Annotated in this window: 83 protein-coding genes, 1 tRNA gene, 2 rRNA genes and 11 pseudogenes (2 of these 97 cut by a window edge); 53 read left to right on the forward strand and 44 right to left on the reverse strand. The window is 68.9% G+C overall.

Going from position 1 to position 115,343, the window contains the following annotated elements; translation table 11 throughout:
- From H4W31_RS23460 to H4W31_RS23475, 5 genes and pseudogenes are all read left to right on the forward strand, one after another.
- A 23S ribosomal RNA gene (locus H4W31_RS23460) occupies positions 1-707 on the forward strand (it extends 2,404 nt beyond the left edge of the window).
- Positions 708-801: 94 nt separating this feature from the next.
- Positions 802-918: ribosomal RNA gene (rrf, locus tag H4W31_RS23465) — 5S ribosomal RNA — on the forward strand.
- A gap of 146 nt (positions 919-1,064) precedes the next feature.
- Entirely contained in the window at positions 1,065-2,906 is a 1,842-nt protein-coding gene (locus H4W31_RS44345) for a hypothetical protein (protein ID WP_318783364.1), read from the forward strand.
- Positions 2,888-3,814 (forward strand): annotated as a pseudogene (locus H4W31_RS23470) (tetratricopeptide repeat protein); the annotation flags it as partial. The gene H4W31_RS44345 and the pseudogene H4W31_RS23470, both read left to right, overlap by 19 nt.
- Before the next feature lie 260 nt (positions 3,815-4,074).
- Positions 4,075-5,169: an HAD-IIA family hydrolase gene (locus H4W31_RS23475; RefSeq protein WP_192768626.1), complete on the forward strand. Its 1,095-nt coding sequence runs from the start codon at positions 4,075-4,077 to the stop codon at positions 5,167-5,169.
- A 21-nt stretch (positions 5,170-5,190) separates the two neighbouring features.
- On the opposite strand, the gene H4W31_RS23480 is transcribed toward H4W31_RS23475, so the two are convergent.
- Positions 5,191-5,529: an SCP2 sterol-binding domain-containing protein gene (locus H4W31_RS23480; protein ID WP_192768627.1), complete on the reverse strand. Its 339-nt coding sequence runs from the start codon at positions 5,527-5,529 to the stop codon at positions 5,191-5,193.
- 119 nt (positions 5,530-5,648) lie between these two features.
- On the opposite strand from H4W31_RS23480, the gene H4W31_RS23485 reads away from it, so the two are divergent.
- The 22 genes and pseudogenes from H4W31_RS23485 to H4W31_RS23590 all read left to right on the forward strand — a co-directional run bounded on the left by H4W31_RS23485 (position 5,649) and on the right by H4W31_RS23590 (position 31,370).
- Positions 5,649-6,383: a phasin family protein gene (locus H4W31_RS23485; RefSeq protein WP_192768628.1), complete on the forward strand. Its 735-nt coding sequence runs from the start codon at positions 5,649-5,651 to the stop codon at positions 6,381-6,383.
- The gene (locus tag H4W31_RS23490) at positions 6,380-6,643 is read left to right on the forward strand and encodes a hypothetical protein (RefSeq protein ID WP_192768629.1); all 264 of its coding nucleotides are present in this window, start codon (positions 6,380-6,382) and stop codon (positions 6,641-6,643) included. The genes H4W31_RS23485 and H4W31_RS23490 overlap by 4 nt, the downstream gene beginning before the upstream one ends.
- Positions 6,644-6,667: 24 nt before the next feature.
- The gene (locus H4W31_RS23495) at positions 6,668-7,504 is read left to right on the forward strand and encodes a TlyA family RNA methyltransferase (RefSeq protein WP_192768630.1); all 837 of its coding nucleotides are present in this window, start codon (positions 6,668-6,670) and stop codon (positions 7,502-7,504) included.
- Positions 7,501-8,385, forward strand: coding sequence for an NAD kinase (locus tag H4W31_RS23500; protein WP_192768631.1), 885 nt, complete (start codon positions 7,501-7,503; stop codon positions 8,383-8,385). The genes H4W31_RS23495 and H4W31_RS23500 overlap by 4 nt, the downstream gene beginning before the upstream one ends.
- A gap of 225 nt (positions 8,386-8,610) precedes the next feature.
- Positions 8,611-10,368, forward strand: a complete 1,758-nt coding sequence (gene recN, locus H4W31_RS23505) for a DNA repair protein RecN (RefSeq protein ID WP_192772333.1) — start codon at positions 8,611-8,613, stop codon at positions 10,366-10,368.
- A 177-nt stretch (positions 10,369-10,545) separates the two neighbouring features.
- Complete coding sequence (gene steA / locus H4W31_RS23510) at positions 10,546-11,724, forward strand: putative cytokinetic ring protein SteA (RefSeq protein WP_192768632.1); 1,179 nt, start codon at positions 10,546-10,548, stop codon at positions 11,722-11,724.
- Positions 11,725-11,772: 48 nt separating this feature from the next.
- Positions 11,773-12,708, forward strand: a complete 936-nt coding sequence (locus tag H4W31_RS23515; RefSeq protein ID WP_192768633.1) for a copper transporter — start codon at positions 11,773-11,775, stop codon at positions 12,706-12,708.
- A complete protein-coding gene (locus H4W31_RS23520; protein ID WP_192768634.1) occupies positions 12,705-13,592 on the forward strand; it encodes a hypothetical protein in 888 nt (295 codons plus the stop codon). Before H4W31_RS23515 ends, H4W31_RS23520 begins: the two co-directional genes overlap by 4 nt.
- Before the next feature lies 1 nt (position 13,593).
- On the forward strand, positions 13,594-15,357 hold the full coding sequence (murJ, locus tag H4W31_RS23525) for a murein biosynthesis integral membrane protein MurJ (protein WP_192768635.1): 1,764 nt from the start codon (positions 13,594-13,596) through the stop codon (positions 15,355-15,357).
- 61 nt (positions 15,358-15,418) lie between these two features.
- Positions 15,419-16,570, forward strand: coding sequence for a glycosyltransferase family 4 protein (locus H4W31_RS23530; protein WP_192768636.1), 1,152 nt, complete (start codon positions 15,419-15,421; stop codon positions 16,568-16,570).
- Positions 16,570-18,969, forward strand: a complete 2,400-nt coding sequence (locus tag H4W31_RS23535; RefSeq protein ID WP_225945641.1) for a hypothetical protein — start codon at positions 16,570-16,572, stop codon at positions 18,967-18,969. Before H4W31_RS23530 ends, H4W31_RS23535 begins: the two co-directional genes overlap by 1 nt.
- Before the next feature lie 147 nt (positions 18,970-19,116).
- Positions 19,117-20,865 (forward strand): annotated as a pseudogene (locus H4W31_RS23540) (CTP synthase); the annotation flags it as partial.
- 106 nt (positions 20,866-20,971) lie between these two features.
- On the forward strand, positions 20,972-21,580 hold the full coding sequence (locus tag H4W31_RS23545; RefSeq protein WP_318783365.1) for an NUDIX hydrolase: 609 nt from the start codon (positions 20,972-20,974) through the stop codon (positions 21,578-21,580).
- A 358-nt stretch (positions 21,581-21,938) separates the two neighbouring features.
- The gene (ald, locus tag H4W31_RS23550) at positions 21,939-23,054 is read left to right on the forward strand and encodes an alanine dehydrogenase (RefSeq protein WP_192768638.1); all 1,116 of its coding nucleotides are present in this window, start codon (positions 21,939-21,941) and stop codon (positions 23,052-23,054) included.
- 61 nt (positions 23,055-23,115) lie between these two features.
- The gene (locus tag H4W31_RS23555; protein ID WP_225947026.1) at positions 23,116-24,108 is read left to right on the forward strand and encodes a site-specific tyrosine recombinase XerD; all 993 of its coding nucleotides are present in this window, start codon (positions 23,116-23,118) and stop codon (positions 24,106-24,108) included.
- A 213-nt stretch (positions 24,109-24,321) separates the two neighbouring features.
- A complete protein-coding gene (locus H4W31_RS23560; RefSeq protein WP_192768639.1) occupies positions 24,322-25,257 on the forward strand; it encodes a ParA family protein in 936 nt (311 codons plus the stop codon).
- A gap of 267 nt (positions 25,258-25,524) precedes the next feature.
- Positions 25,525-26,616 carry a segregation and condensation protein A gene (locus tag H4W31_RS23565; RefSeq protein WP_318783366.1) on the forward strand — a complete coding sequence of 364 codons (1,092 nt, stop codon included), beginning with the start codon at positions 25,525-25,527 and terminating at the stop codon, positions 26,614-26,616.
- Entirely contained in the window at positions 26,613-27,704 is a 1,092-nt protein-coding gene (scpB, locus tag H4W31_RS23570) for an SMC-Scp complex subunit ScpB (protein ID WP_192768640.1), read from the forward strand. The genes H4W31_RS23565 and scpB overlap by 4 nt, the downstream gene beginning before the upstream one ends.
- The gene (locus tag H4W31_RS23575) at positions 27,691-28,440 is read left to right on the forward strand and encodes a pseudouridine synthase (protein WP_192768641.1); all 750 of its coding nucleotides are present in this window, start codon (positions 27,691-27,693) and stop codon (positions 28,438-28,440) included. The genes scpB and H4W31_RS23575 overlap by 14 nt, the downstream gene beginning before the upstream one ends.
- Before the next feature lie 413 nt (positions 28,441-28,853).
- Positions 28,854-29,537, forward strand: a complete 684-nt coding sequence (cmk, locus tag H4W31_RS23580) for a (d)CMP kinase (RefSeq protein WP_192768642.1) — start codon at positions 28,854-28,856, stop codon at positions 29,535-29,537.
- A gap of 67 nt (positions 29,538-29,604) precedes the next feature.
- The gene (der, locus tag H4W31_RS23585; RefSeq protein ID WP_318783367.1) at positions 29,605-31,008 is read left to right on the forward strand and encodes a ribosome biogenesis GTPase Der; all 1,404 of its coding nucleotides are present in this window, start codon (positions 29,605-29,607) and stop codon (positions 31,006-31,008) included.
- A 288-nt stretch (positions 31,009-31,296) separates the two neighbouring features.
- Positions 31,297-31,370 (forward strand) — tRNA-Pro (locus H4W31_RS23590).
- A 69-nt stretch (positions 31,371-31,439) separates the two neighbouring features.
- Here the strand turns inward: H4W31_RS23590 and H4W31_RS23595 are convergent.
- From H4W31_RS23595 to H4W31_RS23645, 11 genes are all read right to left on the reverse strand, one after another.
- A complete protein-coding gene (locus tag H4W31_RS23595) occupies positions 31,440-32,612 on the reverse strand; it encodes a site-specific integrase (protein WP_192768643.1) in 1,173 nt (390 codons plus the stop codon).
- Positions 32,612-32,809, reverse strand: coding sequence for a helix-turn-helix domain-containing protein (locus H4W31_RS23600; RefSeq protein ID WP_192768644.1), 198 nt, complete (start codon positions 32,807-32,809; stop codon positions 32,612-32,614). Before H4W31_RS23600 ends, H4W31_RS23595 begins: the two co-directional genes overlap by 1 nt.
- Before the next feature lie 182 nt (positions 32,810-32,991).
- Entirely contained in the window at positions 32,992-34,299 is a 1,308-nt protein-coding gene (locus tag H4W31_RS23605) for a DUF3631 domain-containing protein (RefSeq protein ID WP_192768645.1), read from the reverse strand.
- Positions 34,296-35,165 carry a bifunctional DNA primase/polymerase gene (locus H4W31_RS23610; RefSeq protein ID WP_192772338.1) on the reverse strand — a complete coding sequence of 290 codons (870 nt, stop codon included), beginning with the start codon at positions 35,163-35,165 and terminating at the stop codon, positions 34,296-34,298. Before H4W31_RS23610 ends, H4W31_RS23605 begins: the two co-directional genes overlap by 4 nt.
- 179 nt (positions 35,166-35,344) lie before the next feature.
- Positions 35,345-35,644 carry a hypothetical protein gene (locus tag H4W31_RS23615; RefSeq protein WP_192768646.1) on the reverse strand — a complete coding sequence of 100 codons (300 nt, stop codon included), beginning with the start codon at positions 35,642-35,644 and terminating at the stop codon, positions 35,345-35,347.
- Positions 35,641-35,865: a hypothetical protein gene (locus tag H4W31_RS23620; RefSeq protein WP_225947031.1), complete on the reverse strand. Its 225-nt coding sequence runs from the start codon at positions 35,863-35,865 to the stop codon at positions 35,641-35,643. The genes H4W31_RS23615 and H4W31_RS23620 overlap by 4 nt, the downstream gene beginning before the upstream one ends.
- A 155-nt stretch (positions 35,866-36,020) precedes the next feature.
- Positions 36,021-38,171, reverse strand: a complete 2,151-nt coding sequence (locus tag H4W31_RS23625) for a cell division protein FtsK (protein ID WP_192768648.1) — start codon at positions 38,169-38,171, stop codon at positions 36,021-36,023.
- A gap of 95 nt (positions 38,172-38,266) precedes the next feature.
- Complete coding sequence (locus H4W31_RS23630) at positions 38,267-39,076, reverse strand: ABC transporter permease (protein ID WP_192768649.1); 810 nt, start codon at positions 39,074-39,076, stop codon at positions 38,267-38,269.
- Positions 39,073-39,756 (reverse strand): NUDIX domain-containing protein, encoded by a 684-nt coding sequence (locus tag H4W31_RS23635; RefSeq protein ID WP_192768650.1) that lies wholly within the window; start codon positions 39,754-39,756, stop codon positions 39,073-39,075. The genes H4W31_RS23630 and H4W31_RS23635 overlap by 4 nt, the downstream gene beginning before the upstream one ends.
- Entirely contained in the window at positions 39,753-40,127 is a 375-nt protein-coding gene (locus H4W31_RS23640; protein WP_192768651.1) for an RRQRL motif-containing zinc-binding protein, read from the reverse strand. Before H4W31_RS23640 ends, H4W31_RS23635 begins: the two co-directional genes overlap by 4 nt.
- A gap of 9 nt (positions 40,128-40,136) precedes the next feature.
- Positions 40,137-40,385, reverse strand: coding sequence for a DUF6284 family protein (locus H4W31_RS23645; RefSeq protein ID WP_404825615.1), 249 nt, complete (start codon positions 40,383-40,385; stop codon positions 40,137-40,139).
- 536 nt (positions 40,386-40,921) lie between these two features.
- Here H4W31_RS23645 and H4W31_RS23650 point away from each other — a divergent pair.
- Positions 40,922-41,578, forward strand: coding sequence for an NUDIX hydrolase (locus H4W31_RS23650; protein ID WP_192768653.1), 657 nt, complete (start codon positions 40,922-40,924; stop codon positions 41,576-41,578).
- Positions 41,575-41,973 carry an NUDIX hydrolase gene (locus H4W31_RS23655; RefSeq protein ID WP_192768654.1) on the forward strand — a complete coding sequence of 133 codons (399 nt, stop codon included), beginning with the start codon at positions 41,575-41,577 and terminating at the stop codon, positions 41,971-41,973. The genes H4W31_RS23650 and H4W31_RS23655 overlap by 4 nt, the downstream gene beginning before the upstream one ends.
- Positions 41,974-42,158: 185 nt before the next feature.
- On the opposite strand, the gene H4W31_RS23660 is transcribed toward H4W31_RS23655, so the two are convergent.
- On the reverse strand, positions 42,159-42,875 hold the full coding sequence (locus H4W31_RS23660) for a hypothetical protein (protein WP_192768655.1): 717 nt from the start codon (positions 42,873-42,875) through the stop codon (positions 42,159-42,161).
- Positions 42,876-42,910: 35 nt separating this feature from the next.
- Entirely contained in the window at positions 42,911-43,822 is a 912-nt protein-coding gene (locus H4W31_RS23665) for a hypothetical protein (RefSeq protein ID WP_192768656.1), read from the reverse strand.
- A 579-nt stretch (positions 43,823-44,401) separates the two neighbouring features.
- Here H4W31_RS23665 and H4W31_RS23670 point away from each other — a divergent pair.
- Positions 44,402-45,241: pseudogene (locus H4W31_RS23670) on the forward strand (tyrosine-type recombinase/integrase); the annotation flags it as partial.
- A gap of 84 nt (positions 45,242-45,325) precedes the next feature.
- Here H4W31_RS23670 and H4W31_RS23675 read toward each other — a convergent pair.
- Positions 45,326-46,362: pseudogene (locus H4W31_RS23675) on the reverse strand (IS5 family transposase).
- A gap of 67 nt (positions 46,363-46,429) precedes the next feature.
- Positions 46,430-46,750, reverse strand: coding sequence for a hypothetical protein (locus tag H4W31_RS23680; RefSeq protein WP_192768657.1), 321 nt, complete (start codon positions 46,748-46,750; stop codon positions 46,430-46,432).
- A 717-nt stretch (positions 46,751-47,467) separates the two neighbouring features.
- Between H4W31_RS23680 and H4W31_RS43825 the strand changes: the two are divergent.
- From H4W31_RS43825 to H4W31_RS23690, 3 genes and pseudogenes are all read left to right on the forward strand, one after another.
- Positions 47,468-47,704: pseudogene (locus H4W31_RS43825) on the forward strand (phosphotransferase); the annotation flags it as partial.
- Between the two features lie 125 nt (positions 47,705-47,829).
- The gene (locus tag H4W31_RS43830; protein ID WP_318783368.1) at positions 47,830-48,255 is read left to right on the forward strand and encodes a phosphotransferase; all 426 of its coding nucleotides are present in this window, start codon (positions 47,830-47,832) and stop codon (positions 48,253-48,255) included.
- A 231-nt stretch (positions 48,256-48,486) separates the two neighbouring features.
- Complete coding sequence (locus H4W31_RS23690; protein ID WP_192768658.1) at positions 48,487-48,828, forward strand: hypothetical protein; 342 nt, start codon at positions 48,487-48,489, stop codon at positions 48,826-48,828.
- A gap of 81 nt (positions 48,829-48,909) precedes the next feature.
- On the opposite strand, the gene H4W31_RS23695 is transcribed toward H4W31_RS23690, so the two are convergent.
- Positions 48,910-49,743 (reverse strand): SDR family NAD(P)-dependent oxidoreductase, encoded by an 834-nt coding sequence (locus tag H4W31_RS23695; RefSeq protein ID WP_318783369.1) that lies wholly within the window; start codon positions 49,741-49,743, stop codon positions 48,910-48,912.
- A 34-nt stretch (positions 49,744-49,777) separates the two neighbouring features.
- Between H4W31_RS23695 and H4W31_RS23700 the strand changes: the two genes are divergently transcribed.
- On the forward strand, positions 49,778-50,338 hold the full coding sequence (locus H4W31_RS23700; RefSeq protein ID WP_192768659.1) for a TetR family transcriptional regulator: 561 nt from the start codon (positions 49,778-49,780) through the stop codon (positions 50,336-50,338).
- Here the strand turns inward: H4W31_RS23700 and H4W31_RS23705 are convergent.
- The 4 genes and pseudogenes from H4W31_RS23705 to H4W31_RS23720 form a co-directional block, all read right to left on the reverse strand.
- Positions 50,302-50,469, reverse strand: a pseudogene (locus tag H4W31_RS23705) (methyl-accepting chemotaxis protein); the annotation flags it as partial. The gene H4W31_RS23700 and the pseudogene H4W31_RS23705 sit on opposite strands and share 37 nt — an antisense overlap.
- 151 nt (positions 50,470-50,620) lie before the next feature.
- Entirely contained in the window at positions 50,621-51,883 is a 1,263-nt protein-coding gene (locus H4W31_RS23710) for a site-specific integrase (protein ID WP_192768660.1), read from the reverse strand.
- Positions 51,880-52,218: a helix-turn-helix domain-containing protein gene (locus H4W31_RS23715; RefSeq protein ID WP_192768661.1), complete on the reverse strand. Its 339-nt coding sequence runs from the start codon at positions 52,216-52,218 to the stop codon at positions 51,880-51,882. The genes H4W31_RS23710 and H4W31_RS23715 overlap by 4 nt, the downstream gene beginning before the upstream one ends.
- Positions 52,215-53,254, reverse strand: a pseudogene (locus H4W31_RS23720) (tyrosine-type recombinase/integrase). Before H4W31_RS23720 ends, H4W31_RS23715 begins: the two are co-directional and overlap by 4 nt.
- 969 nt (positions 53,255-54,223) lie before the next feature.
- On the opposite strand from H4W31_RS23720, the gene H4W31_RS23725 reads away from it, so the two are divergent.
- Positions 54,224-55,108 carry a DUF2268 domain-containing protein gene (locus H4W31_RS23725; RefSeq protein ID WP_192768662.1) on the forward strand — a complete coding sequence of 295 codons (885 nt, stop codon included), beginning with the start codon at positions 54,224-54,226 and terminating at the stop codon, positions 55,106-55,108.
- A gap of 10 nt (positions 55,109-55,118) precedes the next feature.
- Positions 55,119-55,877: a MerR family transcriptional regulator gene (locus H4W31_RS23730; protein WP_192768663.1), complete on the forward strand. Its 759-nt coding sequence runs from the start codon at positions 55,119-55,121 to the stop codon at positions 55,875-55,877.
- 482 nt (positions 55,878-56,359) lie between these two features.
- Here the strand turns inward: H4W31_RS23730 and H4W31_RS23735 are convergent, their stop codons facing one another.
- Complete coding sequence (locus H4W31_RS23735; protein WP_192768664.1) at positions 56,360-57,463, reverse strand: bifunctional NAD(P)H-dependent oxidoreductase/GNAT family N-acetyltransferase; 1,104 nt, start codon at positions 57,461-57,463, stop codon at positions 56,360-56,362.
- Between the two features lie 30 nt (positions 57,464-57,493).
- On the opposite strand from H4W31_RS23735, the gene H4W31_RS23740 reads away from it, so the two are divergent.
- A complete protein-coding gene (locus H4W31_RS23740; protein ID WP_192768665.1) occupies positions 57,494-57,973 on the forward strand; it encodes a MarR family winged helix-turn-helix transcriptional regulator in 480 nt (159 codons plus the stop codon).
- A 307-nt stretch (positions 57,974-58,280) separates the two neighbouring features.
- The gene (locus H4W31_RS23745; protein ID WP_318783272.1) at positions 58,281-59,483 is read left to right on the forward strand and encodes an IS110 family RNA-guided transposase; all 1,203 of its coding nucleotides are present in this window, start codon (positions 58,281-58,283) and stop codon (positions 59,481-59,483) included.
- A 704-nt stretch (positions 59,484-60,187) separates the two neighbouring features.
- On the opposite strand, the pseudogene H4W31_RS23750 reads toward H4W31_RS23745, so the two are convergent.
- The 6 genes and pseudogenes from H4W31_RS23750 to H4W31_RS23775 form a co-directional block, all read right to left on the reverse strand.
- A pseudogene (locus H4W31_RS23750) lies at positions 60,188-60,906 on the reverse strand (IS6 family transposase).
- Positions 60,833-61,198: a hypothetical protein gene (locus H4W31_RS23755; RefSeq protein ID WP_192768666.1), complete on the reverse strand. Its 366-nt coding sequence runs from the start codon at positions 61,196-61,198 to the stop codon at positions 60,833-60,835. Before H4W31_RS23755 ends, H4W31_RS23750 begins: the two are co-directional and overlap by 74 nt.
- Positions 61,195-61,878: a hypothetical protein gene (locus tag H4W31_RS23760; RefSeq protein WP_318783370.1), complete on the reverse strand. Its 684-nt coding sequence runs from the start codon at positions 61,876-61,878 to the stop codon at positions 61,195-61,197. Before H4W31_RS23760 ends, H4W31_RS23755 begins: the two co-directional genes overlap by 4 nt.
- Positions 61,879-62,161: 283 nt before the next feature.
- Positions 62,162-62,961 (reverse strand): IS5 family transposase gene (locus tag H4W31_RS23765; RefSeq protein ID WP_404825729.1). Its coding sequence is split into 2 segments (ribosomal slippage): positions 62,162-62,622 and positions 62,622-62,961, totalling 801 coding nucleotides; the frame shifts between segments, so codons are not numbered across the junction.
- A 240-nt stretch (positions 62,962-63,201) separates the two neighbouring features.
- Complete coding sequence (locus tag H4W31_RS23770) at positions 63,202-64,338, reverse strand: IS701 family transposase (RefSeq protein ID WP_192768667.1); 1,137 nt, start codon at positions 64,336-64,338, stop codon at positions 63,202-63,204.
- On the reverse strand, positions 64,304-65,290 hold the full coding sequence (locus H4W31_RS23775; protein WP_192768668.1) for a PIN domain-containing protein: 987 nt from the start codon (positions 65,288-65,290) through the stop codon (positions 64,304-64,306). Before H4W31_RS23775 ends, H4W31_RS23770 begins: the two co-directional genes overlap by 35 nt.
- A gap of 400 nt (positions 65,291-65,690) precedes the next feature.
- On the opposite strand from H4W31_RS23775, the gene H4W31_RS23780 reads away from it, so the two are divergent.
- Complete coding sequence (locus tag H4W31_RS23780) at positions 65,691-66,173, forward strand: NUDIX hydrolase (RefSeq protein ID WP_318783371.1); 483 nt, start codon at positions 65,691-65,693, stop codon at positions 66,171-66,173.
- Between the two features lie 353 nt (positions 66,174-66,526).
- Here the strand turns inward: H4W31_RS23780 and H4W31_RS23785 are convergent, their stop codons facing one another.
- Entirely contained in the window at positions 66,527-67,633 is a 1,107-nt protein-coding gene (locus H4W31_RS23785; protein WP_225945642.1) for an integrase core domain-containing protein, read from the reverse strand.
- 94 nt (positions 67,634-67,727) lie between these two features.
- Here H4W31_RS23785 and H4W31_RS23790 point away from each other — a divergent pair, with 94 nt between their 5' ends.
- The 4 genes and pseudogenes from H4W31_RS23790 to H4W31_RS44810 all read left to right on the forward strand — a co-directional run bounded on the left by H4W31_RS23790 (position 67,728) and on the right by H4W31_RS44810 (position 69,305).
- Positions 67,728-68,144, forward strand: coding sequence for an integrase core domain-containing protein (locus H4W31_RS23790; RefSeq protein WP_318783372.1), 417 nt, complete (start codon positions 67,728-67,730; stop codon positions 68,142-68,144).
- Positions 68,126-68,440: an HAD family hydrolase gene (locus tag H4W31_RS44800; RefSeq protein WP_192772345.1), complete on the forward strand. Its 315-nt coding sequence runs from the start codon at positions 68,126-68,128 to the stop codon at positions 68,438-68,440. Before H4W31_RS23790 ends, H4W31_RS44800 begins: the two co-directional genes overlap by 19 nt.
- Positions 68,437-68,532, forward strand: a pseudogene (locus H4W31_RS44805) (zf-HC2 domain-containing protein); the annotation flags it as partial. The gene H4W31_RS44800 and the pseudogene H4W31_RS44805, both read left to right, overlap by 4 nt.
- A 137-nt stretch (positions 68,533-68,669) precedes the next feature.
- Positions 68,670-69,305, forward strand: coding sequence for a class I SAM-dependent methyltransferase (locus tag H4W31_RS44810; protein ID WP_404825616.1), 636 nt, complete (start codon positions 68,670-68,672; stop codon positions 69,303-69,305).
- Between the two features lie 113 nt (positions 69,306-69,418).
- On the opposite strand, the gene H4W31_RS23810 is transcribed toward H4W31_RS44810, so the two are convergent.
- Positions 69,419-69,805, reverse strand: a complete 387-nt coding sequence (locus H4W31_RS23810; protein ID WP_192768671.1) for a peptidase inhibitor family I36 protein — start codon at positions 69,803-69,805, stop codon at positions 69,419-69,421.
- A 410-nt stretch (positions 69,806-70,215) separates the two neighbouring features.
- Here H4W31_RS23810 and H4W31_RS23815 point away from each other — a divergent pair, with 410 nt between their 5' ends.
- The gene (locus H4W31_RS23815) at positions 70,216-73,995 is read left to right on the forward strand and encodes an nSTAND1 domain-containing NTPase (protein WP_192768672.1); all 3,780 of its coding nucleotides are present in this window, start codon (positions 70,216-70,218) and stop codon (positions 73,993-73,995) included.
- Between the two features lie 94 nt (positions 73,996-74,089).
- Positions 74,090-74,464, forward strand: coding sequence for a hypothetical protein (locus H4W31_RS23820; protein WP_225945643.1), 375 nt, complete (start codon positions 74,090-74,092; stop codon positions 74,462-74,464).
- Here the strand turns inward: H4W31_RS23820 and H4W31_RS23825 are convergent.
- The 3 genes and pseudogenes from H4W31_RS23825 to H4W31_RS44820 all read right to left on the reverse strand — a co-directional run.
- The gene (locus tag H4W31_RS23825) at positions 74,417-75,235 is read right to left on the reverse strand and encodes an nSTAND1 domain-containing NTPase (protein ID WP_404825617.1); all 819 of its coding nucleotides are present in this window, start codon (positions 75,233-75,235) and stop codon (positions 74,417-74,419) included. The genes H4W31_RS23820 and H4W31_RS23825 overlap by 48 nt on opposite strands.
- On the reverse strand, positions 75,195-75,626 hold the full coding sequence (locus tag H4W31_RS44815; protein ID WP_404825730.1) for an nSTAND1 domain-containing NTPase: 432 nt from the start codon (positions 75,624-75,626) through the stop codon (positions 75,195-75,197). The genes H4W31_RS23825 and H4W31_RS44815 overlap by 41 nt, the downstream gene beginning before the upstream one ends.
- Positions 75,627-75,637: 11 nt before the next feature.
- Positions 75,638-75,853: pseudogene (locus H4W31_RS44820) on the reverse strand (helix-turn-helix domain-containing protein); the annotation flags it as partial.
- A gap of 224 nt (positions 75,854-76,077) precedes the next feature.
- Between H4W31_RS44820 and H4W31_RS23835 the strand changes: the two are divergent.
- Positions 76,078-76,665 carry an RICIN domain-containing protein gene (locus H4W31_RS23835; RefSeq protein WP_192768675.1) on the forward strand — a complete coding sequence of 196 codons (588 nt, stop codon included), beginning with the start codon at positions 76,078-76,080 and terminating at the stop codon, positions 76,663-76,665.
- 710 nt (positions 76,666-77,375) lie between these two features.
- On the opposite strand, the gene H4W31_RS23840 is transcribed toward H4W31_RS23835, so the two are convergent.
- Both H4W31_RS23840 and H4W31_RS44825 read right to left on the reverse strand, forming a co-directional pair.
- Positions 77,376-77,522, reverse strand: coding sequence for a hypothetical protein (locus H4W31_RS23840; protein WP_192768676.1), 147 nt, complete (start codon positions 77,520-77,522; stop codon positions 77,376-77,378).
- Between the two features lie 78 nt (positions 77,523-77,600).
- Positions 77,601-77,719 (reverse strand): annotated as a pseudogene (locus H4W31_RS44825) (ArsR family transcriptional regulator); the annotation flags it as partial.
- A 54-nt stretch (positions 77,720-77,773) separates the two neighbouring features.
- On the opposite strand from H4W31_RS44825, the gene H4W31_RS23845 reads away from it, so the two are divergent.
- The gene (locus H4W31_RS23845; RefSeq protein WP_192768677.1) at positions 77,774-78,010 is read left to right on the forward strand and encodes a hypothetical protein; all 237 of its coding nucleotides are present in this window, start codon (positions 77,774-77,776) and stop codon (positions 78,008-78,010) included.
- 110 nt (positions 78,011-78,120) lie between these two features.
- Here H4W31_RS23845 and H4W31_RS23850 read toward each other — a convergent pair whose 3' ends face one another.
- Entirely contained in the window at positions 78,121-78,954 is an 834-nt protein-coding gene (locus H4W31_RS23850) for a DUF6444 domain-containing protein (RefSeq protein ID WP_192768678.1), read from the reverse strand.
- Positions 78,955-79,156: 202 nt separating this feature from the next.
- On the opposite strand from H4W31_RS23850, the gene H4W31_RS23855 reads away from it, so the two are divergent.
- The gene (locus tag H4W31_RS23855) at positions 79,157-82,813 is read left to right on the forward strand and encodes an nSTAND1 domain-containing NTPase (protein WP_192768679.1); all 3,657 of its coding nucleotides are present in this window, start codon (positions 79,157-79,159) and stop codon (positions 82,811-82,813) included.
- A 179-nt stretch (positions 82,814-82,992) separates the two neighbouring features.
- Here H4W31_RS23855 and H4W31_RS44350 read toward each other — a convergent pair whose 3' ends face one another.
- Together H4W31_RS44350 and H4W31_RS23865 are read right to left on the reverse strand one after the other, a co-directional pair.
- Positions 82,993-84,183 carry a TIR domain-containing protein gene (locus tag H4W31_RS44350; RefSeq protein ID WP_192768680.1) on the reverse strand — a complete coding sequence of 397 codons (1,191 nt, stop codon included), beginning with the start codon at positions 84,181-84,183 and terminating at the stop codon, positions 82,993-82,995.
- On the reverse strand, positions 84,180-85,697 hold the full coding sequence (locus H4W31_RS23865; RefSeq protein WP_192768681.1) for a PHP domain-containing protein: 1,518 nt from the start codon (positions 85,695-85,697) through the stop codon (positions 84,180-84,182). Before H4W31_RS23865 ends, H4W31_RS44350 begins: the two co-directional genes overlap by 4 nt.
- Before the next feature lie 161 nt (positions 85,698-85,858).
- Between H4W31_RS23865 and H4W31_RS23870 the strand changes: the two genes are divergently transcribed.
- The 3 genes from H4W31_RS23870 to H4W31_RS44355 all read left to right on the forward strand — a co-directional run bounded on the left by H4W31_RS23870 (position 85,859) and on the right by H4W31_RS44355 (position 91,665).
- Positions 85,859-87,298, forward strand: a complete 1,440-nt coding sequence (locus H4W31_RS23870; protein WP_192768682.1) for a hypothetical protein — start codon at positions 85,859-85,861, stop codon at positions 87,296-87,298.
- An 81-nt stretch (positions 87,299-87,379) separates the two neighbouring features.
- Positions 87,380-90,418 (forward strand): CHAT domain-containing protein, encoded by a 3,039-nt coding sequence (locus H4W31_RS23875; protein ID WP_192768683.1) that lies wholly within the window; start codon positions 87,380-87,382, stop codon positions 90,416-90,418.
- 8 nt (positions 90,419-90,426) lie between these two features.
- Complete coding sequence (locus H4W31_RS44355; protein WP_192768684.1) at positions 90,427-91,665, forward strand: TIR domain-containing protein; 1,239 nt, start codon at positions 90,427-90,429, stop codon at positions 91,663-91,665.
- Here H4W31_RS44355 and H4W31_RS23885 read toward each other — a convergent pair.
- The 4 genes from H4W31_RS23885 to H4W31_RS43025 all read right to left on the reverse strand — a co-directional run bounded on the left by H4W31_RS23885 (position 91,640) and on the right by H4W31_RS43025 (position 99,869).
- A complete protein-coding gene (locus tag H4W31_RS23885) occupies positions 91,640-92,527 on the reverse strand; it encodes a macro domain-containing protein (protein WP_225945646.1) in 888 nt (295 codons plus the stop codon). The genes H4W31_RS44355 and H4W31_RS23885 overlap by 26 nt on opposite strands.
- Before the next feature lie 49 nt (positions 92,528-92,576).
- Positions 92,577-96,743, reverse strand: coding sequence for a CHAT domain-containing protein (locus H4W31_RS23890; protein WP_192768685.1), 4,167 nt, complete (start codon positions 96,741-96,743; stop codon positions 92,577-92,579).
- 1,062 nt (positions 96,744-97,805) lie between these two features.
- Positions 97,806-98,552 (reverse strand): hypothetical protein, encoded by a 747-nt coding sequence (locus H4W31_RS23895; RefSeq protein ID WP_318783373.1) that lies wholly within the window; start codon positions 98,550-98,552, stop codon positions 97,806-97,808.
- Between the two features lie 789 nt (positions 98,553-99,341).
- Positions 99,342-99,869 carry a hypothetical protein gene (locus tag H4W31_RS43025; RefSeq protein ID WP_225945647.1) on the reverse strand — a complete coding sequence of 176 codons (528 nt, stop codon included), beginning with the start codon at positions 99,867-99,869 and terminating at the stop codon, positions 99,342-99,344.
- Here H4W31_RS43025 and H4W31_RS23905 point away from each other — a divergent pair.
- Positions 99,844-101,439, forward strand: a complete 1,596-nt coding sequence (locus tag H4W31_RS23905; RefSeq protein ID WP_192768686.1) for a tryptophan halogenase family protein — start codon at positions 99,844-99,846, stop codon at positions 101,437-101,439. The two genes, H4W31_RS43025 and H4W31_RS23905, sit on opposite strands and share 26 nt — an antisense overlap.
- A gap of 49 nt (positions 101,440-101,488) precedes the next feature.
- Here H4W31_RS23905 and H4W31_RS23910 read toward each other — a convergent pair whose 3' ends face one another.
- Together H4W31_RS23910 and H4W31_RS23915 are read right to left on the reverse strand one after the other, a co-directional pair.
- Positions 101,489-102,301: a sulfotransferase domain-containing protein gene (locus H4W31_RS23910; protein WP_192768687.1), complete on the reverse strand. Its 813-nt coding sequence runs from the start codon at positions 102,299-102,301 to the stop codon at positions 101,489-101,491.
- Between the two features lie 15 nt (positions 102,302-102,316).
- Complete coding sequence (locus tag H4W31_RS23915) at positions 102,317-103,126, reverse strand: sulfotransferase domain-containing protein (protein ID WP_192768688.1); 810 nt, start codon at positions 103,124-103,126, stop codon at positions 102,317-102,319.
- 304 nt (positions 103,127-103,430) lie between these two features.
- Here H4W31_RS23915 and H4W31_RS43835 point away from each other — a divergent pair, with 304 nt between their 5' ends.
- On the forward strand, positions 103,431-115,343 hold the start of the coding sequence (locus H4W31_RS43835; RefSeq protein ID WP_192768689.1) for a non-ribosomal peptide synthase/polyketide synthase. 13,626 nt of this gene lie beyond the right edge of the window; only the first 11,913 of its 25,539 coding nucleotides appear in the window; its start codon is at positions 103,431-103,433; its stop codon lies off the right edge, out of view.

A 115,343-nucleotide genomic window follows, 5' to 3' on the forward strand; every position in this document is an offset into this window, starting at 1 on the left:
CTAACTTCGGGCCCTTATCGGGTTCAGGGACAGTGTCTGGTGGGTAGTTTAACTGGGGCGGTTGCCTCCTAAAATGTAACGGAGGCGCCCAAAGGTTCCCTCAGCCTGGTTGGCAATCAGGTGTTGAGTGTAAGTGTATAAGGGAGCTTGACTGTGAGACTGACGGGTCGAGCAGGGACGAAAGTCGGGACTAGTGATCCGGCACTTGCGTGTGGAAGCGGTGTCGCTCAACGGATAAAAGGTACCCCGGGGATAACAGGCTGATCTTCCCCAAGAGTCCATATCGACGGGATGGTTTGGCACCTCGATGTCGGCTCGTCGCATCCTGGGGCTGTAGCAGGTCCCAAGGGTTGGGCTGTTCGCCCATTAAAGCGGTACGCGAGCTGGGTTTAGAACGTCGTGAGACAGTTCGGTCCCTATCCGCCGTGCGCGTAGGATACTTGAGAAGGGCTGTCCCTAGTACGAGAGGACCGGGACGGACGAACCTCTGGTGTGCCAGTTGTCCCGCCAGGGGCATGGCTGGTTGGCTACGTTCGGAAGGGATAACCGCTGAAAGCATCTAAGCGGGAAGCCTGCTTCAAGATGAGGTATCCCACCCCTGTAAAGGGGGTAAGGCCCCCAGGTAGACGACTGGGTTGATAGGCCGGAAATGTAAGCCAGGTAACTGGTTCAGTTGACCGGTACTAATAGGCCGAGGACTTGACTACAAAGCTGCTACGCGTCCACTGTGTGATTCACAGCAAACGAACAACAGACCCCCAAATGTGTTTTGGGTGGTGTTGTTTGATTTGTTGATAGAGTTACGGCGGTTATGGCGGAGGGGAAACGCCCGGTAACATTCCGAACCCGGAAGCTAAGCCCTCCAGCGCTGATGGTACTGCACTCGGGAGGGTGTGGGAGAGTAGGACGCCGCCGGACATCTTCTAGTGCAGGGCCACCCAGTTGCGGGTGGCCCTGCACTGCGTGTTCCGGCGATAACGCCATAAGGAAGGATGTACCCGTGAGTTCAGGAGCGCACGGCGGAGACCGTCCGCGCCGCCAAGAGGACCGTCCGGACCGCCGAGGTGGCCGCGACGAATCTGGGTCGCGCGACGCTCGTCCGTCCTATCGCGGAGATCGCGATTCGCGTGGCGGCTCGGGCGATCGAGGCGGCTACCGAGGTGGTGACCGCCGCGCCGGAGGTGGCCGCGACGACGACCGCCGGGACCGGCCTGCTGCTGCACGGGACGGCGCGGGTGATTCCCGAGGTGGTGGCTATCGCCGGGACGGCGACGACCGTCGTAGCGGTGGCGGCGGTGGCTTCCGGAGTGGGCCCGGTGGAGCCGCTGGCTCCGCCAGTGGTCGGGACTCTCGCGGTGACCGCGATTCCCGACCCGACCGCGGGCGTGACTTCCGGGGCGACCGGAGCAGTGGCGGCACGGGCTCCCGGAGTGGGGATTCCCGACCCGGTGGCTACCGTTCCGGGCCGCGGGACGGGGAGTCCGGCCGCGGTTACCGCGACAGCGGGCCCCGTGACGACTCGCGTGGCGGCGGTGGAGGCTCCCGCGACGGGGGCGGGTACCGACGGGCCAGCGATGACCGGCAGGGCGGCTATGGCGGCGGCCGGCCTCGAAGTGGCGGCGACTTCGGCTCGGGGCGTTCGGATTCTCGTTCGGACTCTCGTCCGGGGTACCGCGCCGGCGGAACGGGTTCGCGTGGCGGGGACCGGCCCGGTGGCTACCGGGAGGGTGGCTACCAGTCGTCGGCTCGACGTGACGACGGCCCGGGACGTGACGCAGCTCCTCGGGGCGACTACCGCCGGGACGCTCGCGACGACCGGGGCGGCGACCGCGACCAACGCGCAGGCGGCTACCGGGACGACGCACGTCGGAGCGACGACCGTCGTGGCGGTGGCGGTGGTGGTTTCCGCAGTGAGGGTGGTTACCGGGGCGGTTCACGTACCGGTTCTGGTGGTGATGATCGTCGTGGCGGTGGTTTCCGCGGCGAGGGTGGTTCGCGTACCGGTTCTGGTGGTGATGACCGTCGTGGTGGTGGCGGTGGCGGTGGTGGTTTCCGCAGTGAGGGTGGTTACCGGGGCGGTCCGCGTACCGGTTCTGGTGGTGATGATCGTCGTGGCGGTGGTTTCCGCGGCGAGGGTGGTTCGCGTACCGGTTCTGGTGGTGATGACCGTCGTGGTGGTGGCGGTGGCGGTGGTGGTTTCCGCAGTGAGGGTGGCTACCGGGGCGGCTCGCGTACCGGATCCGGCGGCGACGACCGTCGTGGCGGCCGCGATTCGTACGGTGATCGTGACTCGCGTGCTGGCGGTTACCGGGACGACACCCGCCGGAATGACGACCGGCAGAGCGGTGGCTTCCGCGGCGAGGGTGGTTCACACTCCGGATCCGGTGGCGACGACCGGCGTGGCGGAGACTTCCGCAGCGGGCCGTCGCGCGGCGGGGACAGCCGGAGCGCTCCGCGTGGCTCGGGGAGCGGCTTCCGTCGTACCGAGGGCGGCCAGGACTCCGACAGCCGAAAGGGTGCGGGCTTCCGGGGACCGGACCGGGACGGCTTCCGTGGGGCCGACCGTGGCCCACGTCGGGACGACCGCGACACGGCGCGGCCGTCGTCGGGGGATCGTACCGAGCGACCGCGTTCGGATGCTGGGCGGCGAGGTCCGGCGGGCCGTGAAGGCACCGCCTACCCGCGCCGGAGCGACTCGGACCGGGCACCGGGCGGGGAAACTCGTTTCGGCGCCGATCGGCGGGATCGGGGCGACCGGATGGACCGGCCGGGCGATGCGGCCCGAGGACCGCAGGGGCCGACGATCCCCGACGAGATCGCCGCTACGGATCTCGACACCGCGGTCCGGGCGGAACTTCTGTCCCTGGCCAAGCCCGTCGCGGAGACGGTGGCACGCCACCTCGTAGCGACCGGGCAGCTGATCGACGAGGACCCGGCTCTCGCGCTGGAACACGCCCTCGCCGCCCGGCGCCTTGCAGCACGCATCGCGGCGGTACGCGAGGCGGTCGGACTGGCGGCCTACCGAGCGGGCGAGTGGCAGACCGCGATCGCCGAACTGCGGACGTACCACCGGATGAGCGGGCGACAGACGCACCTGGCCGTACTCGGTGACTGTGAGCGGGCACTGGGACGTCCGGAGCGGGCTATCGACCTCTACCGGGGAGCGGACACCGAGGCTATGGATCCGGCCGGGGCGATAGAGCTGTTGATCGTGGCAGCCGGAGCCCGCGGTGACATGGGCCAGCGCGACGCTGCGGTGGCCATGCTTCAGGTACGCGAACTGACCGCGGCCACGACCGAACCCTGGGCGCCCCGGCTGCGTTACGCGTACGCCGACGCGCTGCTCGCGGTCAGCCGTCTCGAAGAGGCACGCGAGTGGTTCTCCCGGGCGGCCGACGCGGACGAGTTCGGCGAGACCGACGCTGCGGAGCGGTTGTTGGAACTCGACGGTGTGGTCCTCGAGGGTGACGAGGACAGCGACGAGGACGCCGACGAGGACGGTACGGACGTCGAGCAGGACGGCGTGGACCTCGAGGTTGAGGACGTCGACGACGAGTCCGGCTCGCCCGACGATGATGACAATGATGTCGAGGACGACGAGGACGACGAGGACGACGAGGACGACGAGGACGACGAGGACGACGAGGACGACGAGGACGACGAGGACGACGAGGACGACGAGGACGACGAGGACGACGAGGACGCTTCCGCTGGCGGAGACGACGAGGACGATCCCGAGGGCGTGGGGTCGGAGGAGTCGGGTTCGGTAGCCGAGAGTTCCGTGGCGACGCGGCCCGAGGCTGGTGCCGAGGAGGCAGTGGTGAGGGACAGCGAGGCGTCCACCGAGTCCGTGCCGGCGCAGCAGCCGGCGTCGGAGCCTGCGCCGGCCGTATCCGAGCCTGCCGCATCCGAGGCTTCGCCGGCCGCATCCGAGTCTTCGCCTGCCGCATCGGAGGCGGGGACCGCGCCTAGCGTGGTCGTGGAGCCGAAGCCGGTGGATGGCACCGACGGGGAACCGGATGGTCAGGGAACCGGCTCAGTCGGCCCGGACGTCCCAGCCCGGCCTGCCGACTCGTGACCACCTCCTCGCCGGGCAGCCGGCTGGTCGACGCGTACGACCTGGTGATCTTCGATCTGGACGGCGTGATCTATCTCGTCGACCGGCCGATCGAGACAGCGGTCGCGGCGGTCGGTCGGCTGCACGCCGAGGGCAAGCCCTTGGCGTACGCGACGAACAACGCCTCGCGGCGCCCGGCGGCGGTCGCGGCGCTGCTCTCCGGCATGGGCCTCGCCGTCCAGCCGCACGAGGTGCTCACCTCGGCGGTGGCGGCGGCGGGGCTGCTGGCCAACCGGTTTCCGGCGGACTCACCGGTGCTCGTGGTGGGCGCGGAGGCGCTACGGGCCGAGGTGCGCGCCGTCGGGCTGCGTCCCGTCAGGCGGCTTGAGGACGAGCCGGTGGCGGTCGTGCAGGGCTATGCGCCCGAGGTCGGCTGGGCGGATCTCGCCGAGGCGGCGCTCGCGGTGCGGGCCGGCGCGGAGTGGTTCGCCACCAACACCGACCGGACGCTGCCCACGGCGCGGGGACCGGTACCGGGGAACGGTTCGTTGGTGGCGGTGTTGCGGACGGCACTGGAACGGGATCCCGACGTGGTGGTGGGCAAGCCCGAACCCGCGTTGTTCACGGCCGCGGCCCGGCAGGCGGGCGCGACCCGACCGCTGACGGTCGGGGACCGGCTGGACACCGACATCGAGGGCGCGGTCCGGGCCGGACTGGACAGCCTGCTCGTCCTGACGGGGGTGACGCGGCCGGTCGACCTGCTCCATGCGCCTCTGTTGGCCCGGCCCACCTACGTGGCGACCGACCTGGGTGGGCTGTTCGACCCGGCCCAGGTGGCGCGGCTGCCCGGCCCGGCACCGGAGGAAGCCGGGTCGACGGCATCCGGACCTGCGGCGACCGGTTCCCGGGTACCGGGGCTTCCGATCGTCGCGGACAACGGCTGGCAGGTGACCGCCAACGGGGAGACGGCGCAGCTCACCGGGTCCGGTTCGAGCCTGGAGGCACTGGCTACGCTGTGCGCGGCGGCCTGGTCGGGGCGCCCGGTCGACAGCATCGAACCGGGATCCGACGCCGCCCGGTCAGCGCTCGGAGATCTTGACTTGCTGCGGTGACTGGCGGAGGATTCGGCCGGTTCAGAGCAGCTTGCGGAGTTTAAGAAGATCGAACGGGTTGGCATTGATCGACATTTGCCGGGAGGCCAGCGCCTTGGGGATGTCCAGCTCGCCCCGGACCAGGCGGATCAAATCGTCGCTGGTCGTACTCAGGGCGACTTTCGCCTTCGGGTCGTCGCCGTCGGTCAGGTCGACCAGACGTCCGCCGGTCAACCGGCCATGGAACGCGGTGTCCAGATCGGTGATCCGGCACGCCAGGGTGCGCTCAAAATCGACCTGCTTGCGTACCTTGTCGGCGTTGGCGTCCATCCGGGCCGCCAAGTCTTGCAATGCCTGCCGACACTCCTCAACGCTGGCCATCGCGTCGCCCCCTCGCCTTCCGCCACGCCCGTTCCCCGGGCACGGTACCGCACTGGACGGGCTCGGGCGCCCGGTAGCGTGACAACCTGAACAGTCGGCACCCGCGAAAGGACCGAGGTATGCAGGACGCGTGGCGGGCCTACCTTGAGCTGGCCCTCGGGCTGACGGAGGCGTCGAAGAAGCGCGCCCAGACGGCCGCCAGGAGACTGGTCGGCTCCAGTGGCGCCACGGCTGCCCAACTGCAGACCATGGCCGAGGAGCTGATCTCCACCGGGGTGGCCAATCGGGAGGCGTTGACCAAGATCGTCCGGGTCGAGGTCGACCGCGCGCTCGGCGTCCTCGGTCTCGCCAGCACGGACGAGGTCACGGCACTGACCGATCGGGTACGCCGACTGGAGCGGGAGCTGGACGCGGCGCGGGCCGGCGGTCCGGGCCCGGCCGGTGGCGGTGGGACTGCCGGTCCGACACCGCGGGCCGGAGCCCGCAGGCCCAGCACGGCAGGAAGGTCCACCGACGTCCCTGCGCCGGCTGGCGCGGCGGGTACGACCACGGCCGACCGTTCCGCCGTGAAGAAGGCGGTGGCCAGGAAGACGCTGGCGAAGAAGAGCGTGGCCAAGAAAGCGGTGGCGAAGGCGATAGCGAAGACGGCGGTGGCCGAGAAGGCGGCGTCGACACGGAGCACCGACGCCCCGGCGGCCCCGACCAAGGCGGTCGCCAAGCGGACTGGTGCCCAGAAGGCCGTGGTCACCAAGAAGGCGGCGGTGGCCAAGAAAGCCGTGGTGGCCAAGAAGGCGGCGCCGCGCAAGGCCCCGGTGGCAAAGCGGTCGCCGGCACCGGGCAGCGGTGCCGCATGAGCCAGGGACCCGTACCCGGCCCGTTCCGGCAGGCAGTGGGCGTACCCGGAGTTCCCCGATCCGTTCCGGTGCCCGGTCCCGCGTCGATCGTCGACCGGGACGACGACGTGGACGGCGCCGGTTCCGGCCATCCCGCCGTGGACGCGATGCTCCAGGCTATGGCCAACGCGGCGAACCTGCCGCCGGCCGACCAGATCGCACAGTACGAGGACGCGCACCGAACCCTGCGGGAAACCCTCGCCACCATCGACCAGGCGTAAGCCCAGTCCCTCGGAGAACCATCGATGGCACGTCGTACCCGGCTCGACGCCGAACTCGTCCGCCGTGGCCTGGCCCGATCGCGGGAGCAGGCCGCCTCGTTGGTCGAGGCCGGGCGGGTCCAGGTCCGTGGGGTACGGGCGCACAAGGTGGCAGCCATGGTGGACCCGGCGGATCCGGTCCGGGTACTCGGCGCCGACCCGGCCACGGAGTACGTCTCCCGGGGCGGGCACAAGCTCGTCGGCGCCCTCGGGGCCTTCACCCCGAACGGGTTGCGGGTGGCCGGCCGGCGGTGCCTCGACGCGGGCGCCTCGACCGGGGGCTTCACCGACGTGCTGCTGCGCTCCGGCGCGGCCGAGGTGGTCGCGGTGGACGTCGGGTACGGGCAGCTCGCCTGGGCACTGCGGGAGGACGAGCGGGTGCGGGTGTTCGAGCGCACCAACGTGCGTACCCTGACCCCCGACACTGTCGGCGGCACCGTCGACCTCACGGTCGCGGACCTGTCGTTCATCTCACTCCGCCTGGTGCTCCCGGCACTGCGCGGCTGCACCTCGACGGATGGTGACCTGGTGCTGATGGTCAAGCCGCAGTTCGAGGTGGGCAAGGAGCGGGTCGGTAGCGGCGGGGTCGTCCGGGATCCGGAGTTGCGGGCGGAAGCCGTGCTCGCGGTGGCGGGAACCGCCGCCAATCTGGGTCTGGGACTGGCGGGTGTGGTGGCCAGCCCGTTGCCCGGACCGAGCGGCAATGTGGAGTTCTTCGTCTGGCTGCGCCAGGACGCGCCGGCGCCGGACGAGGCGTTGGTCCAGGCGGCGGTGGCGGCCGGGCCGACCAGTTCAGCCGTGGCGCGAGAGGAAGCCCGATGACCCGGACGGCACTGTTGGTGACGCACACCGGACGGCGGCGGAGCACCGAGCACGCCCGTACGGTGGCGGCGGACCTCATCAAGGCGGGCTTCGAGGTACGGGTGGTGGTCGAGGAGGCCGACGACCTCGACCTGCCCGGGGTGACCCCGGTGAGCCTGCTCGGCGCGGCCGAGGGCGCGGAGATCGTGTTCGCCCTGGGCGGCGACGGGACCTTCCTGCGCGCCGCTGACCTGGCCCGCCCGGCGAAGGCGCCCCTGTTGGGTATCAACCTCGGAAAGGTCGGTTTCCTCGCCGAGGCCGAGATCGACGACCTGGACGAGGCGGTCCGGGACGTCGTCGACCGGAACTACACAGTGGACGAGCGGCTCACCCTCGACGTCCGGGCGGAGTTCGAGGGCGGCCCGGTGATCGAGTCCTGGGCGCTCAACGAGGTGAGCGTGGAGAAGGGCGAGCGGGCCCAGATGCTCGAGCTGCTCGTCGACGTCGACGGACGCCCGCTGTCCCGGTACGGCTGCGACGGTGTGGTCTGCGCGACGCCGACGGGTTCCACCGCGTACGCCTTCTCGGCCGGCGGCCCGGTGGTCTGGCCCGAGGTGGAGGCCCTGTTGCTGGTACCGATCAGCGCGCACGCGTTGTTCAGCCGTCCGGTCGTCACCGCGCCGACGGCCATCTTCACGATCACCGTGGACCCGTTCACCACCCTGGCGGTGCTCTGTTGCGACGGGCGGCGCGTCTACGACCTGCCGCCGGGAGCCAGGGTCACCGTGCAGCGTGGCGCGCTTCCGGTGCGGATCGTCCGGCTGCGGGCCCGGCACTTCACGGATCGGCTGGTCGCCAAGTTCGGCCTGCCCGTGCACGGCTGGCGGGGCAGCCGCCGGTAGTACGTCCGCGCCCGTCGCCAGCGCACCGGTGGCGGCCGCGGCCCGCGATGTGCTCACCTCGTCGAGAAACGGCGCCGCAGGCGCGGCCGAACGCGGAGCGGCCCGTGCCGCGGCGTGGGCGGGTCGCGGGGCGGGCGCCGGCTCGGCGATCAGACGGTCGGCCCGACGATCGAAGATGCGCGCCGGGTGGTCAAGTGTCGGGGCACGCTACTACTGTCGGTGGCTGTGCTGGAAGAGCTGCGCATCACCGGGCTGGGCGTCATCGAGGACACCGTACTGCTGCTTACCGGCGGTATGAACGTCATCACGGGCGAGACCGGCGCCGGTAAGACAATGGTGGTGACCGGTCTCGGCCTGCTCTTCGGAGGGCGGGCCGACGCGGGTCGGGTGCGTGCCGACCCTGGCCGTGCCGGCGTCGAGGGGCGGCTGCGGCTGGCCGGTAACGTCGCGACCGCCGTACACGCCCGGATCACCGATGCCGGTGGCGAGCCCGACGACGACGGATCCGTGCTGCTCAGCCGTACCGTCACCGTCGAGGGGCGGTCCCGGGCACACGTGGCGGGCCGGAGCATGCCGGTGTCGATGCTGGCCGAGATCGGCGAGCAGGTGTTGGCCGTACACGGCCAGTCGGACCAGCTCCGGCTGCTCCGGCCGGCCGAGCAGCGGGCCTCGCTGGACCGGTTCGGCGGGCCGGAGCACGAGAAGCTGTTGGACAGCCTGCGTGAGTCGTACGCGAGGTGGCGGCGGGTCTCGGACGACCTGGCCGACCGGCGGCGCAACGCGCGCGAGCGCAACCAGGAGGCCGACCTGTTGCGGCTGGGCCTGGACGAGATCACCCGGGTGGACCCGCAGCCGGGCGAGGACGAGGACCTCAAGGCCGAGGCGCAGCGCCTGGAGCACGCGGAGGGCCTGCGTACCGCCGCGCAGACGGCACAGCACTGCGTCGCGGGCGCCGCGGAGCCGGCCGACGAGGCCGCCGACGTGACCACCCTGCTTGGGCACGCCCGGCGCACCCTGGAGGCCCAGGCGAGCGTGGACCGTACCCTCGGCGTTCTGGCGGCCCGGCTCGAGGAGATGGCGACCCTCGTCGACGACGTCGCGGCGGAACTCTCCAGCTACCTCGCCGCGCTCGACGCCGATCCGGCCAGGCTGGAGGTCATCTACGAGCGGCGGGCCGCGCTGCGCGGCCTGACCCGGAAGTACGCCGACGACGTCGACGGGGTGATCGCCTGGGCGGACCGGGCCCGGAACCGGCTGTCCGAGCTGGACAACTCCGACGAGCTGCTCGACGAGCTGGACCGGGAGCGGCAGCGGTTGGCCGGCGAGGTCACCGAGTTGGCTTCCCGACTCTCCGCGGCCCGCCGCGAGGCGGCCACCAGATTCGCGGCGCAGGTGACGGCCGAGCTCGCCGGGCTGGCGATGCCGCACGCCCGGATCGAGGTGGCGGTGCTGCCCCGGCCGGTCGGTCGGGCCGAGCCGACGCTCACCATCGACGGCGTCGAGGTGGGGATCGGGCCGGACGGCGCGGACGAGGTCGAGCTGCGGTTGCTGGCCCATCCCGGTGCTCCGGCGCTGCCGTTGCAACGAGGCGCCTCCGGCGGCGAACTGTCCCGGGTGATGCTCGCCATCGAGGTGGTCTTCGCCGGCTCCGGTGGGCCGCCGACGCTGGTCTTCGACGAGGTCGACGCGGGGGTCGGTGGACAGGCCGCGGTGGAGATCGGACGTCGGCTGGCCCGGTTGGCCCGCAGCCACCAGGTACTGGTGGTGACACACCTGCCGCAGGTGGCCGCGTTCGCGGACCGGCATCTGGTGGTGGCCAAGGACACCGGCGGTGCGGTGACCACCAGCGGCGTGCGGGTGGTCGAGGACACCGACCGGGCCCGTGAACTGGCCCGGATGCTGGCTGGTTTGCCCGACTCCGATCTGGGTATCGCACACGCCGAGGAACTTCTGGCCGTGGCGGCCCGGGAGCGCCGTGGGTGAGGTTGCGGATTGACGGAGGTCGTGTCCGGCGAGCGGTGGCCACGTTCCGTGGTACCGAATCGAAGGGTGTGACGCCCGCCACACCCGGCCGGGCATGAGTATGGTTCCCTTGGGGTGGCGGCCCTGCTCAGGCATGTCGCGACAGAAAGCTCTGCCCCACGTGCCAGGATGGTCAGGATGCGTTTACCCACGTTACGCCGGGCCCGGAGCGCGGAACCGGGCAAAGTTGTCGGCACCGCGCGCCTCGACCGCCGGACGAAGCGCCTGGTCAGCCGGCTGCGTCCGGGTGACATCGCGGTCATCGACCATGTCGACCTGGACCGGGTGGCGGCCGACTCGCTGGTGGCGGTCGGCGTCGCGGCGGTGCTCAATGCCAAGCCGTCGGTCTCCGGTCGCTATCCGAACCTCGGGCCGGAGGTGTTGATCAAGGCGGGGATCCCCCTCCTCGACGATCTCGGCGAGGGCGTCTTCCAGCAGATCCGGGAAGGCGACACGGTCCGGATCGACGGCAACACCGTGCTCGTGGGCGAGGAACCGGTCGGGCACGGCAGCCGGCAGGACGCCGAGACCGTGGCCAAGGCCATGGCCGACGCCCGGGAAGGGCTGTCGGTGCAGTTGGAGGCGTTCGCCGCCAACACCATGGAGTACCTCAAACAGGAGCGCGAGCTGCTGCTCGACGGCGTCGGCGTACCCGATGTCGACACCCCGATCCGGGGACGGCACTGCCTGATCGTGGTCCGGGGGTACGACTACAAGGCCGACCTCGACGTGCTGCGCCCGTACATCCGGGAGTTCAAGCCGGTGCTGATCGGGGTCGACGGCGGAGCGGACGCGCTGGTCGAGGCGGGATACACGCCGGACCTGATCATCGGCGACATGGACTCCGTCACCGACGACGTGCTGCGCTGCGGTGCCGAGGTGATCGTGCACGCCTACCCCGACGGGCGGGCGCCGGGACTGGCCCGGGTGAACGGCCTCGGGGTCACCGCACAGACCTTCCCGGCCGCCGCCACCAGCGAGGACCTGGCGATGTTGCTGGCCGACGGGAAGGGCGCCTCGCTTCTCGTCGCGGTGGGTACGCACGCGACCCTCGTCGAGTTCCTGGACAAGGGCCGGGGCGGAATGGCCTCCACCTTCCTCACCCGGCTCAAGGTCGGCGGCAAGCTGGTCGACGCCAAGGGCGTGAGCCGGCTCTACCGGCAGAGCATCTCCGGATCCTCCCTGCTGCTGCTGGTCCTCTCGGCACTGGCCGCGATGGCGTCCGCCGTCGCCGTCTCCACCGTCGGCAAGGCGTACCTCGGAGTGGCCTCCGAATGGTGGGACAATCTGGTGTTCCAACTTGAACAGCTCTTCTAAGCCCAGACTGCTGTCTTCTCGGCCCCCACTGATCAAGAGGCGTTCGTCGTGATCAATTTTCGGTACCACGTGGTCTCGCTCACCGCGGTGTTCCTGGCTCTGGCGATCGGCCTGGTCGTCGGCACCGCGGCACTGAACGGCCCGGTCGCCGACTCGCTCAAGGAGCGGGTCAGCGGGCTGAGCAAGAGCAACGAACAGCTGCGCGAATCGGTGAACAGCCTGGAGACCGAGGTCAAGCGCGAGGAGGACTTCGTCACCGAGGCCGCACCGCACATGCTCAAGGGCACCCTCGCCGGCCGGCGCGTCCTGCTGTTCGTCCTGCCCAGTGGGGAGGAGCACGCCGAGGGGGTGACCGAGATGGCGCGGCTGGCCGGAGCCTCGATCACCGGGCAGGTCAACATCCAGGAGAAGTTCATCCACCCCGACAACAACTTCGTGTTGCTGGGCGTGGCGGCCAAGGCGGCCAGACCCACGATCCCCGACGTCGGGCTGCCCGGCAGCGACGGCGTGGAGAAGTCCAGTGCGCTGCTGGCCAGCGCCCTGCTGGACCGGCCGGAGGGCGGCTCGCTGGTGACCGACGCGGACCGGCGGGCGGTGCTGGACGACTACAGCGAGGCCGGCTACCTGACCGTGAAGGACAAGATCAGCGGACCCGCCGAGGCGGTCGTGATCGTCAGCGGGCAGTCCTACGTCGATCGGGAGGCGGCGAAGAAGGACGCCTCGGTGGTCCGGCTGGCCGACCAGCTCGACAAGGCCGCCGTGGCCGTGGTCGCGGGCAGCGGCAGCAGCGGCGGCAACCTCGTCGCGGAGGTACGCCGGGATCCGGCCCTCTCCAAGAGCATCTCGACCGTCGACAACGCCAACACCGTGGCCGGCCAGGTCGTCACCGCCCTGTCGCTCGGCCGGCAGTTCGCGGACAAGCAGGCCGGGGCGTTCGGCGTCGGCGCCGGTGCCGAATCCCTGCTGCCGGAACTGCCCGAGTGACGGCGAGGAGGAGGGGCGCCCGCCGCCGGGCGCTCGGCGTCGGCGCGGTACTGGCCGGCGCTGCGCTGCGCGGCGTACTCGCCGGACCGTGGACCGCCCAGTTGCAGCGCACCAACTTCCGGGGCCGCACCGTCACCCTGGCCGCCGGCCCGGCGCTCGCCGCCGCGGCGGCCACCGGTGCCGCCGCGGGCGCACCGAGCCGACCGGCCGCCGCCGCGGCCCTGGTCGCCGGCCTCTCGTCCGGAGCCGTCGGGCTCTACGACGACGTGGTCGGGGCCCGACCGGAGCAGAAGACGGCCAAGGGCTTCGCCGGCCACCTCGCCGCGTTGCGGCAGGGCCGGGTGACCAGTGGCATCGTCAAGATCGCCGGGCTCGGCGCGGCCGGGCTGGCCGCCGCCGCCCTGCTCGCCGCCGATGCGAACGCCCGGTCAGCCGACGGCTCGTCGGCCCGGGGCCGCCGGACCGGCCGGGCCGGCGCAGTGGTGGACGTGCTGCTCGGCGCGGGAGTAATCGCCGGCACCGCGAACCTGGTCAACCTGCTCGACCTGCGACCTGGACGGGCGCTCAAGGCCGGTGTGCTGCTCGGCACACCCCTGCTGCCCGGTCCGACCGGTGGTCTCGCCGCCGGCCCGGTGGGAGCGGCGACCGCGCTGCTTCCCGCCGACCTCGACGAGCGGGTGATGCTCGGCGACAGCGGGGCGAACGCGCTCGGCGCGCTGCTGGGCGTGGCGCTGGCCGCCCGTACCGGGCCGGTCGGCCGGGCCGCCGCGCTGGCGGCGATCGCCGCGCTCACCGCCGCCAGCGAGAAGGTCAGCTTCAGCCAGGTGATCCAGAACACCCGGGGGCTGCGCGAACTGGACGCCCTGGGCCGGCGACACTCCTGACGTGGGAACGCCGGCACCCCTTGCCGGCGCCGGTCGCGTTGCCGGCGCCGCTGCGCTGATCGCCGTACTCACCGTGGTCAGTCGACTGGTCGGGTTCGGGCGTACCGGGATCTTCACCTGGGTGATGGGGGAGAAGAGCGACCTCGGTGGCATGTACGTGGTGGCGAACAGCATCCCGAACATCGTCTTCGAGATCGTCGCCGGTGGGGCGCTGGCCAGTCTCGTCGTACCGCTGCTGGCCGGTGCGGTCGCGGCCGGGGACCGGGCGGCGGTGTCGGCGACCACCGGAGTCCTGCTCACCTGGGCGGTGACCCTGCTCGTGCCGCTCGCCGTGCTGGTGGCGGTCTTCGCCGAACCGATCGTCGCGCTGACCGCCGATCGGCCCAGCGCTGCCGAGATCGAGGCCGGCGGACGGATGTTGCGGCTCTTCGCGCCACAACTGCCGCTGTACGGGGTCGGCATCGTGCTCACCGGCGTGCTCCAGTCGTACCGGCGGTTCGCCTGGCCGGTCATCGCGCCGCTGCTGTCCAGCGTGACCGTGATCGGGGTGTACCTGGCGTTCGCCGCCGTCGAGGGGGTGCACCCGAGCATCGCCGAGGCCGGCCGGGGCGGCGAGCTGATCCTCTCCGCCGGGACCACCCTCGGGGTGGTGGTCCTCTCCCTGTCGCTGCTGATCCCGCTGCGCCGGCTACGGCTGCGGCCCCGCCCCGGGTACGGGTTCCCCGCCGACGCCCGGGCCAGGGTCGGCGGACTCGCCCTGGCCGGGGCGGTGACCGTGATCGGTCAGCAGATCGCCCTGGTGGTCAGCCTGAACCAGGTCAGTGGGGGGGCGACCGGCGCACCGGTGGTCTTCAACCTCGCCCAGACCGTGTACCTGCTGCCCTGGGCGGTGCTCGCGGTCCCGCTCGCGGTCGCCGCGTATCCGACCCTCGCCGCCGCGCACGCGGCCGGGGACGAGGACGGCTACCGCCGGACGCTGGCGCCGACCGCCCGTCGGGTGCTGCTGTTCAGTTGCCTCGGCGCGGCGGCGCTGGTCGCGACCGCCGAGCCGGTGGCCCAGTTCTTCTGGCCGGGCAGTGGACCGGCCCTGGCCGCCGCCATCGCCGGCTTCGGTCCGGGGCTGCTCGGTTACGGCCTCTTCGCGGTGTTCACCCGGGCCCTGTACGCGCGCGGCGCGGCCCGACCGGCGGCCGCCGCGACCCTCGCCGGCTGGCTCGTGGTGCCACCCGCCGCGATCGGGCTGGCCGCCGCCTTCCCGACCGACTATCGGGTGTTCGCGGTGGGTGTGGCGAATTCGGTCGGCATGCTGGTGTTGGGGATGCTGCTGGCCGTGGTCGTGGTCAGAAGTGCCGGACCATCCGCGCTGACCGGATTCACCAGGTCAGGGCTGGTGGGCCTGCTCGCCGGGACGCTCGCGGCGCTCGTCGGCGCGGCGCTTGCGCACTGGATGCCCGATTTCGGCGGTGGTACCCCGGCGAGAGTTGACGCCCTCCTGCAGGGCATGCTGTCCGGAGTCGCCGTGGGCGTGGTGTTCCTCGCCGTCGCCTATCCGCTGGACCGGCACGACGTCCGTCCGCTGCTGGCGGCGGTGCGGCGCCGACTGCCCGGCAGGGTGGGGCGGGGCGGTGCGGCCAGCGGGCGGAGCGGTTCTGCCGGGCAAGACGGCTTGGCCGGGCAGGGTGGCTCGGCGGGACGGGGCGTCGAGGGCCGGCGGAACACGGCCGGCCCGGGCGAGGACGACGGGAAGGAGCGGGTGTCGCGGTGAGCGAGCGGGGTGGGCCGACCCGACGGGCGGACCGCGCCGAACCGGGCGTACGGGGGATCCGGTGACCGGACCCGCCGTCGGCTGGACCGGTTCGGTCGTCCTGCTGCTCGCGTCCAGCACCGGCGGCGTCGGTCAGCACGTCACCTCGCTGGCCCGGGGGCTGGTCGCCGCTGGCGTGACGGTGACCGTCTGCGGTCCGGCCGCGACCCAGGAGCAGTTCGACTTCACCGCCGTGGGCGCCCGCTTCGTACCGGTGGAGATTCCGGCCAGTCCCACTCCGGCGGATGCCCGGGCGGTCGCCGCCCTGCGCCGGGTGCTCGCCGAGCCGGTCGACGTGGTGCACGCGCACGGGCTGCGGGCCGGTCTGGTCGCGGTGCTGGCCAGGCCGACCGCCCCGGTGGTGGTCACCTGGCACAACGCGGTGCTCGGCGGAGGACTTCGCGGACGGGTGTCCCGGCTCGTCGAACGGATCGTCGCGCGTCGGGCCCGGGTCACGCTCGGCGCCTCCGCCGATCTCGTCGAACGGGCCGCCGCGCTCGGTGCCCCGGACGCCCGACTCGGTGCGGTCGCCGCGCCCACGTTGCCACCGGCCCGGCGGAGCCGCTCGGCGGTACGGGCCGAGTTCGGCGTCGCGCCGGACCAGCCGCTGATCGTCTCGGTCGGTCGGCTGCACCCGCAGAAGCGGTACGACGTGCTGGTGGACGCCGCCGCCCGCTGGCGGGACCTGGATCCGGTACCGGTGGTGGTGATCGCCGGAAGCGGGCCGAGCTACCTCCAGTTGGCGGCCCGGATCTCGGCCGCCCGGGCCCCGGTCAACCTGCTCGGGCACCGCACCGACGTGGCCGAACTGCTCGTCGGCGCCGACCTGGCCCTGGTCACCAGCGACTGGGAGGCCCGGCAACTGTTCGCGCAGGAGGCACTGCGTTCCGGCGTTCCGTTGGTGGCCACCGCCGTCGGCGGCCTGCCCGAGCTGGTGGGTGAGGCGGCCGTACTGGTGCCGCCCGGAAACGTGGACGCGGTCGACCAGGCGGTACGGACGCTGCTCGCCGACGGGGACCGGCGTACCGAACTGGCCCGGCTGGCCGGCGTACAGGCGGCGAGTTGGCCGACCGAGGCGGGGACCGTCGCCACCGTCACCGCCCTGTACCGGGAGCTCGACAGCCAGCTGCCCTCCTCCGGCCGGGAGACCGGCTCGTCGGCGGGGCGGGGCTGATGCTGCGCCGGCTGGTACCCGTCCTGTTGACCGCGGTCGTCGTGGCTCTGGGGGTCGCCGCGCTGGTCATCCGGCCGTCCACCGGAGCGCCGGAGAAGACCGCCGACTACGTGGTGCTGGCCGGCGTACCGGGACTGCGCTGGGACGACGTCGACCCGGTAACCACCCCGACGCTCTGGCGGATGGCCGAGCGCGGTGCGATCGGGTCCCTGTCGGTCCGGTCGGCCCGGCAGCCGACCTGCCCGGTCGACGGCTGGCAGACCCTCGGCGCCGGCAACTTCGCGGCCTGGGACAGCGGTGCGGTGAATGGCCGGTGCCCGGCGCCGGACATCGCCATCGAACAGCCGGACGGGATCAGCGCCAACCTGCCCGACCAACGGGCCACGGTGAGCAACAACCAGGACAGGATGCGCTGGGGTACGGTGCCCGGCGCGCTCGCCGAGTCGGTCCGCTGCACCTACGCGGTCGGTCCCGGTGCCGCCATCGCCGCAGCCCGCCCGTTCGGCCGGGTGGACCGGTACGCCGAGAGCCTGCCGCCCGACCCGACCGGGCCGCTCGCCGACTGCATTCTCAGCATCATCGACCTCGGCACCGTCGCCGGAGACGATCCGGTCATCCGCGCCGCCGCCGCACGCCGGGCCGACGTCACCCTGGCCCGGGTGCTGGCCGCCCGGCCCAAGCAGTCGCTGGTGGTGGTGGCCGGAATCGCCGACACCGACCAGTCGTCGCGGCTGCACGTGGTGGTGGCGGACGGCCCCGGTTGGGAACGGGGCTGGCTCACCTCGCGGAGCACCGGACGGGAGGGCTACCTGCAACTGGTCGACCTGGCACCCACCGCCCTGGCGGCGCTCGGCCGGCCGGCTCCGGAGCAACTCTTCATCGGCCAGCCGGCGACCGTCGTCGAGGACCGCCCGACCGACCTGCCCACGGCGATCGCCGCGCCGGCGGACGCCGACCGGGAGGCTCGGGCCCAACAACGGGTGGCGAGCTGGTTCTTCGCGCTGCTGGCCGGACTGCAGTGCCTGCTCGCGGTGGCCGTCGTGCCGCTGCTACGCCGGGCCCGGCGCCATGCCGGCCCGTCCGGGCCCACGCCGGTGCCCCGACGGGTGGTGGCGACGGTGGAGGTGCTGCTCATCGCCACCGCGCTGGCGATTCCCGCCGCCCTGCTGGCCGACGTGGTGCCGTGGTGGCGGGGGGAGCACGCCGGCATCTACTTCGGGCTGGTGACCGCCGTGGTTCTCGGCGTGGCCACCGCCGCGGTCCGGCTCGCCCGGGCGTACCAGCAGACCTTGTGGCCGTTGGGCAGCGTCGCCGCGCTGGCCGCGCTCATCGTCGGCGCGGACGTGGTCACCGGCGCCCGCCTCCAGCTCAACGGTGTGATCGGTTATTCGGCGCTGGAGGGCGGCCGGTACGCCGGGCTCGGCGTCGTCGGACTCGGCGTCTTCATCGCGGGTAGCCTGCTGACCGCCGGCTGGCTCGCGCAGCGGGTCCGGCGCAGTTGGCGACCGGCGGTCGTCGTCGGGATCGGCGTGCTCGGTGTGATCGTGGTGGGAAGTCCCTACCTCGGCGCCGACGCGGTGGGAGCGGTCGCGTTGACCGCCGGGGTGAGCGTCGCCGCCGCGATCAGCACCGGCGGGTGGCTGACCCTCGGCCGACTGGCCTGGGCCAGCATCGCCGGCCTCGCGGTGACCATCGGGTTCATCGTGCTCGACCTGCGGCAGCCGGCCAACCAGCGCGGCAGCCTGGGCCGGTTCCTCGGCGCCGTCGGTGACGGCACCAGTGGACTCACGGTGCACCGGTCCGGAGCCTCGAACATGGCCGCCCTGGTCGGCAGTCCGTTGACGGTCCTCGCCCTGGTCGGCGTGGTGCTGGTGTGGTTCGCCCTGTTACGCCCCTGGGGTGGGCTCAAACGACTCTTCGGAATCTATCCGGCGGTTCGCGCCGGTATGGCCGGGATCACCGTGGCGACCCTGATCGGCGGGCTGCTCGGTGGGTCCGCGCTCAACGTCGCCGGTGCCGCCGCCGCGCTGACCGTGCCGATGGCCGCCCTCGCCGCGCTGCGGGTGCTGGACCACGCGGCCGACCGGACCATGCCGCCGATGACGTCGTGGCCGGTGGAGCCCGAAGGTTCGGCCGGAAGTTCCGGGCCGGCCGGGGCGGGGGGGCCGCAACCGGCCCCGGACCCGGCCCTGCGGCCCGAACCGGCCCCGGCTGTGGTGACGGGGTCGGACGGGTCCGCCGGGCCCGCAGCGGCGTCGGTACCGCCCTCGTCGGCGCAGGCCGGTCCGGCCGGGTCCACGCCGGCCGCCGGGGCGGCGGCCGAGGCCGGGGACAACCGGCCCGGTACGGCCGAAAAGTCCGGACCGGCGCAGCCGTCCGCAGAGGTGTCGGCGGGCTGATCCGGGCTCCGAGCCGACGTGGGAACGGGTGCGGCCAGCACCTCGGCCAGGGTTGGTGTTACCGTGGAATCCCGTGGATCGCGTAGATCACTTCTCTGATCGGACACCGGTCTGCACCACCGCGACGAACGACCACGGGAGCAGGCCTTGGCCCCATCATCACGTACGACCCGGCACATTTTCGTCACCGGGGGGGTCGCCTCCTCGCTCGGCAAGGGCCTGACCGCCTCCAGCCTCGGGAATCTACTCACCGCACGCGGCCTACGGGTCGTGATGCAGAAGCTCGACCCGTACCTCAACGTCGACCCCGGCACCATGAACCCGTTCCAGCACGGTGAGGTCTTCGTCACCGACGACGGTGCCGAGACCGACCTCGACGTGGGGCACTACGAGCGGTTCCTCGACCGGGCGCTGTCCGGGAAGGCGAACGTCACCACCGGCCAGATCTACTCCGAGGTGATCGCGAAGGAGCGCCGGGGGGAGTACCTCGGAGACACCGTCCAGGTGATCCCGCACATCACGAACGAGATCAAGGCGCGGATCCTGGCGATGGCCGACCCCGACGAGGACGGCCGTACCCCGGACGTCGTCATCACCGAGGTCGGCGGCACCGTCGGCGACATCGAGTCGCTGCCGTTCCTGGAGGCGATCCGGCAGGTCCGGCACGACCTCGGCCGGGACAACTGCTTCTACCTGCACGTGTCCCTGGTGCCCTACCTGGCACCGTCGGGGGAGCTGAAGACCAAGCCGACCCAGCACTCGGTCGCCGCGCTGCGCAACATCGGTATCCAGCCGGACGCGATCGTCTGCCGGTCGGACCGGGAGATTCCCGACAAGCTCAAGCACAAGCTGTCGCTCTACTGCGACGTCGACCGCGAGGCGGTCATCGCCGCTCCGGACGCGCCGAGCATCTACGACATCCCCAAGGTGCTGCACCAGGAAGGGCTGGACGCCTACGTGGTACGCCGGCTCGGGCTCTCCTTCCGGGACGTGTCGTGGCAGAGCTGGGACGACCTGCTCGACCGGGTGCACCATCCGCACCACACGGTCCGGGTCGCGCTGGTCGGCAAGTACGTCGACCTGCCCGACGCGTACCTGTCGGTCAGCGAGGCGATCCGGGCGGCCGGGTTCGGTCACCGGGCCCGGGTCGAGTTGCACTGGGTACCGAGCGACGAGTGCGTGACCCCGTCCGGTGCCGCCAGCGCCCTGGCCGGAGTCGATGGCATCGTCATCCCCGGCGGGTTCGGCGTACGCGGCATCGAGGGCAAGATCGGCGCGGCCCGGTACGCCCGGGAGAACGGCATTCCGATCCTGGGCCTCTGCCTCGGGTTGCAGTGCATGACCATCGAGGTCGCCCGGCACCTGGCTGGGTTGGACGGCGCCAACTCGCTGGAGTTCGACGAGAAGGCCCGGCACCCGGTGATCGCCACCATGGCGGACCAGGAGGACATCGTCGCCGGCAAGGGAGACCTGGGCGGCACGATGCGACTCGGTGCGTACCCGGCGAAGCTGGCCGAGGGCTCACTTGTCGCGCAGGCGTACGGCGACACGGAGGTCAGCGAGCGGCACCGGCACCGGTACGAGGTGAACAACGCCTACCGGGACGCGCTCACCAAGGCCGGCCTGCACATCTCCGGCACCTCGCCGGACGGCCGGCTGGTCGAGTTCGTGGAGCTGGACCGTGCGCAGCACCCGTTCTTCGTGGCGACCCAGGCCCATCCCGAACTGAAGAGCCGGCCGACCCGGCCGCATCCGCTGTTCGCCGCGTTCGTCGCCGCCGTCGTCACGTACTCGGCGGCAGACCAGCTTCCGGTCGAGATGGCGCCGGCCAGTGCGACCGGCGTACCGGAAGCCTCCGGATCGGGGCGGGCGACGGCGCGGAAGTCCGAGTCGGCGGACCCGGCCGACCAGGCCGGCCGCAACGGCCAGGTCCGGGCCGCACGGGCGAGTTCGCCGTCGTGACCGGCGCACCGGAGGCGGCGGGCCCGGCGGCGGTGTCGAGGTGAGCGTTCCGGCCGGCGGGCACGACTACGAGGTGCGCGGCCGGCAGGAGCGGTTCCACGGCAAGATCTTCTCCGTGGTCACCGACCAGGTGACGATGCCGGGCGGCCGGGTGGTGGCCCGGGACTACGTGCGACACATCGGGGCGGTGGGCGTGCTCGCCCTCGACGACCGGGGACAGGTCGTGCTGATCCGGCAGTACCGGCACCCGCTCCGCCGGGTGATCTGGGAGTTGCCCGCCGGACTGGTCGACGTCGCGGGGGAGGCCCTGCCGGCCAGTGCGCTGCGGGAACTCGGCGAGGAGGCCGACCTCGTCGCGGGTCGGCTCGACCTGCTGGTCGACGTGCACACGTCGCCGGGGTACTCGGACGAGATGATCCGGATCTTCCTGGCCCGGGAGCTGTCGGAGCTGCCACCGGACCGGCGGCACGAGCGCCTGGACGAGGAGGCGGAACTGGAGGTCGTCCGGGTCGACCTGGACGACGCGGTCTCGATGGTGCTGGCCGGCGAGATCACCAACGTGGCCTGCGTGACCGGGGTACTCGCCGCGGCGCGTGCCCGGGACCGTGGCTGGTCCGGACTCCGCCCGGCCGACTCGCCGCTGCCGTGACCCGGTCGCCCGGGCTGTCCCGTCCGGTGGGCGCCGTGCCGCCCGCCGGGACGGAACGGTGCCGGGCGCCGGGCGGTGCCGGGCGCCGGGCGGTGCCGGGCGCCGGGCGGTGCCGAGGCGGATGACCGGACCGCACCCGGGCCACCGCGGCGCTGTCCGACTGGGGACGGAGGGTTTGGCGCGTCGGATCGGCTGACATACCGTCAAGGTTGCCGGTTACCCGCTGTCACAGTGCTGGCTGTCCGGTCAGCGGCGTGGTCCTAGACTTCCGCGGGCGGGACGGTGGCCGCGGCGGCAACGGAGCCGCCACGCGTCGCGCGGTCGGGGTCGGCAGCCCCGGAGAGAGGTGTCTGGAATCGTGAAGGTCGGAATTCCCCGCGAGATCAAGAACCGCGAGTACCGGGTGGCCATCACCCCGGCCGGGGTGCACGAGTTCGTTCGCGCCGGCCACGAGGTGTTCGTGGAGACCGGTGCCGGCGTCGGTTCGTCGATCAGCGACGACGAGTTCACGGCGGCCGGTGCCACGATTCTGGGTGGCCCGGACGACGTGTGGGGCACCGCGGAACTGGTCCTCAAGGTCAAGGAGCCGATCGCCGAGGAGTACCACCGGATGCGCGAGGGGCAGGTTCTCTTCACCTACCTGCACCTGGCCGCCGCCAAGGCGTGCACCGACGCGTTGCTGGACCGGAAGGTGACCGGGATCGCGTACGAGACCGTCGAGCTGCCGGACCGGTCGTTGCCGCTGCTCGCCCCGATGTCCGAGGTCGCCGGCCGGTTGGCGCCGCAGGTGGGCGCGTACCACCTGATGCGCAGCGGGGGCGGGCGCGGGGTGCTGATGGGCGGGGTCTCCGGCGTCTACGCCGCCAAGACCGTCGTGATCGGTGCCGGGGTCTCCGGCCGGAACGCGGCGGCGATCGCGCTCGGTCTGCAGGCCGAGGTGCTGCTGCTGGACCGGGCCGTCGGGCAGTTGCGTCAGGCCGACGCGATCTACCGGGGGCATCTCCAGACGGTGGCGTCGAACACGTACGAGATCGAACGGGCCGTCCTCGACGCCGACCTGGTGATCGGCGCGGTGCTGGTACCCGGTGCCAAGGCACCCACCCTGATCAGCAACGACCTCGTCTCCCGGATGAAGCCGGGCAGCGTGCTCGTCGACATCTCGATCGACCAGGGCGGCTGCTTCGAGGACTCGCGGCCGACCACGCACGACGAGCCGGTCTACCCGGTGCACAACTCGCTCTTCTACTGCGTAGCGAACATGCCCGGTGCGGTCCCGCACACCAGCACGTACGCGCTGACCAACGTCACCCTGCCGTACGCGCTGGAACTGGCCAACCGGGGCTGGCGCGAGGCACTGCGCCGGGACCCGGCCCTGGCGCTGGGCCTGAACACCCACGATGGACAGGTCACCTACGGCCCGGTCGCCGAGGCGCACGGGATGGGCGTCCTGCCCCTGGCGGACGCCCTCGGATGAGGCGCGCGGCGGGTGGCCCCGGAACGCCGTGGGCAGCGGCTCCGGACGACGGGGCGTAGCGCTGACCGGGGAGCCGGATCCGGCCGGTGACGGGCCCGAACCGTCGCCGGCCCTGCGGCGTGCCGTGCGTGGCTACCTCGACCACCTCACCGTCGAGCGCGGGCTGTCGACCAACACGCTCTCGTCGTACCGGCGGGATCTGGAGCGGTATCTGGCGACGCTGGCCGCGGGCGGTGTCGAGGACCTGGCGGCGGTCGGGTCGGCGGAGATCGCCGGGCACGTGGCCCGGTTGCGGGCGGGCGACGACGGTCGTCCGCCGCTCGCCGCGGCCTCCGCCGCCCGGGCCGCCAGCGCGGTCCGCGGCCTGCACCGCTTCGCGGTCCGCGAGGGCCTGGTCGGCCAGGACGCCAGCCGGGACGTACGGCCGCCGGTCCCGCCCCGCCGGCTGCCCCGGGCGCTCGACGTGACCGAGGTGGTGCGACTGCTGGAGACGGCGGGAACGGGTACGGCGACGGGACCCCGGGCCGCGTTGCCGCTGCGGGACCGGGCACTGCTGGAATTCCTGTACGGCACGGGCGCGCGGATCTCCGAGGCCGTCGGCGCGGCCGTCGACGACCTGGATCTGGTGGACGGGTCGGTGCTGCTGCACGGCAAGGGTGGCCGGAGCCGACTGGTTCCGGTCGGTGGGTACGCCGCCGAGGCGCTGCGCGCCTATCTGGTCCGGGCCCGGCCGATGCTCGCCGCCGCCGGCCGGGGCGTCCCGACGGTCTTCCTCAACGCCCGGGGCGGCCCACTGTCCCGGCAGAGCGCCTGGACCATCCTGCGCGGGGCCGCCGGGCGGGCCGGGCTGCCGGTGGACGGGCCGGGGGCGGTGTCCCCACACACCCTGCGGCACTCGTACGCCACCCATCTGCTCGACGGCGGCGCGGACGTCCGGGTGGTGCAGGAACTGCTCGGCCACGCGTCGGTCACCACCACCCAGGTCTACACGCTGGTGACGGTGGAGCGGCTCAGGGAGGTCTACGCCACCGCGCATCCCCGGGCGCGTGACTGAACGCGTCATCCGGCCGTCGCCTCCGCCGAACGTCCATGCTGGCTTTCCGCCGGGTCGACACGCCGAGACGGTGCCCGCTACGGTGCCGCGACGTGGCGTAGAGTCGGGTCCGGCGCGGCCTCGTGAGACGGCAACCGAGGTTCGCGGCGGCGCCGCACAGGACACCGTTCGGCTCCGTTGCCGGGCAGTCGTCGGGAGGGGGCGTACGAGGACATGGCTGGAAACAGTGACCGTGCCGAGGCGTGGACCTCGAGCCTGCGCGAGCAGCAGTCCGCCCTGGACCTCGGCGCCGAGTTGGGGCCCGCGGATCCGGCCGCTTACACGATACGCAAACCGATCCCGGAACCCATGCCGACTGACCAGCACGGTCCGGCGCGGATCCTCGCGATGGCCAACCAGAAGGGTGGCGTCGGCAAGACCACCACGACCATCAACCTTGGCGCCGCGCTGGCCGAGTACGGCCGCCGGGTGCTGCTGGTCGACTTCGACCCGCAGGGCGCGCTGTCGGTCGGTCTCGGCGTCAACCCGCACAACCTCGACCTGTCGGTCTACAACCTGCTGATGCAGGAGGACATCGCTCCCGAAGACGTCCTGATCAAGACGGACGTGGCCGGGCTGCACCTGCTGCCGGCCAACATCGACCTCTCGGCGGCCGAGATCCAACTGGTCAACGAGGTGGCCCGGGAGATGGCGCTGGCCCGGGTGCTCAAGTCGATCCGCAAGGAGTACGACTACGTCCTGATCGACTGCCAGCCGTCGCTGGGCCTGCTCGCCATCAACGCGCTCACCGTGGCGCACAGCGTGCTCATCCCGCTGGAGTGCGAGTTCTTCAGCCTCCGCGGGGTGGCCCTCCTGCTGGACACCATCGACAAGGTCCGCGAACGGCTCAACTTCGACCTGGAGTTGGAAGGCATCCTCGCCACCATGTACGACAGCCGCACCACACACTGTCGCCAGGTGCTGCAACGGGTGGTCGAGGCGTTCGGCGACAAGGTCTACCAGACGGTGATCACCAAGACCGTCAAGTTCCCGGAGTCGACGGTCGCCGGCGCGCCGATCACCACGTTGGACCCGGCCTCCTCCGGCGCCCGCAACTACCGCCAGCTGGCCCGAGAGGTGATCGCCGCGCAGGCCGAGCGCGACCGGTAACTCCGGTGCGCGGTTCCGGCCCGGCCGACGCCGGCCGGTGTCTTTTTCGTTTCCCGGGCTCGGGTCGATGCCCGCCGTGCTGAGGATCATCGGGTGAGTGACGGTACCGGAGCGACGCTGGTAGCCGATGGGCCGGAACCGGTGGACTACGGTCGTCGGGTGAGTTCCCCGCCCGCTGCCACGTCTTCGCCGGACCCGGCGTCGTCCGCCGCGACCGTTGCCGACGACCATGCGGTTGACGACCGTGCGGCCGACGATCATGCGATCGTGACCCGCCCGCCGACCGGCGAGGCGGGACCGGCGACGGACGAGCCCGAGTCGGCGGGCGGCTTCACCGTACGGCTGGCGAACTTCACCGGGCCCTTCGACCTGCTGCTCCAGCTCATCGGCAAGCACAAGCTCGATGTGACCGAGGTCGCGTTGCACCAGGTGACCGACGAGTTCATCGCCTACATCCGGGCGATGGGCGACGCCTGGGACCTCGACGAGGCGAGCGAGTTCCTGGTCATCGCCGCGACCCTGCTCGATCTCAAGGCCGCCCGACTGCTGCCGGCGGCCCAGGTCGAGGACGAGGACGACCTCGCCCTGCTGGAGGCCCGGGACCTGCTCTTCGCCCGGCTGCTCCAGTACAAGGCGTTCAAGGAGGCCGCGGCGCACATCGCCGAGCAGGAGGCGGTGGGATCACGTCGGTACCCGCGTGCGGTGACCCTGGAGCCCCGCTACGCCGAGGCGCTGCCCGACCTGGTGCTCGGCATCGGGGTCCAACGGCTCGCCGCGCTGGCGATCAAGGCGATGACCCCGAAACAGATCCCGATGGTCTCCATCGACCACGTGCACATGGTGCGGGTCAGCGTCCGCGAGCACGCGGCGCTGTTGCGGGATCGACTGCGTCGGGCCGGTACGGCGACATTTCGGGTGCTCTGCGCCGATTGTGAGTCCACCCTCGAAGTGGTCGCCCGGTTCCTGGCGCTGCTCGAGTTGTACCGGGAGGGCCTGGTCGGGTTCTCCCAGGTCGAGGCGCTCGGCGAGCTCACCGTACGGTGGACCGGTCCCGAGGACGGCGGAACCGAGCTGGAGATCGACGAGTACGCCGGAGCGCCCGCCCCGGACGGGACGGTAGCGCCGAGTTCCGCGACCGAGCCGCCCCGTGCCGGGCTGCCCGGTGCCGAGCTGCCCAGCACCGGGCCATCCGGCACTGGGCTATCCGGTACTGGGCTATCCGGTACTGGGCTATCAGGTACCGAGCTATCCGGTACCGAGCTATCCGGTACCGAGCCATCCGGTACCGAGCCATCCGGTACCGAGCCGGATGCGGCGGCGGACGACGACGAGACGACGACGAACGAGGAGGCAGGGTGACCAGCGAGAAGCGGCCGGACTCCCTGGCCGAGCAGGCGGCGGCCTGGGTACCGCCCTGGGAACGGGCGCCCACGCCCCCACCACCGACCGAGCCCGCTACGGACTCGCCGTCCTCCGAGTTGTCGGCCCCCGGACCGGTCAGCGCCGAGGATCCGCCGGCTCAGGATCCGCCGGCTCAGGATCCGCCGTCTGAGGCTGTGCCGGCTGAGGGTGTGGCGGCCCACGATCCGTCGGCTGAGGGTGTGCCGGCTCAGGAGCCGGTGGCCCAGGGTCCGGTGGTCGAGGAGCCGGTGGTGCAGGATTCTGCGGCTCCGGGACTGGCTGGTGGTCAGGAACTGGCCGGCGAGCGGAGCGTTGCGGAATTGGCGCAGCCGGCGGTCGGGGAGGACCCGGCAGGGCCGTTCACGGCCGAGGGATCCGACGCGTCGCCGACGGACGCTGTCGACGTACCCGGGGACGAGGGCGCGGAGGCGGACCGGGAGCCGGCGGCGGCGCGGGCGCCCGGCGTGCCCGGCCGGCAGCCTGAGACGCCGGCGCTGGTCGATGACGACGAACTGCGCGGGGCCCTGGAGGCCATCCTGCTGGTGGTGGACGAGCCGGTCGCGGAGATCCTGCTGGCGCAGGTCCTGGAACAGCCGACTCAACGGGTGTCGACGACCCTGGATCAACTGGCCCGCGACTACACGGCGGCGGGGCACGGTTTCGAGCTACGCCGGGCGGCGGGTGGCTGGCGTCTCTACACCCGGCCGGAATACGCGGCCTACGTCGAGCGCTTTGTATTGGACGGGCAGTCCGTGCGGTTGACCCAGGCGGCGCTGGAGACACTGGCGGTGGTTGCCTACAAGCAACCGGTGACCCGATCGAGGATCTCGGCCATCCGGGGTGTCAACTGCGACGGGGTGATCCGTACCCTGGTCTCCCGCGGCCTGGTTCAGGAGTGTGGCACCGAGCCGGAGAGCGGCGCCTTCCTGTACCGGACGACGACGCTGTTCCTGGAGAAACTCGGACTCGACACCGTCGACCAACTACCGCCGCTGGCCCCGTTCCTGCCCGACGACGTGGAAGAGATTGCAGATGCCCCACGATGACAACCGCGGCGCCCCCGGCGCCGAGCGCCTCCAGAAGGTGCTCGCCGCCGCCGGCGTCGGCTCCCGACGTGCCTGCGAGGACCTGATCTTCCGGCGCCGGGTCACCGTGGACGGGGAGGTCGCCCAACTCGGCGACAAGGTCGATCCGAGTACCGCAGTCATCTACGTCGACGGCGAGCGGCTGGTCACCGACACCCGCCTGATCTACCTGGCGATGAACAAGCCGCGTGGTGTCGTCTCGACGATGGCGGACGAGAAGGGGCGCACCGCGCTGGGAGACTTCCTCGGCCGGGTCGAGGAGCGGGTCTACCACGTCGGACGGCTCGATGCCGACAGTGAGGGACTGCTGCTTCTCACCAACGACGGCACGCTCGCGCATCGGCTGATGCATCCGTCGTACGGGGTGTCGAAGACGTATCTGTGCGAGGTGGCGGGGCCACTGGCCCGTACCGCCGGCCGGCGGCTCATGGCCGGGGTCGAGTTGGCGGACGGCCCGGCACGGGTGGACGATTTCCGCCTCGTGGACACCCTGGGACGTACGGCCCAGGTGGAGTTGACCCTGCACGAAGGGCGCAATCACATCGTACGGAGGCTGTTGGACGAGGTCGGACATCCTGTGTCACGGCTGATCCGTACCGCCATCGGTCCGATCCGGCTCGGCGACCTGCGCCCCGGTCGTACCCGTCGGTTGACGAACGCCGAGGTCGCTGCCCTCTTCAAGGCGGTCGGCGACTGAGGCTGGAGGCCCTCGGACGTGGCCTGGACGCCCCGTGGCGTGCGGCGGCGACCCTGGTCGGTGTGGCCCCGGCTCCGGGCAGACCCTGGTCGCGGGTGCGCGGGGGTGCGGGCGGCCGCTGAGTCGGTGCCGCTGTCGGACTCGGCCGGCCGGTCCGGGGCGACCCGGTTGGCCGTCCGCTGTCGGACGCGTGAACCGTTCGGTGTCGGGCCGGCACTCGTCCCCGTGGCGGCGTCACCGGTCGGACGCGGGCCGGCACTCGTCCCAAGGGCGGCGGGGACCGGTCGGGCGCGGGCCGGTACGGCGGACGGGGCATGATGGACAGCGAAACGCGGAGGCGCCGCCACGGCCGGCTGCCCGCACGACTCGGCAGAGCCGGGCAGATTGCCCCTTGATCGGTGAAGGAGAGAACGGTGGCGGAAAAGGAACGGACCAGGCGATGTGTGGTCGCCGTGGATGGCCCGTCCGGTTCGGGAAAGTCCACCGTCTCCCGGCGGCTGGCAACCGCGCTCGACGCTCGCTACCTGGACACCGGGGCGATGTACCGGGCGGTGACCTGGGCGGTGCTGCGGTCCGGGGTCGACCCGCAGGACGCCGAGGCGGTCACCAAGGTGGCGGGAGAGACAGATCTCAAGATCGGGGTGGATCCGGAGGCGCCGAGCGTGACGGCGGACGGAATCGCCATCGACCGGGACATCCGGGGGCCCGAGGTGACGGCCGCGGTGTCGGCGGTCTCGGCGGTGCCCGCCGTACGGGAACAGCTCGTCGCGCTGCAGCGGGAGATCATCGAGGCAGCCGGTCGGATCGTGGTGGAGGGCCGGGACATCGGCTCGGTGGTGGCGCCGGACGCCGACCTCAAGGTCTACCTGACCGCCTCGGCCGAGGCACGGGCGCACCGGCGCAGCGCGGAGAACGCAACAGACATCTCGGCCACCGCGGCCGACCTCGCCCGGCGTGACCGGCTCGATTCCACTCGGACCGCCGATCCGCTGCGACAGGCGCCGGACGCGGTGGAGCTGGACACCACCGCACTGGGCGTCGCCGAGGTCGTGGCCCGGCTGCAGGAACTGCTCGCCGGACGGCGGCCGGGCCAGTGACCCGGTGGTTTGGCTGGATCGGTGAGGTAGCGGACCGGGGTCGTACCCGGCAGGGCAAGGAGGCGGCGTGAGCGCGGGGGACGGTTGGATCGAACTGCGGGAGCCGGACGTCGACGAGGACGAGGCGACCGGTCCGATGCCGGTGGTTGCCGTCGTCGGACGTCCGAACGTCGGCAAGTCGACCCTGGTGAACCGGATCATCGGTCGGCGGCAGGCGGTCGTGGAGGACACCCCCGGAGTGACCCGGGACCGGATTCCGTACGACGCGCAGTGGTCGGGCCGGCAGTTCACGGTGGTCGACACCGGCGGTTGGGAGCCGGACGCGAAGGACCGGGCCGGCGCGATCGCGGCCCAGGCGGAGATCGCCGTCGCGACGGCCGACGTGGTGCTGTTCGTGGTCGATGCCGTGGTCGGTGCCACCGACGTCGACGAGGCGGCGGTACGGATGCTGCGGCGCAGTGCCAAGCCGGTCCTGCTCATCGCCAACAAGGCGGACAACGCGGCCACGGAGGTCGAGGCGACGTCGTTGTGGTCGCTCGGACTCGGCGAGCCACGTCCGGTCTCCGCGTTGCATGGTCGAGGCGCAGGTGACCTGCTGGACGCGATCCTCGAGGCGCTGCCGGACGCGCCGCCGATCAGGGAGGCCGGTCCGCGAGGGCCGCGCCGGGTGGCCCTGGTCGGCCGTCCCAACGTGGGCAAGTCCAGTCTGCTCAACCGGCTCGCCAAGGAGGAGCGGTCGGTGGTGGACGCCGTCGCCGGCACCACCGTGGATCCGGTCGACAGCCTGGTGGAGATCGGCGGAGAGACCTGGCAACTGGTCGACACCGCGGGCCTGCGCAAGCGGGTGGGCAAGGCCAGCGGTACGGAGTACTACGCCAGCCTGCGTACCGCCGCCGCGATCGAGGCGGCGGAGGTGGCGGTCGTGCTGCTCGACGCCAGCGAGCCGATCAGTGAGCAGGACCAGCGGATCCTGACCACGGTCACCGAGACGGGTCGGGCTCTCGTCATCGCCTTCAACAAGTGGGACCTGGTCGACGAGGACCGGCGTTACTACCTGGACAAGGAGATCGAGCGGGAGTTGCGCCGGATCCCCTGGGCGATCCGGGTGAACGTCTCGGCCAAGACCGGCCGGGCCGTGGACAAGCTCGCGCCGGCGCTGCGTACCGCCCTGGCGAGCTGGGAGACGCGGGTACCGACCGGACAGCTCAATCAGTGGCTCACCGCCCTGGTGCAGGCGACACCGCACCCGGTGCGCGGTGGTCGGGCGCCTCGGATCCTCTTCGCCACCCAGGCGGGCATCTCCCCGCCGCGCTTCGTGCTCTTCACCACCGCCCCGCTCGACGCCGGCTACCAGCGGTTCATCGAACGCAAGCTCCGGGAGGAGTTCGGCTTCGTCGGCAGCCCGGTGGAGGTGTCGGTGAAGCCGAGGAAGAAGATCGGCGCGGGCGGACGCGGAAAGCCGCACGGCTGAGTCGTCTCGTCGTACCGGTGCTTGTCGAGTCGTCACCGGTCCGTGCGCGCCTGACCGTTACGGCCCTGCCGGGTCGTCGTAGTGGCCCTGCCGGGCGGCACCGGCGGGGCCACTGCCGTTCCACTCCAGTCAGTTTGATACAGCCTATCTTCCTAGGATGGGTAGGGGGTGTGTGCGGGGGGCGCAACGGACCGAGGGGGTCGACGGAGGACGGTGGGCCTGTGCGCGTACGAAACAGGCCTGCGCTACGCTGTACCGGCTGTCGTACGGAGTACCGAATGGCAGCAACGGGACGTGGCGCAGTTTGGTAGCGCACTTGACTGGGGGTCAAGGGGTCGTCGGTTCGAATCCGGCCGTCCCGACAGAGGTCAGAGGGCATATCTCATCGATGGATATGCCCTCTTGTCATTCCCGAGTGTCTAACTGAGTGACTACGGTGCTGGCTTCGGTGGTCCGGGGTCAAAGATCCGGTCCATGGCTACCGCGCCGTTGAGTAACACGGGCCGTAGCTGGTGCCGGTAGACCGTCTCCGTGACCGTGGTGCCCGAGTGGCCGCACAGGTCGGCGATGTCCTCGATGCTTACGCCGCTGTCGGAGAGCACCGACACGAAGCTGTGCCGCAGTTCCCGGGGCGTCCAGCGGGCCGCGTCGAGTCCGGCCCTGGTGGCTACCCGGCGGAACGCGCGCCGGACGTTCGCAGCGTCCAACTCGGTGCCGACCGTAGTGGTGAACACGATGCGGCCCGGTTGCCAGTCCTTCCCGGCCTTCTCCCGGTCGTGCCGCTGGCGCTCTCGGTGGCTCTTGAGCGCCTTGACGCACCGCAGCGGTAGGGCGAGAGTGCGCCGTGACTTCCGGGTCTTGGTGTCGCCACCGGCACGCACCGAGTGCCATACCTCGATGGTGGGCGGTACCGGGGGAGTCGCTTCCGGGTCGCCGTCCAGGTCGACATGCTCCCAGGTGAGCGCTCGTAGTTCCTCGGTGCGGGCGCCGGTCAGGAGTGAGAGCACGACGTAGGCATAGAGCCGGGTGTCCTCAGCCGCTTTGAGAATCGCTTTCGCCTGGTCGAGGGTGAGTGATTTCGAGGGGCGTCCCTCCTGCCCTCTCGGGATCGAGCACAGCGCTACCACGTTCCGCTTCACCTTGTCTCGTGCCATGGCGCGGGTGATGGCGCGATTCAACAGCGAATGCAAAAGTCGAACACTGCGTGTGCTCAACTCTTTTGCGAGATCAGCCAACCACCGGTCAACCTCTTCCGCGCTGAGTTCGCGCAGCTTACGGGCGCCAAGCTTCGGGATGATGTGAGTCCGGGCAAGGTTCGAGTAGTTCTCCTTCGTGCTGTCCGACTGTCCATTGAGTCCGTACGTGAGCCAGTCGGTTACCGCGTCGGCAACGGTGACGCCGTGCGGCGCGATGGTAAGTCCGTCTTCGTGGTCGCGGAGTACTTCCTTCAGCTTGTTCTTGGCTTCGGTCTTGGTCTTGCCGCTGCCCCGCCGGACGATGCGCTTTCCGGCGGGGGTGTAGCCGGTGGTGACGGAGGCAATCCAGCGCTGGCGGGCTTCGTCCCAGTGCAGGCCACCGTCACCACGGCTTCGACGCTTACTCATCAGGCGGCAACTCCTCGTGCGGTTTCGCGTTCCAGTAGCGCGACGTACTCCGTGATGGCGCTAGCGGGGATGCGCCGGTCGGTGCCCTGCCGGACGTAGCGGAGCCGACCCGCGCGCATCTGCTCGTAGATGACGGTCCGGCTCATGCTGAGTAGCGCCATGGCTTCGGAGACGCGGTAGAGAGCCTTGACGTGCATCGTGGGCGCCTTTCCGCTCGGCTGGTGGTCAGCGAAGGGTCCGGGGGTCGACGCGACACAGACCGTTTGGGACCGGGTCTGAGAGAGCCGTAGCGGCAAGATCTGCGATCGGTCGGTATCTATGGATGGGCCGAACGCTCCCAGGGCTTCTGAGGGGGCCGGTTCGGCGGCCGGTCGGGCGGTCATGCGCGGCGGCCGGTGACGCGTGGCCGGGGGGTATCCGTACCATGCGTACCAAGGTGGTTTTGGCTGCTCAGGGCTGGTACGGATTGGTGTGCCGGTACGCTTTGATGCGTACCAGGCAGGCAATCCGTACCAGGGTTGACCTGGGAAAAGGAGCTTGGTACGCATGGTACGGATACCCCGGTGGAGGGTGTCTCGCGTTGCTCGGCGGGCGGTGCCGGGCAGTACCGGTTCCACGCGTCGGTGAAGGCGTCTCGGGTGTAGCCCTTGGCCTGTCCGACGGGGAACCGGAGCTTGGTCGAGGTGATGCCGAAGTCGCGGAGCAGGTCGCCGAGTCGCTTCCCGGTGAGTCCGGCGGGTCCGCTGTCCGACCAGGGCGCTTCGTCGTCGCCGTTGAGCACGGTCAGCAGGTCGCTTGTGGATGCTGCGCCCGGTTCGCCGAGCACGGTGAACGCGGTGCGGATGTCTGCGAGTAGCCGGATGCGGTTGGAGACGTTTCCCGCGTCGTCGGATTCTGCGGTGAGGGTGGTGACCGCGAGGCGGGCGCGTTGCGGCCACCTGCTTCCGGCCAGATCGGCGACAGCTACCAGGGGTTCCCAGGTGTCGGCGGCGCGGTCTTCGACCGGCATCGACGGTTCCGCCGCTTCCAGGTCGACCAGGTGAGCGCCGAGCCATTCGGTCAGCCGCTCGGCGAGTCGACGCAGCGCCGGACTGTCGCGACGGTGCCGGTACGGCGCGACCGTCTCACCCGGCGCCCGGCGGCGCATCCGGACGACTACGGCGCGGTCTTCGATGGTGTCGGGCATGGCGCCGATACCGGCGAGCGCTGCCATGGCGAACGTCGGGATCTTTTCCAGGCTGTGGGTGTTGTTGTCCCAGCGGATCGCGGGCCGGTTGCGCTGGTGTCCGGCATTCAAAAGTCCGCGTAGGTCTTCGTTGGCTTCGGCGTTCTTCCCGCCAAAGATGGTGTCTGCCTCATCGACCAGGAGGGTCGGCGGGTGGTCGGTGCCGATGGCGCGGTAAACGGCGGCAGGGCTGGCGTTGACGGTGATCAGTGGGTTGTGACAGGTGCCTTCCACCACGTCGAGCAGTCGGGACTTCCCGCATCGCTTCTCCGGCGCCCGGATCACCAGGCGGGGGGCGTGCGCCCAGGCGGTCTGTGCGTGCGTCGCTGCCACCCACAACACGACCGCGTCGACCGCTTCGGCGGACGGGAGGATGACGTACCGGGTCAGGCATGCGTGGAGGTCGTCCAGGATCGCCGCGCCGTCGATCCGGTGGCCGGTCGGCAAGGTGTTCTGGTTCATGCTGCGACTCCCTCAGCTCGGAATCCGCCACGGATGGCGGCACGAATGTCCCGGTCGGTCTGCTCGGCCCGCCGTCCGGCGATGGTCAGCGCGGTGACGGCGTCGGCCTGGTCGATGGCGTGCGCGGCGACCATCCGGGCGACACCCCGGGCCGCGCCGTACAACGTGGTCCGCCGGGCGCCTTCCGGGGCGCTGGTCACCGCGTCGAGGTGCGCGGCGAGTAGCCGGTCGGGATGGGAGATGCCCCCCGTCGCGTGTGTGTTGATCGGTCCGACCGGCGCGGTCGGTGCCGCCGGGGCTGGTTCGCACGCCGCTACCAGCGCGGGGGGCATCTCCTCCATGGGCCGACCCGGCATCCACCGGTACGGGCGGCCGGTGGCCGGATGCACCGACGGGGGCAGGACGACGTACCCGCCGTCGGCCTTGATGTCGATACCGGGGCGGCCGGGCATCGGCCGGGACACCACCGGGCGGCCGGGGTGCCGGTAGTACAGGTGCCGCCCACCGGACCCGGTGACCACATGCGCGGTCGGCGGCAGCAGTCCGGCGCCGATCAGGGTGGTCATGGTGTCGTCGCCACCGTGGCGCGGGTCGACGTCGACCACCACCACCCCGGAGGCCGTACCGGTCCGCAACGCGAGTTGTCCACCGGGAACAGCCGTCACGATCGCGGCCACCTGCTCCGGGTCGGTGGTAGCGGCGTAGAAGCCGTGACAGGTCAGGCAGTCACAGGCGGCCGGGTCGTGATTGTCGTCGGCGTCACGGCACGGCAGGCAGTTCGCCACCGGCCGCTTCGACCTTGCGAGCATGAACACCGGCCACCCTCGTTCGGCGTACCGCAGCGCGGGGGCGAGCAGGTCGAGCATGGTTCTCTCCGATCCGATCAGTTCGTGCGTGGCGGGTGCTTCCGGCCGTCCGGCGACCGTTGCCGGGGTGTGCTGTGGGCAGCGCGGGCCGTACAGGAACAGCCGGACCTGCTCCGTGCTGTCGCAGTGCCGGGCGGCCGGGCCGATCCAGTGCCGGCACCGGCCCGGCGGATTCCGGATCACCACCGGCCCCGGCGAGCCGGTGTCGGCCGGGCGGAGATCGCGACGCGGATGACCAGGGCGCGGAGGTCGGTCAGCATCGTGGCCAGTTGCCGGCGGGCGGCCGGCTCGGCCGGGTCGAGCACGACACGGATACGGATCTCGGCGTGGCCGGTGCCGTAGTCGGTGGCAACGCGGTTGAGTACGGCTCGGCCGTAGCCGGGCAGGTCGACCACCATTTCCTCCGACCGGTGCTCGCCGAGGTTGCAGCGGTGGTCGCGGGGACACCAGTCGGTGTGCGGGGTCGGCCGGCGCTTCATCGAGTGCCCCGCTCATGCTCGGCGCGGAAGTAGTCGTACAGCCGGCGGCCGATTCGCACGCGGCGGCCGGTGCCGTCGCACCACCGGCAGTCCCGGTGCCGCCGGGCCAGGCTGTTGCGGCGGCCGGAGCAGCGTCGGCACTGGCCGAACGGCGCAACCGAGCACAGCACGATGTACCACGCTGTGTAACCGGCGAGGATGAGGCTAGCGAGCAGGATCATGGGGGTCACGGAATGCCTCCACGAGACGGTTTGAGGGTGCAGAAGGCTGGCGCCGCTAGGGAATAGGGCGCTGGCCAGGGAATGTGTGTGGCGCTAGCGGGGGTGCTAGGTCTAGCGGGGGGCGCCGCTAGACCTAGCGACCATCACTGTCCGCCTTAGGCGGCTTTGTCTCCACGACGCTTGTTACGCTCCGCAACCGCATTGACGACGTCGACCCGCTCGATACCACGCCGGTTGGCGCCCCTGCCGGTGACCGGGTCGGTGCCCCACACCTGACCGGTCGTGATCCCGTACGGCTTGAGCGTCGCCCGAAGCTGATCGGCCGTGAGGTCGCCGTACGCGTCCGGCCGCAACCCGGACAGCCGCTCAACCAGGGTTTCGGCCCACACCTTCGGCTCATCGGCCGGCACCACCGACAGGACGTCGTCCAACAGGGTGTCCCGCCGGGCAGCCGGGGTTTCGGCGGCCTGCCCGGCCGCGTGGCCGGTCAGCGTCCCGGCGGCTTCTCGCAGCGCGCGTGCCCGGTCGGTGATCCTCTCGGCGGTCGGGCCGTTGATGTAGAACGTCCGAACGATCTGCGCGTCGTCGGCCGTGCCGACCAGGTAGCCGACACCCTTGTCCTTCTTCGCGAACATGGTGGCCCGGATCCCGTTCTTGTAGGCGCTGGTGCCGAGCACCATGTCGTTCTCCGTCTGCCCCATCACCTTCAGACAGAACCGGGTACCGGCGTTCGCGGACACCCCGGTCGGCAGGGACTTGGCGTCCGGCCGCTGAGTCGCCAGGAGCAGGATCACACCGAGTGCCCGACCCAGCTTGATGATCTTCTCGGCCAGTTCCCCGGCTTCCTTGCCGAACTCCGGGTGCGAGAACAGCTCTTGGATCTCGTCCAGCCCGACAACCAGCCAGTGCAGCCCCAACCCCTTACGCCGCGCCAACTCTGGCGTGACCTTGTTGTCCGGACAGACGGTCTTCGGTAGGCCCTTGATGACGGCGGCGCGTCGCTGGCATTCCTTGCGCAGCTCCCGCAGGGCGAGCAGGCCAGCTTCGGCGGTTTCGTCGTCCTGCCCGGACGCGAACCGGGCCGCGACCTTCGCGAGCGGGTCCAGTCCGCCGGTGCCCTTGAAGTCGAACGCCCAGATCTCGGCGTACGGGTCGAGCGATGCGGCGAACAGCGGCACCCCGATGGCGCCGGTCTTGCCGTAGCCGGGGATCGAGCCGATCAGGATGTTGGTGTACGGCAGTTCGATCGACACGGTCCGGCCGCGCGGGTCGGTGCCGAACGGCAGCGGCTTGGCCACGTCGAAACTCGCGGCCTTGACCAGCGGCCACGCCTTCAACGGCGCGGCGGCCATGTCCTGATCCCCGACCCACAACACCAACCGGCCCGGGTGCACCTCCGGCCGACCCTCCGGCCATACACAGCCCAGCGGGCGGGTCAGCCCAGAGGCGAGGCGTTCGCGTTCCTCGGCGATGTCCCCGGCCGTCACACCGGGCGGTAGGTCGAGTTCGGCCCGCCAGCCGGGACCGTCCCGGGTGATCGGCGCCGTGAACGCGATGGCCCGGTTTCCCTGCTTGCGCAACGCCTGGTTGATCCCAGAGTTGCCGAGCACCGACAGCGCCCGGATCACGATTTCCGAGGTCAGTCGGGCGACCCGGGGCACGACAACGGCGGTGTCGAGTAGCGGCTTGTCGGCCGGTTGACCGATCATCCCGAACAGGGTCACGGCCAGGGCGAGGATGCCCCACCTCGACCACGACGGAGCGAAGACCAAGCTGATCCCACCAGCGAGCATCACGGCCGTGCCGAACGTGGCCACGATGCCCCGCCACCGGACCCGCCGGTCACGCTGCCGCGACAGCTTCAAGTACTCCTCGGCGTCCTCACGGCGAACAGTGGCCTGCCGCACCTGCTCACCTTCCAGGTCGAACAGCCACCGGACCGTTGCCCGGGTGACCCGGTAGACACCGCGCGGCGACCGGACGGCAAGCTTTCCGGCGTACTTCGGCAACCGAAGCAGGTGGTAGCCGGTGGAGTGCGTGGCGTGCCCGACGGTCCAGCGGACCGCGTCGCGTAGCTCGTCACGGGACCGGAGCCAGGCCGGCAGGATCGGCCGACGCTGACCGGCCCGCAGACCGGCCATGGTGAACCGGGGCGCCTTCTGCGCCTCGGGCGAGTCGACCAGCACCGGCCCGCCGTCGGTGTCGTCGGTGTCGTCGGCGGTGCGGGCTTGCCGGGCGGCGTCCAGGTCGAACACCTCAGCCTCAGCGGCGTCCCAGTCGAACCGGTCGTCAGGATTGCTTGACATGATGAGTCTTCCTCCATCTGAGGTATCTCGGATCGGAAGGGGACCGGCGGCACGGCAACGGTTTCCAGGCCATGGGGCCGTGCCGCCGGGCGAAATCAGGCTTCGTCGTCGGTGCTGTGCAGCAGGTGGGCAAGCGCGGCGCCCATGCCGAGCACGATCACGGGCAGGCACGCGACCAGGGTGGTGATCCACCACGGGGCGGCCGTGATGCCGGCGGACTCCATCAGGTGGTACGCGACCTGACCGAGAGCGCCGAGCAACAGCGAGCCGATCGCGGACCACTTCGCGAACCGGCGAGCGCGGGCCGGAACACTGCCGGACAGCCACGCCCGAAGCGCGTACGCGGCGTACGCCTCCACACCGATCGGCAGCGTGATCGCCGTGTTCAGCGAGAAGCTGTCCCAGATCCCCGGCAGCGGGTGGACCACACCGAACCCGGTGAGTCCGCCGAGTCCGACCCACCCCGACCAGATCGCGACGAACGCCGGGGCAGCCAGCAGGAGCAGAACCCACGGCCGGGCCGGTGCCGTCGCCCGCCGGGGGGTGGTGGTGATGTTGGTGCCCGGGTGTCCGTCCCGGCTGACCGGCTCGGATACCTCCGGCAAGGTCACCACCGGGGCGGGTGCCGGGTCCGACACGGGCGCGGCGACCGTAGTAGGCGGCGCCGGGTCTACCGGCGGAGCCGGCGGCACGTCGACCGGCACCGGGACCGGCGGCGCGGTAGGGGCGAACTCGGCGGCGGTGAGCGCGTCGCGTAGCGCGGTCGCCTTCGGTGAACCCACCCGGAATTCCCGCATCAACCGGTTCCGGGACGGGACTTCGCCGAGTGTGGCGGTCAGTTCCCGGGCGGCCGGTAGCAGGGCTTCAACGGCGGCCGGGTAGGCGCTGATCGTGGGGGCAGTCATGACAGGTGACCTCCTTCGGTCAGGGCAGCGTTGAGCAGGTCGCGGTGAGCGGCGAACACCGTGCCGCCGTAGGTGGTGGCCAGATGGTCGGTGAGCACGTCGTAGGAGTCGGCGAGGATCCACGCGGCGCGTCGGGCGTCGTCGGTGCCAGTGACTGCGGGAAACTGGTAGAACTCGTCGCCGATGTCGAACCGGGTCGGGACGGTGACCATCCACGCCTCATCGCTGGCGCGCGGGTCCGGCACGTACCGGGGCGGCATCGTGACGTACGGCTCTTCGGCGCGGTCCACGATCAACCCGGTTTCCTCGGCCAGCTCCCGCACGGCGGCGTCGGTCGGGTCCTCGCCCGGGTCGACGTACCCGCCGGGCAGCGCCCACCCGTGGCCGTCGGCCCGCTCGACCATGACGATCCAGCGGCGACCGAAGGTGTCCTTCGCGACGACCAGGGCATCGGCGCAGACCTGCTCGCCCCAGTGCCCCAGCTCGTTGCGGCCGTAGCGGACGCCGGTGGACTCGCACGGGTTGACCGGACGCCCGTCGACCACCCGGAACGGGATCGCGGCGGCAGCCTGCCGGGTCGGCCAGTCGATCCGGGTCGGGTCCATCTCCGGATCGGCCCAGCTCGCACCGGACGCGATACCGGCAAGGACACTCGGGTGGGTGTAGGTAGTGCCGTTCATGCTGCTACCTCCTGCGGGTAGGCACAGTCGACGCACTCGCCGAGCGAGCGCGGGATGCAGTACGACCGGACGACTCCGCACGTTGGGCACGTCCGGCGAGCACGCAGCGCGGCCCGCACCGCCCGCAACTGCGCGGGGGTCGCGGTGCGCTTCGGCTTGGCAAGATCGAGGCGATACAGGTACGCGACGCGGGTCCCGCCGACACCGGCCCACATGAGCTGTGCGGCGACCGGCTGACCACCGGGCCGCAGACCAGCGGCCCGCAACTGACGCCGCGTGGCGTAGCCGGCGGGGGCACCTCTCCACCACCAAGTAGGGATGCCCCACCGGGCACCCTCCGGGTCGTAGAACGCGGCACGAATCCGGCCCATGACCAGCACCTACGCGGCAAGCCGAGTCGACACGACCGGGTCACCGAGCGCAGCAGCGGCACGCATCACCCGCTGCTCGGCCCGACGCAACCGGCGCCAGTCCATCGGCGACGGTCCGCCGACGGCGGACAGGATCAGGATCTCGGCATCGAGCAGGTCAAGCTCAGCCGCGATCAGCGGCCATTCGCGCTCGATCGAGGCCATGTCGTCAGCGCTCGGTCCTCGGTCGGCTTCGGCGTGTTGCCCGTGTTCAACCACTTGCTGTGTCCTCTCTACGGGGGCTCAAAGCCCCGCCGAATCAAACCTCTGTTGCGCAACAGAGTAGCGATACAGTCGCGAGTTGCGCAAGTACGTTGCGCTACTCTCGACACGTGGCAGATGAAAAGGCCGAGCTTGCGGCAGCTACGCGGCGCTACCAGCGAACGGAAGTGGCCCACGAGAAGGCGCGTCAGGAGGTGATTGCGGCTGTGGTTGCTGCCCTGCGTGCCAACATCGGGCCTACCGAGGTCGAGCGGATGTCTCCGTTCACGAGCGCCTACATCAGACGGTTGGCCCGAGAGCACAAGATCCCGCCCGCATCACCGGGTCCGAAGCGTTCGACCAGGTCGGACGGGTAATGCATCACCTCCCGAAGGCTTCCGTTCGTGTCGATGGGGCAAGTTCATCGCGGAAGCCGGCATCCTGGGTGAGCAGCCTGTGCAGCCGATGTGCAGTCCCGGTGCATCTGCTGCACAGACTGGTTGGCGACTGGAACTAGACTCGCGTCTGCCGTGCCAGCTTGGGGAGCTAAAGCCGTGGAGATTGTCGACCAGTGGACTGGCCTGCATGCCTGTGCTTTGCAGAGCGCCTTACGCCTGACGCAGGGGGAATTTGCCGGGCAGCTAGGGGTGGCTCGGCGAACCGTTGCGAGTTGGCATGAGAGGCCGGACATCGTTCTTCGGACGGAACTACAACGCGTCCTCGATACCGCCTACGAGCGGGCAGGCGAGCCAACGAAGCTGAGATTCGTCCGTCAGATTCGGGCAAGCGAAGCCGCCGACGCTCGATCGGGCGAGGCTGTGGAGCTTACGGTCGCGATAGCAGTGGTTGCGACCGAATCAGACGTCTTAATCGTCTGCCGCCGAGATGAGGACCCCAGCGGCATAACATGGCAGTTTCCGGCGGGGATCGTAAAGCCGGGAGCGTCGGCAAGTACCATCGCCGTGCGTGAAACGCTGGCAGAGACAGGAATTCACTGCGTGGTGCGGGAGCGACTTGGTAGCCGTATTCACCCGCTATCCGGAGTGAACTGTGAGTACTTCTGGTGCGAATACCTGACCGGTTCCGTCGAGAATCGTGATGTCTCAGAGAATATGGACGCCTTGTGGGTGAAATGGCGGGACCTTACTCGCTTCATCCCGTCGGATAGAATCTATCCGCCCGTATTGCGGGCGTTAAGGGAGGAACTGTGAACCAGCAGCCCTCGATTGCTGCCGCCATCATTGTGAACGATGGTCAGGTTCTCATGGTCAAGCGACGGGTCAAGGAAGGCCAACTGTCGTGGCAGTTTCCGGCGGGTGAGGTCGAGCCGGGGGAGTCCGACGTGGACGCCGCAGTGCGAGAGGCGCACGAGGAGACCGGCCTTACGGTGCGATCTGTGCGGCGACTTGGTGAGCGCGTTCATCCCGCTACTGGACGGACAATGGTGTACGTCGCGTGTCAGGTGGTAGACGGTACGGCGTACGTCGCAGACGAGGAAGAGCTTGCCGATGTTGACTGGTGCAATCGGGGAAAGCTCGTAGAATATGTGCCGTATCCGTTTTATGGGCCGGTACAGGACTACTTTAACGCCAACCTGGTCGACTGACCTTCGGGAGCGAAGGCGCCGGGCAACACTCCCGAGCAGAGATACTGGTAGCCGAATGCACGCCTCAGCTTGTTGATCGGTGCTGGGCGGTATCCATCAGTTGCGGAAACGCCAACTCTGGAGAATGGATTAGGATCCGCATATGTTCGGCTGGCTGAGGTTGTCGCGCATCCCCTGTCCGACCCCTAGAGACCCAGGTCGCGCCTGTCGTAAAGCTCCTGATTCCTTGCGTAATCCGCCATCGCGCGAATAAGGGAGCCCATCTGAAGAATGGCGTAGAACAACATTGTTGCCATGAGGAAAAGGCCAATGCTGGAACGTCGGCAGTGTGAGCAATCAACCATGTTCAGGTCGCCGGCAATCGCGAAGTATATGACACTAACAACACCCAAACTGAGTTGGGTCCCAAGGGTCCACGCGAAGGTGAAGATGAGATCGCCGTAGAAGGATCTGAATGATGGGCCATACAGATCCGAAGTCAACAATGGCTCCTCGGATCCATCAACCGCTTCCACTGTTATGGCGGATCCAACCTTCTCGACCTTGGCGCGGGGCGCTGCCGGTCCATTTACAATCATTGTGAAGTACAGTTGCCCGCGCGGTATCCCCAGAGCCAAGACGGTTGCCGCTGTAGCGGCGCCGAATCCGAGAGCGGAGAACGCGAGCATGCCGGCAACGAGATCTTTAACGGCCACCTTCTGGAGAGCGGGCACCCAATTTAGCCTGAAAGACACAAAAACGAGCAGACCCGCAAATAGCAAGCTCAATACAGCGTTTCTGTGCAGAAGGGTCTCCCCTAGCCGGGGAGAGACGTAGCGGCGAGTGAAGCGGAATAGATCTTGTTTAGGCACGCCGGGGCTTGCCTTCTTCTTCCGACCTGAGGCTTCCGGGCTCGCGCTCATAACATCAGCCTAGACTTCGGGTGTGACAAGTTGGTCTACGCCGATTCAGGTTGAGGCGGCAACTCGGTGTCCCCCTGCTGTCGTACAATGGGAAGCGCACGTTCCGCGAGTTTCCTAACGGCTTCCCGGACGCTTTCGTCCTGGTCGCTTAGCGACGCTTCGTCATCTACGCGTGCAACAACACGAAGCTGGTGTTTCTCCAACGAAACCGTATGATCAGTTGGCTCGCCCTGTCTGCGACCAACCACCCTCATGTCACGAATATTTGGCAGACGTCGTCGAATATTCGAGATGATTACATTAATGATGCCTTCGTCTTTGCTGAGAGATGCGCCCCGAGGTGCATGTACCACGACGGCTGCGTCTTTGCCGCCGGAGCTTCCCGCGAGCTCCGAAAGAGCGTCGCTAGCATCGTTCCAGTCAGAGTTAGGTCTATTTACGACGATAGAAGCTTCCTTGATTCTAGACAAGTCGAGAATCTCGCGCTCTAGTGACGGAGCGGGAAGTGGGTCAAGGTCGAGATCAACGATGCCGTAACCATTCCTCCGGCTAACGTTCATAAAATACCGTTCTAGGCTGGAAGCACTTACGCCCCGGCGCCGATTTTCGACAAAAATCAATCTGTCTCCCGGAATGACCGAGACCCTCGTGGGCTGCGCGAGCCAAGTATTTTCCGGGGTGCGGGCCTGAACAGTGACACCTGTTTGCCTATTGAATAGCAGGGGAGTGTCCCTCGGATTTCCGCTGACAAAGCGGAAATGAATGAACTCGCCTTCGGTGGTCGAGGCGGCGACAGCGAGCATCTGGTCTTGCGCGACCGGCGTCTCAGTGGCGGGGCTTGGAAGATTGGCAAGCCACTGAAAGAAGCCCTCGTAGTTAAGGAGCGTCCTCGGCGTTCGACCATGCATGACAAATGCTTTGACCTGTCGTGCCTGCTTGCGGGGCATGCATCCTCCAAAGCGTTTAGCCGCATCACCCTACAGGCGAAGGCGGGGGGCGCGGCATGACGCTCTCGATCATGCAGTGTCGGCTGGCCGACATTCGCCCCTTCAAGGCACATGCATCGTGAGGACTGGGCCATCTTCGACCAATCGACACGAAAAGGGCAGTGTCTGCCAATAGGTGCTAAGGAACCTGCAACCTCGTGGGAGGCCGTGTCTGAGTTATTAAACCGTGCCGCCTGGCACCGAGTTTGCTGGGTACCGGGCGTTGCGTACGACGAGGACGCCTGGGCAAGCCACTTGTTGACCGGTGTATCCGAGTGACCAACTGAGTGACAACCGGCACGACCGATCTGGGACGCTGGCGAACGCTGGGAGACTGATACGGCAGCGGAAGCCGGGTGATGTAGCAGGTACCCGCACCATGATCGTTGCCTGGGGGTCAAGGGGTCGTCGGTTCGAATCCGGCCGTCCCGACAGCGAGAGGGTTTCCGCAGGTCAGAGACTTGCGGGGGCCCTCTTCTCATAGCTCGGCATGAATGCCCGGTCTAGCGTGCCGCTGTTGGACTCCTTGACTCGGGCAGGTTGCCATGCCACTACTCGATCTTCACAAGCTCACCGCCGGCCTGTCGCGGGGCTGGGCCGGGTTCCTGCGGGACTGGGACCGGTCACTGTGCGCCGGGAAACTACCCACAGACCACCCGCTACAACTATCTGCTCGCCGCCGCCCAACTCGGCCGCTATCTCGGGGAGTACTCCCCGGATCCGGACGCCGAGGACGCGGCCGACGATCCGTGCGTGGTGACGCGGGCCCATGTGGAGGCGTTCCAAGCCTGGATGATCGAAACCAGATCCGCGTCGACCGCACTGAACAAGCACAAGGGACTGCAGCAGTTCTTCAAGTGGCTGCTCGTCGACGAGCAGGCCACCGACCGCTCGCCGATGGAACGGGTCCGGCAGCCGAAGACGCCGCGGAAGCTGATCCCGGTCATGCGCGACGCGGACACCGGCAAGCTCCTCGACGCGTGCAAGGGCAAAGGCTTCACCAACCTGCGCGACGAGGCGCTGATCCGGTTGTACTGCAACACCGGTGCCCGACTGTCCGAGGTCGGCAACCTCCTCGTCACCGACGTGGACCTGAACACCGAGTCGGTGCACTTTCACGGCAAGGGCGCCAAGGACCGGCGGGTCCGGTTCGGCCCCAAGACCGCCCGGGCGCTGAGCCGGTACCTGCGCGCGCGGGACAAGCACAAGGGCGCCGCATTGCCGAATCTGTGGCTGGCCAGCCGTGGCGCCGCACCCTTGACTCCGAACGGGATCAAGATCCTGCTCAAGCGTCTGGGCAAGGCGGCCGGAGTACCGGACGTGCACGCCCACCGGTGGCGACACAACTCCGCCCACGAGTGGAAACGCGCCGGGGGAGACACCGGGGATCTGATGCTCTTGCTGGGCTGGACATCGGAGGACATGCCCCGTCACTACGGCGCTAGGAGCTGTTCGAGGTTCGGATCATGTGGTTGTGGTGAGGTGTTTCAGCCACATGATCGAGCCTCGGAGGTGGAGTCCGGCGGTGTAGCTTTCCGGGGCCTTGTCGTACCGGGTGGCCAGCCCGCGCCAGGTCTTGATCTTCTGGAAGCAGCGTTCGACGGTGTTGCGTTGCTTGTAGCGCCGCGGGTCGAAGGTGACGGGTCGTCCTCCCGCCGAACCCCTCTTCTTCCTGTTGGCCTGCTGGTCGACCTTCTCTGGGATGACCGCGGTGATTCGGCGGCGGCGCAGACAGGCGCGGTTCGCCTTGGAGGAGTAGGCCTTGTCAGCCGCGACCGCGTCGGGGCGGGTGCGGGGCCGGCCGACCGTGCCCGGAACACGGATCCTGCCCAGGAGAGTCGGGAGTTGCGGGCAGTCCCCGGCCTGGCCCGGGGTGAGGACGAACACGAGGGGCAGCCCGGCGGCGTCGACCGCGGCGTGGACCTTGCTGCTCAGTCCGCCCCGGGACCGGCCGAGCCCGGCAGCCGCGGCGCGGGCCCGACGGCGTCGCCGGGTGGCACCACGATCCTGACCCGACGCGTCCGCACCATTTCCCTCGGCCGTGGGTGCGGGTGCGGGTGCGGCCTGCGGTGCGTCACCCGCCACACCGGCGGCTGCGCCTGAATCGGAGCCCCCTTTTCCTCGGTCAGCGCCTGTTCCAGGGCATCCAGCGTCTCTCCGGCGACCGCCAGACCAGCTGACTCGTGGTGCGCCCTCACCACGGTGGAGTCCACACTGACCAGTTCCAGCCCGACCAGCCCACGGGATGCGGCCTCGGCGATCAACGCGTTCATCAGGTCCTGGAACACCCCGGCCCTGGCCCAGCCGTTGAACCGGGAGTAGAGCGTGGACCAGGAGCCATACCGCTCCGGGACATCACGCCACCCCGACCCGGTCCTGAACCGCCACAGGATCCCGTTGAACTGATCCCGCACCCGACGCGGCAACGGCCCCGTCGCCGCGACCGGCAGCAACGGCTCGATCAACGCCCACTCAGCATCCGTCACATCGAAACGCGCCACCAACGAGTTCTACCAGCCGCAGCCAGCCCACCACCGGCCCCACCGAGATCCGAACCCCAAACAGCCCCTAGCGGCAGGCAACGATGGGATCGGCTCTCGGCCAACGCTCGACGTCATCTCCTGCCCGCAGGTATGCCGCGTCTGGATCCGACGGTGAGAGCCAAAGCTGAAGTTCACCGTTGCGATACCCGGTGTCCCGGGCATCATCAGGCAGGTCGGTGGCGATCGCAAGTTTGTCGTGAATCCCATATCCGATGATCCCGTCTGGGTCACGGATGAACTGGCGGATCTCGGCGGTCGACTGAGAGACGGTGCCCAGCGGCCACCCGAGGTGCATCATCACAGCGCTCTGCCAATCGCAGTGATCCGGCCCGGCGATGCTGTTCAACTCCCGCCCGTCGACCAGACGGCCTGCCTTGGTCCACGTCGAGCCCGGGTAGGGCTGCGGAGGGGAGAAGTAGTCCGCGACCGACCCCCGCGACGATGACGTGTCGTCACGTTCACTTACAGCGGGTGCGGGCGGGCGGACATCGCGTTGACCTGCGGGGCGGGCGGGGCTGCAGGCAGTAAGGAGCACCAGACTCAGGCCGGCGACGAGGAGACGCACCATTTCACTGCGACGGCTCGTCGGCGGCACGGGTTCCATCCGGCGGGACGTGACCATCCTGTTTTGCCGCAGAGCACGAGGCAGCGCCGGCTGCGCACAGGTCACAGAGCGCGGCGGCGTACGGCTGGCACGCGGCGTCCGATCATGCCGAGTTGAGTACGTCGCGAAATAGCGCATCGACGGCAACCACCGCCTGGTTTTGAGCGCTGGTGATGGTCCCGCTTGGGCGAGGGTTTCGGGCCCAGGCCTCTTTCGCCGATTTTTGTGGGCGTGTCTTTAGGACCCACCCCTGGCCAGCCTCCTGGGTTCCGCGGGGCAGCCGCTGTTCACGGTGCCCCGCCGCGCCGGTCAGGTCATGAGGCTCAAGTACGGTGATTTCCCGTGATTGAGTCCGAGGTTGAGGTCAGCGAAGATCTGGTCCGCGTCTTGCTGCGGGAGCAGCATCCGGACCTGGCCGACCTGCCCATCCGCGAGGTGGCGGGCGGCTGGGGAAACCAGATGTGGCGCCTCGGAAACGACTTGGCCATCCGGATGCAGCGGATGGACACAAGCCCCGATCTGCAACTCAAGGAGCGCCGCTGGCTGCCACTGCTGGCCTCACGCCTGCCGCTTCCGATCCCGACTCCGGTGCGCAGCGGTACGCCTTCCGAGCACTTCCCCAAAATGTGGACGGTCATGACATGGGTCGAAGGCACACCCCTGGATCACGGGACGATCGTCCGCGGCGACCATGCGGCCGACATGTTGGCGGCCTTCCTGAAAGCGCTGCACGTGGAGGCGCCCGCCGACGCGCCGGGTGCCTCTGACTTCGGCACACACCCCAAGGACTCAGGGGTGGGTTCGAGCACTTCCTGGGGGCCGTGGACCTCGACGGCTTCGGCTTTGCCGGGGACGACATCCGGGCCGTGTGGGACGACGCGGCGGCGACCTCCGAGTGGCCGGGACCACCGGTATGGGTGCACGGTGACTTGCATCCCGCGAACGTCGTTGTCGCCGACGGCACACTGGCGGGCATCGTCGACTTCGGTGCGCTCTTCGCCGGTGATCCGGCGTGGGACCTCGGGGCTGCCTGGCTGCTGTTGCCCGAGGGGGGCGCCTCGCGGTTTTTCGACAGCTACGCTCAGGCGGACGAGGCGACGGTCCGACGGGCGCGCGGGCTGGCCGCCATGAAGAGCCTGTTCTTGATGTTGATGGGCCAGAACGGGGACCGCGGCCTGCCCGGCGGCAAGCCGAACTGGGGGCCAGCGGGCCGGTCGGCACTTGATCGTGTCCTGAAGGGCCTTTGACGTCGGCGTAAACCGACCAGCTCACCCCGGTGGCCGAGACCAGCGATTGTCGCCTTGCCCGCCTGCTCGGCGTTCGGTTGCCGAGGGCGGTCGGACGGGCGTTGGCCTGGGATCTATTCATCAGTTCGGGTCCCACCTCGATCGGGTGGTTTCGATGTTCGCCAGTTTCGGCCCCACCTGAGCTGGTGGGAACATCGGCAGGGTCTGAACGGGAGCCCGCCGATGCCACCGATGCCGAAGGTTGACCTGTTCGCGGCGATCCGCCGGGACTCCCACGCCGGCATGTCGGTGCGGGCGATGGCCAGCAAATACCAGGTGAGCCGTCGCACGGTCCGCGCGGCATTGCAGTCGGCGTGGCCACAGCCGCGCAAGCCGATGCCGCCGCGGACCTCGAAACTGGACGAGTTCAAGCCGATCGTCGATCAAATCCTGCGAGCGGACTTGGACGCGCCCCGCAAGCAGCGACACACGGTGACACGGATCTATGACCGGCTGATCGCCGAGCATTACATGCGCGAGGTGTCGAGATCTCGATCCGGCGGGGGCGTCCCGTGCGCGCTCCGACGGTCGTGATGTCCGCGGTTCGTTGCCAGGCGCTGGAGGCCGGGCTGATGGCGAGCGAACGGCGGATCTGCTCCATCCGGTCGGGGTCGTTCACGCCTGCTCCGTAGGCAGCACGCGTAGGTCGGCCACGGCCACGTGCCGCGGGCGGGTCACGACGAAGCCGACCGACTCGGCGACGTCGCGGGCCTGAAGGGTCTCCATGGCGGCGTACCAGCTCTGGTTCGCCTCTCGTACGCCGTCGCGGATGTGGTCGGTCAGCTCGGTGCTCACCGCCCCCGGCTCGATGGCCGACACCCGGACGTGCTGCTGTCCGAGCTCTTGGCGCAGCGCTTCACTGAAGGCGCTGACCGCGAACTTCGACGCCGAGTAGACCGCCGCACCGCCGATCGCGGATCGTCCGGCCACCGAGCTGATGTTGACGATGTCGGCGACCGCCCGCGGCGACGTCTGCGCGGCTCGCCGCAGATGCGGCAGTGCTGCGTGAGTCATCTCAAGCAAGGCCGAGACGTTGAGGTCGACCGTCCGCCGCCACTCCCGCAGCGGAGCCTCGGCCGCCGGTCCGACCAGCATGATGCCGGCCGAGTTGACCAGCGTGTCGAGACGTCCCATCCGCTCGACGACCCGGCCAACGAGGGCGTCGACGTCTTCTTGGGTGATGTCGGCTGCGAAGACTTCCGCGCTCGCACCCCGCGACCGGATGTCGACCGCGAGCGCGTCGATGCGTTCCGCACGCCGGGCGACGAGAGCCACCGCGGCTCCCTCGTCGGCGAGGAGGCTTGCGGTGGCGTGCCCGATGCCACTACTTGCACCGGTGACGAGAACAACCGTTCCACTGAGACGGCCGACTCCTGGCTGACTCCTGTTAACCATGACACCTCCAAATACGAACTGGTTCGTATCGAACTGTAGCGCTCGTGGCGTCACCGGGCAAACGAACTGGTTCGTATATGATCGTGAGATGGATCGCACAGAGGCCAGCCGACGGCGCCTGCTCGATGCCTCGGCACGGGAGTTCGCTGCCCACGGCATTGCCGGTGCGCGGGTCGACCGCATCTCCCGAGAAGCCCGCGTCAGCAAGAACCAGATGTACGCCTACTACGAGAGCAAGGAGGGCCTCTTCGAGGCCGTACTCGCCGACGTGGTCCGAGGAGTCGTAGACCAGGTCATCCTGACCGCGGAGGACCTTCCGGACTATGCGGTCCGGCTGTACGACGCCTACCTCGAGCGGCCCGATCTGGTGCGCCTGTCCATGTGGGCCCGGCTGGAGTGCACCCCCAGCGGTCCGCTCTTCCCGGCGGATCCGTCGAAGGCAGATGCGGTGATGCGGGCACAGGAAGCAGGCGTCGTCCGAACGGATATTCCCGCTGCAGACATCCACGCTCTCGTGATCGCTCTCGCGCTCACGTGGTCGCCCGCAAGCCTCATCCACGCCGCCACCGCAGAGGAGCCGACAGCAGAGCACGACCGGCGACGGGCGAGTCTGGCCGCCGCCGTACATGGAGCTTTCGTCATCACGTGACGGTTGCCGGTGATGTCCCCGGTGGCCTGGGCGGTTTCCTGGGCGAGGTCTTTCACCTCGCTGGCAACCACGGCGAAGTCCATGCCGGCGTCACCGGCGCGGTCGGCTTCGATGGTGGCGTTCAACGCGCAGGTGGGGGGTCGGGGACCAATCGGCCGGATCCGGAGGTAAGCCGGTAGCGGCTGACCGGTGTGGTGTCCGGTAACGATCGTTCGTGTGTCACATTCGCCCGGACGCGACAACCAAGGAACAGGCAGTGGTTGACGCAGGATCGCGTGTTTCTTATGCGCGATTTCGTGCGCGTGGACTCCGTGGTGGTAACGGTGAGTGGTTCCCGCTGGCGTAGTGGCTCCAGGTCATGCCGGCGTTGACGGCCTGTCTGGCGGCGGTCGTGTGGTGGATGCCGAGGGCGTCGGCGATGACGGGGGCGGGGACCTGGGCGACGAGCTGGCGGAGCGCGGAGACGCGGGCCTGGTTGAGCGGGAAGCTGAGCATGCGCAGGTTGCGGTGCAGTGTTTGGTAGGTGATGGGCTGGCCCGGGTGGCGTCCGGGGAACAGCCAGCCCTCGGCTGGTGCGGCTGCGGCGAGGTCGCGGAGCAGGCTGGCGATCGGTTCGGGGATGGGTGTGGGCGGGTCGCCGAACCGGATCGTCGGGGCGTTGCCGGATAGTTCGAGATCGTTGTTGTGGAGTCGGTGGATGCGGCTGATCGGCTGGCCGTAGAGCAGCATGAGGCAGGCGGCGGCCCGTTCGCGTAGGGGTGCCTGGTTGGTGAGGTAGTGCCGGAGCAGGGCGAGTCGCTGTTGTTGGGTGATGGCGGCGCCGATAGTGAACTTGACTGGCGTGAGTACCAGGTGGCGTGGCATGGCCGAGGTGTGGGTGGCCCAGATGAAGAAGCCGCGGATGGTGTGGCGGTGGCCGGCGCCGGCCGTGACGGCCCAGGTGTCGAGGTCGGTTTGACTGACGGCGTCCGGGGCGATGCCGCGTGTGTGGAGCCAGTCGAGGAAGGCGTGCGCGGTGTTGAACTGGTTCACCATGTAGGTGGTGGCGGTGGCGCGTAGCGGCCGGGCGGTGGCGTCGGCGCGTAGCCGTGGGAGTTGGTGCCAGAGGGCGAAGCGACGTAGCAGCCGCTCGTGCGGATGGTCGGTGAGCCGGTCGAGACGGCGGTGTAGCCATGACTCGAACCTGAGCAGGTGTCCGTCGACTGGGGGTAGCAGGCCGCAGGCGACGAGGTGGTGTTGCAGGTGGCGGGCGGGGATCGGGCGTGGCCAGGCGCGTAGGGCGTCGTGGGTGAGGTCGAGGCTTCCGTTGGCCAGCGCGGTCAGCAGTTCGGCGGGGCCGCATCGGGACAGCCAGTGCAGCAGCTTCTCCGGGTCGGGGTCGGCGCGCAGGTGATCCGCCAGCGCGGCCAGGTGCGAAGCGGGGGCCTCGGTGCCGTTGTGGAGAAGTCGGGCCAGCCGGCGGTTGAGCTGGCACGGCATGCAGACGGGGCGCCGGCCGCGACGTCCTTTGGGGATCGTGCCGCAGTCGGCGCAGTCGCTGGTCATGGCGCCGGCCGTAGGGTCGCCCGTCGTGGCCGGATCGCGTCCGGGTGGCCGGGGCTCGTGCTGCTGTCGCTGGCGGCGGCGAGTCGGCGCGGTGCGAGGTTCTGCGCGCTGGTCACGATGAGGTCGGCGGGGGTGGTGTCGAAGATGTCGCAGAGCGCGGCCAGCACGGGCAGGGACAGCCGTTCGGGTGTGCCGGATACCAGTCGGTGCACCTGGGATGCGGACAGGGTGATACCACGTTCGGCGAGCAGTGGCACCAGTTCGGTGGTGTTGAACATGTTGTGGTCGGCCATCACGTTGCGCAGCCGCCACGTGTAGCTGACCTGGCGTTTCATGAGATCCCTCCGGTGGGTTGCAGGGCGTGGTGCAGCGTCTGGTCCAAGGCTCGGCGCAGGGTGCGGGTGCGGAAGTCGGAGGAGACGCAGGTGTAGATGGCGGTGGTGGAGGAGTGTTCGTGGCCGACCTGTTGTTGCACGAACAGCGGGTCCCAGCCGTCTTCGATCAGGTGGGTGACGTAGGAGCGGCGCAGCGAGTGGAAGTCCAGGCCCGGCCCCAGCCCGAGCGCGTCCCGGTAGGTCGACAGCCGGCTGTTGATCTGCTGCAAGCCGATGCGGTCGGCACGTTCGGACGGCCACAGCGCCGGGTTGCCGTCGATAGCGAGTAACGGGCGGACCTCGGCTGTCCACTGGTCGAGCATCTCGGCGGTCCACGGCCAGACGGTCAGCACGCTGCGCCGCTTCGGTGGCGACCCCTTCCTCGCCTTGCCGTGGCGTACGTGGCAGACGCCGAACTCGCCGAACTCTGCGCGTACGGGTTGGTGCCGAAGTCGGCCACGTCCAGCATCCGGGTCTCGGTACGACGCAGCCCGTAGCCGTAGGCGACCTTCAGCAGCGTCGCGTCCCGAAACGCCGGCAACCAACCCTTACGGCCCGCGCCACGGATGCGGGTGACCTGCTCATCGGCGTAGTCGAACAGCGCCTGCAACTCGACCACCGTGAACGCCCGCTTCGCCGGGTCGCCCTCGCCCTCCTGCACATGGACTGCGGTGTTCCACTCGTGGCAGACCTGCACCGGGTGCGAGCCGAACCGCTGCTGGCACTCGGTCGCCCAGTCGTAGGCCGGATCGGTCAGGTAGTCGCAGAACAGCCGGACAGCCTCCTGGTAACCCCGCAGCGTCGACCGGCGCAGCCCGCGCACCGACCGCAGATCCATGCTCCACTCGTCGACCATCTGCGGAAGCCACTGCCACGGGTAGCCACCGGCATGATCGGCGAACGCCCGGACCACCCGCAGCCGCGCCGCGATCGTCAACATCGACAGGTTCCGGGCGACCTGCTGATCGCGCCACCCGCCGAGCATCGCGGTGAACACGCTCTCCTCGGGCCGTAGCAAGGCCACCCCGGAGACCAGGTGGAGGCTCGCGGCACCCTTGACAGTCACGCTGAGTGCAACGCACGAGCCTCGCATCAGATGCGCGATTCCCGCATCCAATGCCGTCGCACCACAAACCCGCAGTTCAGAGCATTGCCGGACTGAAGATCACCGATCGGTCGCTTCGGTGCCGGCACGTCACCCGATCACCTACGCGACCGTTACCGTTTCAACGAACCTCCAATCCAGGGCGTGCAAACTGTCGCGTCCGTTCCGACTTTGCGGATGATCAAGGCGTTGACCGGTGGCCCGTAAGGTAGATCCGGACGACAGCGTGCGCGAGTGTCCGGATTGACTTTGCGGTTTCCGGGCGGCGACGCATCGCCCGGTGGGCCTCCGGGGAGGATCGGACCGGATTTTGGCGCTAAAGAGACGATCTTGACGGCGATTCGGTGGCGACGGCTGGTTGCCCTAGTTGAAGGCCCTAGCGTGCCTGCTCATGCCTCAGATGAGACGTACGGAGAGGCAGGGGCCGTAGTGTGCCGATGGCCACGCCTGTCTCCTGAATCCCGGTCCATCGGTCCGGGCCGCCCGGGGCGGCGGCGTTCAGGACCCCCACTCGGGTCGGCGTCACCACGGGCAAAGTAGCTCCGTGTGACGGGTTAGGTTGGCGATCGCCGGTCATCGCGGTCGCGGTGCTGTGTCTGTCGGGTTGCGCCGACATGCCTTCGAGGAGGCTATCTGGCGCAGTTGGCGACGGCGGGGGCGCAGCGGTGGAGGCGGTTCACCGTGGGCTGCGAGACTGAGGAGCTGCGCACACCGGAAGAGCGGCTGACCAAATTGCGTGAGTCCATCGCAGCGGCAAACCGCCGGTCATGACGGGACTGGGTGACGGCATGCCGGCCGTACCTCGACGAAGAACGCCGCTGGTTTGACCTTGACGCTGCGTCAACTTCTAGCATCGGGGCCATGTCCATCACTGTTCTTGACACCTACGCCGCCATGAGGCGGATCCTGCTGGCCCCGGTCGCGGACCGCGTCGACCTGCTGCGTTCGATGCTGGAGGCCAACAGGGACATGTACCGCTACAACCCCGGCGAGGTCGACCTGGTGGCCGTGCACCTCCAATCGTCCGGGTTCCCCATCGACCGCGACGAGGAGCGTTGCCTCGACGCGCTCGAAACCCTGGCGGCGGCCGGGGCCTGGGAGCGGATGCAACGCGGGCTCGACGACGCTCTCGCCGTACTGCTGGAGGCGACGCCGGGGCTGGAGGCCCCGGACATCACCGTGCTGTTCGTCCTCGGCGATCCGGGTGACGAGCACTTCATGGGTCCCTGCCTAGGACTGACCGGGTTCGGCGGCATCTCGGGCCACATCGCCATCACGTTCTGGCCCTTCCCCGAGAACGTGGAGCGGCTGGAGGCCACCGCTGTGCACGAACTCAACCACAACCTGCGATGGAGCCCGGGCGGGGTCGTGTGGGACCCGATGACCGTCACGGTCGGCGAGCACATCGTCGGCGAGGGCCTGGCCGACGCCTTCGCCCGACAGCTCTACGGCGACGAGCTCGGCCCCACCCGCATCGGCGTGCCGCACCTGCACGACGACGAGGTCTTCGCCAAGGTGCTCACCGGGCTCGACGTGACAGGCATGCAGAACTTCACTGCCTGGGTGCACGGCGACCCCGGCGCCGAGCGCTTCGGCGTCGCCCCGGTGGGACTGCCGATGGGGGCCGGGTACGCCGCGGGCAACCGGCTGGTCGACACCTACCTGGCGGCGACCGGGCAGACGGCGGCGCAGGCCCTGCACGCCGACAGCTCGGAGATCATCGCAACCACGCTCCGCCGCGGGTAACACTGGAACGATGGAGTGGACGATCCAGGAACTCGCGGCGAGGGCCGGCATCACCAGCCGTGCCCTGCGGCACTACGACCGCGTCGGGATCCTGGCCCCGTCCCGGGTCGGCGCGAACGGGTACCGCTACTACAACCCCACCGCGGTCGCCCGGCTACTGCGGATCCTGCTCATGCGCCAGCTCGGCATGGGCTTGCCAGCCATCGCCGAGGTCCTGGCCGAGGAGGTGGACACGTACGACGGGCTCCGTGCCCACATCGCCGCTCTGGAAGAGGAACGGGACCGCATCGAACGGCAGATCCGGTCTGTGCGTCACACGCTCGAGGCCGTGCAGGCGGGGGCGGAACCGCGGATGGACGTTATGTTGGCGGGGTTCAACGACCGCTACAAGGACGAGGTGATCTCACGCTGGGGCGAGCGCGCGTTCCAAGTGAGCAACGACTGGTGGCACGGCAAGACCCTTGACCAGCAGCGGGCCTGGAAGCAGGTCACCGAAGACCTCGTCGCCGCATGGGTCGCCGCAGTGAAGTCCGGGGTTTCTCCGACATCGGAACACGCTCGGTCACTGGCTGCCCGGCACGTCCAATGGCTGAGCCAGATCCCGGGTACCCCCACGGCCGAGGGCGACCGGGAGCGCTCGATCGAGATGGTGAAAGGCCTGGGGGACATGTACGTCGACGACCCCCGCTTCGCCGGCATGTACGACGACGCGGCGGGGGCGATGTTCGTCCGCGACGCACTGCAAGCGTACGCGCGGACCCAGATGTAGCTCGTGTGGTTCGCAGAAATGCGCCCGTCGATCGCGGTCCCGGCCGGGCCAGGGCGGCGGGTCCGGCACGCGAGGCCAGCATCTTCGATGCCGCCCTACACCGACCCCGCAAAGTAGATCCGGACTCCGCAAGATCACCCGCAGAACTAGTCCGGACACCGCAAGGTTCACGCGGACCTGACAGCCAAACCAGCGCGTAATCGCATCTGATCGAACAGGCGGCGGTTGCAGCAAGATATGCCGATTGGCGGCCAATTGCGCTCGACCGGGCGCGGTCGAGCGAGGCGAGCGGGCCGGCGTGTTGTCCGGCCCAACGGTGAAGCCCGTGCCTGCTTGCCGTTCCTGGGTGTTCCGTGGTGGTGCAGCGGCTCGCGTTGGCAGCCGTCAGCCGTGGGAGGTGCCATCGTCAGCAGACACGGCCGCTTCGTCTGACTACGTTCGGTCACCCGCACGGTGGAGGGATGTGCGCGGGTCGCGGCAGATCAGTGCGCCGCCCGCATCGTGGCAGCGTCAAACCGGTCGGCGGAAGCGTCCTTGGTGAGGAGCGCGGTTCCGTCTGTGCTGGTCGATGGCACGAGCTCGTATCCCTCGCTTTGGTAAAGGTTGATGTTCCGCTGGCTATTGGAGCCTGTGAACAGGATGATGCGGCGGATGTCCGGGTCGGCGGCGGCTTCGGCGGTGCGCAGGAGCCACCGGCCGAGCCCGTGACCGCGTAGGTCCGGTACGACGGCGAGGCGGCCCACGTGCCAGTCGGTGCCTGCGCGGCGGGTACGCACCATGCCCAGGAGTCGACCGTCTAGCCAGACGCCGGTGGTGTGCTGGTCCGCCAGCCACTCGCGGACCTGCTCCAGCGACTCGTGCAGGGCAGGAATGGCCAGGGTGTCGTTGACGACGGCTTCCTCTACCCAGCAGCATCGCTGCAGCACGGTGACCTCGGGCGCGTCGTCGGGGGTCAGCCGCCGCGCATACGACCCGGGCACGGGGCCGGCGACCGTCCCGGCTCCTGCCCGTTCGCGCATCGGCCGGAGGGCGTGGGAGACCCGGACCAGTTCGTCCAGGAGACCGAGGCCCGCCGCGTCGCGGGCGGCGTCGGGGCGCAGCCGTCCGTCGTCCACCGCGTCACTGATGCGGATCGCGACCGTGGCGCCCAACGGGACCAGTCGCAGCGTGGTCACCACCTGCTTGGCGTGCTGGACCGACCGCGTGCCGGCCGACGTGTTGCCGTAGCTGACGAAGCCGATCGGCTTCCACGCCCACTCGCGGCCGAGGTAGTCCAGCGCGTTCTTCAGGGTCGCCGGCATCCCGTAGTTGTACTCCGGTGTCACCACGATGAAACCGTCCGCCGTGTCCACGATCGAACTCCACCGACGGGTGTGCTCCTGCCGGTAGATGCCCGACGACGGATGTTCCTCCTCGTCGAGGAACGGCAGATCCAGGTCGGCGAGGACCACCGGCACCAACTCGACGCCAAGCTCGGCGGCGCAGGGCGTGATCGCGTCGATCAACCACTGCCCGATCACGGGGCCGAGGGCCCCTGGGCGGGTGCTGCAGACCAGGACGAGGAGGCGGAGCGGTTTCGTTGACATGGAAACGAAATATAGGGGTAGATTGTTTACATGTCAACGAGACCCGAGGCAGCGCCGGTGCACTGGTTGAACCCGGACGAGGAGCGGGCGTGGCGCGCGTTTCTGCGGGTGATGGTCACCGTCCAGGCCGGCACCTCGGGTGACCTGGCGGCGGTCGGACTCTCGGAGCCCGACTACGAGGTGCTGAGCACCCTGTCGGAAAGGCCCGGCCACACCAGCACCCTGCACGCGCAGGCCGACAAGATGGGCTGGTCCCGCAGCCGGCTGTCCCGGCACGCCACCCGGATGGAGGAGCGCGGCCTCCTCCGGCGCACTGCCGACCCGGCCGACGGCCGAGGCTGCCTCCTCGTGCTTACCGAAGAGGGCCTGGACGCCCTCACCACCGCCGCACCCGCCCACGTCGAGTCGGTACGACGCCATTTCATCGACCGGCTCACGCCAGACGACCTCACCGCCATCGAACAGATCGCCCGGCGCCTGGAGGCCCCCCAAGCCGACAACGGCCGGTAGGCACACCCGGCGGGCACCGCCATCCGCTGGACAGCCCGGAACAGGGCTTCATACGGTGCCGGCTGAGACCCTTACATTCGTCGGCGACGGCGCACTCACATCGGCTGCTTGTTTCATTGCGGTAGGACCGTAGCCCGGCCAGGCTTTGGTCCAGGTGCACGGGCTGTCGCTCTCACATCGGCTGCCCACGCTGGTCGTGTGGCTCTCATTTGGCCTGCGCAGTCCCGGGCGCCGCCAGGGCGGGGAGAGGCTCGAGAGGGGTTTGCGTAGCTCGAAGCAGCGTTGCCCTCCCGGCTCGACAACTCAGGTGGATCGAGCATCGGAGGACGCGTTGAAGGTCACGTCGGATCGTGTGGTCATCGGTATGGACCCGCACAAGCGCTCTGCCACGATCGAGGTCATGGCCGGCGACGAGACCATCGTCGGCGGCGGCCGGTTCGACACCGGTCGGGACGGCTACGCGGCGATGAGACAGTACACCGGCCAGTGGCCGGTCCGGGTGTGGGCGATTGAGGGTTGCCAGGGCATCGGCCGGCACATCGCCAACCGGTTGTTGGCCGACGGTGAGCAGGTCGTCGACGTCCCGCCGAAGCTGTCCGCCAGGGCGCGGGTGTTCGCGACCGGCCAGGGTCGCAAGACCGACGCCACCGACGCCCACTCCATCGCGCTGGTCGGCACCCGGATGGCCGGATTGCGTCCGGTCGTCAACGATGAGCAGCTCGCCTTGCTTCGGATTCTGGTCGACCGTCGTCGGTCGCTTGGTGAGGACCACACCCGGATGGTGTCCCAGCTGCACCAACTGTTGCTGGAGCTCATACCGGGCGGCGCGAAGAAGAGCCTGTCCGCCGCCCAGGCCAAGGCACTGCTGGCCACGGTCCGGCCCCGTGACGTCGTCGGCAAGACCCGGCGCCGGGTCGCCGCGGAACTGATCGGTGACCTCGAACGCGTCTACCGCCGCACGAAGGAAGCCGACAAGGAACTGAAAGAGCTCGTGGCTTCCACCGGGACCACGCTGATGGACCTGCACGGCATCGGACCCTCCGGCGCCGCCCGACTGCTGGTCGAGGTCGGCGAGGTCACCCGGTTCCCGAACCGGGCCCACTTCGCCTCCTGGAACGGCACCGCCCCCATCGACGCCTCCTCCGGCGAACAAGTCCGCCACCGGCTCTCCCGCGCCGGGAACCGGCAGATCAACCGAGTCCTGCACATCATGGCCACCGTCCAACTACGCAACCCCACCGAGGGCCGCGCCTACTTCGACCGGAAGAAGACCGCCGGGAAGACGTCGATGGAAGCGATGCGGGCGCTGAAACGACGCCTGTCCGACATCGTCTACCGGCAGATGATCGACGACGCCACGGCCGGCCAGGTGACGGGCCCGGGAGGACAACGAGGAACGACTACTGACTCCAGCGTGACCAGCTCACATCCCCATGCCGGCTCTTCGGAGAAGTCACTTCCCGGACCCGCCGCCACCCAGCTTAGAACCCCGCTCCCGACGATGGCTTGACACAGAGGGGAGCCAGTTTCGGACATCGATCGCCGCGGAGGCCGACCGCGGAGCGTGACGGCTCCGGGTTCGGGGCGCGCACGGATGGCGGCATGAGTAGCCCTGTGTCAAGTGGCGGAGGCGAGAACAGCCTGCAGGGCTCGGTGGCGGGTGGGGTCGTAGGGTACGCCGTCTTGCCAGCAGCGCCGGATCACGTGCAGCCAGGCGCGGGCGAGGATTCGCGTGGCGTGGGGGTGGTCGTGGCCCCGAGTTCGGGCTCGTCGGTAGAGGTCAGCGGCCCAGGGGTTGGCGTGGTGGGAATCGCCGGCGAAGTCGATGACCGCTCCACGGAGCTGTTTGTCTACGGCCCAGCGGAAGCCGACGATCTTCACCTTCCCGGACTGCCTGGTCGAGGGCGCGGCCCCGGTCGCAGGTGAGCGCCTCCGGCGTCGGGAATCGGCCGCGCGCGTCACCGATCTCAGCCAGAAGCCGGGGCGCTCGCACGACCCCTGCCCGGGGCAGGGACGTGAACACCGCCGCGTCGGGATGCTGCAGCAACTGGATCTCGATCTGCTCTTCCGACGCGTCGATCTGCTCCCGCAGAGCAGTAAGTCCGGCCACCAACGCAGCGGTGACGTGCGCCCGGGCGGTGGCTTGAGGACCGGTGGGGGTCCGTTGCGTTATCTGAGCGGGAGACGCGTGGGGCCGGGGTTGGGTCTCCGTGGTCAGATCGCGCGGGCCAGTTCGGTAAACGCGGCGGCGACCCTCTTCGCCGACGGGGCATCGAGGGCGAGTTCGTAGTGGCCGCGCCGTAAGTTCTGCATGAAGGCGTGTCCGGCGATGATCACTTGCGCGGTGATATCGGTCTGTAACCCGCGCATCGGCCGTAACCGGTGCTTGAGTTGGCCGTGATCTGCCTCGATCCGATTGTTGGCGTGCCGTTCGACGTGGTGCCGGGCCGAGGGCACGAGGTCATCGAGTACCGCCGGGTAGACCGGGGCGGCGTCGGTGACGACCTCGGTCGGTGTCACCTTCAGCACCCGTAGCGCCCGCTGGAAGAACCGCCGGCCGTAGCGGCATCACGGCGAGCGGAGAGCAACACGTCGATCACCTGGCCGTGCTGGTCAACAGCCCGATAGACGTACCGCCACACGCCGTTGACCCTGACGTACGTCTCGTCGACGAACCACCGGTCACCAGGGCAGTGGCGGGCAAATCGGGCGGCGTCAGCCAGCAGCGGGGTGAACCGTTGCACCCACCGGAACACGGTGACGTGGTCGACCTCGACACCACGCTCGACCAGGAGTTCCTCCACTTCCCGATATGAAAGGTTGTAGCGCAGGTACCAGCGGACCGCGACGACGATCACCTCAGCCGGAAACCTGAATCCCCTGAAGGCTGACTTCGGCGGCGACCACCGGCGACGACGACTCGACAACTTCATCGGTCAAGCCTTCCTCGGCCCAGGACCACCGGCAACGCAACAGCACCTTCGCCACCAACACCGTGAGGCTGTTGCCGAGCTCCAGGGTGGTGTCGAACGGGCCTTTGGGGGTGACCGTGCGATCACCGGCAATCCTCAGGCGACTCACGCGTAGCGGACGTGGAAGGGCTGCCGCGCTAGCAAGAGGAAGGCCGTGCTGTTGGAACGTGGTCAGCACGAGTTGGCGGCTGACGCCCGCTTCGAGCGCGATGCGGGCGGGCAGGTCGTCTTGCTTGCCGTCGTTACCCATCACGACCCCGCCCCATCGACAGTCTCAGCTTGGAGTTCGGCTAAGCGCCCTCGGGTCTGTTGCGCGATGCTGCCGATCCGGCTGCCGATTGGCGTGTTTCGGTACTCATCGTGGAGGTACTGCCGCGCCTTCAACTGCGTACCGCCATGTCCCTCGGTGAGAGTGGCCACCAGGTTCACACGGTCGACGTAGTAGCTGAAGACCGGTTCGGTGACCAGAATCTTGTCGACGGCCTCCCGGCCGCGTGCGGTCAGGAAATAGTCGTGCTGCTGGACACGGCCGGGTGTTCCGCGTTTGCGTCGGATGACAAGGCCGGCGCTGCGCAGCACGGCCAGCGCATCATCGAGCGGCTCGTACGCACCGAAGAGGTATCGCAGCATCGGGTACCGACGGACCTCTGGCTCATCGGAGGCCAGGATCTTCTCTGCCAGCTCCAGGAGGTACGGCTCTCGACTGGTCTCGTAGTCCTTGAGCAACGTCGCGGCCAGATAGTCCGGATTGCGCACCCAAAAGTCAACTTTTTGCAGCTTTACCTGTGTCTCTACGACGCCTACCGCGTCGGCGAGAGCTGGGTCGGGGGACGGCGGCTCCGGCATGGGTAAGGCACTCGCCGCGATGATCAGCAGGATTCGGACGGCATCCTGCTCACGACTCGTAGATGCCGCCACTTCGACCTCAACCACGCCCGCAGTGTATGTAGATCCGCTACAGGCGGCTACAGGCCGCGAGGTCACTCTTGCGGTACGTAGCGCCAGACGAGTTCGCCACTATCTGGCTCGAACCCCCTCCATGCGGATCACCGGTCATGGTCGTCCGGCCGAGCCCGCCGCAGGCCACCAAAGTCGACCTTTTCGCGCCCGAGCTGCCAACGGCCTCGCTTGACCTCGTGAAACGCGCCATGGCCGTACAGAAGGTTAGCCAGCTCGGCCATCGCGGGACGAGTCCTGGCCCACTTAAGGGCGTGTCTCATTTGGTGAGGCGGCGGTAGCAGATCAGGGTGCTGGCGATAGTGGCGAAGGCTTCGTAGTGGTCGCCTTTGCGGTCATAGCGGCGGACCAGACGCCGGTAGCGCATCAGCCAGGACAGGCACGATTCGACGACCCAGCGATGGCGACCCAGGCGTTTGGAGGACTCGATGCCCTTGCGGGCGATCCTGACCCCGATCCCTCGCCGCCGGACCTCGGCGCGCAGGTCACGGGTGTCGTAGGCCTTGTCCGCGTGCAACTTGTCCGGCCGCCACCGGCGGCGCCCGCTCGGTGTGCGGATCGCCGGTACGCAGTCGAGCATGGGAAGGAGTAGTTGGCTGTCGTGGGTGTTGGCCGCGGTGACCATGACGGCCAGGGGCAGTCCGGCACGGTCACAGATGACATGGATCTTGCTGCCCGGTTTGCCACGGTCGACCGGATTTGGGCCGGTCAGATCGCCCCCTTTTCCGCCCGCACGCTGATCGAGTCGACCACCGCCCGCGACCAGTCGATCCGGCGGTCACTGCCGAGCCGGTCCAGGGTCGCCTCGTGTAGCCGAAGCCAGAACCCGGCCGCGGTCCACTGGCTGAACCGTCGGTGGGCGGTGGCCCGGGTGACCCCGAACAACGCCTCTGGCAGCTTCCACCAGGAACAACCCGCCTGCGTCACGTACACGATCGCCGCCAGCACCGCCCGGTCATCCACCCGCCGCCGACCACCACCTTGCCGCCGAACCGGCGCGGGCGGAATCAACGGCTCCGCGATCTCCCACAGATCGTCCGGCGCCCAGGTACGGATCATCACCTCGTACACGGACACAGATCATGCCCCAGGCAGGCGACCACCCAAACGAGACACGCCCTTAGTACTGCAACGGCAGTTGTCAGGGGTAGCCGTGTTGTCGGTAGTGGCAGGTTCGGGCTTGGTGTTGGCGTCGTCGTCGCCATCTCGACCAGGACCAGACGTGTTCTGGTGGGTGGGTTTGTCGCACGGCCAGTGCGGTGAGGAGCCTGCGGATCTCCGGTACGGTGTAGCCGATCATCATGCCGGTGCTGCTGTCGGTTCCCCTGTTACGGCAAGGGATCGGGCCACGGACAGCCAGGCGTGGGCGGCCATCGACAGGGTGATGTGGGCGTACCAGGCCCGCCAGTCCCGTACCTGGTACTCATCCAGACCCGCTTCGTTTTTCGCCTGTTGGAAGCATTCCTCGATCGCCCACCTACTGCCGGCGACCCGGGCCAGGTCGACCAGACGGGTCCGCCGGGGTCCGTAACAGACGTAGTAGGCGATCTCCCCGGTGGTGATACTGCGGCGGGCGAGGAGCCAGTACCCGCGTCCCGGTTTCCAGAACACGCGGACCGGCACCCGCGCCCACCAGTACTCCCTGGGGCCGTGCGCTCCAGCGCCGGCGGACAGGCGGCACCATGCCCGGTCCGGCAGGCCCGCGATCAACTCGTCCGCGCGGGCTCGACCCATGCCGGTGGTGACCATGTCGTCGTTGCGGCGGGTCGCGACCACATACGCCACGTCCCGCTGTTCCAGCCAGACCCGCAGCGACTTGCACTGGCCGTAGGCCTCGTCCATCGTCACCCACCCGACCGGCACCCCCGCGTCCAACGCCCGGCCGAGCATCGTGCGGGCCATCTCCACCTTCGTGGCAAATTCCACCTCGTCCGGGATACCGGCGGCCCGGCACCGGTCCCGGTCATCGGTCCACGACACCGGCAGGTACAACTGCCGGTCGATCAACGCGTGCCCACGAGCTGACCGGTAGGCCAGGAACACCCCGACCTGGCAGTTCTCCCTCCGCCCCGCGGTCCCGGAATACTGCCGTTGAACTCCGGCCGACCGGACGCCCTTCTTCAGGAACCCGGTGTCATCCACAATCAGCACACCCCGCGGGTCACCGAGATGCTCGACCACGTAGTCCCGAACGTCGTCACGGACCGCGTCGACGTCCCAGTCCGCCCACCGCAACAACCGCTGCATCCCGTCCGGCGACACATCCCCGGCCAGCTCCGCAAGGGTCCACCCGTTCTTCCGGTCCAGGCTTGTGACCAGCCCACACATGTACTGACGAGCCCGCCGTCTCGGCTCCGCCCGACGAAACCGGGCCGCTATCCGACCGTGGAGCTGGTCCAACTCAGCATGCCACCGAACAACATCGACATCCGTCACGCGATACCCAACGAACGTGAACACAACTCGACTCGGTCAGTGCCGTTGCAGTACTAAGTTCGGCCAGCAGTTGTGATCTAGTCATCGGCGTCTCGGCGGCCGCAAGGACGCACGCCATCCGATGCAGCAGCGACTCGCCCGCAGCACCGCGCTCCCCAGCGCTCCAAACCGTCTCCGCTTGCCGCACTCGAACTGCAGCAACGTTCATCATCGCGCCAAAGGCGCCAACGTACTGACGTCGGCCGGGGGCGCCACTCTGCCAGTTGGCGCGAAGGCGCGAGGCCCATGAGCCGGCGGATCCGTACAACATGAGAGCGCCGAGTCCGGCGATCGCTACCAACCAGGGGTTGCGGGCCGCTCGAACAGTGAGCTTCCCTACGCCAACGAGACCATACCCGGCCAAGCCCGTAAGTGTCGCCGCAGCTTGGACGTGAGAGCGGCCCTTGTGGACGGTCTCTGCGACTTGATAAAAGTCTCGCCACTGCTCATACGCCAAGCCGCTGGCGAGGATGTCCCGATCCTCAGCGATGATCACCACCGGAGCGAGGAGGCCGGCGAGCACGAGCGTATTAGCGTCGCTCTCGTCGCGGCGCATGAGCCTTCTCGCCTGGTCGGTCGTCGGGAGCCCCCCGCAGTCGACAAATCTGATCAACGGGACGTAGTCGTCCCACCAGATCCTCTCCAGCACCTCAACGGGCACGCCCTCCTGACGTGCGCGCTTGGCGAGAACCCGGGGCACCTCGGCCCATACGTGTGCTGCCGCGAGCCCGCGCAGCACCTCTAATTCCATGGATACCCGCAACGGCGAGGGCAGCGCGGACCGGGACTTGGCGGTGCTGATGACGTCGCAAGTCAGCGGGCCGGTGTCCAAAACGACCGGCCGGATCCGTAGAAGTCCCGACAGCCAGTCACCGTACGGCGCGGCGTTGAACTCGGTTACGGATGTCGCCACCGAACAAGCGTACGATTTTGAGCTGCCGTCCCTCGATCACCTTTTCGGTCGGGCTTCGGGCCGGCGCCCGCGTCGCGCCCGCCGCCGCGAAGAGCACCGGTGTGAGGCCATAGCCGCCGCGCAGGTCGGTGGTCCGCCCGGCCAGCAACACCAGACCGGCGGCGGAGCCGACAGTCGGACACCGCATCGCGCGGGCGGTGAGGGCGCCAGCGTGAAGCGGTCGACTGGGGCCTGATGTACGCGGCCCACAGGGTCGGACGGGCTATGCCCCAGTCGCCGACACTCCGTCCCATCCGTGGCTCCCAGCTCAGGACAACGTCGCCCATTCGTGCCGGTCTTGGCGGCGTCTCACCTTAGGCAGAACGCCGCATCGCTTGTCAGAGACGGGTAGCCTTCCGTGGTGACCTCATCGTCTGGCGACTACACCGCGACGTTGTCGCGTAAGCGGATGGGGTCTGCCGTCCTGCTGCGTGATGCCGGCAACAGGATTCTGTTGGTGGAGCCGACGTATAAGGACTATTGGGAGTTGCCTGGCGGCGCGGTCGACGCGGACGAGTCGCCGTATGACGCTGCGGTGCGGGAGTTGGAGGAGGAACTGGCTCTGTCGGTGACGCCGGGCCGGCTGTTGGTGGTCGACTGGGTACCGCCACGCGCCGGCCGCACCGAAGGCGTCATGTTCGTCTACGACGGCGGGCTGCTCGACCCCGCAGCGGCGTTGGAGATCCATCTGCCTGCCGAGGAGTTGCGTGGTTGGGCGTGGTCCACGATGCCCGAGGCGCAGCAGCGGCTCTCTCCCCTCCTCGCCCGGCGGGCCGCCGCCGCGCTGGAAGCAGCGAGCGGCGGCGCCACCGTCTACCTGGAGGATGGCAACCGGATCGCCTGAGGTGCTCGACCCGGCGTCCTGCCTCGGCTGGAGGTCATGGACCACGGTCTCGACATCGAGACCGGATCCGGCAGGACCTCACTTCGTGGCCCTCGCCGCTGAACGTCCAGACGTCCAGCTCGCTGCCGGATGCCGAACACCATTAGAGGGTGAGCGGGCAGTAATGGGCGGCGCCTGCCGTTGACCGGTGCTCAGCCCTTCCGGATAGATGTTGGACTGACGTAGGAGGCTGGTCCCGCCCGAGCGGTAGAGGCTGTCGTGCACTCCGTCGGCGTAGAGCAGGCCGGTCAGATCGGCGCGGGCTTTGGCGATGGGGCTGGCCTTGCGGGTGCCGAAAACTTCATCCGCCCTGGTCAGGCGGCATGCTCGTATTCATGTAGAAGCCCGCCGAGTCGGTCGTGTCGGTGGACGTGTAGGCGTGTCAGTGTTGCGGGGTCGGTGATCGGTTCGGGGAGTGGGCGCATCGGTCGGGCGTTGGCGATGCCGCGGTGTGGCCGATGTTGGTTGTGGTGGTGTTCGTACTGGCGGAGTGCGTGTATCAGGTGGGTGTGGTTCCAGATCAGTGTCCGGTCGAGCAGTTCGTGGCGGCAGGCTTGTATCCAGCGTTCCATGATCGAGTTCATGCGTGGCATCCGTACCCCGCTGCGCACGACCGTGATTCCGGTGTCGGCGAGGATCGCGTCGAATAGGGCGGGGTACTTGCCGTCTCGATCCCGGATCAGGTATCTGACCTGGCATCCGGCATCTTCGAGGTCCATCACGAGGTTCCGGGCGGCCTGGGTGACCCAGCCGGCGGTCGGGTGGGCGGTGGCGCCGAGGATGCGGACTCGGCGGGTGGCGTGTTCGATGACAGTCAGGACGTAGAGGCGGGCGCCGGTCAGGGTGGTGGTTTCGCAGAAGTCGGCGGCGATGATGGCCGGCGCCTGGGAGCGAAGGAGCGTTGACCAGGTGGTGGCGGTGCGTTGGGGTGCCGGGTCGATCCCGGCCTGCTGAAGGATCTCCCAGACGGTGGAAGCGGCGATCTTCACACCCAGGACGAGCAGTTCGCTGTGGATGCGGCGGTACCCCCAGGTGGCGTTCTCGCGGGCCAGGCGCAGCACCAGCCGGCGGATTGATCGTACGGTTCGTGGCCGTCCGGCCCGCGGGGGTCGGGAGATTCTGGCGTGCCGGTGGGCGATCAGGTCACGGTGCCAACGCAACACAGTCTCCGGGCGAACCAGCAGCCGCAGGTTGCGCAACACGTCGCGGGGTAGCCGGTGGAGAAGAGCAGCCAGCCACGCTCGATCGGCCCGCGTGAACCGGGTCTTCTCGCCGTGCAGCTGCCGCTGCAGGACGGTGAGCTGGTGGCGCAGCGCGAGGATCTCGGCGTCCTTTTCCCGGTCGCTCATCGGCAGCAGCCGCAGGAGCGCGAGAGTGTTGGTTACGCCGAGGTAGGCCAGTCGATACAGCACAACAGGCATACTCGCGCGCCGTTCAACGTCGACCACCCGCCGCGCCCGGGCCGGACGGGCTCAAGGCTGCAGGTGAGCTTTGATCTCAGAGGTCAAGAAGGTCGTGACCAGGACGGACGAGGTTTTCGGCACCCGCAGGGCCCACCGGTTCCGGTTCCTGATCCGGGACCGGGACGCCAAGTACACCGCAATGTTTGACACCGTGTTCCAGTCCGAGGGCATCAAGGTGCTCCGAACGCCACCACAGGCACCCCGGGCGAACGCCTTCGCGGAGCGCTGGGTGCGCACGGTCCGCCGGGAATGCCTGGACCGGATCCTGATCTACAACACCCGGCAATTGCTCGCCGTACTGGGCGAATACCTGGCGCACTACAACGGGCATCGGTCGCATCAGGCCTGCGGGCAACGCCCACCTGATCGGGACAGCCTTCCGCCGAAGGTAGCTGATTTGGGCGCGGTCCGGGTACGGCGCAGGAAGATGGTCCACGGGTTGATCAACGAATACGAGCAGGCCGCGTAGCCCAAACCGCGTTCTCGAACGGTACAGGCATCGACGCCCTGCGGCTCGGCCACCTGTTCGCCGCGGTCGTCACCCGCGACGACGTTGCGAACGGCAAGCCGGCCCCAGACGTCTACCTACACGCCGCCGCGTTACTCGGTGTCGACCCACACCGCTGTCTAGCCGTTGACGACGCCGCCGACGGCATCACCGCCGCCGCGTCAGCGGGGCTGCGGGTACTGACACTGCACCACCAACAGTTGCGCTGGCCCGACACGCTGCCACACCACCCTGGCTCCCAGGCGCACACGCCGTGAGCTGCGCCCGCGTACTCGCCGAACTCGGCGACTACCTCACCGGCACATTGCCGACCACACGACCCAGGGCTGTCCGTAACCATCTCGATCAGTGCGATCCGTGCTGGCGGGCGTGGAACCGGCTGCGCTGGGACACCGCCAGCGGCACGCCCTTGTACGCCGAACTCACCGAATACCTCGGCGAAGCGTTCGTTCCGTACCTCGACTCCTCCCGCCTGCTCGCCGCCGAGTGGGATCGAGCCGCCCCGCACAACGCCGAGCAGACCCGCCGCTTCTACCGAAACACCGATGCCTACCTCTACAACCAGGTGATCTGGCATGCCAGCGGGAACCGTCCCCGCTACCTCGACGCCGCCCTACCCATCCTGGCCGCCCACCCCGGACGACGATCATCGACTACGGCTGCGGCATCGGCGAAGACGTCCTCGCCCTGCACCACGCCGGCTGCCACGTCACCGCCTGCGACCTCGCCTCACCGCCGACCGACTTCCTCACCTGGCGCGCACCCAACCACGACTACCACCGGCAGGTATACGAACCGGACAGCCTGCCCCGCACGCCGCCGCCCAAGATCCTGTGGATCATGGACACCCTCGACCACCTCCCAGACCTCACCGCCACCCTCGGCAACCTGCTGCACGACGTACACCTCGTGCTGAGCGAGAACCTGTTCGTCAACCGGGGCCACGGCAAGCAGGACTTCCACCACCACCGCCGCCCACCACCAACCATCGACGCCCTGTTCGCCAGATACGGCCTCATCCGCCTGCCCGCTCACAGCCCATCCGACCCGCTGACCGTGTGGAACCGAACGCCATCACCGGCGCTCCGCCTCGCCTCAGCGTTCACCAACTCGCCCGACTGAGGCCACCATCCGGGACGGCAACCCCCGCCCGATCAGTTCGGACATGGCCGGAACTGGCGGGCGGGGGCGGCTCTACGCGTTGGTCGACTATCCGTGCTCAGGCCGTTCGCTGGTCAGCCGCAGTTCCAGAGCGTATAACTCTCCGCTTCATCGTTGAAGTCCCAGTCCGCAAGATGAAATTCCCAGCTTCTTGGACCGATGGTGAGAGTACGTCCCGTATGCCCGTCGTTGGCAAAGAGGGTGACACAGTAGCCGGTAGCGTTCACGACCGACGAAATCTCGTTGTCGCCGTTCCAGCCACCCAGTTCGTACTCACCAGCGGCACGAACGCGACCATATTCGTCTCCCCCGCCACCGCCGTCCTCGTACAGGCACACCTGCTTGTTGGCCTCGCACTGGGCGGCGCCAGCGAATGCCGGGCTGGCGATAATGGCGCCAACCGGAACTTGGATGATCAACGCGGCGGCGACGACGCCGATACGTTGGACCCTTTTTGACATGCAACCTCTCCTCTCAAGGAATGCTGACTTTGCGGGCAGTCCGATCAGGCGGCGATCCGCGCGTTGTCGCGGATGTAGATGCATGTGACCTCCATCGGTGGATGTTGCTGGCTCCATTCAGGACCATCTGGGCCGGCGGAGGCCGGGCTGGGTCGTCTACCAGCGCTGGATTCGCCGTTTTGTTGCTTCGTCGTCCCTGACAGGTCCTCCTATCTGATAGTGCGGTGGCTGGCCGGTCACATCCCGGGGAGGTGTGGGCCCCTTTCTGGAACCACCCCGGTGGGCGTCGCTAGACCCGGCCAGCGGGTAGGTCTTGTCTACCGAGTTCGGTGTTGTTTGGCTCTTCGATCGGCTCGCCAATCAATCAACGGTGAACAATGATGGTGGTGAGTGGATGGGGGGAGCGGGGGATGCCGAGACCTGAGAAGCCGATCAGTGGGGATGACGGGCCGGTACAGCGGTTCGCTGCGGAGCTTCGCCGGTTGCGGGAGGAGGCGGGGCGGCCTGGGTACCGGGAGTTGGCGCGGCGGGCGCATTTCGCACCGGCGACGCTGTCCGAGGCCGCGGGTGGGCGGCGGTTCCCGACGCTTGCGGTGACGTTGGCGTATGTCGCGGCGTGTGGTGGTGACCGGGCGGCATGGGAGGCACGGTGGAACGCGGTTGCCAGACATCTGGAGGAAGCCCGCCCGGACCTGGGTGATGAGTCGGTCAACGGTGCGCGGTTACGGCCATATCGGGGGTTGGCGGCGTATCAGCCGGAGGACGCCGAGTGGTTCTTCGGCCGTGAGCGTCTGATCGGGGACATGTTGGCCCGGGTGCCGAGGCGACGGTTTCTGGCGGTGTTCGGCCCGTCGGGCAGTGGGAAGTCTTCGCTGTTAAGAGCGGGGTTGGTGCCGGCTGTCCGGGACGGCCGACTGTCTGACGGTGTCGGTTGGCCGGTGATCCTGATGACGCCGGGCGCGCAGCCGCTGGCAGAGCTTGCCGCTCAGTTGGCTCATCGCGCCGGTGTCGCGGCCGGGACGGTGCTCGACGCCCTCCGTGTCGATCCAGCCCAGGCGCAGCTGGTCGTGCTGCAGGCGCTGGCGAGCGAGGCGGACCGTGTCGAGTTGGTGGTGGTGGTCGACCAGTTCGAGGAGATCTTCCAGCTGTGTCAGGACGCTAATGAGCGGGCGGCGTTCGTGACGGCCCTGCTGGGTCTGGTACGTGCGTCGAACAGCCGGGCGCTGGTGGTACTGGGAGTGCGGGCTGATTTCTATGCGCGGTGCGCCGAGTATCCGGCGTTGGTGGAGGCACTCACGGATGGACAGGTCCTGGTCGGGCCGATGACGGCGGTGGAGGTGCGGGACGCGGTCACGAAGCCGGCCGCACACGCCGGTCTGAAGATCGAGTCCGCGCTGGTATCGACGATCGTGGCTGAGGTGGCGGGTCGGGTCGGGGTGCTACCGCTGGCGTCGCACGCGTTGTTGGAGGCGTGGCGACGCCGGCGCGGAAGCGTCGTAACAATGGCCGGATACGAGGCCGCCGGTGGGGTCGAGGGCGCCATCACCCAGACCGCCGAGCGGGTCCACGACGGTCTCGACGTTCGCCAGAGTCAGCGACTGCGGGAAGTGCTGCTCCGGATGGTAGAGGTCGGCGAGGACGGCGAGGTGACCAGACGCCGCGTCGACCTGACTGAGCTGGACCACGACCGCGTGTCGACGAATCGCTTGTTGGAACGGCTGACGGCGGTGCGACTGGTCACGGTGCAGAACGGGTCAGCCGAGATCGCGCACGAGGCCCTACTGTCGGCGTGGCCGCGGCTGCGTGAGTGGCTGGACGAGGACCGCGACGGGCTGCGGGTGCACCGCCAACTGACCCAAGCTGCCGCGATCTGGAAGTCGCTGGGCCGCGACCCGGGCGCGCTCTACCGGGGCCTTCGGCTGCCTCTGGCAATGGAGTGGGCCACCCGCTGGCGCACCAGCCTGTCACAACTGGAGCAGGGGTTCCTGGACGCCAGCCGCACCGCTGCTCTCCGCGCCGGTCGGCGTCGACAGCGGCGGCTATGGACGGGGATATCCAGCTTGGTCGCCGCGCTCGTGGCGGTCAGCATCCTGGCGGGAGTCGCCGTCTGGCAGGCCGGCCGTGCCGAGGCCAGAAGGGACCTGGCGATGTCACGCCAACTGACCGCCACCGCACGAGCACAGCTGGCACTGGACCAGGAGCTGGGGTTACTACTCGCCCAGGAGGCTTACGCGGTCAGCCCAACCGCAGAGGCCGAGGCCGTACTCCGCCAGGCCAGCATCGTCGCGCGGAAGACGAGAGTCTGGACCATGACCGACAGGTCGCTGCAGGGTGTGGCGTTCACTCCCGACGGCCGGCAGCTGGTCACCGCGGAAGGCACGGCGGTCGGCGTGCTCGACGTTCGCGGCACCGCTGGACCGAAGAGGCTCACCGCACTCGACACGACCTCGATGGACGTGACCGACGTGGCGGTCAGCCCGGACGGACGCCATCTGGCTGTCGCGAGTCGGTGGGGACAGATCCACATATTGGATTCAACCGACCGGTCCGGCCCGGTTTTGCTGACGTCAGGCAGCCAGGAGTCCGAGGTCACCGCGCTTGCGTTCAGTCCGGACGGTCAACTACTGGGCAGCAGTAACAGCAACGGAGTAGTACAGGTATGGAGCACCGTCGGACGCGGTGAACCCAAGCTCTTTCACGGTATAGGAGGAACCATATTTCGCCAACGCAACATGTTTGGCCTAGCCCACGATCTTGCCTTCAGCCCGGACAGTAAGCGGGTAGCCAGTGGTGGGGCCGACGGATCGGTACGAGTGTGGAGCGTGAATGGGACCGCTCGCCCGAGCGTGTTTTATGGCGACAGCCCGGTCACCGACGTAGCGTTCAGCCCGGACGGACGGCTGGCCACCGCCGACAACGCCGGCAGAGTCAGCATATGGGACCTTACCGGAGCGAGACGTACGAAGCTGTTCCCCGCTCACGGCCCTGGCGCGACTACGCTGGCATTCAGCCCTGACGGCGCCTGGATCGCCACAGGCGGAGACCGAACCGTACGGATCTGGGACTCCTTCAATCCCACACATTCCAAAATTCTGCGGGGCCACAAAGGCACGGTCTTTGAGGTCGCGTTCAGCCCTGATGGGCAGAGCGTGGCTAGTGCGAGCAATGACGCCACGGTCCGTCTCTGGCACCTGGCGGACTCGACTCCCGTCCTACTTCGAGGCCATGACGGCCCAGCAGTCGGTGCCGCGTTCGGCCCGGACAACCGAACCGTGACAAGTGCGGGCCAAGACGGCACCGTACGCCGTTGGCCGGCCGGCAGTTCCGGGTCGGTTGTTGTTGCGACCCGCCAAAGCGGCGTTGTTACCTTCGCTGCCGATGCCGAGGGCCGACGCCTCGCCACCCTCGACGCGACTGGCACTGCGTACGCCTGGGACTCAACAAGCACGACAACGCCCATCGTCCGCAAATGCGAAGCAGTAGGGCACTACGATTTCTACGCGATGTTCCTCAGCCCGGATGGCGCGCGCCTCGCTTTGGCCTGCGACCACAAGTTGCGTATCTGGAACACCCTCACCGAGGCCGAGCCGATCATCCTGTCGGGTCGTGATGGACTAACGGCGTTGGCTTCCAGCCCCAATCGTACGACGCTAGCTTTCTGGACTGGGCGGCACGTACAGACGTGGGAGGCGGACAACAAACTATTTCGGCATCTAAGCGTGCACCAGAACCTCTCCGACCTGGCCTTCAGCCCGGACGGACGACGCGTAGCGGGCGCCGGCGAAGACGGCAACGTGTACGTCTGGCCGGCCGACGGCAGCGGCAGCTCGGCGCCAACGCCACCCCTTGAACATCCAGGGCCGGTAACGAATATTGCCTTCAGCCCCGACGGTAACTGGCTCGCCAGCAGCGATGGCGAGGGCGTCATCCGGCTATGGAACACCACGGATCCGACGGAGCCATTGACGTTCGAAACGGCCAGTCCGCCCGCTAACAGCCTCAAATTCAGCCCTGACAGCCGTCGACTCATCACCACCCACCAAGACGGGACAGTGCGCCTAATCGACTGCCGCGCATGCGGTCCGATTGACGACGTACTGACAACTGTCAGAGAGCGGGGCCCCCGCGAACTCACCCGCGAGGAACGTGGCCTGTACGTCAACGCGACAACTGATCTTGAAATCGACTGACAGCGGAGTGTCAACAGGGGCCCTGAAGCTACCCTGTACCGTTCGGAAACTCGGTCATGGCCCGTGAAGTGCGGTTTTGTGTGACGTCGGGCGCGTGTTGATGGCCATCCTGACGTCCATGATCCTGTCGTGTGGGTACCTGTTCCTGTGTCAGATCATGCAGTTGATCATGCTTGGTCTTCGCGGCGATCGGTCCAAAGAGGTCCAGATCCTTGTGCTGCGTCACCAGGTTGCGGTCCTGCGTCGGCAGGTCAGCCGTCCGGATCTCGAGCCAGCGGACCGGGCGGTGTTGTCGGTGTTGTCGCGTCTGCTGCCCAGACCGCGGTGGGTGAGTTTCTTCGTCACCCCGGCCACGCTGTTGCGGTGGCACCGCGTCCTGGTGGCACGAAGGTGGACCTACCCGAGACGTCCGGGTCGCCCATCAATTCGAGAGGAGGTGCGCAGGCTGGTGCTGCGGCTGGCGGTGTAGGCGCAGCCCCGTGCGGCTCTCCTCAACCCAGCTCCGCAGCCGCGGCCACCCCCGGATCAACGCCTCATGCACGATCTCCACGGTGTCCCGGTCGGTGCTCACCAGCCGGGCGGCCGCGAATGCCTCGACCACCACCGGCGCCGCGTCGATCGTGTCGAGCTCGACACGGCTCAACCGGCGGCGGGTGATCAACCCGTCCGGGCCGACGTCGACCATCCGCAGCAGCACTCGCCGGGCGACGTCGCGTTCCTGCTCGGACAGCCGCTCATAGGTCCGTTCCGCGGTGTGCGCGACCGCGCCGGCGACGCCGCCGGCTGCCTGGTAGCCGGCCAGGGTGACCATTGCGCCCTGCCGGCGGCGCCAGGCCTCGCGCAGTGCGTGCGCCGCGAGGGGCAACGCCCCCGGCGCATCGGCGACCTCCGCAATGATCGTGGCCACCAGAGCACCCTCGACCCGGGCACCACGGGTCTCGGCTGGCCGCGTCACCGCCTCACGCAGCTCGGCAGGGCTCATCCCCCCGATCAGCACTTGGGCGTCGGCCAGCGCGGCCAGCAACTGCGGGTGTTCGGTGAACCGGGCATAGTGATCGGCGCGTACCGCCAGCACCACCCGGGCCCGGCCGTCCGGCTCCCGGCACATCGCCAGCAACGCCGCGATGAAGTCAGCCCGCTCGCTCAAATCCGCGCAGCTCGCGAACAGTTCCTCGAACTGATCCACCACCACCAGAAAATCACCATCCGGGGGTGTGTCGGGCAGACCCTGCCGAACCATGAGATGCCCCCGCGCCGGATCCTGCCGCAGCTCGTCGAGCAGCCCACCGGCCGGCACACCGGCGTGCCGGCCGGTGGGCTGCCAGCTCCGCCATCGGATGCGCCCCCGGCGTCAGCACCACCGCCGGCCTGCCCATGGCCGGGACCAATCCTGCCCGGACCAGCGATGACTTCCCGGCGCCCGAAGGATCGAACACCGCCAGGAACCGCCGCTCCCGCAAGCGGCGCACCAACTCGCCGACCAGCACGGCACGGCCGAAGAACACCTCCGCATCCTGCGGCTGAAACGCTGCCAACCCGGATACGGCGACCTCTCGTGCCCGTTCACCGTATCCGGATCCTCGGCCGGTGCCACGTTCAGGCGTTCCACCTCGCGCCAGCGCCACTCCCACTGCTGGACGTCACCGTCGCACGCGGCGACGTACGCGAGGGTCACCTCCAACGTCGGCAACCGCCGCCCGGACGCCGCCGCGGACAGCGTCGCCGGCGAATAGTTCGCCCGCCCGGCCATCTGCCGGTACCCCGGCTTGCCTGCCTTGTCCCGTAGCTGCCGCAGCCCGGCCGCGAACTGCGCGACCGGGCCTTCCAACCCGTCCAAGGGTCGCTCCGGCCCCGGCATCCTCCGACCTCCCCGTCACGCCACGACGTCCATCGCTCACTGTCAATTGTCGCTGCGTTGTCCAGCGTTGATTGTCTGACCACCCCGAGCAGGGTCCAGACAACTCTCACGCCACTAGACAGAGATCTCGACGACGAAGCCGAGATGTCGGCGAAGACCGACTCCGGAACAAGATCACGGGAGGGTGCATGCGTCAACATCGAACCCGAAGCCTCATCGCGGCGGTGACATTCGTGTTCGCCGCCGTTCTGGCGACGGCCGGCCCACCCGCAACGGCGGCGGCGACTCTCACCACGTCCGACGTCGATTTTGCAATTGACGACCGAGGTTTCCAGGCCGCTGCAGCGGGGCCGTATCAAATCCGCTTCGAGCACAGCGGTAAGTGTGTCGACAACTACAAGGGCTGGCCAGCCATCGGCAACAAGATCCAGCAATGGACATGCGCCCGGCCAGGTGAGCCCAACTTCAACAATCAGCGCTGGACCTTCGAGTGGACCAGCGATGGATGGGCAAAAATCCGGAACGTAGGTACGGGCACCATCGGCCACCCCAGCGGCTGGTGCCTCGACATCCAGGTCAATACCGGGGGAAACGGCGATCTGATCGAACTGGCACCCTGCAATTCTGCGGTTGAATGGTACGGCACGATGCTGTCTGACCCGCACGACCAAACTCCGCACTGGTATCAGTTGCACCCCCGCACCATGAACATGTGTGCTGACATGCCACACAGTTCCACGACCAACGGCGTGCAGCTCCAGCAATGGCAATGCGTTCTCGGCAACCATCAACAACACCTCACCTGGTCATAGCTGACCGCAGTGGAATCACGCTCGGCTCGCCCTACCTGCCAAGGGCTTCAATTGCCACGATCCATTCTCGGTAGGAAGCTTCGAGCAGACGACTATTCACAGATATCGAGTCTTGCCTTCCGAGAGATCAGCATGCATCAATGCGCTCTTTCTCCGCAGGGTCCACCCACGAAGGGATTACCTCCATGATCGGTGCGACATCCATCAAAGCCGTCCGAGCACTAATCGCGGCTATGGCTCTGATCGCCGGGACGCTGTTCGTCTCTCCCGCATCGGCTACAGCCGACTACGACGGCGACGTTCTTGCGCTTCTACTGTCCAGCGAACCGAAGACGGTCGTCCTAGACGTCAAGACGGGCCAGGTAATATCTGTGCGATCGGGCACAGCGGTGACGCCATTGATCTCGAACACCAACTTCTGCAATGCAGGGGACGTCTGTTACTACTCAGGGCAGGTTCCCTACGCGCATCAGGGATTCTTCGGCACACCGGGAACGCTTAATGGCAGCTGGCCGAAGCGGAGCGGCGGATACACAGGCGCATACACAGCGCACTTCTGCTGGAACAACAGCACATGCGGGCCAGCACTCGGCCCGTGGACAATCGCTGCCATCAGCGGCGGGCTGCCCACCGGCACTTCTGTACGAATCTACTAAGCACCTTGCCAAAGGCCTGTCCGTAACCGCCAGCGAAAAGGCCGGCCGGCACGCTCAGAGCTGAACGGTCTCCCGCAGGCGGGTGCCGGCACTCATGCCGACACCCGCCTGCGGCCTCACCAGCAGCGTGGTCTCCTTGCGCCAGCCGTGCGAGGACTTTTCAAACCCGACGGCTATACGGGCGATGAACGTGGTCGACATCGATAGGGTCAGCAGGGCACAAACGGTATCGCGACGCGGCCCGCAGGCTGGGATCCAGCCCGCCACCGGTTGCCGCACTCAGGCGCCGGCCAGGGTCCCGCCCAGAGGGGTCCGCTCGTAGGCATGTATCGGCCGACCCGCGTCCGCGTGACCAAGCCAGATTCACGCAGCACGGCCAGGTGGCCGCCGACAGCACCACGGTCTCAACGTAGCCGGCGGCGATGTCCTCGGGCGGGTTGGTGTACCGGCTGATGGCGCTGCGACTGATGACCGAGGCGCCGTTCGATCTCGTACGGTGGGGCCACCTCGTGCGGCGTGACGTGTACCTACGCATGGAGGGCGGTCCGTGCGTTACGGAGGCTCGGGAGGGCGGCACGGGAGGCGCCATGCAAGCGTGGTTCTCGCCGACCGAGCAGGACGCTTTACTGCTCGTTGACGACCTGCTGAGCGACCAGGACGGCTGGCGGGAGCTCACCGTCAGGCCGTAGCGGGTGGCGGTTCACACGTGGCCGTGGACGTCGCGGTTTTCTGTGAGCTGCGTGAACCGCTCGGGGTTCTGCTTTCGCCATGATCGGTGTCGCGGCTCTGATGCTGGTGCTTACCGGGGAATCACTGCCCCTCGTTCGGCGTGCGCTGACCGTAGGTAGCGCATGGCGGTCTTCACCGAAAGTCCGAATAGTCGGATCAAGTGCACGGGGTCGGCCGTGACGGCGGCCTCGTGCAAGATCCTGTCGATGCGCAGCCGGCTGGGGAGTAGTCCGGTGGGTCGCAGCCGGTCTCGGATCGCCTCGGCGGCAATGGGCGGGCATCGGTCGTCGAGCGCGGTGTGCGGGTTGATCATGAGGTACGGGTTCTGGGTCATGGGCCAGCGGCGTTGTCGTTCCTGCAGCCAGGCGGTCAGGAGTTGATAGGTGAGCGGGTCGAGGTAGATCGTGTGGGTCGTCTGGGTGCGGCGCAGGCGAGGGCCGTACTGCACCGGGGCGTCCACCCCGTCCGGTGCGGCGGCGCGTGTCACCACCGTGCAGCCGCAGCGCCGTGCCACGAGGTGATGCTCGACCACCCGGGCTTTGACCTGTGGGATCTCGAACACCTGACGGCGCGTCACCGCGACCACCGCCGCGCCGACGAGCCCGTCACCACAGCCGGCACACGCGGTCTGTTCGTGACGCACCGTCTCGTCCGGGTCGTCGACCTGCCGCAGCGTGCGGCCTTCGTGACCACCTTGGCCACCCGCCCGCCGACCCGACCGGCCGCGCAGCGATTTGGGTACTGGCTTGTCCAAACCCTGTGACGAGGGCGGCATGTTCGAGTTCCGCGGAGTCTGACCCAACCGACGCCGCAACTCGGCATTTTCCGCTTCCAGTGCCTCGATCCGGGCATCAGGCGCCGCGACGAGCTTCTCCAACGCCGCGAGCCGCTCCAGCAGCTCCACGGCGTGTCAGACACCAGGACATCCTGCCCAACAAGCCCACCAAGATCAGATCGCGGCCCGACGAACGACCTGATTAGTTACTCTGGACCCTGCTCGGGGTGGTCAGACAAACAACTCTGGACAATGCTGCGACAATTGACGATGAGCGATGGATGTCGTGGCGGTGCGGGGAGGTCGGGGGATGCCGAGGCCGGAGCGACCCTTGGACGGCTTGGCGGGCCCGGTCGAGCGACTGGCGGCTGAGCTGCGGCAGTTGCGGGACAAGGCCGGTAAGCCGGGTTACCGGCAGATGGCCGCTCGGGTGAACTTCTCGGTGGCGACGCTATCCGCGGCGGCGTCGGGCCGGCGGCTGCCGACGCTGGAGGTGACCCTCGCGTACGTCGCCGCGTGCGGCGGTGACCTACCGGAGTGGGAGCGGCGCTGGCGCGAGGCCGAGCGCCTGAGCGTGGCTCCGGCCGAGGACCCGAACACGGCGAACGGGCGGTCGCCGTATCCAGGGCTGGCGATGTTCCAGCCGGAGGACGCGGAGTTGTTCTTCGGCCGTGCCGCGCTGGTGGACGAGCTGGTGCGCAGGCTCGGGCAGCGGCGGTTCCTGGCGGTGTTCGGCCCCTCGGGGGCTGGTAAATCATCGGTGGTCCGAGCCGGGCTGGTCCCAGCCATGGGCGGGCCGGCGGTGGTGTTGACGCCGGGTGCGCATCCGATGGCGGAGCTGGCGGTGCACCTGGCCCGGCACGCCGGCGTGCCGGCCGGTGGGCTGCTGGACGAGCTGCGCGAGGACCCGGCGCGGGCGCACTTGATGGTCCGGCAAGGCCTGCCCGACGCGCCTACGGATGCTGACCTTCTCGTGGTGGTAGACCAGTTCGAGGAAGCCTTCGCGTCCTGTGCGGATCCGGCCGAACGGGCGGACTTTGTGGCCGCCCTGCTGGCGATGTGCCGGGAGCCGGACGGTCGGGCCCGGGTGGTGCTGGCGGTGCGCGCCGATCACTACGCCCGGTTCACCGAACACCCCGAGTTGCTAGCTGCGCTGGCCGACACGCAAGTCCTGATCGGTGGGATGAGCCCGGCGGAGCTGCGCGAGGCGGTGACCAAACCGGCCGAGACCCGCGGTGCCCGGGTCGAGGGCGCGCTGGTGGCCACGATCGTCGCGGAGGTGAGCGACTCGCCGGGTGCGTTGCCGCTGGCCGCGCACGCGCTGCGGGAGGCGTGGCACCGCCGCCAGGGTGCGATGGTCACGCTGGCCGGCTATCAGGCGGCCGGCGGGGTGGTCGGGGCGGTGGCCCACACCGCGGAGCAGACCTATGAGCGGCTGTCCGAGCAGGAACGGGACGTCGCCCGGCGGGTGCTGCTGCGCATGGTCGACGTCGGGCCAGACAGGTTGATCACCCGCCGGCGGCTGAACCGTGCCGAGCTAGGCACGATCGAGCTGGCCCCGGCAGTGATCGAGGCGTTCGCGGCCGCCCGGCTGGTCAGCACGGACCGTGACACCGTGGAGATCGCGCACGAGGCGCTCATTCGGGCCTGGCCGCGGCTGCGCGACTGGGTGGACGAAGATGTCAACGGCCTACGGATTCACCGCCGGCTGACCGAAGCGGCCGCTGCGTGGGAGTCGCTGGACCGCGACGAAGGGGCCTTGTATCGCGGTGCGCGTCTGACGGCCGCGACCGAGTGGAGTACACCCCGCCGGGAGACGCTGGCCCCTACCGAAGAGCAGTTCCTCGACGCCAGCGTGCGGCTTTGTCAGCGCGAGGCGGCGGCCGACCGCCGTCGGCGGCTGGTGGCCTGGACCAGCTTCGGTCTGACCTTGGTGCTGCTGGCCATGCTGTCGGTGGTGGCGCTGGTGCAGGCCGATCGCGCCAGATCGGAGCGCGACCGAGCGTACGCCCGGCAATTGACCGCCGATGCCCGCGCGCAGCGCCGCAATGATCCGGAGCTCGCGTTGATGCTGGCGATGCGCGGGTACGAGCTGTGGCCAGGCGCCGAGACAGAGTCGGTGTTGCGTCAGGCCACGGCGGACTCGCGAATCATGACAACCTTCCGAGAGCACCACGCACAGGGCACCTACGTCGCATTCAGCCCCGACGGTCAGCGCGTCGCCAGTGCGGCCGACGACGGGGTAGTGAAGGTGTGGGATCCAGCCGGCCAAACCAAGCCGGTATCACACGAGATCGAGCCGTCACGCGACACCGGAACCCTTTCCGGACTGACGTTCAGTCCGGACGGCGCAAAGCTCGCGATCGTGGAAGCACCCGAGGTTGGGGTGGTACGGATGACCATCTGGGCTGTGAAATCCGGAGAGGCGGTGACGCTCGATTTTCCGGCAGAAGACGTCGCGACCGGCGTTGCCCTCAGCTCGGACGGCCGGCTCGCGGCGATCGGTGACGGGGCCGGGGACATCAGGATCGTGGACGTGCGGACGCGCCGGGTAGCGACCGTACTGCGTAGTGGCGCTGCGGTGGAAAGCTTGGCTTTTACCCAGAACAGCGCCCGCCTTATCAGTCTCGCCTCGGACGGATCGGTCAGCCACTGGGTTCTGGCGCGACCGGGCCGTCCGGCCTATCACCGTGTGGTGGGGGCAACGTATGACGGCTCGTTCAGCGCGGACGGACGACGAGTTGCGGTCACCGACGGAAACCGGGTCTGGACGGCCGCGGCGTCGGAGGTAACGAAACAGGTGACGTTGCGCGGCGGGGAGGACACCTACGCCGTTAGGCTCAGCGCCGACGGGCAACGAATCGCGGCGATCCGCGACCGGACCATTCAGGTGTGGGATCTGTCCGATCTGTCGCATTCTCTCACCTTGTACAGCCCCAGCCTGGTGTACGACTTCGCGTTCAGCCCGGACGGGCAGCGATTGGTCTCGAGCAGTACCGACATGGCCGTGCGAGTCTGGGACGTAGGGGGCGGGCTCGCGCCCTACGTCAGCGTCCCCGGCGCCGTCACACCGGTAGCCATGAGCGCGAACGGCACCGTGGTGGCGGCGTTCGCCGCCGATCGGACGATCCGTGTACATCGACGTGTCGGCGGCATGGTCGTGCTACGCGACGCGCCGCATCGACTTATCCTGCGGATGAGCGAGAATGGCCAGACAGTGGCGACTCGTGATGACCACGAGATATCTGTGTGGAACGTCGAGGGTGACGGCCGGCCCCGATTGCTGGAGTGCACCGACGCCGGCGAGGTGCGGCTCAGCCCGGACGCGCGGTGGTTGGCTGCTACCTGCGGCTTTGACCCCGAGTTGACACTGTGGGACCTGAAAGCGGGGGACAAGAAGACCGTGTCACTACCGGAGGGTGGCGTGCCGCTCGTCTTCAGCCCGGACGGGCAACTGCTGGCCAGTGTCCCCAACGACGTCCCCAGGCCGATCACCGTTTGGCGGTTCCACACCGATACGGTCGTACACCGAGTGCAGGCTTCGGACGCCGCTACGCTTCTGCAGTTCGGACCAGACAGCAAGCAGTTGGCCGTCCAGACCGAGGATGGCTCCTTCCGGATATTCCGCGTTGGCAGCCCAGATGCCTCCACAGTCCTAGCCGGAACGCCGGCACGGGCGGTAGACATCGCGTTCAGCCCGGACGGCCGGTTGGTGGCGAACGCGATTGGTGGCGGCACCGTGCGCATCCAGAACGTCAACGGCACCGGCGAGCCGATCACCCTGGAACGCTCCGGGCCGCCCATCATGTCCCTGGGGTTCGCCCTCAACGGCCGCGACCTGGTCACCCTGCACAACGACGGCGCCGTCCGCTACCTACCCTGCGAGGTCTGCGGACCGATCACCACCGTGACAGCGCTCGCCCGCCAGCGCATTACCCGCGACTTCAACGCCGAGGAACGCCAGAAATACCTACACCAACCCGGCTGAGCGGTGGAGTCGGGTCTGTTGCACTGCTGGTTGCCAGGGACGAGGCACGCTTGGTGAGTGAAGCGTTCGAGCACAAAATTCATGAATTAGACGCCCTCTGAGAGAGCGTTAGACCACGCTTCTCGACGTGTTGAAGAAGGCGTGGCTGACGAACTGATCACGGTTGACCGGCGTGCCGGTCAGGATGGGCGGCGAGTGAAGGTGCCGAGCCCTTCAAATCGGGTGGGGCGCCGCCACTCGGTGCCCTGGTCGTCAACGGCACAACCGGCCCGCCGGAGCCGTTCGACGAGTTTCGCCCGGGATTGCTCGCCGCCGTCGAAGTCGATGTAGTTGATCCCGCCGAGGTCGGCGATCGGCCGGATCGATCCGGCTCGAACGATGACGGTTCGGTCCGCGAAGCCGTACAGGGCGCCGCCGAGCTCCATCAGGACGTTGGGCCGGGGCTGGCCGGCCGGGATCAGCTCGTGGCCGTCCTCCTGGTCCCGACGCAGGTCAGGATGCAGGTGAACGACGTCGTCCGGGGTCAGCAGCACGACGACGGCCTGCGCCCGGGACATCCCCTCGCGGATCACCTCGTGCAGGACCGGCGACGGTCCCCGGCCTGCCGCCGTGACCAGCGACTCCCACTCCATCGGGCGCAAGCCGAGGAGGCTGAGTAGCTCGAACATCCGCCCGACGAAGGCGTCGTCGCGGCCGTGGACGACGAAGACCCGCTGATTGAGCTCGTGCGGGGTGTCGGGGCGGCTGGGGAACGACGCGGACATCACGGCCGCAGACGGTGCGCGCGCGACGAGCCGGAACCCGCGCCGGGCGTCTGCGGCGCGCAGGTTGACGCCGGCGCCGGTCCACTCGACCAGCCCGATCTCGTGCAGGCGTAGCGCCACCGCCGCGAACTGGGTCAGCGTCAGCTCCTCCCGTACGTCCTCGGGCAGTGACGCGTATAGGGCGGCCACGCTCTGCGGGTCGCCGGAGGCGGCCGCCGAGCACAGCCGGGCGTGCACGACCACGTCGGTCTCGGCGACTTCGATCTGCTCGACGTTCAGCAGTGCCCCGGCGGCCAGGCCGAGCAGCACCCCGGGCAGGGAGGTGACGTCCATCAGCTGGAGCACGGCCGCGCCGACCAGGCCGGTCATCGCGGAGACGGCGACCGCCGGGAGAAGCTTGACGCGCCACGCACCGGACCGCATCTCGAACGCCGCCAGCGGATGCTGCTGCTCGATCAGCCCGCGCATCCACACCCGGGTGTCACCCGGGTCGAGACCGAGGGTGTCACCTAGCCGGCTGACCGACGCCGCGTCCAGCACCACGGTGCCGTCGGCGCCCGGTCCGGCCGCGCCGAGAAGGTCCAGTGGCCAGGAGGAGGCGGTCACTCGACGGCGTCCTGGTCGAGCACATGCCAGGTGTCGAAGACCCGGGTGAGAACGGCGTTCACGGCGCCCGCCTCGGCGCTCAGGAACCCGCCGTCGATCACCAGCCGTTCACCGTGTCGCTGCCGGAGCCGTTCCACCAGGACCGACACTCCCACCTTGCCTCCCACCGCGAGGAAACGAAGCCCTGGCCGGCGGTCGATCGCGAACGCCGCCAGCCACAGCTCGACGCCGCCGAACGGCGACTCGAGCGGCGTCAGCGCCAGCCGGACCGTGGCGCCCCGCCGGAGCCAGTCGTCAACGTGCCACGCTACCGGCAGATCCATCAGGACGAAGACCGGGGACGACCGGCGCAGCCGTGCGTCGGCCTCCCGGTTGGAGAGCGTCAGGTGGGTGGTCAGCGCCACGACCGGCACCGGTCCGAGCCACGTCTGCACCTCGCCGGGCGTCATGCCGTCCGGCAACAGCCCGAGTCGTACGCCCGGCTCCGAGCCGCCGCCGTCGATCAGAGCCGCCACGAGATCGGGCAGCGGCGGGGTCTCCGGCAGCCGGAACTGCTTGGCCAGTACGGCGCGGCTCATCCAGACGGCGCAGGCGAACGACCCGCCGAAGGACCGGCCGGCCTGCTCGGCATCGGTCAGGACACAGACCTCGACGGGCAGCCGGTCGCGGAGCACGACCTTCTGCCGGTCGTATTCGAGGCCGTCGTCGAGCAGAGGGCGGCGTTCGGTGACGATGTTCAGCCGGTCCGCCAGATCGGTGTCGACCGCGCCGACCGCGGCCCGCAGCGCCGCGGCCACCTCGGCCTGGTCGGACCAGGCGACCGACGGCAGGCCGGCCTGGTCCAGGATGTGCCGGGTCTGCTCGTAGCAGGCCCGCATCAAGTCCTGCTCCGCAGCGCCGGTCATGTCACACAGCAGCCGGTCGAACTCCGCGGCGGCGCGGACCACGCGGAACCGTTCCAACCGGGCGTCCGGGGTGAGGTCGTCCGCCGTCAGGTGCGCCCGCGACAGGCTGCGGAACCCGCCGGAGATCAGGGCCGTGACGCCGGCAGGTGCCATGCAGCAGCGCAGCACCGCGGCCGCCACCGAGGCCCGCCGTGGGTCGGGCGCGCCGGACCCGGCGAGTTCCAGGCCGGTGTCCAGGTGTCCGGTGTAGGCGGTGTTGCCAGCCAGCAGCCGCCGGGCGAGGCCGATGCCGGTCACCTCGGCCGCGAGAGTGGTCGCGAACACCTCGTGGACGTGCTGGGAGCGGTCGACCATCTCCTGGAACGCCTCGCGGAGCCGATAGCGGGACACGCCCCGCCCGGACAGCTGCGCCGACAGCGAGGCGACCAGCCCGTACATGGTGGAGCTCTGCAGTTCGTGATGAAGTCCCTCGTGGGTCTCGACCAGCAGTTGTTCGTCGTCGCCGCGCATCTGCGGCGCGGCGATGGACCACGATCCGGTGCCGTCGTATCCGCCGAGCAGCACGGTGGCCAGGCCGTCCCGCGAGCAGGCGAAGGCCTGGGGGATCACCGGGCACCCGCGGGCATCATCGGTGCATGACCAGCGAAACGTTGAGCTGCGCGCGAGATCACCTTGCTGATGTCCTTCGCTTCAATCAGTACGGCTCCTACGACGGGTCGGACAGCTGGGCCTTGACGATGGAAAGCCTGACCGGGCCGGCTCAGGTGTCCATGACGGAAATGCACGAGGCGCTCCACCACGAGCTGCAACGATCGTCAGGGTGGGGATTGCTGGCGAGCGGTGCCGGAATTCTAGCCCGCTCGGGATTCCGGCGGCACGCGCTGCGCGAGGTCTTCCTGCGTCTGGTCGACCAGTCGAGGGACAGCCACGAGACGTACGCGACGACGCTCTCCGCGATCGTGACCGGCGTCGACGCCGCACGTGAGCTGCTGGCCGGCAACCGCGAGTACCTGGCGTACCTTGATCGGGGTCTGGCCCTGGTCGATGTGGACGGCGACTGGTCCTGGCAATTCCGGGGCGCCGCCGTCGACGCGGTGCTGCGGGTCTGCCTGCGCCCCGCGGTGTCGCTCGACCTGCTGGGCCGCGGCTTCCGGCAGCTCGGCAGCGGCGATGTCGGGGACGGCCGGGACAGCCCGGACCAGCGCCTGGCGGTGTTCGAGCAGACGGGCGGGCCGCAGTCGTGGACGCCGCTGTTCGCCGCGTTGCTCGCCGAGTTCCCGGACCGGGGCGGTGACGCGAGCTCCGTACGCCTGAGGGCCGGCTCGCCGGAATTCGAGCAGCTGCGCCAGTTCGAGGAGGAGGTCCTCGGTCCGCGGTGCCACGCCCATGTGTGCGAGGTCCTGGACCGGGCCGGTCTCGCCTCGGTCGGGTCCCGTCAGCAGTCCGCGCTGGCCACCGCGTACCGGGACGCGGTCGCCGAGGTCAGTCCGGAGACCGCTGCGTTGATCACGGTGGCCCGCGAGCGCCTGGCTGCGCACGAGGACGGACTCGAACTGCACCGGCAGCGCGTTCTGCTCCGGGCGCCGCTGACCGCCGAACTCGTCCCCGTCGCGGAACCGGCCGGCGGCCAGGACCACGTGTGCGGGCTCTGGCTGGACGGCGCTGTGGCGAAAGGCCAGTTCGCGTTCGGCGGGCAGGACGTGCCGGAGCGGTTCGCCGCGATCGCCACGGTGAGCGGCGCCGCGATCCGGCTCGGGCTGCTGCCGGACGGCGTCACGCCGACGCAGTGCCAGGCAGTGCTGGCGAACCGGCCGCTGCTGGTGCTGACCACCCATCACACGCTGGCCCGGCACGGTGACCTGCTGGCGATGCTGCATACCATCGAGCCGGTGTTCGTGGTGATGGATCTGCCGGTGGAGCGGCACGTCGCGCAGTGGGCGGCCGGCGGGATCCTGGTCCGCACGGCGACCCGTGACCTCGGCGATTTCACCTTGCTGATGCTCGCTGTCACCCGTAACCACCCGTTCCGTTTCCTGTGCATCGGCACCCCGGCCGGCATGTACCTGCTCGCCGACCGCCTCCGCCGCCGATACCCCGGGCAGGTCGTGCTGGAGCCCACGCTGCTCGACGAGCACCCGGCGGCGACCGGCTACGCCGTGGACTTCATCCTGAACGCCTGGCATCTGCTCAAGCAGGGCGGACCGGCCTGATGTCCGCGGGGTGGCCGTCCGGCGGCGGTTTCATCCTCCGGTGGGGTGGAGCGGGCCGACCGATGCGGCCAGTATGACGAGATGTCTGATGCCGATGTGCGGGCTCTGCTGGCGGCCGCCGAACGGACCGGCGAGACGGCCGCGGCGGTCCGCGCCGCGCGCGCGAAGGCGCGCTCCGGGACGGTGACCGATCTTGACCTGCTGTCCCGCGCGTTGCAGCTCGCCTTCCGCTTCGGCGGCTCGCTGCCGCTGCTGGCCGAGGCGCTCGAGCACACTCAATGGGCCGCTGATCTGCTCGCGGAGCGCGGCGATCCCAACCTGCCACTGATGCTGTCCAAGGTGGCTTCGGTGCAGACCAAGCTGGCTGCGGAGACCGGCGACGCGGACCTGGCTGGCCGGGCCCTGGAAACCGGTCGGCGGGCGCTCGCGCTCCTGCCGATCGAGCATCTGGACCGGCCCGCGATGTTGTCCAACTTCGGCTTTGCGCTGCTGGGGGCCGCCCGGCGCACGGGGCAGACCGCGCTGGTACGCGAGGCGGTCTCCTTGATCCGGCAGGCTCTCGAGCTCGGTGGAGTCGTCGATCCGCGCCGGGGCGCCTACCTGTCCAACCTCGCTCTCGGCCTCGGTCAGCTCGCTGATGCCGACGGCGACGCGGAGGCGGCGGCCGAGGCGGTGGCGGCGGACCGGGAAGCCCTGGCACTGGTGCCCGCCGGGCACGCCGATCGGGCTCGGCTCCTGTCGAACGTGCAGGGATCGCTGGGCCGGCTCGCGTTCCTGACCGGGGACACGCGGCAGCTGCGGGAGGCGGCCCTGATGGGCGCGCAGAGCATTGCGGCGACCCGCCGGGAGGATCCCCGCCGTCCCGGCCGGCTGCTGACCCTCGCCAACACCTATCAGCAGATCCATCGCGACACCGGCGACCTCGACGCGTTGACGATGGCCGTGGACTGTTCTCAGGAGGCCGTGGACACGATCCCGGCCGGGCACGGCGACCGCCCGGAGATGCTCAACAATCTGGCGGGCATACTGCGGTTACGGCATGACGTCACCGGTGTGGAGGCTGATCTGCGCGAGGCGGTCCGGTCGAGCCGGGAGGCAGTCGAGGCAGCCGGCGCCGGTCATCCGGAGCGGCCGGACTACCGGGCGAACCTGGGCCTGGGCCTGTTCGCCCTTCACCAGGTCACTGGGGAGTCCCGGTTGCTGCTCGACGCCGTCGAGGAGTTGCGGGAGGCAGCCCGGAACGCGCGATCCGGACTGCTGCGCGCCCGGTGTCACAACGGCCTCGTTGACGCGCTGCATGTCCTGCACCATCGCACCGGTCTCGCCGAGCCTCTGGCGGAAGCGGTCACGGCCGCCCGCACCGCCGTCGCCGAGGCGCCCGAGGGCCATCCAGCACGCGCCACGGCGTGGGCTCAGCTCAGCATGTGCCTGCGTTCCTCGTACCGGCTCGGCGGCGACCCCGGTGAACTCGCCGCGTCGGTGGCGGCGAGCCGGGAGGCGGTGGCCCGATCGACCGATGACCGGATCAGAGCCTTTCGCCTGAGCAATCTCGCGGCGGCGCTCATATCGATCGGTGAGCCGCCGGCACCCGAGATCGTCACAGAGGCCGCCGCATACGCCCGGAAAGCGGCCGACCTGCTGCCGGACGGGCACCTCTCGCTGGCCTCCGTGCTGGCGAACCTCACCAATGTGCTGCTCTCCGGCCCGGACGACCCGCAGGCCATGGCGGAGGCGGCGGCCGCGGGCGCCCGAGCGGTGAAGATCGAGACGGCACCCCCGCGGGTACGGATCCGGGCGGCTCGTGGCTGGGGTCGTGCGGCTCGCCGGTCCGGTGATTCCGTCACCTCGCTGACCGCATATGCGCTCGCGGTGGATCTACTCGCCCCGGTGGCGCCGAGCGAACTCCAGCGCGACGACCGGGAGTTCGGGCTGGGGGAGATCAGTGGGCTGGCCGGTGAGGCGGCGGCCGCGGCGCTCGACAACGGGCGCCCCGAGCAGGCGGTGCAGCTGCTGGAACGCTCCCGTGGTGTGCTCTTCTGCCAGCGGATCGACGCGAGCGCCGGCGTCGTTTCCGTGCCGTTGCCCGAAACCATGCTGAGCTGCGCGGCCGACGGGCCGATGGTCATTCTCAACGCTGCCCCGCATCGTTGTGACGCGCTGGTGCTCACCGGCGACCCCGATCATCCGGTACGCCTCATCGAGCTGCCAGGGCTGACGGAGCAGCGGATCATGGAGCAGGCCAACATCCTGCTAGCGCTGAGCGGACCGGCCGCCGCGACCCGGCAGTCCTACTCCGCGTACCGAAAGCTGCGCCACGATGCCCGGGCCGTGCTCGCGTGGCAGTGGGACGAGGTGGCGGGCCGCGTCGTGGAGGGGTTTGACGGGCGGCGGATGTGGTGGTGCCCGGTTGGCGCGATGGCGTTCCTGCCCTGGCATGCGGCGGGACACCACGACGGTTCGGACCGCAGCGTCCTGGACCGGGTGCGCTCGTCCTACACTCCCACCCTGCGAGCGCTGGCGCATGCGCGCAGGTCGGTCCCGGAGCATCGCCCGGCCGTGGTGATCGGGGCATCCGCACCGGCGGGCGAGACGCCGTTGGCCCGGGTGGCCGAAGAGGCCCGTATCGTGCGGTCCGGGCTGGCCGATGCCGCCGTCCCGCTGCTCGACGCCACCCGGGCGCAGGTGCTCGACGCTCTTCCGCGGCACGGTATCGCCCACTTCGCCTGCCACGGCGTCAGCGACTGGCGGGTGCCGTCGGACAGCCGGTTGCTGCTGATGGACGGTCCGCTCACCGTGACGGAACTGTCCGGCCTGGATCTGCCGTACGCCACACTGGCCTATCTGTCGGCGTGCTCCACCACCCGGACCAACCTGCGACTGGTCGACGAGGCCGTGCAGGTGACGGCCGGTCTGCTGATGGCGGGCTTCCGCCAGGTCATCGGCACGTTGTGGGCGGTTCGCGACGATGACGCCCTGACGGTGTCGGAGTCGTTCTACACCGAGCTGCGCGGTGATCCGGCCCGGGCGTCGCAGGCGCTGCACACCGTTGTCCGGGCCTTGCGCGACCAGGATCCGCAGGAAGTGCTGCGCTGGGCGGCGCATGTCCACGTGGGAGTTTAGGAGAAATCGTGACGGTCAGTAGTGAGGAACAGGGTGAGCCGCTTGCCGAGGTGGAGGTCTTCCTGTCCAAAGGTGCCGAGCGGGGCGACTCAGCCGCCGAGGTGAACCTGGGAGTGGTGCGTTTCGGAGCCTGGCAGGTCCAGGCACTGCCGGCTTCGGACTTCGCCACCGACGCTTACCTCGTTCGGGTGGTTTTTGACATCGAGCTGGCGCCGGAGGTGCCCGGGCCGGTGTGGGCCGAGGTCGGGCTGGAGTTCACCGAGGGGGTAAACGTGCTCGACGTGATCCCCAAGGCGATCACCCGCGAGCACGACGACCGTACCTATGTCCTTGGTCCGGATCTGCGCTTCGTCGGTCCGGGTGCCCGTAACCGTCATGCCGAGCGGGAGTTTCTGCTCGAGGGGCTGACGCCCACCATCAACGCCTTCGGTGTGGGTAGTCGCCGCCTGCGCTGGCGGCACACCGCGACGACGCCGGCCGGGGTGCCGGTGGGCTCGCACGCGGGCTGGCTGGTGATGGAGACGCCGCCGGGCGGGGGCGAGATGGCGGTGCGATTCTCGGCGAGCTACCGGCTCGAACCCGAGGACGCCATGGGTCTGCTGACCGGCAGCCGGCCGGTGGACCGGACGGTGTCGCTGCCGGCGCCGGCCGGCGGGCCGCGGGCCGATCCCGATGCCGACCGTGCCCGGCGGGTGTTCCTGATCCACGGTCGGGACGACGTCCTCGCCGGCCGGATGCGGGAAGTGCTCAGCCTGCTGGGCCTGCGGGTGATGGAATGGGATCCGCTGGTCTCCACCGCCGGTGCGGGCCCGTCGCCCGCGCTCCTCGACGTGATCCATCACGGACTGGGCCGGGCGCAGGGAATCGTCGCGCTGCTCACCCCGGACGACGTGGTGTCCCTGCATCCTGAGCTGCAGGGGCCGAGGGAGGACGCGCACGAGATGGTGCCGGCGATGCAGCCAAGGCCGAACGTCCTGATGGAGCTCGGTGCGGCCCTGCTCGCGTTCCGGGAACGCACCGTACTGGTCAAGGCGGGCAGCATTCGGCCGATGGCGGATGTCGGCGGTGTCAACTACGTCGCCTTCGACGGTGGACCCGTCGCGCTCGGGCAGTTGGTCTCCCGGCTGCGCACCGCCGGCTGCGAGGTCGACGACTCGGGCTCCGAATGGCGCCGGACCAGCCGGTTCGAAGGGCTGGCAGTTTTCGACCGCCGTCCCCCGGTCACAGGGCCCGCAGAAAGGCCCTGACCTCGAGAAGATCGACGGAGTGCAGGTCGTCGGGGTGAACGATGATGCGCAGCTCTCGGCAGATTGGCGTCTCGCGGGACCGCGCCAGGAACGAGATGAGGATCAGTTTCAGCAGGGACTCGCGGTCGAGCTGGTCGATGCGTGCCAGCCCGGAGCCGATGATGGGCATCGCGAGCGGGCGTCGTTCGGCGCGTTCGTAGACGGCGTCCCAGAGCTGGTTCAGGCTCACCCACATGTCGTTCACCGAGGAGCGGGGCACGAGATCGTTGCCGAGCCGGCTGTACGCCACGGCGAAGATCTGCTGTCCCGGACGTCCGACGACGGCGACCGTGCCGATCGGGTACCGGGTGCGCTTGCCGGGCTTGCTCCTGGGCGGCTCCGTCGCGACCGGTCTCGCGCGTCGCAGGGCGGCTGCCAGTTCCTGGTCGAGGCGCCGCTGGTCGTCACCGTAGCGACGGTGCAGAAGCTGTCCCTGCACCGCGGCGCTGCTGATGATGCGGTCGTCGGCCACCGAGGTGTCGAAGGTGTCGGTGAAGCCGACGACGAGATGGGTGTCCTGCTCGAACAGGTCGCCGACCTCGACGCGGACCGTGGTGTCCGGTGTGCTGAACCCCCGCTCGATCCGGGACCGGGGATAGGCCTGCGAGACGGCCCAGGTGAAGCAGCCGACAAGGGTCAGGGTCGTCACGGCAAAAGGTGCCGGGAAGGCCTTGTTGAAGAACATCTGCCCGAGGAACTGGACCAGTGCTGACACCAGGCCGGCGGCCGCGAGTAGGTGGGCGAAGAAGGTGCGCAGGCCGCGGCGGGTGCGGAAGATCAATCGGGCGGCGTAGGGCGGGCCGATGACCGAAAGCTTCTTCATGGTGACATTGTGTGCGGGCCGTGCCAGTGGCTGCCCGGTCCCGGACACCTCAGGGGCCGCTGTGGACATAGGGCGCCCAGACCAGCGGGGCATGCGGCAGCTGCTCGCGCAACGTGAGTACCGCCCGGTGCAACGCTCGGGCAGCCCCGGCGGCGTCGAGCCGGCCGGAGGCGAGAAGTTGAGCGTAGACGTCGTCGGCGAGCTGCGCGGAACGGTCGTCGTGGACCGTCCAGAGCGTGGCGATGACATGACGAAAGCCGGCCGTCTGGAAGGCGCAGGACAGGTGCATCGCCTCGTCGAGCAGGCGCACCCCGCCGGTGGAGGTCTCACAGGCCGACAGGTACGCCAGCTGCCCGTACGGGAACCGGTGCCGGGAGATCTCGGCGACGGAGAGCGGCCGGTCGTGCAGATGGAGCGCGCTGCGGCCCGGCTCGGCCGGATCCTGCTCGCCGTGGCAGCACAGATGGGCCCAGCCGTGCCCGGCGAGGTGGTCGAGAACCACGTCGCCGGTGGCCCGCGGGCCGGACAGGGTCGTGGTGGGATGCAGGCGGGCGGTGAGGCGGCGGGCCTCCTCGGCGGCGAACGGAAGCGGGGCCTGACCCGGCGTCGCCGGCTGATCGACCAGCAGCACCTTCGACGAGGTCCCGCCACCACCGGCCCGGGCGCGGTGCAGCGTGCCGAGCGTCGGCAGATACGACGAGACCACCCGGTCGAGCACCGTGTCGTGGTGGCCGGTGCCGGGCCGGCCCGCCGCGTGCAGGGGCAGCAGGGTGAGCGGTCCGGTCGGGCACCACCACACCCGGGGTGGTGCCGTGCCGTCACGGGGTCCGGTGACGTCGCCGAGCGTATCGAGGATCGGCTCGGCGACGGTGTCGAACAGCCAGGCCAGCACGTCCAGCAGGGTGCGGTGTGCCGCCCGGAGGTTCGCGAAACTGCGGTCGGTCTGCGCCGCCAGTCGGCTCTGCAGCATCGCGTTGATGCGTTCGACGGTTTCCGTGCGGGTGAGCGCGGGCAGGTTGACGACCAGCGGCTCGGCCGGGGTCACCAAGATCGCCGCGGACCCGTACCGGCTGGTGTTGATCATGATGATGGGACCGTCTTCGGCTTCGGCCGCCAGATCGTCGTAGGGCACCGCAGCCAAGAAGTCGTGGAGACCGTCGATCCCGCGGATCCGGGTGATGATGTCGTCCCATTCCTGAGCGAGCCGGCGCTGAACGAGGACGCGCTGATCCCCGTCTGGTCCGTCGATCCCGGGTACGGGCGGCGGCGCAGCGGGCGCGTCCAGAGCCGCCCGGAGCTCCGTCAGCCGTTCCACTAACTCCGGCGCCGCCGCCCGGGCGTCGGACAGATCGGTGCGGATCTGGGCTATCTGATTCCACATGATCGAGCGGCCCTGCTCCAGCAGCTCCACGGCCAGCTTCGGGCGGCCTGCCCGCAGCGCCCAGGCGCAGGCGTCACCCGCGAGTCCGGACCACTGCCGCAGTTGCCGCTCCCGCACGGCGTCGCCGAGTCCGCGCCAGGCCACGACCGGTAGCAGTCGCACGGCGGCCGTGAAACCCCGGACCGCATCCTCGACGTCGCCGCCGGTGGCTGCTGTGGTGGCCCAGGCCCAGGCGGTACGGAGCCGGACCTCCGCCGATCCGGTCCGGTCCTGCGCCGCTTCCCGCCAGACGCCGGGCACGCCCGTCTCGGGGTGCAGAAGGTGCTGGGCATGGCCGGCGGTGAACAGGAAGCCGGCCCGGTCGGGGTGGTCCGCCGGCGTGGTGCGCACCGCCTCGGCGGTGAGCGAGACCGCCTCCTCGAGGTCGGCGGGACGGCCGCGCGTGATCAGCGCGTTGCCGAGGTTGATCAGATAGCGGCCGCGCTCCGGATGGTCGTCCGGGCTGGTCACGACCGCCTCTCGGGCGGAGTCGATGGCGGCGTCGAGCTTCGCGGTGTCTGTCGGCGTGTGCTCGACCACGCTCAGCAGCGCGGCGCTGAGGTTGGACAGGTACTGCGCGCGGTCGGTGCCCGGGGGAGTGAGCTCGACAGCTTCGGCGGCGGCGGCCAGGGCGTCCTCGAGATCATCGGCCATGCTCGACTCGTCGAACCGGGCCCGCAGTGCATTGCTGAGATTGGACAGGAAGCCACCGCGTTGCGTGTGCGCGGCCGGCAGCTCGGTTGCCGCCGCGCGTGCCGCGTCGACTGCCGCATCGAGGTCGGATCGCTCCCCGGTGCGCTGGAACCGGACCCGCAGAGCCCCCGAGAGGTTCGTGAGGTGGGCCGGCCGATCCGCGTGTCCGGCGGGCAGGGCATCCACCGCCCGGCGCCCGAACAGCACCGATTCGTCGAGTTCGGCGAGTCGGCCGGTGCGCTCGAAACGTACGCGCAGGACCAGTGCGAGATTGTTCCAGCGCCCCGGGAGGTCGGCGTGATCGTCCGGGGTCCGGGCCGCCGCCTCGCGGGAATTAGCGACCGCCGCGTCGATGTCGCCGTCATCGCCGTACCGCTGGAATCTGGCGGCCAGCGCGGAGGAGAGGTTCACCAGATAGCCGGCCCGCTCCGGACGGTCGGCCGCGAGCCACGTGACGGCTTCCTCGCCGGCTCGCACGGCTGCGTCGAAGTCCGCGCGATCATCGGTGACGGCCGCCCGGATCCGGAGGATGTAGGCCAGGTTCGACAGATGACGGCCCAGGTCGGGATGGTCGGGCCGGGCCGCGGCAACGGCCTGGTGGGTGTGCTGCAGGGCGGTGTCGAGGTCGCCGGAGTCACCCCGGCTCGTGTAGCGCGACATCAGCGCCACACCGAGTTCGGACCGCCGGGCCGCGCGTTCGCGGCTTTCCGGTGCGGCCGCGTCCACGGCGGTTCCCGCAGCCACGATCGCGGCGTCCAGGTCGGCCGGGTCGCCGCGGCTCTCGAACCGGGTGAGCAGGGCGACCGCGAAGTTGGCAGAGATCATCCCCCGGTTGCGGGCGTCCGGCGACGAGGCGGCCTCGGCGGCGATGGCGACCGCCCGGTCCAGCAGCGCTGCATCGCCGGTACGGGACGCCTGGGTTCGCAGCAGCGCGGCGAGGTTGGACAGCAGACTCGGCCGGATCGGATGGTGCGCCGGAACCTCCGCCACGGCCAGACCGGCGGCCCGCACTCCCGCGGCGAGGTCGTCGAGCGATGCGGTGCGGACGTACCGTTCCCGCAAGGCATTGCCCAGATTGGTGAGACAACCCAGCCGGGACTGGTGCCCGGGCGGTGCCCGCTCGACCGCCGCCTGCCCGGCGTCAACGGCGAGGTCGACGTCGTCCTGGTCGTCGTACCGTTCGAATCTGGTGAGGGCGCAACTCGCCAGGCTGCCCAGATAGACCGGCAGGTCCGGATCGCCCGGCACTGCAGTGTCCACCGCCTGGCGGGCCGATACGATCGCCTCGTCCAGGTCGTGCCGCTGCCCCGTCGCTGCGAACCGCAGGCGCAGCCCATTGGCGAGGCCGGCCAGGTAGGCGTTGGTGTCCGGATGGCCGGCGGACAGGATGCCGAGCGCGGCCCGTTCGCAGGCGATCGACTCGTCGAGGTCGCTGAGCCGCTCGGTGTACTCGAACCGGGTCCGCAACGCGACGGCGAGGTTGCCCATGGTTGCCGCCCGGCTGCGTTCGTCACCGCCGTCCAGCCCCGCGGCCCGCAGCCCGATCGCGATGGCCTCGTCGAGGTCGGAACCTGCACCGCGCTCGCCGAACCGGGCCAGATGAGCACCCGCCAGGTTGGACAGGTATCGGCGCAACTGCGGATCGCCAGCCTGGCAGGCCGTGACGGCCGCCTCGAAGGCCGCGAGCGCCACGTCGAGCGCCTCGCTGTCGCCCGTACGTTCGTAGTGCGCGAACAACCCCACCCCGTGATCGTTGTGCGCCGTACCGGGGCCGTCGCTGCCCTGTTCCAGCAGTGCACGGACGGGAGCGGGCACCACCTCCGGGTCGATGTGCCACAAAGCCGTGAACAACTCGATGGCCAGGGACTGGTCGGCGTCGTCCTCGCCCTCCGGCAGCGCGAGATAGCGGCACCAGTGAAACCGGGCGAGGGCCAGCGCGGCATGAGCCGTGAGGCCGTCCGGCGCCGTTAGCGCTCGGATCCGGTCGGCGACCGCTGAGACGTCCGGGCTCAGAATCGCCTCGGCGTTGCCCTGCTCGGCGTACCGATCGACATGGCGATCGAGCTCGTCGACAGCCGCGGCCACACCCGATACGTCACTCACGGATCCTACGATCGCAAGCGGGCAGGCGGAACGGTATCGCTCTACGGGACGATGGAGTCCGGTCTCTTTCCTGACGAGGATGGTGGCCCGTCATGACAAGGCGCTACGGGCTGGTGCACTCCACGATCGTCGCCTCGACGTGGCCGGCTACGGCACCCGCAGCGACCAGGTGCTGGTGCGCATGCGGGCCGGCCTGCGGCAGATGGTGAACGCCGCTTTGATCGGCCAGGGCCTGGGACCATCGGATGTGGACATGGGCGACCGGGGCGACTGGGTACGCTCCGTCACCCCGGCCGCGGGCTCTGTTAGCCGTTTCGTAGGCGGCCGGTTGTTGTACCTGGGAATGATCCGCCTGTTCAGCGGTCTGGGGATGCTGATTCGCAGCGACAGGGCGTTGCTGATCGAGGTCCTCACGCTGCGGCACGAGGTGGTGGTGCTACGTCGCCACGTTCCCAGCCGGCCGCGGCTGTCCTGGCCGGACCGGGCGGTCCTGTCCGCCCTGGCCCAGCTACGGGAACATCGGATCGTCACCCCGGCCACGTTGTCGAACTGGCATCGCCGCCTGGTGCGACGTCACTGGACCTACCCGAACCGACTCGGCCGGCCACCAGTCAGTGACGGGATCCGGGATGTGGTGCTACGACTGGCCGGAGAGAACCCGCGGTGGGGACACCGCCGAATCCAAGGCGATCCACAGCGCCTCGGCCATCGCGTCGGGGCGGACACGATCCGGCGGATCCTGGCCGGTCGACGTGTCGGCCCGGCGCCCCGCCAGCAGGACACCGACTGGAGGATCTTCCTACACAACCAGGCCTCGCCACCCCGGCAATCGCCGTGTCTATCGCCTCGTCGAACTGAAGTGCCGGTATGTCGGTCGATTCCGCCGGACCGCAGCCCGCAAGCAGCAGGACCGCGACGGCCATCATCGACACGGTCCTCCGCTTGTCACCTGCGCCCATCGGTCCTCAGCTCTCGTCTTTCCACTCCGGGTCCTTCCTGGCAGTTGGTTCGCCCTTTCCGGAATGCGCGGAGCGGCTCATTTGCTCGTGCTGGCTTAGCGCGCTATATCACCAGGGTGTCGAACCGGCCTTCCCGACGCCGGACGTGCCCACGCCATCCCGCGAGCAGTGCGATGACAATCCAGCCGATGCCACCGAGGACCAGCGACCCCAGGGTGCCGCTTGAGTCGACCCGATCGGCCTCCTCGAGCGCGATCACCCCGTCCGGGTCGGTGAGTACGGTTAGGGTGTCGCCGATTTGGTAGCCAGGGTTGCTGCCCTGATAGGTCAGTGGCTCGTCGAGCGGACCATCGTCGCCCCGGAGCGTGAACGTGTGCCGCTTACCGGCGACCTCGGCGTCGACGATGGTCACCTCCTGGCGGACGCCACGTTTCTCCAGCGCCAGGTCGGGGGCGAGTCCCACCGATCCCACGAGTACGAACAGGGCGGGGAGGAACGAGAGCAAGGACAGCCACATCGCCCGGTGTAGCACACGTACGACGACCATGAAGATCAGGCAGAAGGCGAGTCCCGTCACGATCGAAATGACCTTTGACCCGACCGTGGCGTACGCGATGGCGGTGTTCAGCCCGATGAAAGCCAGGCCGAGCAGCACCACCAGCGCCGTCCTTCTAGTCGACTTGCCCGCCGTCCAGACTCCCGCCCAGGGGGCGGAACCGGTCGGGGGCGCCCCGGCCGGGCCGATCCCGTGCGAACCGAACCCGGCGGGAGTCTTTCCGGTGAATCGCTGGGGGGCTGGCTGCCCGTGGGCGGGCTGGATCCGGCCCGGTGGTGTGGGTTCGGGATGCACGGCCAAGATCGTAACAAGGGCTAACAACCCAAGCTGAACGTGCGGAGGAGCGTCGTTGAGTCCCTTGATCGGCGGGGCAGACGCGATCAGGTGGTGGACGCCACGAGGTAGACGGCCACCTCGTTCGGAGGTCCCCGGCAAAGTGGTGGTGATGTCCGGTTTTTGAACACGTTCGAGTTGATCGCGTCTGCTGATCGTCATTGTAGGCAGAACGCGAGTTCGAAGGGCATTACCGAGTTCTCGAGCCCCACAGGTCAGCGGCAAGATCCGGATCGAGGGGTTTTGACGGGCAGCGGCAGCGGTGGGTTGGTGCGCCGATCGAGGCGCATCCAGGGCAGGTCATCGACATCGCGGCGGTCCGGCTCGAGGCGGGCTGTACGGCCTGCGCTGGGGAGCGTAGGGCGTTGACCCTTGTAGTCGCCGTTGGGGCTACCAGCTTCGGGCCTTCGTGTCGTGGGCCCGCCTGGGCCAGTTCGGTGGTAGCGGTCGGTGGAGCATCGCCACGGCGGTGGGCTGACGGCAGGGGAGCCGATGGTGCGGGGGAGTGATGCGACGACTCCTTTACCGGGCCGGTTTATGCTTCAGGCGACCTGGGCAAACGTGCGTGAGCATGCCGCTGGGCCACCGGACTACTGGGGGTCAAGGGGTCGTCGGTTCGAATCCGGCCGTCCCGACAAACATAAAAGCCCTGACCAGCAGAAACGCTGGTCAGGGCTTTTATGTTTGTCTATGGAGTTTTGAACCTCCCCCCGAAAACCCCCCATTTATGGGTCTCGGCAACCAGGTTCGTCATCCGTGTGCATCGTTGTGCCCTACAGCTGTGGGGCGGCCATCAGGGTCAGTGCCGAGGCGTTCAAGGATCTCGGAGACGTCCGGGGCTTGGACGGGCTTGGCGATGTAGTAGGTGTCGGTGACCTCTTCGCTGGAGTGGAACTGGGCATCGGCGAGGACGCCGACGAGCGGATCGCCCAGCGGCGCGCCACGGAATATCCACGGGCGAACAACCCGACGCCGATGACCGTCGACGCGCTGCGGCGGCTCGTGCCGTCGATGCGTACCAGGGACGTCGGCGCGGCGTCCGAGGCGGCGTGGCGCAAGGAGCACCTCGGCGGTCGGTCCGGGCGATCCGGTGTACAACCGGCGCGGCGTCGCAGTTGGACGGAGCGGCACGGCGAGGTCGGGTGCGGTCCGTCCGCCCTCGAACATAGTGGACACTGCCACCAGCTTCGCGGACAGTGCGTCGAAGACTCCATCCCCGCACGATGCACTGCGGCGACCGCCGGAGGTAGGCATGGACGACCAGAAGATCAAGGACATCGTCATCCTGGGCGGTGGCACTGCTGGCTGGATAACCGCGGCGTATCTCGGCAAGGCACTCGGCCCCTCGACGCGAATCGTGTTGCTGGAGGCGCCGGAGGTGCCGAAGATCGGCGTCGGCGAGGCGACGATCCCGAACCTGCAGACCGCGCTCTTCGACTTCCTCGGCGTACCCGAGGAGGAGTGGATGCGCGAGTGCAACGCCTCGTTCAAGATGGCCGTGCGATTCGTCAACTGGCGTACACCGGGTCCCGGTGTGCCCCAGCCGAGGTACGACAACGGCGAAAGCGATCACTTCTACCACATCTTCGGCCAGCTTCCACTGCACGACGACCTGCCGCTGTCGCACTACTGGACACAGCGCCGGCTCACCGGGCAGAGCAAGGAGCCCTTCGACTACGCCTGCTACAAGGAGCCGCCGATCCTGGACGCCAAGCTCGCGCCCCGGTGGCCGGACGGGCGCCGCGCCACCAACTACGCGTGGCACTTCGACGCGCACCTGGTCGCCGACTACCTGCGCCGGTTCGCCACCGAACGCCTGCACGTGCAGCACGTCCAGGGCCTGATGCAGGAGCCGGTGCTGGACGAGCGCGGCTTCATCACGGCCTTGAAGACCAAGGACGGTCGGCTGCTCACCGGCGACCTGTTCATCGACTGCTCCGGCTTCCGCAGCCTGCTCATCAACAAGGCCATGGAAGAGCCGTTCGTCGACATGAGCGACCATCTGCTGTGCGACAGCGCGGTGGCCACGTCGGTGCCGCACGACGACGACGCACACGGAGTGGAGCCGTACACCTCGGCGATCGCGATGAAGGCGGGCTGGACCTGGAAGATCCCGATGCTCACCCGCTTCGGGTCCGGATACGTGTACTCGAGCAAGTTCGCGGGCGAGGACGAGGCGGCCGCGGACTTCTGCCGGCTCTGGGATCTGGACCGGGATAAGGTCCAGCTCAACTCGATCCGCTTCCGGGTCGGCCGCAACCGCCGCGCCTGGGTGAAGAACTGCGTCGGCATCGGGCTGGCCTCGTGTTTCGTCGAGCCGCTCGAGTCGACCGGCATCTACTTCAGCTACGCCGCGGTCTACCAGCTCGTGAAGCACTTTCCGGACAAGAACTTCGACCAGGTGCTCCTCGACCGCTTCAACCACGAGGTCGAGACGATGTTCGACGACACCCGGGACTTCATCCAGGCGCACTACTACGTCTCGCCCCGGACGGACACCCCGTTCTGGAAGGCGAACAAGGAGCTGAGCCTGGCGGACGGCATCCTGGAGAAGATCGCGATGTACCGGGCCGGGCTGCCGGTCGGGGTGGCGCCGTCGGACGCGCAGGGCTACTACCACAATTTCGAGGAAGAGTTCCGCAACTTCTGGACGAACAGCAACTACTACTGCATCTTCGCCGGCCTCGGTCTACTGCCCGATCGCCCGCTGCCCATGCTCGCCCATCGGCAGCAGGCGCTGCAGGATGTGGACAAGGTCTTCGCCGAGGTGCAACGGGAGCAGCAGGAACTCACCAAGGGCCTGCCGACGAACGTCGACTACCTCCGGCTGCTGCACGGGCGGAAATGACGGTGCGGGGCAGGCCGCGGTAACCCGCGACCTGCCCCGCAGGCGATGCTCAGTCCGTGTACCCGAACTGCTTGACCAGTGCGGCGAACTCCGCGTCCACGCGGATCCGCTCCTGGAACGCCGCCTCGAGCGCCGGCTCGACGTCCACGACGGCGGACGGCTCGGGCCGCCGATCGTCGCGCAGCGGCGGCGCCGCCCGGAACGCCCTCATGCCGGGCGGCAGATCGAAGAGATCGGTGGCCAGGATGTTCGGCAGCGTCCACTGCTGCACGGTCCGTCGTATCCGCTCCTCGTCCACTCCGGCGGGCACCTCCAGGAAGCCGAGGATCTGCCCGAGTGTCGCGCCCGGGTCGCGCACCATGTCCTCGTGGCGGATCACGCAGACGTCGTCCAGGTCCGGAAAGTGTGCGCGTACCCGCTCCGGCACCGTCCACTCTCGGGCGTGCAGCTGCCAGTTGAGGTTCGCCTCGTCGGAGTCCCCGACGACCTCGTCCGGACTGGCGATCAGCTGCCGGACCCGCTGCTGCACGACCTCGGGCCCGACCCGGCTGCCACGGATCAACTCGGCCACGATGCCGCGCGGATCACGTGCCACGTACACCACTTTTCCGGTGACGGCCCGGTAGTGCTGGACAACCTCCGTGCCGGGCAGCAGATGGGTTCGCACCAGGTACGGCCGGGGCTCTTCCAACGGTACGACGCGTCCCCAGTTGAACAGCGTGGTCAGCTCGGGTGCCACGTCGTGCAGCGCCTCCGGCGAGGTGTCGGCCGGCGGTGAGTCCAGCAGATAGCCCGCCACGAGCGCGCGGGCCAAACCGCAGGCGGACTGTCGGCAGGAGGTGATCCAGGCAAGGCTGGCCATCGTCTCGTCTCTCCCTTACATCGCCGGCTCGTGGGTGTATCCGTACCGGTCGGCGAGGCTGCCGAACTCCTCGTCCTCGCGCAGTAGGCGCCGGTACGCCTGCTCGACTTCCTCGCTGTAACCGGTCAGGGACTGGCCGCTCAGACCCTGACCGAAGAACGGCCGTAGTTCGAGGTGGCGCAGCGAGTCGTCCCGCCGCTCCGCCTCGCGCATCTTGTCCAGGGAGGAGTTCTGCACGGCGCGCCGCACCCGGTCGGGATCGACCTCGCTGTCGAAGCCGAGAAATTCGACCATCGTGCGCAGCGAACCCTCGGTGTCCTGCTTGATGTCCTCGAACCGCAGCACCAGGACCTCGGCGTTCGGGAAGTGCTGGCGCAGCCGGTCCGGCGACGTCCACTCCAGGACGCTTTCCGGCCACAGCCCGTACCCGATCCGCTGCCACGCCAGGAGCCCGCGGTGGTCGACGAAATGCTTCGCGTACGCCGCCCGGTGCTCGGGATCGAGATGCAGCATCCGTTCCGCGCTGGGAATCACGTCGCGCGGGTTCCGCACCAGGTAGATCACCTTGGTGGTGGCCTCGCGGTACCAGTCGTGGATGCTCATGGCGGGCAGGTAATGCGTCTTCAGGACCAGCGGCTGAGGCTGGTCGACCGGTAACATCCGGCCCGTTCGCATCACGGCGACCAGATCGGGCACGGCGTCGTCGAACCGGCCCAGCCGCGCCATGCGCACCTCCACCTCTCTGTCGCGGAGATAGCTGGCCAACAGAATGCGGGCCCAGGTGTTGCCGGACTTCGGGTAGGAAGCCAACCAGGCCATCGCCATGGCTTCTCCTTTCCAAGGCTGTCTCGCCCCGGAGTGCAGCCGGACCCGGCGGCGGGGCAGCCCCACTATGGCCGCGCCGGATAAACCAATCAAGGCAGTGCAATTCCGACGCAATGCCGGACCTCGGACACTGTGTGCAACTGCGCCGGATCCGCAGTCGTACAGCGCGACGGCAGTCCTTGTTGGACGGCCTGCGATGCGCTGGAATCAGCCCGCCGGTCTGTCGCCGTAACCCCCTGCCCAGCAACTGGGGCCCGAAGAAGGGCCGGTCGGCAGCACGCCTAGTGCATAGGGAGACGCATCGATGATTCCGTTGTCATATGCACAGCGGCGGCTGTGGTTCCTCGCTCAGCTGGAGGGCCCGAACCCGGCGTACAACAGCGGCGTGGTCCTGCGGCTCCGCGGCCGTCTGGACGTCGCGGCCCTCGATGCCGCGCTGCGCGACGTGATCGGCCGCCACGAGTCGCTGCGCACGGTGTTCCCGGCGGCCGACGCTGAGCCGTACCAGCAGATCGTGGACATGCGGCAGCTGGACTGGCAACTCCAGGTGCGCCGGGTCGCGACGGAGGACCTGGCCGGCGCCGTCGCGCAGGCGGAGCGGTGTTCGTTCGACCTGGAGACGGAGATCCCGGTCCGGGGCTGGCTGTTCCAAACCGACGGGGACCAGCATGCACCGGACGACCACGTACTCGTGCTGATCGTGCACCACATCGCCATGGACGGCTGGTCGCAGGCGCCGCTGGCCCGGGACCTGTCGACCGCGTACGCGGCGCGGCTGCGGCAGGCGGCACCGGAGTGGGCCGCGCTGCCGGTGCAGTACGCCGACTACGCGTTGTGGCAGCGGGAGTTGCTGGGCGACGGATCCGACCCGGAAAGCGTACTGTCGACGCAGCTGGCGTACTGGCGGCAGGCGCTGGCGGGAGCGCCCGAGGAACTGCTCCTGCCGGTCGACCGCCGGCGCCCGGCGACGGAGAGCCATCGCGGGCACATGGTGCCGCTGCAGGTGCCGGCGGACGTGCACCAGCGGCTGGTGGAGCTGGCCCGCGCCGAGGGCGTGACCGCGTTCATGGTGCTGCAGTCCGCGTTGGCGGTACTGCTGTCCCGGCTGGGTGCGGGCACCGACGTACCGATCGGCTTCCCGCTCGCCGGGCGTACCGACGAGGCGATGGACGACCTGGTCGGGTTCTTCGCCAACACGCTGGTGATCCGCACCGACCTGTCCGGCGACCCGACCTTCGCCGAGCTGCTGGGTCGGGTGCGGCAGGCGAGCCTCGGCGCGCTGGCGCACCAGGACGTGCCGTTCGAGCGGTTGGTGGAGGAACTGTCACCGAGCCGTGCCCGGGGGCGTCATCCGCTTTTCCAGGTGATGCTGTCGATGCAGAACACGACCGGGGCGACCCTGGAACTGCCGCACCTGACCGCGGAGGTCCAGCAGAACGCCACGCCGGTGGCGAGGTTCGATCTGGACGTCGTCGCGATGGAGATGTTCGACGACGACGGGCGGCCAGCGGGGTTGCGCGGGTCGGTGACGGTGGCGGCGGACCTCTTCGACGCGTCGACGGCGGAGCGGTTGGCGGTGTGGTTCCGGCGGGTGTTGGCGACGGTTACCTCCAAGACGCGGCTCCGGCTGCACGAGGTCGAGCTGCTCGACGCCGGGCAGCGGGAACAGGTGCTGGTCGGTTGGAACGACACCGTGGCGGAGCCGGTGGATGCCACGGTGGTGGAGTTGTTCGAGCGCCAGGTGACCCGGCAGCCGGACGCGCCTGCGGTGCTGTTCGACGGGGTGACGGTCTCGTACCGGCAGCTGGACTCGGCGGCGAATCGAATGGCGCGCTATCTGACCGCTCGGGGGGTCGGTGCCGAGTCGGTGGTCGCGGTGGTGATGGAGCGCGGCATCGACGTCGTGGTGGCGATGCTGGCGGTGCTGAAGGCGGGCGCGGCATACGTACCGGTCGACGTGCAGTCGCCGGCGCAGCGGGTGGCGTTCATGGTGGCCGACAGCGGTGCCAGGTGCCTGCTGACCTCGACGGCGTACACGGGGCTGGTGGCGGCGTCGGTACCCGTGGTGGTCGTCGACGAGCCCGCAGTGGCGGCGGAGCTGGCCGGTCTGGCCGGTACGGCGCTGTCCGGTGCGGGAGCATCGCCCGACGGTGCGGCCTATGTGATCTACACCTCGGGGTCGACGGGCCAGCCGAAGGGGGTGGCGGTCGCGCATCGGGGTGTGGTGAGCGTGCTGGCGTCGATGCGGGAGCTGTTCGAGTTCGACGCGCAGGACGTGTGGAGTTGCTTCCACTCGTTCTCGTTCGACGTGTCCGTCTGGGAGCTGTGGGGTGCGCTGGTCCACGGTGGCCGGGTCGTCGTGGTGCCGCATGAGGTGTCCCGGTCGCCGCAGGAGCTCGCGGCGTTGCTGGGCCGTGAGCGCGTCACGATCCTGAGCCAGACCCCCTCGGCGTTCTACCAGTTGCTTCCGGTCGACGGCTTCGATTCGAGTGCCCTGCGGTTCGTGGTGCTGGCCGGTGAGGCCCTCGATCCGGCGCGCCTGGACGGCTGGTGGACCAGGCAGCGGGCGGACGGCCCGTGGCTGGTGAACATGTACGGGCCGACCGAGGCGACGATCTACGTCACGCACTGGCGGCTGACCGACGCCGACCGGGACAGTGTGATCGGCCGGGGCATCGCGGGGATGTCGATGCTCGTGCTGGACGGTGGGCTGCGCCCGGTACCGCCGGGGGTGATCGGCGAGCTGTACGTGGCCGGGCCGGGAGTGGCCCGTGGCTACGTGGGCCGGGTGGGGCTGACCGCCGAGCGGTTCGTGGCCTGCCCGTTCGAGCCGGGCCGGCGGATGTACCGCACCGGAGACCTTGTCAGGTGGACGCTCGACGGCCAGTTGGTGTTCGTGGGCCGGGCCGACGAGCAGGTGAAGATTCGTGGGTTCCGGATCGAGCCCGGTGAGGTCGAGGCGGTGCTGCGGGCCCATCCGCAGGTGGGCCAGGCCGCGGTGGTCGTGCGGGAGGACGTACCCGGAGACCAGCGCCTGGTCGCCTACCTGGTGGCCGCCGACGTCGACATCGCGCAGGTGCGGCACTTCGTCCGGGAACGGTTGCCGGAGTACATGGTGCCGGCCGCGGTCGTGGTGCTGGACCGGTTGCCGTCGACCGCCAGCGGAAAGCTGGACCGCCGGTCGCTGCCCGCGCCGGACTACGCGGCTGTCGCGGGTGCGGGCCGGGCCCCGGTGACGGTGCAGGAAGAAATCCTTTGTGGCATTTTCGCCCAGGTACTCGGAGTGGAGTCGGTCGGGGTCGACGACGATTTCTTTGAGTTGGGTGGGCATTCGTTGTTGGCGGTGCGGTTGGTGTCGCGGGTGCGTGTGGTGTTGGGTGTGGAGTTGCCTTTGCGGGTGTTGTTTGATGTGCCGAGTGTTGTTGGGGTGGCGGGTTGGTTGGGTGTGTCGGGTGTGGGTGGGTCGCGGTTGGTGTTGCGGGCGGGGGTTCGTCCGGAGCGGGTGGTGTTGTCGTTTGCGCAGCAGCGGTTGTGGTTTGTGGGTCAGTTGGAGGGTGCGAGTTCGTTGTATAACGTGCCGGTGGCGGTGCGGTTGAGTGGTGGGTTGGATGTGGGGGCGTTGGAGGTGGCGTTGGGGGATGTTGTTGGTCGGCATGAGTCGTTGCGGACGGTGTTTCCGGCGGTGGATGGTGAGCCGTATCAGCGGGTGTTGGGTGTGGGGGAGTTTGATTGGTGTTTGCCGGTGCGGCGGGTGGGTGTGGATGAGTTGCCGGCGGTGGTGGCTGAGGCGGTTGGTTATACGTTTGATTTGTCGGTGGAGGTGCCGGTTCGGGCGTGGTTGTTCGAGGTTGGTGTTGACGAGTTCGTGTTGGTGTTGGTGACGCATCATATTGCTGGTGATGCGTGGTCGCGGGCGCCGTTGGGGCGGGATTTGTCGGTGGCGTATGCGGCGCGGTTGCGGGGTGAGGTGCCGGGGTGGGATCCGTTGCCGGTGCAGTATGCGGATTATGCGTTGTGGCAGCGGGAGTTGTTGGGGGAGGCGTCTGATCCGGACAGTGTGTTGTCGCGGGAGTTGGCGTATTGGCGGGGGGTGTTGGCTGGGGCGCCTGAGGAGTTGGCGTTGCCGTATGACCGGCCGCGTCCGGTGGTGGCGAGTCATCGTGGGCATCGGGTGGAGTTGCGGGTTCCCGCTGGGGTGCATCGCCGGTTGGTGGGGTTGGCGCGTGCGGAGGGTGTTACCGGGTTCATGGTGTTGCAGTCGGCGTTGGCGGTGTTGTTGTCGCGGTTGGGTGCGGGTACTGATATTCCGATTGGGTCGTCGGTGGCGGGGCGTACTGATGAGGCGTTGGATGATTTGGTCGGGTTTTTCGTCAACACGTTGGTGATCCGTACTGACCTGTCGGGGGATCCGACGTTTGTTGAGGTGTTGGGTCGGGTCCGGCAGACGAGTCTGGGTGCGTTGGAGCATCAGGAGGTGCCGTTCGAGCGGTTGGTGGAGGATCTTTCTCCGGTTCGTTCGTTGGCGCGGCATCCGTTGTTCCAGACGATGTTGACGGTGCAGAACACTGAGCGTGGCACTCTCGACCTTGAGGGTGTGGTTGTTGATGGTTCGGTGTTGTCGTCGGTGGGGGCGGCGGTCGCGCCGGCGAAGTTTGATCTGTTCGTTGCGGCTCAGGAGGTGTTCGACGAGGACGGTCAGCCGGCCGGGGTGCAGGGATCGGTGACGGCGTCGGCGGACCTGTTCGACGAGTCGACGGCGCGGCGGATCACCGACTGGTTCGCACTGGTGTTGGAGACGGTGGCCACGTCCGCCGACGTACGGCTGCACGAGATCGATCTGTTGGGTGCGGGACAGCGGGAACGAATCCTGCGGGACTGGAACGATACTGCCGAGAATCTGCCGCCGGTGTTGTTGCACGAGCAATTCTCGCAGCAGGTGACACAGAACCCGGACGCGACCGCGATCGTGGCCGACGGGATGCCGGTGTCGTATCGGGAGTTGGACACGGCGGCGAACCAACTCGCCCACTATCTTGTGGATCAGGGCGTCGGAGCGGAGTCCGTCGTCGGTTTGTGCCTGCCGCGTGGGATGCGGATGATCACCGCGATTTTGGCGGTGTGGAAGGCCGGCGCGGCATATTTGCCGATCGACGCGCGACTACCGGTCGATCGTGTCGCGTTCATGCTCGCCGACAGCCGCGCCGTGTTGCTGCTCGGCACCCAGGATGTGTTGGATGACCTGCCCGCTGGCGGGTCGGTGCGGATGGTCGCGGACGAGACGATCACCGTCCGCCCGGAAACGGCACCACCGACGGTGACAACCGATCCGGCGGGTTTGGCGTATGTGATTTATACGTCGGGGTCGACGGGTTCGCCTAAGGGTGTGGCGGTCACGCACGGTTCGTTGGCGAATTATGTGGGGTCGGTGTCGTCCCGGTTGGGTTGGGGCGGTGTCGGGGTGCGGTACGGGTTGTTGCAGCCGCAGGTGACGGATCTTGGTAACACGGTTGTGTTCACCAGTCTCGTCTCCGGCGGTGTTCTGCATGTGTTGGATCCGGAGGTGGTGATTGATCCGGAGGCGGTCGCGGGTTATCTGGCGGAGCATCGGATTGATCATGTGAAGGTGGTGCCGTCGCATCTGATGGCGTTGTCGGCGGTTGCCGGGGTGGGACGGGTGCTGCCGTCGGGTTCGTTGGTTCTTGGTGGTGAGGCGGCCCCGGCCGGCTGGGTGACCGCTCTGGTGGAAGCGGCCGGTGATCGGCCGGTGTTCAACCACTATGGTCCGACGGAGACGACGATCGGTGTCGCGACCGCGAGGTTGTCGACCGGTCCGGTGGTGCCGATCGGTACCCCGATCGCCAATACCCGACTGTTCGTACTCGACGTCGCTCTTTCCCCGGTGCCGCCGGGTGTGGTCGGCGAGTTGTATGTCGCCGGTGTCCAGCTCGCTCGCGGCTATGTGGGCCGGGCGGCGATGACCGCCGAGCGGTTCGTGGCGTGTCCGTTCGAGCCGGGCCGGCGGATGTATCGCACCGGTGACCTGGCCAGATGGACGCCGGATGGGCAGGTGGTGTTCGTCGGGCGGGCTGATGAGCAGGTGAAGGTTCGCGGGTTCCGGATCGAGCCCGGTGAGGTCGAGGCGGTACTACGCGGTCATCCGCAGGTGGGCCAGGCCGTCGTGGTGGTCCGGGAGGACGTTCCCGGCGACCGCAGGCTGATCGCGTACGTAGTGCCCGAGGACGTCGAGGACTGGACACCGAGCACGGTCCGGGAGTACACCGCGCGGCGGCTACCGGAGTACATGGTCCCCGCCACCATCGTCACCCTCAACCACCTTCCCCTGACCACCGCCGGAAAACTCGACCGACGCGCACTACCAACCCCCGACTACACCACCGGCACCACCACCGGCACCCGCCGCGCCCCCACCACCGTCCAAGAAGAAATCCTCTGCACCACCTTCGCCCAGGTACTCGGCCTCGAAACCGTCGGAATCGACGACGATTTCTTTGAGTTGGGTGGGCATTCGTTGTTGGCGGTGCGGTTGGTGTCGCGGGTGCGTGTGGTGTTGGGTGTGGAGTTGCCTTTGCGGGTGTTGTTTGATGTGCCGAGTGTTGTTGGGGTAGCGGGTTGGTTGGGTGTGTCGGGTGTGGGTGGGTCGCGGTTGGTGTTGCGGGCGGGGGTTCGTCCGGAGCGGGTGGTGTTGTCGTTTGCGCAGCAGCGGTTGTGGTTTGTGGGTCAGTTGGAGGGGGCGAGTTCGTTGTATAACGTGCCGGTGGCGGTGCGGTTGAGTGGTGGGTTGGATGTGGGGGCGTTGGAGGTGGCGTTGGGGGATGTTGTTGGTCGGCATGAGTCGTTGCGGACGGTGTTTCCGGCGGTGGATGGTGAGCCGTATCAGCGGGTGTTGGGTGTGGGGGAGTTTGATTGGTGTTTGCCGGTGCGGCGGGTGGGTGTGGATGAGTTGCCGGCGGTGGTGGCTGAGGCGGTTGGTTATACGTTTGATTTGTCGGTGGAGGTGCCGGTTCGGGGGTGGTTGTTCGAGGTTGGTGTTGACGAGTTCGTGTTGGTGTTGGTGACGCATCATATTGCTGGTGATGCGTGGTCGCGGGCGCCGTTGGGGCGGGATTTGTCGGTGGCGTACGCGGCGCGGTTGCGGGGTGAGGTGCCGGGGTGGGATCCGTTGCCGGTGCAGTATGCGGATTATGCGTTGTGGCAGCGGGAGTTGTTGGGGGAGGCGTCTGATCCGGACAGTGTGTTGTCGCGGGAGTTGGCGTATTGGCGGGGGGTGTTGGCTGGGGCGCCTGAGGAGTTGGCGTTGCCGTATGACCGGCCGCGTCCGGTGGTGGCGAGTCATCGTGGGCATCGGGTGGAGTTGCGGGTTCCCGCTGGGGTGCATCGCCGGTTGGTGGGGTTGGCGCGTGCGGAGGGTGTTACCGGGTTCATGGTGTTGCAGTCGGCGTTGGCGGTGTTGTTGTCGCGGTTGGGTGCGGGTACTGATATTCCGATTGGGTCGTCGGTGGCGGGGCGTACTGATGAGGCGTTGGATGATTTGGTCGGGTTTTTCGTCAACACGTTGGTGATCCGTACTGACCTGTCGGGGGATCCGACGTTTGTTGAGGTGTTGGGTCGGGTCCGGCAGACGAGTCTGGGTGCGTTGGAGCATCAGGAGGTGCCGTTCGAGCGGTTGGTGGAGGATCTTTCTCCGGTTCGTTCGTTGGCGCGGCATCCGTTGTTCCAGACGATGTTGACGGTGCAGAACACTGAGCGTGGCACTCTCGACCTTGAGGGTGTGGTTGTTGATGGTTCGGTGTTGTCGTCGGTGGGGGCGGCGGTCGCGCCGGCGAAGTTTGATCTGTTCGTTGCGGCTCAGGAGGTGTTCGACGAGGACGGTCAGCCGGCCGGGGTGCAGGGATCGGTGACGGCGTCGGCGGACCTGTTCGACGAGTCGACGGCGCGGCGGATCACCGACTGGTTCGCACTGGTGTTGGAGACGGTGGCCACGTCCGCCGACGTACGGCTGCACGAGATCGATCTGTTGGGTGCGGGACAGCGGGAACGAATCCTGCGGGACTGGAACGATACTGCCGAGAATCTGCCGCCGGTGTTGTTGCACGAGCAATTCTCGCAGCAGGTGACACAGAACCCGGACGCGACCGCGATCGTGGCCGACGGGATGCCGGTGTCGTATCGGGAGTTGGACACGGCGGCGAACCAACTCGCCCACTATCTTGTGGATCAGGGCGTCGGAGCGGAGTCCGTCGTCGGTTTGTGCCTGCCGCGTGGGATGCGGATGATCACCGCGATTTTGGCGGTGTGGAAGGCCGGCGCGGCATATTTGCCGATCGACGCGCGACTACCGGTCGATCGTGTCGCGTTCATGCTCGCCGACAGCCGCGCCGTGTTGCTGCTCGGCACCCAGGATGTGTTGGATGACCTGCCCGCTGGCGGGTCGGTGCGGATGGTCGCGGACGAGACGATCACCGTCCGCCCGGAAACGGCACCACCGACGGTGACAACCGATCCGGCGGGTTTGGCGTATGTGATTTATACGTCGGGGTCGACGGGTTCGCCTAAGGGTGTGGCGGTCACGCACGGTTCGTTGGCGAATTATGTGGGGTCGGTGTCGTCCCGGTTGGGTTGGGGCGGTGTCGGGGTGCGGTACGGGTTGTTGCAGCCGCAGGTGACGGATCTTGGTAACACGGTTGTGTTCACCAGTCTCGTCTCCGGCGGTGTTCTGCATGTGTTGGATCCGGAGGTGGTGATTGATCCGGAGGCGGTCGCGGGTTATCTGGCGGAGCATCGGATTGATCATGTGAAGGTGGTGCCGTCGCATCTGATGGCGTTGTCGGCGGTTGCCGGGGTGGGACGGGTGCTGCCGTCGGGTTCGTTGGTTCTTGGTGGTGAGGCGGCCCCGGCCGGCTGGGTGACCGCTCTGGTGGAAGCGGCCGGTGATCGGCCGGTGTTCAACCACTATGGTCCGACGGAGACGACGATCGGTGTCGCGACCGCGAGGTTGTCGACCGGTCCGGTGGCGCCGATCGGTACCCCGATCGCGAATACCCGCCTGTATGTGTTGGATGGTTTCCTGCGGCCGGTGCCACCGGGCGTGGTCGGCGAGCTGTATGTGGCCGGTGTCGGGGTGGCGCGGGGGTATGTGGGTCAGGTCGGGCTGACGGCGGTCCGGTTCGTGGCGTGCCCGTTCGAGTCGGGTGAGCGGATGTATCGGACCGGTGACCTGGCCAGGTGGGCTGCTGATGGGCAGGTGGTGTTCGTCGGTCGGGCTGATGAGCAGGTGAAGGTTCGTGGGTTCCGGATCGAGCCTGGTGAGGTCGAGGCGGTTCTACGTGGTCATCCGCAGGTGGGCCAGGTCGTCGTGGTGGTCCGGGAGGACGTTGCCGGTGACCGTAGGCTGATCGCGTACGTGGTGCCCGAGGACGTCGAGGACTGGACACCGAGCACGGTCCGGGAGTACACCGCGCGGCGGCTACCGGAGTACATGGTCCCCGCCACCATCGTCACCCTCAACCACCTTCCCCTGACCACCGGCGGAAAACTCGACCGCCGCGCACTACCGGCCCCCGACTACACCACCGGCACCACCACCGGCACCCGCCGCGCCCCCACCACCGTCCAAGAAGAAATCCTCTGCACCACCTTCGCCCAGGTACTCGGCCTCGAAACCGTCGGAATCGACGACGACTTCTTCGAACTGGGTGGGCACTCGCTGCTCGCCGTGTCACTGGTGGAGCGGCTGCGGGAACAGGGCGTGTCGGTATCGGTCCGGGCACTGTTCGAAGCGTCGACACCCGCCGGGCTGGCCGAGACGGCAGCGGCCGAGCCGGTGGTGGTACCGGACAACCTGATCCCGGACGATGCGGACCGGATCACGGCGGACATGCTGCCGTTGGTGACGCTCGGCGACACGGACGTGGAGCTGATCGTCGCCGGCGTGGATGGCGGCGCCCGGAACGTAGCCGACGTGTACCCCTTGGCGCCGCTGCAGGAGGGACTGCTGTTCCACCACCTGATGGCCGACGAGGGCAGAGACCCGTACGTGACGCGCCGGGTGCTGGAATTCGACTCCCGGGCGCGGCTCGACGAGTTCGCCCAGGCGTTGCAGCAGGTGGTGGATCGGCACGACATCTACCGCACGGCGGTGGTGTGGGAGGAACTGCCCGAGCCGGTACAGGTGGTGTGGCGGCAAGCGATGCTGTCGGTGACCACCCACATGTTGGACGGCACCGGGGCGGACCCGGTGGCCCGGCTGATCGAGCTGGCCGGGCCGGTACTGGACCCGGGCCGGCCGCCGCTGATGGACCTGCACGTCGCCCGCGTCGAGGAAGGGCGCTGGCTCGGGCTGCTCCGGATGCATCACATGGTGCTGGACCACCAGGGGCTGGACGTACTGCTCGCCGAGTTGCGGGCGATCCTGACCGGTCGGGGCGCCGAACTGGCGGCGGCGCTGCCGTTCCGGAACTTCGTCGTACAGGCGCGGAGTGTCTCGCGGCAGGAGCACGAGCGGTTCTTCGCCACGCTGCTCGGCGACGTGAGTGAGCCGACCGCACCGTACGGGTTGATGGACGTACGCGGTGACGGCACGCGATCGGTGACCGGGCTGGTGCCGGTGCCGCCGGAGGTCGTCGACCGGCTGCGCGAGGTGGCCCGGCGGCTGGGTATCAGCACCGCCACGCTCCTGCATGTCGCCTGGGCGCGGGTGCTGTCGGTGGTCTCCGGCCGAGACGACGTCGTGTTCGGCACGGTGCTCTTCGGGCGGATGAACGCCGGCGCCGGCGCGGACCGCGTGGTGGGGCCGTTCATGAACACCCTGCCGGTGCGGGCGCAGACCGGCCACGTCGGTGTCCGGGCCGCGGTGGAGCAGATGCGGTCGCAACTCGCGGCACTCCTGGAGCACGAACACGCCCCGCTGGCGGTGGCGCAGCAGGCCAGCGGCGTCGCAGACAACACGCCACTGTTCACCTCCCTGTTCAACTACCGCTACATCGGCCACCAACCTGCGGGCAGCCGGGACGAGGATGCCGCCGCTCAGGAGCAGGTGATCGAGGGGATTCGGTCGGTACAGGTCCAGAACCGGACCAACTATCCGCTCGCCGTCGGGGTCAACGATCTCGGTGCCGAGGGGCTGAGCCTGAGCGTGCAGGCGGTCGACCCGGTCGATCCGCACGCGGTGGGCCGGTTGTTGTGCACCGCTGTCGAGCATCTCGTCAACGCGCTGCACGACGGCCCGGACATCCCCATGCACGCCGTGGAGGTGCTTGACGCCGGGCAGCTGGCGCAGAAGCTGATCGACTGGAACGACACCGCACTGGAGGTCGCCGACACCACGGCACGCGGGCTGTTCGAGGCGCAGGTGCTGCGGGCGCCGGACGCGACGGCGGTGGTGGGTGACGGCATCGAGCTGACCTATGCCGAGCTGGACGCCCGGGCGAACCAGTTCGCGCAGTATCTGGGCGGGTTCGGGGTGCGGGCGGAGTCGGTGGTGGCGCTGCTGCTGGACCGGGGCGTCGATTTCGTGGTGGCCGTACTCGGAGTCTGGAAGGCCGGCGCGGCCTATCTGCCGGTGGATCCGCGCAACCCGGCCGACCGGGTCGCCTTCATCCTCGGAGACAGCGGGGCGACCGTCCTGGTGACGTCGTCCGGCGTTGGTGACCTGCACGAGATGCCGGGCGTACCAACGGTGGTGCTGGACGATCCTGCCACCCGTACCCGGCTGGCGGAGTGTGTCCCGGCAGCGCCGTCGGTGCGCGTGGCGGCGGACGGGTTGGCGTACGTCATCTACACCTCCGGGTCGACCGGCATCCCGAAGGGCGTCGCGCTGACGCACACCGGACTGGTCAACCTGATGACCACCTTCCGCCAGCAGATCGGGATGGATGCCGAGGCGCGGGTGTTGCAGTTCGCCTCGATCGGATTCGACGCGGCGACCTGGGAGGTGTCGGCGGCGCTGTGCCTGGGAGGCGTGCTCGTGGTGGCGGACGCCGACGAGCTGCTGCCCGGTGCGGGGCTGACCGAGGTGGTCGCACGGCACGGGGTGACCCACGCGGGACTGCCGCCGGCGGTGCTGGCCACGTTGCGGCCCGAAGACATGCGTACGGTGACCACGATCATCTCGGCGGGCGAGGCGCTGAGCGGAGAGCTGGTCAGTCGCTGGGCGCCGGAACGGACCTTCTACAACGGGTACGGTCCGACCGAGACCACC

The organism is Plantactinospora soyae (genome assembly GCF_014874095.1).
Lineage (GTDB): Bacteria > Actinomycetota > Actinomycetes > Mycobacteriales > Micromonosporaceae > Plantactinospora > Plantactinospora soyae.

Excerpts from the sequence above, each read along its gene's own strand:
- H4W31_RS23480 (WP_192768627.1), bottom strand. The coding sequence starts at position 5,529 with ATGGCCAGCGTTGAGGAGTGTCGGCAGGCATTGCAAGACTTGGCGGCC.
- H4W31_RS23485 (WP_192768628.1), top strand. The coding sequence starts at position 5,649 with ATGCAGGACGCGTGGCGGGCCTACCTTGAGCTGGCCCTCGGGCTGACG.
- H4W31_RS23490 (WP_192768629.1), top strand. The coding sequence starts at position 6,380 with ATGAGCCAGGGACCCGTACCCGGCCCGTTCCGGCAGGCAGTGGGCGTA.
- H4W31_RS23495 (WP_192768630.1), top strand. The coding sequence starts at position 6,668 with ATGGCACGTCGTACCCGGCTCGACGCCGAACTCGTCCGCCGTGGCCTG.
- H4W31_RS23500 (WP_192768631.1), top strand. The coding sequence starts at position 7,501 with ATGACCCGGACGGCACTGTTGGTGACGCACACCGGACGGCGGCGGAGC.
- steA (WP_192768632.1), top strand. The coding sequence starts at position 10,546 with ATGCGTTTACCCACGTTACGCCGGGCCCGGAGCGCGGAACCGGGCAAA.
- H4W31_RS23535 (WP_225945641.1), top strand. The coding sequence starts at position 16,570 with ATGCTGCGCCGGCTGGTACCCGTCCTGTTGACCGCGGTCGTCGTGGCT.
- H4W31_RS23560 (WP_192768639.1), top strand. The coding sequence starts at position 24,322 with ATGGCTGGAAACAGTGACCGTGCCGAGGCGTGGACCTCGAGCCTGCGC.
- H4W31_RS23575 (WP_192768641.1), top strand. The coding sequence starts at position 27,691 with ATGCCCCACGATGACAACCGCGGCGCCCCCGGCGCCGAGCGCCTCCAG.
- H4W31_RS23595 (WP_192768643.1), bottom strand. The coding sequence starts at position 32,612 with ATGAGTAAGCGTCGAAGCCGTGGTGACGGTGGCCTGCACTGGGACGAA.
- H4W31_RS23600 (WP_192768644.1), bottom strand. The coding sequence starts at position 32,809 with ATGCACGTCAAGGCTCTCTACCGCGTCTCCGAAGCCATGGCGCTACTC.
- H4W31_RS23605 (WP_192768645.1), bottom strand. The coding sequence starts at position 34,299 with ATGAACCAGAACACCTTGCCGACCGGCCACCGGATCGACGGCGCGGCG.
- H4W31_RS23610 (WP_192772338.1), bottom strand. The coding sequence starts at position 35,165 with ATGCTCGACCTGCTCGCCCCCGCGCTGCGGTACGCCGAACGAGGGTGG.
- H4W31_RS23615 (WP_192768646.1), bottom strand. The coding sequence starts at position 35,644 with ATGAAGCGCCGGCCGACCCCGCACACCGACTGGTGTCCCCGCGACCAC.
- H4W31_RS23620 (WP_225947031.1), bottom strand. The coding sequence starts at position 35,865 with ATGATCCTGCTCGCTAGCCTCATCCTCGCCGGTTACACAGCGTGGTAC.
- H4W31_RS23625 (WP_192768648.1), bottom strand. The coding sequence starts at position 38,171 with ATGTCAAGCAATCCTGACGACCGGTTCGACTGGGACGCCGCTGAGGCT.
- H4W31_RS23630 (WP_192768649.1), bottom strand. The coding sequence starts at position 39,076 with ATGACTGCCCCCACGATCAGCGCCTACCCGGCCGCCGTTGAAGCCCTG.
- H4W31_RS23635 (WP_192768650.1), bottom strand. The coding sequence starts at position 39,756 with ATGAACGGCACTACCTACACCCACCCGAGTGTCCTTGCCGGTATCGCG.
- H4W31_RS23640 (WP_192768651.1), bottom strand. The coding sequence starts at position 40,127 with ATGGGCCGGATTCGTGCCGCGTTCTACGACCCGGAGGGTGCCCGGTGG.
- H4W31_RS23660 (WP_192768655.1), bottom strand. The coding sequence starts at position 42,875 with ATGAGCGCGAGCCCGGAAGCCTCAGGTCGGAAGAAGAAGGCAAGCCCC.
- H4W31_RS23665 (WP_192768656.1), bottom strand. The coding sequence starts at position 43,822 with ATGCCCCGCAAGCAGGCACGACAGGTCAAAGCATTTGTCATGCATGGT.
- H4W31_RS23690 (WP_192768658.1), top strand. The coding sequence starts at position 48,487 with ATGCCGAAGGTTGACCTGTTCGCGGCGATCCGCCGGGACTCCCACGCC.
- H4W31_RS23700 (WP_192768659.1), top strand. The coding sequence starts at position 49,778 with ATGGATCGCACAGAGGCCAGCCGACGGCGCCTGCTCGATGCCTCGGCA.
- H4W31_RS23710 (WP_192768660.1), bottom strand. The coding sequence starts at position 51,883 with ATGACCAGCGACTGCGCCGACTGCGGCACGATCCCCAAAGGACGTCGC.
- H4W31_RS23715 (WP_192768661.1), bottom strand. The coding sequence starts at position 52,218 with ATGAAACGCCAGGTCAGCTACACGTGGCGGCTGCGCAACGTGATGGCC.
- H4W31_RS23725 (WP_192768662.1), top strand. The coding sequence starts at position 54,224 with ATGTCCATCACTGTTCTTGACACCTACGCCGCCATGAGGCGGATCCTG.
- H4W31_RS23730 (WP_192768663.1), top strand. The coding sequence starts at position 55,119 with ATGGAGTGGACGATCCAGGAACTCGCGGCGAGGGCCGGCATCACCAGC.
- H4W31_RS23735 (WP_192768664.1), bottom strand. The coding sequence starts at position 57,463 with ATGTCAACGAAACCGCTCCGCCTCCTCGTCCTGGTCTGCAGCACCCGC.
- H4W31_RS23740 (WP_192768665.1), top strand. The coding sequence starts at position 57,494 with ATGTCAACGAGACCCGAGGCAGCGCCGGTGCACTGGTTGAACCCGGAC.
- H4W31_RS23785 (WP_225945642.1), bottom strand. The coding sequence starts at position 67,633 with ATGCCTGTTGTGCTGTATCGACTGGCCTACCTCGGCGTAACCAACACT.
- H4W31_RS23810 (WP_192768671.1), bottom strand. The coding sequence starts at position 69,805 with ATGTCAAAAAGGGTCCAACGTATCGGCGTCGTCGCCGCCGCGTTGATC.
- H4W31_RS23815 (WP_192768672.1), top strand. The coding sequence starts at position 70,216 with ATGCCGAGACCTGAGAAGCCGATCAGTGGGGATGACGGGCCGGTACAG.
- H4W31_RS23825 (WP_404825617.1), bottom strand. The coding sequence starts at position 75,235 with ATGGTTCGGCAGGGTCTGCCCGACACACCCCCGGATGGTGATTTTCTG.
- H4W31_RS23840 (WP_192768676.1), bottom strand. The coding sequence starts at position 77,522 with ATGTCGACCACGTTCATCGCCCGTATAGCCGTCGGGTTTGAAAAGTCC.
- H4W31_RS23845 (WP_192768677.1), top strand. The coding sequence starts at position 77,774 with ATGGCGCTGCGACTGATGACCGAGGCGCCGTTCGATCTCGTACGGTGG.
- H4W31_RS23870 (WP_192768682.1), top strand. The coding sequence starts at position 85,859 with ATGACGGAAATGCACGAGGCGCTCCACCACGAGCTGCAACGATCGTCA.
- H4W31_RS23875 (WP_192768683.1), top strand. The coding sequence starts at position 87,380 with ATGTCTGATGCCGATGTGCGGGCTCTGCTGGCGGCCGCCGAACGGACC.
- H4W31_RS23885 (WP_225945646.1), bottom strand. The coding sequence starts at position 92,527 with ATGAAGAAGCTTTCGGTCATCGGCCCGCCCTACGCCGCCCGATTGATC.
- H4W31_RS23905 (WP_192768686.1), top strand. The coding sequence starts at position 99,844 with ATGGACGACCAGAAGATCAAGGACATCGTCATCCTGGGCGGTGGCACT.
- H4W31_RS43025 (WP_225945647.1), bottom strand. The coding sequence starts at position 99,869 with ATGTCCTTGATCTTCTGGTCGTCCATGCCTACCTCCGGCGGTCGCCGC.
- H4W31_RS23910 (WP_192768687.1), bottom strand. The coding sequence starts at position 102,301 with ATGGCCAGCCTTGCCTGGATCACCTCCTGCCGACAGTCCGCCTGCGGT.
- H4W31_RS23915 (WP_192768688.1), bottom strand. The coding sequence starts at position 103,126 with ATGGCGATGGCCTGGTTGGCTTCCTACCCGAAGTCCGGCAACACCTGG.